This window comes from Planosporangium thailandense (assembly GCF_011947195.1).
Lineage (GTDB): Bacteria > Actinomycetota > Actinomycetes > Mycobacteriales > Micromonosporaceae > Planosporangium > Planosporangium thailandense.
The window spans coordinates 112,488-194,810 of record NZ_JAATVY010000010.1; the positions used below are offsets into that span (position 1 = coordinate 112,488).

79 protein-coding genes (1 of these 79 cut by a window edge) are annotated in these 82,323 nt (G+C 70.8%); 48 read left to right on the forward strand and 31 right to left on the reverse strand.

Going from position 1 to position 82,323, the window contains the following annotated elements; translation table 11 throughout:
• Window positions 1-80 carry the 5' portion of a DUF4352 domain-containing protein gene (locus HC031_RS16150; RefSeq protein WP_167926140.1) on the reverse strand. 448 nt of this gene lie to the left of the window's left edge, so only the first 80 of its 528 coding nucleotides appear in the window; its start codon is at window positions 78-80; the stop codon falls past the left edge of the window.
• 93 nt (window positions 81-173) lie between these two features.
• Between HC031_RS16150 and HC031_RS16155 the strand changes: the two genes are divergently transcribed.
• The 3 genes from HC031_RS16155 (at window position 174) to HC031_RS16165 (ending at window position 5,401) form a co-directional block, all read left to right on the forward strand.
• Window positions 174-2,078, forward strand: coding sequence for an N-6 DNA methylase (locus HC031_RS16155; RefSeq protein ID WP_338090686.1), 1,905 nt, complete (start codon window positions 174-176; stop codon window positions 2,076-2,078).
• Window positions 2,079-2,219: 141 nt separating this feature from the next.
• Window positions 2,220-4,199: a type I restriction-modification system subunit M gene (locus tag HC031_RS16160; RefSeq protein ID WP_338090687.1), complete on the forward strand. Its 1,980-nt coding sequence runs from the start codon at window positions 2,220-2,222 to the stop codon at window positions 4,197-4,199.
• Complete coding sequence (locus tag HC031_RS16165) at window positions 4,196-5,401, forward strand: restriction endonuclease subunit S (RefSeq protein ID WP_167926141.1); 1,206 nt, start codon at window positions 4,196-4,198, stop codon at window positions 5,399-5,401. Before HC031_RS16160 ends, HC031_RS16165 begins: the two co-directional genes overlap by 4 nt.
• Before the next feature lie 232 nt (window positions 5,402-5,633).
• Here HC031_RS16165 and HC031_RS16170 read toward each other — a convergent pair whose 3' ends face one another.
• Window positions 5,634-6,026: a helix-turn-helix domain-containing protein gene (locus tag HC031_RS16170; protein ID WP_167926142.1), complete on the reverse strand. Its 393-nt coding sequence runs from the start codon at window positions 6,024-6,026 to the stop codon at window positions 5,634-5,636.
• Window positions 6,023-6,235 carry a type II toxin-antitoxin system HicA family toxin gene (locus HC031_RS16175; RefSeq protein ID WP_167926143.1) on the reverse strand — a complete coding sequence of 71 codons (213 nt, stop codon included), beginning with the start codon at window positions 6,233-6,235 and terminating at the stop codon, window positions 6,023-6,025. The genes HC031_RS16170 and HC031_RS16175 overlap by 4 nt, the downstream gene beginning before the upstream one ends.
• Window positions 6,236-6,327: 92 nt before the next feature.
• On the opposite strand from HC031_RS16175, the gene HC031_RS16180 reads away from it, so the two are divergent.
• Genes HC031_RS16180 through HC031_RS16195 form a run of 4 tightly spaced genes read left to right on the forward strand, consistent with a single transcriptional unit; the run spans window position 6,328 to window position 12,285 of the window.
• Window positions 6,328-9,393, forward strand: a complete 3,066-nt coding sequence (locus HC031_RS16180; RefSeq protein WP_167926144.1) for a type I restriction endonuclease subunit R — start codon at window positions 6,328-6,330, stop codon at window positions 9,391-9,393.
• 32 nt (window positions 9,394-9,425) lie between these two features.
• Window positions 9,426-10,310: a hypothetical protein gene (locus tag HC031_RS16185; RefSeq protein WP_167926145.1), complete on the forward strand. Its 885-nt coding sequence runs from the start codon at window positions 9,426-9,428 to the stop codon at window positions 10,308-10,310.
• Window positions 10,311-10,314: 4 nt separating this feature from the next.
• Window positions 10,315-11,883: a protein kinase domain-containing protein gene (locus HC031_RS16190; protein ID WP_167926146.1), complete on the forward strand. Its 1,569-nt coding sequence runs from the start codon at window positions 10,315-10,317 to the stop codon at window positions 11,881-11,883.
• Complete coding sequence (locus HC031_RS16195; protein WP_167926147.1) at window positions 11,884-12,285, forward strand: hypothetical protein; 402 nt, start codon at window positions 11,884-11,886, stop codon at window positions 12,283-12,285.
• Window positions 12,286-12,307: 22 nt separating this feature from the next.
• Here the strand turns inward: HC031_RS16195 and HC031_RS16200 are convergent, their stop codons facing one another.
• From HC031_RS16200 to HC031_RS16220, 5 genes are all read right to left on the reverse strand, one after another.
• On the reverse strand, window positions 12,308-13,039 hold the full coding sequence (locus HC031_RS16200) for a hypothetical protein (RefSeq protein ID WP_167926046.1): 732 nt from the start codon (window positions 13,037-13,039) through the stop codon (window positions 12,308-12,310).
• 61 nt (window positions 13,040-13,100) lie between these two features.
• On the reverse strand, window positions 13,101-13,748 hold the full coding sequence (locus HC031_RS16205) for a DUF5701 family protein (RefSeq protein ID WP_167926148.1): 648 nt from the start codon (window positions 13,746-13,748) through the stop codon (window positions 13,101-13,103).
• 59 nt (window positions 13,749-13,807) lie between these two features.
• Entirely contained in the window at window positions 13,808-14,188 is a 381-nt protein-coding gene (locus tag HC031_RS16210) for a VOC family protein (protein WP_167926149.1), read from the reverse strand.
• Window positions 14,189-14,197: 9 nt separating this feature from the next.
• Window positions 14,198-14,458, reverse strand: coding sequence for a hypothetical protein (locus tag HC031_RS16215; protein ID WP_205862810.1), 261 nt, complete (start codon window positions 14,456-14,458; stop codon window positions 14,198-14,200).
• The gene (locus HC031_RS16220; RefSeq protein WP_167926150.1) at window positions 14,455-14,670 is read right to left on the reverse strand and encodes a hypothetical protein; all 216 of its coding nucleotides are present in this window, start codon (window positions 14,668-14,670) and stop codon (window positions 14,455-14,457) included. The genes HC031_RS16215 and HC031_RS16220 overlap by 4 nt, the downstream gene beginning before the upstream one ends.
• A gap of 150 nt (window positions 14,671-14,820) precedes the next feature.
• Between HC031_RS16220 and HC031_RS16225 the strand changes: the two genes are divergently transcribed.
• The 3 genes from HC031_RS16225 to HC031_RS16235 all read left to right on the forward strand — a co-directional run bounded on the left by HC031_RS16225 (window position 14,821) and on the right by HC031_RS16235 (window position 16,490).
• The gene (locus tag HC031_RS16225; RefSeq protein WP_167926151.1) at window positions 14,821-15,744 is read left to right on the forward strand and encodes a helix-turn-helix domain-containing protein; all 924 of its coding nucleotides are present in this window, start codon (window positions 14,821-14,823) and stop codon (window positions 15,742-15,744) included.
• A complete protein-coding gene (locus HC031_RS16230) occupies window positions 15,692-15,895 on the forward strand; it encodes a DUF397 domain-containing protein (protein WP_167926152.1) in 204 nt (67 codons plus the stop codon). Before HC031_RS16225 ends, HC031_RS16230 begins: the two co-directional genes overlap by 53 nt.
• 97 nt (window positions 15,896-15,992) lie before the next feature.
• Window positions 15,993-16,490, forward strand: a complete 498-nt coding sequence (locus HC031_RS16235; protein WP_167926153.1) for a permease-like cell division protein FtsX — start codon at window positions 15,993-15,995, stop codon at window positions 16,488-16,490.
• Window positions 16,491-16,569: 79 nt separating this feature from the next.
• Here HC031_RS16235 and HC031_RS16240 read toward each other — a convergent pair whose 3' ends face one another.
• Window positions 16,570-16,821 (reverse strand): hypothetical protein, encoded by a 252-nt coding sequence (locus HC031_RS16240; RefSeq protein WP_167926154.1) that lies wholly within the window; start codon window positions 16,819-16,821, stop codon window positions 16,570-16,572.
• A gap of 138 nt (window positions 16,822-16,959) precedes the next feature.
• Between HC031_RS16240 and HC031_RS16245 the strand changes: the two genes are divergently transcribed.
• On the forward strand, window positions 16,960-17,415 hold the full coding sequence (locus HC031_RS16245) for a hypothetical protein (RefSeq protein ID WP_240942573.1): 456 nt from the start codon (window positions 16,960-16,962) through the stop codon (window positions 17,413-17,415).
• A 73-nt stretch (window positions 17,416-17,488) separates the two neighbouring features.
• Here the strand turns inward: HC031_RS16245 and HC031_RS16250 are convergent, their stop codons facing one another.
• Window positions 17,489-17,662 (reverse strand): hypothetical protein, encoded by a 174-nt coding sequence (locus HC031_RS16250; protein ID WP_167926156.1) that lies wholly within the window; start codon window positions 17,660-17,662, stop codon window positions 17,489-17,491.
• A 296-nt stretch (window positions 17,663-17,958) separates the two neighbouring features.
• Between HC031_RS16250 and HC031_RS16255 the strand changes: the two genes are divergently transcribed.
• The 7 genes from HC031_RS16255 to HC031_RS16285 all read left to right on the forward strand — a co-directional run bounded on the left by HC031_RS16255 (window position 17,959) and on the right by HC031_RS16285 (window position 25,579).
• Window positions 17,959-18,669: an alpha/beta hydrolase gene (locus tag HC031_RS16255; protein WP_167926157.1), complete on the forward strand. Its 711-nt coding sequence runs from the start codon at window positions 17,959-17,961 to the stop codon at window positions 18,667-18,669.
• A 213-nt stretch (window positions 18,670-18,882) separates the two neighbouring features.
• On the forward strand, window positions 18,883-19,239 hold the full coding sequence (locus tag HC031_RS16260) for a VOC family protein (RefSeq protein WP_167926158.1): 357 nt from the start codon (window positions 18,883-18,885) through the stop codon (window positions 19,237-19,239).
• 36 nt (window positions 19,240-19,275) lie between these two features.
• Entirely contained in the window at window positions 19,276-20,133 is an 858-nt protein-coding gene (locus tag HC031_RS16265; RefSeq protein ID WP_167926159.1) for an SAM-dependent methyltransferase, read from the forward strand.
• 219 nt (window positions 20,134-20,352) lie between these two features.
• Window positions 20,353-20,820 (forward strand): hypothetical protein, encoded by a 468-nt coding sequence (locus tag HC031_RS16270; protein ID WP_167926160.1) that lies wholly within the window; start codon window positions 20,353-20,355, stop codon window positions 20,818-20,820.
• Window positions 20,821-20,822: 2 nt separating this feature from the next.
• On the forward strand, window positions 20,823-23,666 hold the full coding sequence (locus HC031_RS16275) for a M48 family metalloprotease (protein WP_167926161.1): 2,844 nt from the start codon (window positions 20,823-20,825) through the stop codon (window positions 23,664-23,666).
• A gap of 135 nt (window positions 23,667-23,801) precedes the next feature.
• On the forward strand, window positions 23,802-24,326 hold the full coding sequence (locus HC031_RS16280) for a class I SAM-dependent methyltransferase (RefSeq protein WP_240942598.1): 525 nt from the start codon (window positions 23,802-23,804) through the stop codon (window positions 24,324-24,326).
• An 8-nt stretch (window positions 24,327-24,334) separates the two neighbouring features.
• A complete protein-coding gene (locus HC031_RS16285; protein ID WP_167926163.1) occupies window positions 24,335-25,579 on the forward strand; it encodes an MFS transporter in 1,245 nt (414 codons plus the stop codon).
• A gap of 3 nt (window positions 25,580-25,582) precedes the next feature.
• Here HC031_RS16285 and HC031_RS32550 read toward each other — a convergent pair whose 3' ends face one another.
• Complete coding sequence (locus HC031_RS32550) at window positions 25,583-26,620, reverse strand: ferredoxin (protein WP_205862811.1); 1,038 nt, start codon at window positions 26,618-26,620, stop codon at window positions 25,583-25,585.
• A gap of 585 nt (window positions 26,621-27,205) precedes the next feature.
• Here HC031_RS32550 and HC031_RS16295 point away from each other — a divergent pair.
• A complete protein-coding gene (locus HC031_RS16295) occupies window positions 27,206-27,841 on the forward strand; it encodes a nucleoside/nucleotide kinase family protein (protein WP_205862830.1) in 636 nt (211 codons plus the stop codon).
• A gap of 80 nt (window positions 27,842-27,921) precedes the next feature.
• Window positions 27,922-29,046, forward strand: coding sequence for a VIT1/CCC1 transporter family protein (locus HC031_RS16300; protein ID WP_167926164.1), 1,125 nt, complete (start codon window positions 27,922-27,924; stop codon window positions 29,044-29,046).
• Window positions 29,047-29,214: 168 nt separating this feature from the next.
• On the opposite strand, the gene HC031_RS16305 is transcribed toward HC031_RS16300, so the two are convergent.
• Complete coding sequence (locus HC031_RS16305; protein WP_205862812.1) at window positions 29,215-30,483, reverse strand: Nramp family divalent metal transporter; 1,269 nt, start codon at window positions 30,481-30,483, stop codon at window positions 29,215-29,217.
• A 168-nt stretch (window positions 30,484-30,651) separates the two neighbouring features.
• Here HC031_RS16305 and HC031_RS16310 point away from each other — a divergent pair, with 168 nt between their 5' ends.
• The 5 genes from HC031_RS16310 (at window position 30,652) to HC031_RS16330 (ending at window position 34,884) form a co-directional block, all read left to right on the forward strand.
• Window positions 30,652-30,864, forward strand: a complete 213-nt coding sequence (locus HC031_RS16310; RefSeq protein ID WP_167926166.1) for a hypothetical protein — start codon at window positions 30,652-30,654, stop codon at window positions 30,862-30,864.
• 69 nt (window positions 30,865-30,933) lie between these two features.
• Window positions 30,934-31,317: a YciI family protein gene (locus HC031_RS16315; RefSeq protein ID WP_167926167.1), complete on the forward strand. Its 384-nt coding sequence runs from the start codon at window positions 30,934-30,936 to the stop codon at window positions 31,315-31,317.
• 29 nt (window positions 31,318-31,346) lie between these two features.
• Window positions 31,347-32,588, forward strand: coding sequence for a sigma-70 family RNA polymerase sigma factor (locus tag HC031_RS16320; RefSeq protein WP_167926168.1), 1,242 nt, complete (start codon window positions 31,347-31,349; stop codon window positions 32,586-32,588).
• A gap of 143 nt (window positions 32,589-32,731) precedes the next feature.
• Window positions 32,732-33,175, forward strand: coding sequence for a MarR family winged helix-turn-helix transcriptional regulator (locus tag HC031_RS16325; protein WP_338090688.1), 444 nt, complete (start codon window positions 32,732-32,734; stop codon window positions 33,173-33,175).
• A complete protein-coding gene (locus tag HC031_RS16330; protein ID WP_167926169.1) occupies window positions 33,172-34,884 on the forward strand; it encodes an MFS transporter in 1,713 nt (570 codons plus the stop codon). The genes HC031_RS16325 and HC031_RS16330 overlap by 4 nt, the downstream gene beginning before the upstream one ends.
• A 9-nt stretch (window positions 34,885-34,893) precedes the next feature.
• Here the strand turns inward: HC031_RS16330 and HC031_RS16335 are convergent, their stop codons facing one another.
• Entirely contained in the window at window positions 34,894-36,369 is a 1,476-nt protein-coding gene (locus tag HC031_RS16335; protein ID WP_167926170.1) for a lyase family protein, read from the reverse strand.
• Between the two features lie 191 nt (window positions 36,370-36,560).
• Here HC031_RS16335 and HC031_RS16340 point away from each other — a divergent pair, with 191 nt between their 5' ends.
• Window positions 36,561-38,033 (forward strand): sugar porter family MFS transporter, encoded by a 1,473-nt coding sequence (locus HC031_RS16340; RefSeq protein WP_167926171.1) that lies wholly within the window; start codon window positions 36,561-36,563, stop codon window positions 38,031-38,033.
• A gap of 1 nt (window position 38,034) precedes the next feature.
• Here the strand turns inward: HC031_RS16340 and HC031_RS16345 are convergent, their stop codons facing one another.
• Complete coding sequence (locus HC031_RS16345; protein WP_167926172.1) at window positions 38,035-39,147, reverse strand: DegT/DnrJ/EryC1/StrS family aminotransferase; 1,113 nt, start codon at window positions 39,145-39,147, stop codon at window positions 38,035-38,037.
• 552 nt (window positions 39,148-39,699) lie between these two features.
• On the opposite strand from HC031_RS16345, the gene HC031_RS16350 reads away from it, so the two are divergent.
• The 4 genes from HC031_RS16350 to HC031_RS16365 all read left to right on the forward strand — a co-directional run bounded on the left by HC031_RS16350 (window position 39,700) and on the right by HC031_RS16365 (window position 44,217).
• Window positions 39,700-40,626 carry a lipid II:glycine glycyltransferase FemX gene (locus HC031_RS16350; RefSeq protein WP_167926173.1) on the forward strand — a complete coding sequence of 309 codons (927 nt, stop codon included), beginning with the start codon at window positions 39,700-39,702 and terminating at the stop codon, window positions 40,624-40,626.
• Window positions 40,627-40,673: 47 nt separating this feature from the next.
• Window positions 40,674-42,158, forward strand: a complete 1,485-nt coding sequence (locus HC031_RS16355) for a polysaccharide deacetylase family protein (RefSeq protein WP_167926174.1) — start codon at window positions 40,674-40,676, stop codon at window positions 42,156-42,158.
• A gap of 8 nt (window positions 42,159-42,166) precedes the next feature.
• Entirely contained in the window at window positions 42,167-42,967 is an 801-nt protein-coding gene (locus tag HC031_RS16360; RefSeq protein ID WP_167926175.1) for a metallophosphoesterase family protein, read from the forward strand.
• Window positions 42,968-43,035: 68 nt separating this feature from the next.
• The gene (locus HC031_RS16365) at window positions 43,036-44,217 is read left to right on the forward strand and encodes a carboxylate--amine ligase (RefSeq protein WP_167926176.1); all 1,182 of its coding nucleotides are present in this window, start codon (window positions 43,036-43,038) and stop codon (window positions 44,215-44,217) included.
• Here HC031_RS16365 and HC031_RS16370 read toward each other — a convergent pair.
• Complete coding sequence (locus tag HC031_RS16370) at window positions 44,177-45,412, reverse strand: glycosyltransferase (protein ID WP_205862813.1); 1,236 nt, start codon at window positions 45,410-45,412, stop codon at window positions 44,177-44,179. The two genes, HC031_RS16365 and HC031_RS16370, sit on opposite strands and share 41 nt — an antisense overlap.
• 247 nt (window positions 45,413-45,659) lie before the next feature.
• Between HC031_RS16370 and HC031_RS16375 the strand changes: the two genes are divergently transcribed.
• Entirely contained in the window at window positions 45,660-46,787 is a 1,128-nt protein-coding gene (locus HC031_RS16375) for a glycosyltransferase family 4 protein (protein ID WP_167926178.1), read from the forward strand.
• A 34-nt stretch (window positions 46,788-46,821) separates the two neighbouring features.
• On the opposite strand, the gene HC031_RS16380 is transcribed toward HC031_RS16375, so the two are convergent.
• From HC031_RS16380 to HC031_RS16400, 5 genes are read right to left on the reverse strand one after another with little or no spacing between them, the layout of a single operon-like run.
• Window positions 46,822-48,315: a hypothetical protein gene (locus HC031_RS16380; protein WP_167926179.1), complete on the reverse strand. Its 1,494-nt coding sequence runs from the start codon at window positions 48,313-48,315 to the stop codon at window positions 46,822-46,824.
• 22 nt (window positions 48,316-48,337) lie between these two features.
• A complete protein-coding gene (gene murJ / locus HC031_RS16385) occupies window positions 48,338-50,050 on the reverse strand; it encodes a lipid II flippase MurJ (RefSeq protein WP_167926180.1) in 1,713 nt (570 codons plus the stop codon).
• 4 nt (window positions 50,051-50,054) lie between these two features.
• Window positions 50,055-51,149: a YveK family protein gene (locus tag HC031_RS16390; protein WP_167926181.1), complete on the reverse strand. Its 1,095-nt coding sequence runs from the start codon at window positions 51,147-51,149 to the stop codon at window positions 50,055-50,057.
• Window positions 51,146-51,892, reverse strand: coding sequence for a sugar transferase (locus HC031_RS16395; protein WP_205862814.1), 747 nt, complete (start codon window positions 51,890-51,892; stop codon window positions 51,146-51,148). The genes HC031_RS16390 and HC031_RS16395 overlap by 4 nt, the downstream gene beginning before the upstream one ends.
• Window positions 51,893-51,906: 14 nt before the next feature.
• Window positions 51,907-53,061 carry a Gfo/Idh/MocA family protein gene (locus HC031_RS16400; RefSeq protein WP_338090689.1) on the reverse strand — a complete coding sequence of 385 codons (1,155 nt, stop codon included), beginning with the start codon at window positions 53,059-53,061 and terminating at the stop codon, window positions 51,907-51,909.
• Between the two features lie 393 nt (window positions 53,062-53,454).
• Here HC031_RS16400 and HC031_RS33915 point away from each other — a divergent pair, with 393 nt between their 5' ends.
• Both HC031_RS33915 and HC031_RS16410 read left to right on the forward strand, forming a co-directional pair.
• Window positions 53,455-53,994, forward strand: coding sequence for an acyltransferase (locus HC031_RS33915; protein ID WP_167926184.1), 540 nt, complete (start codon window positions 53,455-53,457; stop codon window positions 53,992-53,994).
• Window positions 53,995-54,090: 96 nt separating this feature from the next.
• A complete protein-coding gene (locus tag HC031_RS16410; RefSeq protein ID WP_167926185.1) occupies window positions 54,091-55,215 on the forward strand; it encodes an SMP-30/gluconolactonase/LRE family protein in 1,125 nt (374 codons plus the stop codon).
• Between the two features lie 16 nt (window positions 55,216-55,231).
• On the opposite strand, the gene HC031_RS16415 is transcribed toward HC031_RS16410, so the two are convergent.
• Genes HC031_RS16415 through HC031_RS16425 form a run of 3 tightly spaced genes read right to left on the reverse strand, consistent with a single transcriptional unit; the run spans window position 55,232 to window position 57,612 of the window.
• Window positions 55,232-56,767 carry a carboxyl transferase domain-containing protein gene (locus tag HC031_RS16415; RefSeq protein WP_167926186.1) on the reverse strand — a complete coding sequence of 512 codons (1,536 nt, stop codon included), beginning with the start codon at window positions 56,765-56,767 and terminating at the stop codon, window positions 55,232-55,234.
• A gap of 54 nt (window positions 56,768-56,821) precedes the next feature.
• Window positions 56,822-57,280 carry an SRPBCC family protein gene (locus tag HC031_RS16420; RefSeq protein WP_167926187.1) on the reverse strand — a complete coding sequence of 153 codons (459 nt, stop codon included), beginning with the start codon at window positions 57,278-57,280 and terminating at the stop codon, window positions 56,822-56,824.
• Window positions 57,277-57,612, reverse strand: a complete 336-nt coding sequence (locus tag HC031_RS16425) for an ArsR/SmtB family transcription factor (RefSeq protein ID WP_167926188.1) — start codon at window positions 57,610-57,612, stop codon at window positions 57,277-57,279. The genes HC031_RS16420 and HC031_RS16425 overlap by 4 nt, the downstream gene beginning before the upstream one ends.
• Window positions 57,613-57,700: 88 nt before the next feature.
• On the opposite strand from HC031_RS16425, the gene HC031_RS16430 reads away from it, so the two are divergent.
• Genes HC031_RS16430 through HC031_RS16445 form a run of 4 tightly spaced genes read left to right on the forward strand, consistent with a single transcriptional unit; the run spans window position 57,701 to window position 61,214 of the window.
• A complete protein-coding gene (locus HC031_RS16430) occupies window positions 57,701-57,979 on the forward strand; it encodes a hypothetical protein (RefSeq protein WP_167926189.1) in 279 nt (92 codons plus the stop codon).
• Window positions 57,976-58,323: a hypothetical protein gene (locus tag HC031_RS16435; protein WP_167926190.1), complete on the forward strand. Its 348-nt coding sequence runs from the start codon at window positions 57,976-57,978 to the stop codon at window positions 58,321-58,323. Before HC031_RS16430 ends, HC031_RS16435 begins: the two co-directional genes overlap by 4 nt.
• Window positions 58,324-58,378: 55 nt before the next feature.
• Window positions 58,379-59,902, forward strand: a complete 1,524-nt coding sequence (locus HC031_RS16440; protein WP_205862815.1) for an AMP-binding protein — start codon at window positions 58,379-58,381, stop codon at window positions 59,900-59,902.
• Between the two features lie 55 nt (window positions 59,903-59,957).
• Window positions 59,958-61,214 (forward strand): MFS transporter, encoded by a 1,257-nt coding sequence (locus tag HC031_RS16445; protein ID WP_167926223.1) that lies wholly within the window; start codon window positions 59,958-59,960, stop codon window positions 61,212-61,214.
• A gap of 141 nt (window positions 61,215-61,355) precedes the next feature.
• Here the strand turns inward: HC031_RS16445 and HC031_RS16450 are convergent, their stop codons facing one another.
• From HC031_RS16450 to icmF, 3 genes are all read right to left on the reverse strand, one after another.
• Entirely contained in the window at window positions 61,356-62,450 is a 1,095-nt protein-coding gene (locus HC031_RS16450; protein WP_167926191.1) for a sugar ABC transporter substrate-binding protein, read from the reverse strand.
• A gap of 18 nt (window positions 62,451-62,468) precedes the next feature.
• Window positions 62,469-64,118 carry a methyl-accepting chemotaxis protein gene (locus HC031_RS16455; protein WP_167926192.1) on the reverse strand — a complete coding sequence of 550 codons (1,650 nt, stop codon included), beginning with the start codon at window positions 64,116-64,118 and terminating at the stop codon, window positions 62,469-62,471.
• Window positions 64,119-64,211: 93 nt separating this feature from the next.
• Window positions 64,212-67,454, reverse strand: coding sequence for a fused isobutyryl-CoA mutase/GTPase IcmF (gene icmF, locus HC031_RS16460; protein ID WP_167926193.1), 3,243 nt, complete (start codon window positions 67,452-67,454; stop codon window positions 64,212-64,214).
• Window positions 67,455-67,576: 122 nt separating this feature from the next.
• On the opposite strand from icmF, the gene HC031_RS16465 reads away from it, so the two are divergent.
• Window positions 67,577-68,059 (forward strand): MarR family winged helix-turn-helix transcriptional regulator, encoded by a 483-nt coding sequence (locus tag HC031_RS16465; protein WP_167926194.1) that lies wholly within the window; start codon window positions 67,577-67,579, stop codon window positions 68,057-68,059.
• A 171-nt stretch (window positions 68,060-68,230) separates the two neighbouring features.
• Window positions 68,231-69,781, forward strand: a complete 1,551-nt coding sequence (locus HC031_RS34405; protein ID WP_167926195.1) for a diguanylate cyclase domain-containing protein — start codon at window positions 68,231-68,233, stop codon at window positions 69,779-69,781.
• A gap of 13 nt (window positions 69,782-69,794) precedes the next feature.
• Here the strand turns inward: HC031_RS34405 and HC031_RS16475 are convergent, their stop codons facing one another.
• Together HC031_RS16475 and HC031_RS16480 are read right to left on the reverse strand one after the other, a co-directional pair.
• Window positions 69,795-70,265, reverse strand: a complete 471-nt coding sequence (locus tag HC031_RS16475; protein WP_167926196.1) for an aminoacyl-tRNA deacylase — start codon at window positions 70,263-70,265, stop codon at window positions 69,795-69,797.
• Window positions 70,266-70,282: 17 nt separating this feature from the next.
• Complete coding sequence (locus tag HC031_RS16480) at window positions 70,283-70,807, reverse strand: 2'-5' RNA ligase family protein (RefSeq protein ID WP_167926197.1); 525 nt, start codon at window positions 70,805-70,807, stop codon at window positions 70,283-70,285.
• Between the two features lie 165 nt (window positions 70,808-70,972).
• Between HC031_RS16480 and HC031_RS16485 the strand changes: the two genes are divergently transcribed.
• The 4 genes from HC031_RS16485 to HC031_RS16500 all read left to right on the forward strand — a co-directional run bounded on the left by HC031_RS16485 (window position 70,973) and on the right by HC031_RS16500 (window position 75,621).
• Entirely contained in the window at window positions 70,973-72,094 is a 1,122-nt protein-coding gene (locus HC031_RS16485; RefSeq protein WP_167926198.1) for an LLM class flavin-dependent oxidoreductase, read from the forward strand.
• A complete protein-coding gene (locus HC031_RS16490) occupies window positions 72,091-72,705 on the forward strand; it encodes an FMN reductase (RefSeq protein WP_167926199.1) in 615 nt (204 codons plus the stop codon). The genes HC031_RS16485 and HC031_RS16490 overlap by 4 nt, the downstream gene beginning before the upstream one ends.
• 626 nt (window positions 72,706-73,331) lie before the next feature.
• Complete coding sequence (locus HC031_RS16495) at window positions 73,332-74,081, forward strand: response regulator transcription factor (RefSeq protein ID WP_167926200.1); 750 nt, start codon at window positions 73,332-73,334, stop codon at window positions 74,079-74,081.
• Window positions 74,059-75,621: a sensor histidine kinase gene (locus tag HC031_RS16500; RefSeq protein ID WP_167926201.1), complete on the forward strand. Its 1,563-nt coding sequence runs from the start codon at window positions 74,059-74,061 to the stop codon at window positions 75,619-75,621. Before HC031_RS16495 ends, HC031_RS16500 begins: the two co-directional genes overlap by 23 nt.
• Here HC031_RS16500 and HC031_RS16505 read toward each other — a convergent pair.
• Entirely contained in the window at window positions 75,595-76,038 is a 444-nt protein-coding gene (locus HC031_RS16505) for a YchJ family protein (RefSeq protein ID WP_167926202.1), read from the reverse strand. The genes HC031_RS16500 and HC031_RS16505 overlap by 27 nt on opposite strands.
• 109 nt (window positions 76,039-76,147) lie before the next feature.
• Between HC031_RS16505 and HC031_RS16510 the strand changes: the two genes are divergently transcribed.
• From HC031_RS16510 to HC031_RS16520, 3 genes are all read left to right on the forward strand, one after another.
• Window positions 76,148-76,480: a putative quinol monooxygenase gene (locus HC031_RS16510; RefSeq protein ID WP_167926203.1), complete on the forward strand. Its 333-nt coding sequence runs from the start codon at window positions 76,148-76,150 to the stop codon at window positions 76,478-76,480.
• A gap of 179 nt (window positions 76,481-76,659) precedes the next feature.
• Window positions 76,660-77,304, forward strand: a complete 645-nt coding sequence (locus tag HC031_RS16515; protein ID WP_338090691.1) for an MgtC/SapB family protein — start codon at window positions 76,660-76,662, stop codon at window positions 77,302-77,304.
• 105 nt (window positions 77,305-77,409) lie between these two features.
• Window positions 77,410-77,670 (forward strand): hypothetical protein, encoded by a 261-nt coding sequence (locus HC031_RS16520; protein WP_167926204.1) that lies wholly within the window; start codon window positions 77,410-77,412, stop codon window positions 77,668-77,670.
• A gap of 8 nt (window positions 77,671-77,678) precedes the next feature.
• On the opposite strand, the gene HC031_RS16525 is transcribed toward HC031_RS16520, so the two are convergent.
• Together HC031_RS16525 and HC031_RS16530 are read right to left on the reverse strand one after the other, a co-directional pair.
• Window positions 77,679-79,277 carry an ABC transporter permease gene (locus HC031_RS16525; RefSeq protein WP_167926205.1) on the reverse strand — a complete coding sequence of 533 codons (1,599 nt, stop codon included), beginning with the start codon at window positions 79,275-79,277 and terminating at the stop codon, window positions 77,679-77,681.
• A complete protein-coding gene (locus HC031_RS16530) occupies window positions 79,274-80,191 on the reverse strand; it encodes an ABC transporter ATP-binding protein (protein WP_167926206.1) in 918 nt (305 codons plus the stop codon). The genes HC031_RS16525 and HC031_RS16530 overlap by 4 nt, the downstream gene beginning before the upstream one ends.
• A gap of 282 nt (window positions 80,192-80,473) precedes the next feature.
• On the opposite strand from HC031_RS16530, the gene HC031_RS16535 reads away from it, so the two are divergent.
• Window positions 80,474-80,968, forward strand: coding sequence for a universal stress protein (locus tag HC031_RS16535; protein ID WP_167926207.1), 495 nt, complete (start codon window positions 80,474-80,476; stop codon window positions 80,966-80,968).
• A gap of 114 nt (window positions 80,969-81,082) precedes the next feature.
• On the forward strand, window positions 81,083-81,796 hold the full coding sequence (locus HC031_RS16540; protein ID WP_167926208.1) for a DUF4232 domain-containing protein: 714 nt from the start codon (window positions 81,083-81,085) through the stop codon (window positions 81,794-81,796).
• Window positions 81,797-82,323 lie beyond the last annotated feature (527 nt).

An 82,323-nucleotide genomic window follows, 5' to 3' on the forward strand; every position in this document is an offset into this window, starting at 1 on the left:
GAGGTAGCCGTGGAGCCCGCTCCGCAGCCGAGTGCCACCACCGCACCGACAGCCAGCCCGATAAGAGTCGCCTTACGCATAGTTCCTCCTCGTTGTGAAGACGCGTCAATGGAAGCATTGTCTGTGAATGCTGTCAACAGTCGAGACGCTTGACACGCCTGTAAACTGATCACGTGCAGGAGGAACCGACCATCACGGCAGCCGACATCGCCCGTCTGGCGAACGTGGGCCGTGCCGCCGTCAGCAACTGGCGTAAGCGGCACCCGGACTTCCCCGCGCCCGTCGGCGGTACGGCGGCCAGCCCGGAGTTCGACCTCGCCGAGGTCGAGCGGTGGCTGCGCGCCCAGGGGAAGCTGTCCGAGCTGTCCACCACCGACCGGCTGTGGCAGCAGGTGCTGGCGGGTGGCGACCACGTCGCGGGCACGCTCGCCGCGATCGGCGCGTTCCTGCTGGCCCGGCAGCGCGGCGAGTCGCCGACCCCCCGGGACGTCGACACCGCCCTGCTTCAGGCGGTCGCCGACCTGGCCGACGAACAGGGCCCGCAGGCGGCGTTCGACGCGCTGTGGCAGCGGTTCGCCCAGATGCCGGCGCGCCGCACCGGCATGACCACCGACGACCTGGGCGACCTCATGGTCGGCCTGGCGGACGTCGGCGGCGGTTCGGTGTTCGACCCCGCCTGCGGCACCGGCGGCATCCTGCGCGCCGCCGCCCGCGCCGGCTGCACCACCGCGTACGGGCAGGAGATCGACGAGTCGGCCGCGCGGCTGGCCGGGCTGTGGCTCGCGCTGCGCGGCGTCGCCGGTGAGGTGAAGGTGGGCGACTCGCTGCGCGCCGACGCCTACCCCGGACTGGCCGCCGACGCCGTCGTGTCCAACCTGCCGTTCGGCGACACGAACTGGGGCCACGACGAGCTGGGATACGACCCGCGCTGGGAGTACGGCCTACCGCCCCGTACCGAGCCGGAGCTGGCCTGGGTCCAGCACGCCCTGGCGCACCTGCGGCCCGGCGGATCGGCGGTGCTGCTCATGCCGCCGTCGGCGGCGAGCCGGCGCGCCGGCCGGCGCATCCGCGCCGAGCTGCTGCGGCGGGGCGCGCTGCGGGCGGTCATCGCGCTGCCGGCGAAGGCGGCGGCTCCGCACGGGGTGCCGCTGCACGTCTGGGTACTGCGCCGCCCGGCGCCCGATGCCGCCGCGCCCGCACACGTCCTGCTGGTGGATACCTCGGACGGTGAGCTGGCGGCGGTCTACGGCCGCGCGCTGGAGACGTACCGCAAGTTCGTCGCCGAACCCGACGCCCCGGTCGAGGAGCCCGGATTCGCGCGGGCCGTTCCGGTCATCGAGCTGCTGGACGAAGAGGTCGACCTGACGCCGGCGCGCCGGCAGCCGGTCGCGAGGCCGGACGACACCGGCGAGCACCTGGTCCGCACGCGGGAGAGGCTCGCCGCGGTCGTGAAGGAGCTGCCGAAGCTGATGCCGCGCGTCGTGGCCGGTGCGGAGGCCGGCGTGCCGCCCACCGTGTCGGTGGCCGATCTCGCCAAGGCCGGCGCGTTGCAGATCATCGGCCCGATCCGGCCGGTAGCGAATCGGGATGCGTACGCCGACGACCGGCTGGTGCTCACCGTCCAGGATGTCGTGCAGGGCCGGGAGGCGTCCGACCACCCGGACGCCCCGCTCACGCCCGAGGTCACCCTGGCGCCCGGCGACGTTGTGGTGCCGATGTTCGCCACCCAGCTCACGTCCCGCGTGGTCACCGAGGCCGGACCGCTGCTCGGACGCAACCTCTTCCTGTTGCGCCCCAACCCGGCGGCGCTGGATCCGTGGTTCCTGGCCGGGCAGCTGCGCACGTCAGCCAACGAACGGCAGGCCAGCAGCCTGTCCGGCACGCTGCGCTTCGACGTGCGCCGGGCCCAGGTGCCGCGGATCGGGCTCGACGAGCAACGCCGGTACGGCGAGGCGTTCCGCCGGCTCGACGCGTTCGAGAACGCGCTGCGGCGCGCGGCGACGCTGGGTACGGACCTGGTGCGGATGACCGCCGACGGGCTGGCCCGTGGCGAGCTGCGCCCGGACGACGGGCGATGACGGACGGGTCACCCGGCCCGGCGGTCCAGTCCCGCGCGCACGTCCCTGTCGCGGTGCTGTGACGAGAGGTATATCCGACCGGGTGAAGACTCCGGTCCGCGACCGTGTGAATACTGCATTGACGGCGACGGAAGGAACTTTGTGAGTACCAAGCACACCGAGCTGGCGAACTTCATCTGGTCGGTGGCCGACCTGCTGCGCGGCGACTACAAGCAGTCCGAGTACGGGCGGGTGATCCTGCCGTTCACCGTGCTGAGACGTCTCGACTGCGTGCTGGAGCCGACGAAGGACGCCGTGTTGGCGCGCTACGCCCAGCTCAAGGAGCAGGGCGTGACCAACATGGAGCCGGTGCTGCGGCGGGAGGCGAAGCTGTCCTTCTACAACACCAGCCCGTTGACGTTCCGCGGGCTGCTTGCCGACCAGGACCACGTCGCCACGAACCTGCGCGGCTACATCGGCGGCTTCTCACCGGGTGCGGCCGACGTGCTCGACAAGTACGCCTTCGACACCCAGATCAGCCGGCTCGCCGAGGCTGGGCTGCTGTACCAGGTGGTGGCGAAGTTCGCCGACATCGACCTGCACCCGGACGTCGTGTCCAACCACCAGATGGGGTACGTGTTCGAGGAGCTGATCCGGCGCTTCTCCGAAATCTCCAACGAGACCGCCGGTGAGCACTTCACCCCGCGTGAAGTCATCAAGCTGATGGTCAACCTGCTGCTCGCGCCGGACGACGACGAACTGGTCACGCCGGGGATCGTGAAGAAGGTGTACGACCCGGCGTGCGGTACCGGCGGCATGCTCAGCGAGTCGCAGGCGCACATCCAGGAGCTCAACCCACACGCCACGGTCGAGGTGTACGGCCAGGAGCTCAACGGCGAGACGTACGCGATCTGCCGCTCCGACATGATGCTCAAGGGCGGCGACCCGACAAAGATCGCGTACGGGAACTCGTTCAGCCAGGACGGGCACGCCAGCGAGCGATTCGACTATATGCTCGCCAACCCGCCGTTCGGCGTGGAGTGGAAGAAGGTCGAGAAGTTCGTCAAGGACGAGGCGGCCCTTGGCTTCGCCGGCCGGTTCGGTGCGGGCCTGCCGCGCATCAACGACGGCTCGCTGCTGTTCCTCGAGCACATGATCTCCAAGATGAAGCGGCCCGAGGACGGCGGTACACGGCTGGCCATCGTCTTCAACGGCTCGCCGCTGTTCACCGGCGCGGCCGGGTCGGGCGAGTCGGAGATCCGCCGCTGGATCCTGGAGGAGGAGAACGACTGGCTGGAGGGCATCGTCGCGCTGCCCGACCAGCTCTTCTATAACACCGGCATCTCCACGTACTTCTGGATCCTGACCAACCGCAAGGACGAGGCGCACAAGGGCAAGGTCGTACTTGTCGACGGGCGCGAGCACTGGGCGAAGATGCGCAAGAGCCTGGGGGAGAAGCGCAAGCAGATCACCGAGGAGCAGATCGCCGACCTGACCCGGATCTACGCGTCGGCGCTGTCCATCGCGGAGGATCCGGAGCACCCGGACCACGGCAAGGTGAAGGTCTTCGCGACGACCGACTTCGGGTACCAGCGGATCACGGTCGAGCGGCCGTTGCGCCTGCGCTTCGAGGTCACCGAGGAGAGCGTGGCGGCGCTGGCCGAGGCTAAGGCGTTGGCGAAGTACACCTGGCGCGATGACCTGATCGCGGCGATGAAGTCGCTGATCGGTACGAGCGCGCCGACGCGCCAGGGCTTTGTGTCCAAGCTCGACCAGGCGATCGCCGGGCTGGGCAAGTTGCCCGCGCCGGTGGAGAAGGCGGTGTGGGAGGCGGTGTCGGTGCCCGACCCGGAGGGCGAGGTGCAGACCGACCGCAAGGGCAACCCGCTGCCGGACCCGGACCTGCGCGACAACGAGAACGTCCCGCTGGGTGAGGACATCCACGAGTACCTGAAGTGTGAGGTACTTCCGCACGTCCCAGACGCCTGGATCGACGAGTCGAAGACGAAGATCGGGTACGAGATCCCGTTCACGCGGCACTTCTATGTGTACAAGCCGCCGAGGCCGCTGGCTGAGATCGATGCCGAGATCAAGGCGCTTGAGGCCCAAATTCAGGCCCTGCTCGGCGAGGTGACGCGATGAACTGGCCTGTTGTTCGTCTCGGAAGCGTCGTTGACACGTTGGTGCCGCAGCGTGACAAGCCCGACCCTTTAACGGGCTCGATTCCTTGGGTTCGCATTGAGGACTTCGACGGCCGCTACCTATCCGGTTCAAAATCAGGCCAAGGCGTGACCCAAGAGCAGGTTAGAAGGATGAACCTGCGGGTTTTCCCTCCGGGGACGGTGCTGTGTAGTTGTAGCTGCTCGATGGGGGCAACTGCGATTGCGCGCGTGCCTCTTGTCAGTAATCAGACCTTTATCGGTCTAGTTCCGCGAAATGAGATTGACTCTAGGTTTCTCTACTATTTGATGGGGTCGATGCGTGACGAGCTGCAATCCCAAGCGACTGGCGCAATTCAGCAGTACTTGTCGCGGGATGACTTTCGGTCTTTGTTGATCCCTCTTCCAACTCTTGACGAGCAAAGGCGCGTTGCCGAATTCTTGGACGCTGAGACTGCCCGAATCGACGCGCTGAAGGCTGCTCGGATGCGTATGCGTGGGCTTCTGTTGCTGCGTCGCGAGCGGGTAATCGAGAGGGCGCTCGGGCTCGATGTCGATGACCAAGAATTCGTGCCTATGAAACACCTGGTCCAATCCGTGACGGTGGGCATTGTCATAACGCCGGCTGCCTGGTATGTCGAGGAGGGGGGGATCCCGGCGCTGCGAGGGGTCAACGTGAAGCCTGGTCGGATCGTGACCGAGGACCTTATTAAGATCAGCGCAGAAGGTCACGCGGCTCATCGAAAGTCCCAGCTAAGGGGTGGAGATCTGGTCGTTGTGCGCACCGGCCAGGCAGGAACGGCAGCTGTGGTGCCGCAGGAGTTGGATGGCGCAAACTGCATTGACCTGGTGATTATTAGGCCCGGACCTTCGTTGTTTCCAAGGTTTGCCGAATATCTCCTCAATTCTGACTACTCTAAGCGTCGGGTGGCGGAACATTCCGTCGGTAGTATTCAATCGCATTTCAATGTAGCTGCCATGAAGCTCATGCCAGTTCCCAAGCGTTCGGTTGAAGATCAAATCCGCATTGCCGCTGAGATTGACGAGTCGGTTTCACCGATCGATGAGGTCGTTCTTCGCATGGTGAAGCAGGAGAGATTGCTTGATGAGCGGCGGCAGGCGTTGATCACAGCAGCGGTGACCGGGCAGTTCGACGTCACGACGGCGCGCGGAGTAGCTGCATGATTGCCGTGTATCGGGAGAAGTTGTTCAAAGGCGCCATCAAGACGTTGGTGCTCAACTCCGGTTGGCTGCGAGGCGCCCCGATCAACTACCACCTCGATGACGTGCAGCGCGAGTTCCCGCGGTGCCTCGGCACGCAGATCGACGGGCGCGGTGTCCTCGACCGCCTACGGCAGGGCGGGAAGGGCTGGAGACGTCATTCGCCTAGCGTAGGTACAGGGTTGAATCGGATGTGTCAGGCTGTCATGCGGCGGGACTCGGCGAGGATCTGCTGCGCGCGCTGGTGTGACACACCCAGCGCCACCGCCAACTCCCGCACCGACATGCCCGCATCGTGCGCCTCGCGGACCACAACCCGAAGCTCCTCGGCCGCCTGGTCGCGCAGCCGGTCGGCCTCCTCGCGCAGTTGGCGGGCACGGTCACGGCGCTGCGCCAACTCGTCGGGCAGTGCGACGTCCAGGTCGATGCCGAAGGAATCGGGCGCTGCGTCGAGCCAGGTCGCGATGAGGTCACGCGCCATCTCGTCGGCCTCGGTGAGTCGGCGGGCCTGCGTCATGATGTCCAACTCGGGGACCCGCAGGAGCCAGAACTTGCCTTCCCGTTCGGCGTGGACCCGGTAGGACTTCATGACAACCACCCCCTCGGTAGGCAGGACAGCTTCTTCTCGATGCTGGCGACGACTCCTGCCGAGATCGTCGTGTGTCTGGGCACCGGCGCCTGGTGCTGCCCGCACGGGCAGATCCAGATGTCGTGCTGGCCGCCCGACCGTAGCCAGGCGCAGTCGTGCTTGGTCAGGGCGGCCTCGATGTCGCGGCGCTTCATTGACTTGAACACCACGAGCGTAAGCCTAGGTGGGCTAGACAGCAACCGCCTATGTCTACTAGACGGTATCGGTAATGGGCAATTCGAAAGATCGGCGGGAGCCTGACATGAGCGCGGTCCACCAGGAGAAGTCGTTCGAGGACGCCATCGAGGCGTCTCTGCTCGCCTCCGGTTGGCTGCCCGGTACCCCCGCCAACTACCGCCCCGAACTCGGCCTGGACACCGCCGAACTCTTCACCTTCATCGGCGACACCCAGCCGAAGGAGTGGGAGAAGCTTCTCGCGTACCACGGCAACGACCCCGACGACGCACAGCGCGCCTTCGCCCAGTACCTCGGCAAGCAGATCGACGAGCGCGGCGTCCTCGACGTCCTGCGCCGAGGCGTGAAGGACCGGGGCGTCCTCATCAGGCTCGCGTACTTCAAGCCGGCCCACACGATCACCGACGACGCGCTCGCGTTCTACCGGAAGAACCGGCTCACCGTCACCCGCCAACTGCGCTACTCGCAGGCAAACACGAACGCGCTCGACCTGACGCTGTTCGTCAACGGCATTCCGCTGGCCACCGCCGAACTGAAGAACCCGCTCACCGGGCAGACCGTCGAGCACGCCAAGAAGCAGTACCGGGATGACCGCGACCCGAAGGAACTGCTGTTCGCCAGACGTACCCTCGTGCACTTCGCCGTCGACCCGGACCTGGTCTTTGTTACCACCAAGCTGGATCGCGACAAGACCCGCTTCCTGCCGTTCAACATGGGCTCCGAGGGGCCGGGCGTATCCGGCGGCGCGGGCAACCCGTCCGCGAAGCCCGGCGGCTACCGGACCTCGTACCTGTGGGAGCGGATCTGGCACCCGGACACCTGGCTCGACCTGGTACGCCGCTTCCTACACACGGAGAAGGGCTCAGACCTGATCTTCCCGCGTTTCCACCAGTGGCACGCGGTGCTCAGCCTCACCGACCACGCCGCCCGGCACGGCTCCGGCCATAACTACCTGGTCATGCACTCCGCCGGCTCGGGCAAGTCCAACACCATCGCCTGGCTCGCCCACCGGCTGTCCAGCCTGCACACTCCGGCCGACCCGGCCGCGCTCGACGCGAAAGCAATAGCGAAGGGCCTCGGCCCCAACCAGCCGGTCTTCGACAAGGTCATCATCATCACCGACCGGGTCGTGCTCGACCGGCAGTTGCAGGACACCGTGTTCCAGTTCGACCACGTACCCGGTGTCGTGCAGCGCATCGACAAGGACTCCGCGCAGCTCGCCACGGCACTTCAGAGCGAGACGGCGAAGGTCGTCATCACGACGATGCAGAAGTTCCCGTTCATCCTCGACAAGGTCAATGGATTGAAGGGCAAGCGGTTCGCGATCGTCGTCGACGAGGCGCACTCGTCGCAGTCCGGCGAGTCCGCCGCCGCGCTCAAGAAGGTGCTGGTCAAGCTCGGCACCGACGATATCGACGCCGATGCCGACCTGCTCACCGCCTCCGCGCTGGCCCGGGGCAAGCACAACACCCTGTCGTACTTCGCCTTCACCGCGACGCCGAAGCCGAAGACGCTCGAGCTGTTCGGCACGCCGCACCCGGTCACCGGCAACCCGCACCCGTTCCACACGTACTCGATGCGGCAGGCCATCGAGGAGGGCTTCATCCTCGATGTCCTGCGAAACTACGTGACCTACCAGGCGTACTGGAAGCTCGCCAACGCCAACCCTCACGACCCGGAGGTCGACCCGAAGAAGGCCGGCGCGCAGCTCGCCCGGTTCGTCAGCCTGCATCCCACGATGAACTCCCAGCGGGCCGAGATCATCGTTGAGCACTTCCGCCGCCACACTGCGCCCCGCCTCGGCGGGCGGGCCAAGGCCATGGTCGTCACGGCGTCCCGCGAGAACGCGGTCCGCCTCCACGAGGCGATCAAAACGTACGTGGAACAGCAGCACTACACCGACTGCGAGGCGCTCGTCGCGTTCTCCGGCGACCTGAAGATCGACGGCGTCGAGCTGACCGAGGCGCGCATCAACGGCTTCGGCGAAGGCGAGCTGCCGGCGCGGTTCGCCTACACCACCGCCGACGACAAGCACGCCGGCACACCGGCTGCCAAGCAGGACAAGCAGTACCGCATCCTGGTCGTCGCCGAGAAGTACCAGACCGGCTTCGACCAGCCGCTGCTGACCACCATGTACGTCGACAAGGCGCTCAAGGGCGTCGCCGCGGTGCAGACCCTGTCCCGGCTCAACCGTACCCACCCACTCAAGACGCAGGGTGACATCTTCGTCCTCGACTTCCGCAACGACGCCGAGGAGATCGCCGAGCAGTTCAAGCCGTTCTACGAGACCGCCGCCACGACGCCCACCGACCCGAACCTGCTCTACACTGCGCAGAACGAGGTCATGGGGTACGCGATCCTCGTGGACGCGGAGATGCAGAAGTACGCCGAGGCCCTGCTCGCCGCCGAGCAGAAGGCGAAGACCGACACGGCGATCCAGCGTGCCCACGCCGCGCTCTACCACCACACTGACGCCGCTCGCGACCGGTACGTCGTCCTGGCGGCCGATGACCGCGAACGCGCCGACGCCTTCCGTGCGGCCCTTCGCGACTACGTGCGCATGTACGCCTTCCTCTCCCAGGTCGTGCCCTACCACGACGTGGAGCTGGAGCGGCTGTACCTGTTCGGCCGCGCTCTGCTGAACCGGCTGCCGCGCCAGCGCGACGCCTCCGTCGACATCGGCGAGGTCGAACTGACGCACCTGCGGATCAGCAAGACCGGCGAGCACGACGTGAGCCTCACCCCGGAGGGCGAGCAGGTGCTGCCCGGCTTCACCGGCGGCGGGACCGGCTCGCAGCACGAGCCGGAGAAGGTGCCGCTGTCGCAGTTGATCGAGGAGTTCAACAACCACTTCGGCGTCGGCCTCGGCGACGCCGACAAGATCTGGGTCGAGCAGCAGATTGCCGCCGCCGCCGAGGACGGAACCCTCCAGGCAGCGGCCCTCGTCAACGACGAATCGAACTTCGGCGTCGTCTTCGACAAGCGATTTGAAGATATCGTTATCTCCCGGCACGACGACAACGGCAAGCTGATGCAGCGCTACCTCGACGACAAGACGCTGCAGAGTCAGCTCAAGCAGTTCGCGCGCCGCCAGGCGTACCAGATGATCCGCCGGCAGAAGGGCCTCGCCTAGCCCTCCGGCCGACCGTAAGGAGTTCGCTCGCAGTGGGTGCGGTAGATCCACCGATGCTGTATGTCGCCCACGACGACCAGATGGTCATCGTCTCGACCCTCCCGCTGCGAATCCGAGGAGGCAGGGCGGAGACGTTCCGGTGGGGGAGCGTCGTGGAGATCAGCCCTGCGGACCCAGGCGAGGACACGGTCGGCGTCCGGGAGCTGCGCAGGTTCGCCGTGTTGCTGTTGGTCGTCGCCGTGCTCTTCGCGTGTGTCCGGAGTGGCTGGTGGTTGATACCTGCGCTGGGAGGGACAGTCTGCCTGGCCGCGTCGGTGGTTGGGGGCTGGCTCCGACGCGAAGGCGCGATCCTCGCGCCGGAGATCGACCGGCGGCCGGACGAGCACCGCGTTCTGATCGACGACGAGGACCGTGAGGCGTTCTCGGAGGCGATCGACCTCGGCGAACGGATCTCGAAAACGTGGCCGGCGCTGCACGGTCTGATCGACACGGCAGCGGCGGGACGCCAACTCGCTCACGCGCTCTGGGAGCTTGCCGGGCTTCTCGAGCGCCGGCAGGACCTCCGCGAGGTGCGGGACGACCTGGCGGAAAAGGATCATGACGGGCTGCCGGCGGACAGTCCCGCCGTCCGCGAGCTGCGGGCCCAGCGGGAGAAGGTCGCGGCGGCGTTGGCGGATCTCGACGCCGACGTCCACCGACGCCTGTCCGACCTGACCGCCACCGCGCTCGCCGGCGAGAACTTCCTCCGCGAACAGGAGATCGGTGAACTGATCCGCGACACCGATCAGCGGCTTGCCGAGCTGACGCCCCACGACCTGCCCGGCGGGCCGGAGTCCGGCGCCGCGCTCGCCGAACACACCCAGGCCGTGCTGGCCGCCTATCGCGACCTGACCGACAAGTACGGCGACGGAAGCTGACACCGTGCAGGCGGGAACGCGGGTCGGTGACCGGTACGAGCTGACGTACCCGGTCGGGCGTGGCGGTATGGGCGAGGTCTGGGCCGGCTATGACGAGAAGCTGGACCGGCCGGTTGCGGTCAAGGTGCTCCACCAGGTCGCGGTGGCCGAAGCCGACCGCGACACCACGGTCGAGCGCTTCATGCGCGAAGCCCGCGTCACCGCCCGGCTCGACCACCCGGGCGTACCGAACGTCCACGACGTCGGCTTCCACGGCGACGACATCTACATCGTCATGCAGCTCGTGCCCGGCGTCGTCCTCGCCGATCTCGTCGCCGAACGTGGCCAGTTGCCGGTGCCCTGGTGCGCCGCGATCGGGGCGCAGATTTGCTCAGTGCTCGCCGCGGCACACGCCGACTCGCTCGTCCACCGCGATCTCAAGCCGCAGAACGTCATCGTCACGCCGGCCGGGACGGTCAAGGTCCTCGACTTCGGCATCGCCGCGCTGCTCGGCCCGGCCGACGTGCCTCGGCTGACCGTCACCGGCGAGACGCTCGGCACCCCGACGTACATGGCGCCCGAGCAGGCGCTCGGCGGTGCCGTCGGGCCACGCGCCGACCTGTACGCCCTTGGGTGTGTGCTCTACGAACTGCTGGTGGGGGAGCCGCCGTACCAGGCCGAGACCGCGCTGGGCATGCTGCACTGCCACCTGAACGACCCGGTCCCGCTGGTGAGCGACCATCGTGCGGACGTACCCGAAGGTCTGGTCAAGCTGGTCGTGCGGCTGCTGGCCAAAGACCCGCAGGACCGCCCCGAATCGGCCGCCGAGGTGTACGAACTGCTGACGCCGTGGGCCGCTGCCGAGATCGGCGTGGCGGACCGCGTTGCCACGGCCGGGGCGGACGGTACGGGCGCGGATCCGACGACGCCGTACCGCTACCCGTTCGGGCCGTTGCCACGCCGCAAGGCCGTCGCGCCGACGAAGGTGGATGCGACGCGTACTCCGGTCCCGACGATCGAGGAGCTTCAGGACGTCCGTGACCGGGCCGCCGCCCTGGCCGAGGAGGAGCGCTTCAGCCAGGCCGCCGACGCGCTCGGAGGTGCGGTGCGGTCCGCCCTCGCCGCGTACGGTGCGAAACACCCGAAGATCCTCGACGCCCGCCTCGACCTCGCCAGCATGCTGCTGCTCGCCGGCGACTACCGGCGCGCGCTTCCCGAGTTCCAACGGCTCGCGGGCGACCTCGCCGAGCGGGTCGGGCCCGACGACGAGCTGGTGTGGTACTGCCGGCAGCAGGCCGCCACCTGTCAGGCCGAGCTTGGAGAGGCGACCGAGGCGCTCCGGTCGTTGCGAGCCCTGCTGGCGGACCAGCAACGGGTACTCGGCGCTACGGCGCCCGAGACGTACCCGCTGCGGCACGAGATCGCCCTGCTGACCGCCGGGGTCGGCGACGTTCAGGACGCCCGGCGGCAACTCCAGGAGCTGCTGGCGTACGTGCACCGCGTGCAGGGACCGGATTCGCCCGACGGATCGGATATCGAAGCGCTGCTGGCGCACCTCGACCGGCTCGAAAGAGGCGAACGGGGCCCGAAGTAGGTGACCGCCACTCCCGAACTCTCCACGCCGGCCCGTCCTGCCGGCCGTTGGCTGGCAGGCGCTGTCGTCGCTTTCGCAGCCGGAATCGCCGCGACCGGCGTCGCCATCGCGGCCGCACAACATGTCGACGATCTCCGCCGGCAACAGTGCGAGCATCTTTTCCGACGCATTACCGCGACCATGCCCGGATACGCATTGCCCCTGGCGGTAGCCGGTGCCGTGCTCGTCGCGGCGGCGGTTGCGCTGGCTCTGGTCGGCTACCGGAGGGCAGCAGGCGCAGTTCGGATCGTCGCCGGTCTCGTGGTCGCACTCGCGATTCTCGGCACCGCGTTCGCGCTGTGGCTCGGGGTGTACGCGATCCACGCCGACATCCCGATCGAGCCGACACACTGCGTGGGGTAGCTCGGCCGTCTGCCGCCGGTATTCAGGAGAAGCGCTCGATCGTGACCGGGATCAGCCCTTGCCGACGCATCGTCGTCGTCAGCTCCCGCAGCAGCGGCCCGATCGCGTCGCCCCGACTGACCAGGTTGGCGGTCAGGTCAACGCACCAGGCGGCGCCGATGCCGATCCGGCGAAGGTCCCAGGCGAAGGAGTCGTCGCCGACGTGCAGGTGAGCGGTGCCGACGACCCGACCTTGCGGATCGGCAACGTTCTCGGGCCTCGTCATCCGCCAGCCGGCCTGCAGAATTGCCAGGCCGTCCGCGCCCAGGTCGTTGGCGAACAGGATCCGGTAGACCCGCTTCTCACGGAATCCGGCGGCGGCCCGACCGCTTCCCAGCCGAAGCGGAGCCGATGTGGACAGCGGCTCGCCGTCGTGGACGTAGCCGCGCAACGTTTCCTCGTCGGGCAATTCACCGCCACCGAGCTGGCGAAAGATGATCTCCACGTCGGGTCGGGAGGTCGCGACCACACGGCTGCGGAGGTTCGCGTCGACCCGTATGCCCCGGCTGACGGCAGCGGAACCCCGCCAGCGACGATCCGTCGACGTCCACCCGGCGCTGTCGAGGCGGACCGCCGAATGGTCCTCGCCGAGCACGAACTCCTCGACCAGGATCACCTCTGGTTCACCGGCGGAACCGTGGATCAGGTAGTAGTCCAGCGACGGCTGCGGATCGAAGGCGACACGGATGGCCGTCCCGGCGTGTGGGGTTGTCACGCCGAGCATTCTCGACCATCAGCCTGTCATGGCGGGCGGGGCTCGCCACATAGGTTTGGGGTTAGGCGGCGCGGGCGCCGGCCGAAGCGGTGCCCAACCAGGCGTGCGGATTGCCGTCCCAGCACCAGCCGAGCTTCGGTGCCCGGCCGGAGATCCAGAGGGCGGGCACCCGGCGGTCGCCGCGGCGCGAGCCGGACAGCATGAAGCAGTGGTTCTTCTCCAGTACCTCGGGGAAGTGTGTGATGAGGGCGATCCCTTCAGCGATGGTCAGCGGGGTCCGGTCACGGCCGAGGATCACCGGCAGCGCATCCTCCGGACGAACGTTGCGGAACTCCTCGCCCCGCTCGACATCGACCAGCAGGTACGCCGGTTTCTGAGGGGCGCCCAGTTCGGGCAGCGGCCGATAGGGTGCCAGCCCGCCCGTACCGTGGTTGCGGTCGACGACACCGTGGGTCGTACTGCCGGCGAGCGTCAGGAGCGGTACCAGCTTCTCGGCGGGCACCAGACTCTCCGTGACTACGACGACGAACGGCACCCGGGCCGGGGTCGGCTGCGGATCGGCCCGCACGGTGGCGGTGCGGGCGACCTCGCGCAGCGGTTCGAGCAGGGCTGCGAACTCGGCTTCCGATTCCCCGGCGAGCCTCGGGTATCCCTTGTCGAACAGGTTCGCGAGCTGGCGGTCGAACTCCCGGTCGGTCCAGTGCTCCATGCGGCTCCCTCGGTCCGGTGTGGCTCCCACAACGCCCGGTCGCAGGGGCCTAATCCGGTCTACTGTCCGTGATGCACGGCCTCGACGTTGTGCCCGTCGAGATCGCGGAGAAACACGGCGTAGTAGCCCGGGTGGTACTCGGGCCACTCGCGGGGAGCGTGGAGCACCTCCGCGCCGGCGGCCATGGCTGCGGCGTGAACGGCGTCGACCACCCCGCGATCGGCGGCGCGGAAGGCGAGGTGCAGCTCCCGTGCCTCGGCACCGGTGGCGGGACTGAGCCAGAACCCGGGGCCGCCATCAGAGCCGGCCAGGCCGACGACGAAGGATCCGGCGTGCGGGAAGCGCATCGCCTCGCGCATCCCGAGCGGCGCGAACGTGCGTAGGTAGAAGGCGAGCGACGCCTCAACGTCGGCAACCTGGAGGCCGATGTGGTCAAGCATGGCCGCAGGCTAACGGCGACGTACGACAGTTTCCTCGCGGACGTACGGCCGTACGAGTACCGGCTCCGGTCCGTCCGTCAGCGCCCACTGGCCGAAGTGGTCGGCCATCCGCAGGCTGTGCCGTACGTCGTCGCACGGCCAGGGCCGCCCGCAGAGCCGGCAGCAGCCCGTACCGTCGAGCTGATGCCGCGCGAGGACCTGCCGGTGGTGCGCGACCTGGGCCGTCGCGTACCGGGCGAACGCCACCGTCTGCGACTCGTACACGGTCATTCGCGGCCACCGGTCACCGCCCAGGCGTACAGGGTGTCCAGGCACGGCCAGGCCTTGCCGCACCCGGTGCAGACCCGGCGGACCACGGCGCGCGGCCGGTGAACGACGAGCAGGCGCCGGGCGTACAGGAGGTCGGACTCCGAGGCCATTGCACTGAGCGGCACGGTGAGTCGCCGCCGTTGGCGTTCGGGTCCGTGATCGCCATCGTCCATTGTCGACTCCGTTCAACCGGACGTGAACGAGCGTCAGCGTGTACCTGCCCGCCGTAGGCCGTCAATGTTATGCCGTAACTTTTCTCGCGACCCTTGTCATGGCGATTGGCTTCGATAAGCTGTCCGGCGTCCCACGGAGGGGAGAGGTCGATGCCGAAGCCGATCGGGCCGACGATTCCGCGCTGGCAGCTTGGTGAGCAGCTTGCACGAATGCGCGAAACGGCAGGCATTTCACAAGCGGAGATCGCCGATCGGCTCGGCTGCTCCGTCAGCAAGGTCCAGAAGATCGAGGCCGGCGACGTGGGTATCGTGCGCGCCGAGTTGCTGCTCATGCTCGACGTGTACGGGGTGACCGACGCCGAGGTGCGCGACTCCCTGATGGAGCTGCAGCGACTCGGCAAGCAGCGCGGCTGGTGGTCGACGTTCGGCCAGGTGCCCGCGCCGTTCGCGACCTTCCTCGGCCTCGAAAGCGCGGCGACAGCGATCCGGGTGTTCGAGCCGCTCGTTGTGTACGGGTTACTTCAGACTGAGGACTACGCTCGGGCGATCGCCGAGACCTGGGACGGCGGTGTTCTGGCGGAGGAACAGGTCGACCGTCAGGTGAAGATCAAACTGGAGCGGCGCCAGCGCGTGCTGGATGAGCATGCGCCGGACCTGTGGGTGATCCTGGACGAGGCTGTCCTACATCGCGAAGTTGGCGGCAAGGCGGTGATGGCGGCCCAACTCAAGCACCTGGCGTCGATGGCGAAGCGAATGACGTTGCAAGTTGTCCCATTTGAACGCGGCGGTTATCCCGGCCTGCGTGGGGCCCTTACGATCTTCGAATTCGACGAGCGGATGCACTCGCCGGTCGCTTACGTCGAGGGGCAGGGCGGCAACCTGTACATGGAGAAGGCTGAGGATCTGCGTCGATGTGCCGTCGCCTACAATCACATCACGGCGACGGCCCTTAGTAAGCAGGAGTCGGTCAAGCTGATCATGGCCGTCGCTCACCAGTACGCCGAAGCTGACGGAGCGCACCATGAACCCCGACCTGTCCCGCGCCGAGTGGCGCAAGAGCACGCGGTCCGGTAACAACGGCCAGTGTGTCGAGGTCGCGTTCCTGGATCAGGACGTGGCGGTCCGCGACTCCAAGGACCAGTCGGGCCCGGTCCTGACCTTCGCGAGTACCGAATGGGCCGCGTTCATCGACGGTGTGCGACGGGGCGAGTTCGACCAGTCCTGAATCGTCACGGTGTCCGCGCTCCTAGCCAGCGGGGCCGCGTGATCTGACGTGTACTGATAGAACTACGTCTATGTCAACCGATCAGTACCGTCCGTCAATGGATGTGTCGACGGACCCCGGCCCGCCACTTGCCAGCCCGGATCCGACCACGCCGCGCCGACGGCACCTCAGGCTGTTGCTCGTCGTCGGTATCGCGGCACTCGCGGGGGCGGTCGCGGCCACGGCGCTCGTTCTGGTCTTCGGGCAGCCGAAACACCAGTACAACGTCACGGTGTTCGTGGCTGACGACATTACCCCCGAGCAGAAGACGGCCGTGAAGGCCGCGCTTCCGGCACTGCATCCGGTGAACGGAGTTCAGTTCGAAGATCGCGCGCAGGCGTGGAAGCGGTTCCAGCAGCTGTTCAAGGACGCCCCGGACCTGCTTGCGTCGTCCAGGGCGGAGTACATGCCGGAGTCGTTCCGCCTGGAAACCACTGGCAGGGAGTTTGACTGCGCGGCCCTCGCCCGGGTGCGGCGGCTGCCGGGGGTGAAGGAGGTCCAGGTCGTTCAACGTCCCGTCAAGGGACATACGGGCGCCGTCGTGGCCTGCTCCTAGGAACGGTGTCGGTTCCGTCGACCACCGGTCGCGGCGCGGTGCACGCCTTTACATGCACGTTCCCGAATGGGTTCCTTCGTCAGTGGCGGCGGGCGGCCTTCATCGCTTCGATCTCCTCGATCGTGGTGGTACGGGTACGTTGCGCGCGGCGTGGGCGACGGGAGGGCGAGGGTGCGCCGGGTGCCGCGCTCTCCAGGACCTCCTCAAGCGCCGCGCCGTGTTCTTCGCAGCGGTCGGTGGTGGCGGTACGTCCGCCCGACTGCACCGTGTAGGTCTTGGCTTCGCGGTCCTTGTTCTCGCACACGTCGCACACCGTCAAGCTGAGCCGCACGTTCGCCTCCCTATCGGCTGACCGGTCGCAATGCGCAGCTGAGCGTACGCCAGGATTGACACACTGCGACCATAGAATCACCTTGACGCACTTTCACCGTGTATGCGTCACATTCGGTGCCGGCAAGGGAAGAGGAACGTGCCCTCCAGCAAGATCGTCAACGAGCAAGAGGTCATCTACTGGATCGAGGAGGGCCGCACGTACAAGTGGATCGTCGAGGAGTACCGGCGCAAGTACAACATCGAGACGACGATCTCCATGTGGGGCAACCTGCGCAGGCGAAGGGGTATCGACACGCGCATCGTCCACGACGAAGATCTGATTCCCTGGCAGGTGGAGGAGCGGCACCGCTGGGCGTACCCGGCCGTGATGCTGCGGGCCGCGGGACGCCGTCGCGCCGGGCGTGAGATCGGCGGGGAGTACAGCTCTCGACTGGACACCTGGCTGAGGGCTCGTGCGGAGGACGACACCGTCGTCCACTACGACCCCGACACCGACGAGGGCTGGTTCTACGTTCCTCGCAGGCCGGGTGTCGACACCGATCTGATCCGCGTACCGGACGGGAAGGCCGCCCGGGGCGGCGAGGACAGTTGACTCCTGCCACTGATGGGCCGGGCGTGCTTCCGTGCCGCTCGAGCGGCACGGAAGCACACCATCGCGGCCGTGGTCAGGCGTACGTGTCGACCCGCCCCGTCGCGGCCACGTTCTCGGTGGCCTTTTCAATCAGCTCCAACGCCGGCGACGCGGACTGCTGCGCCAGCTTGAGCGTCTGGGTCGCCACTGCGAGCTGGGTCAACATGACGATCGGGTTCTGACTGCCGGACACGGCATCAACGCTCATAGGCACCTCCATCTCGTGGCGGATCGGCTTACATGGTGAAGATCGGCCGCCGGACGCGAGTGAGCAGGGAATCCGGTTCCGCCGACGCGTATCTGAGCCGTCCGGCTGACAGACGATCGCCGCTTATCGGGCACAAGACGCAAATCAACTTCGTACCTCACAGGTAGGCCTCGTCGGCCGGTGCAGCGCGTACGTCATGACGCTGCCCCCCTCCCAACCGCAGGGGTCGGTTGTTCGCGCTGAGCGTGACGAGTGGGGGTGGTTGCCGGCGGCCGGATCGTGAAGGGTCAGTGGTCATGGACGCTGCTTTCGTTCTCGTGCACAGTCCGTCGGTCGGGCCTCTGACATGGGCGTCGACAGCGCAGCAACTCGAAGGCGCGGGGGCGGTGGCCATCGTGCCGTCACTCGTAGGTGTCGCAGATGCGCATCCTCCGTTCTGGCGATCTGTCGCCGAGAACGTGGCAGCCGCGATCGACCGGCTACCGCAGGACCAACCCGTGGTAATCGTGGCGCACAGCAATGCTGGCCTCTTCGTGCCGGCAATCGTGGAAGCAATCTCCCGGACGATCGTCGGCTGCCTGTTCGTCGATGCGGCGCTGCCGGCACTTGCCGGACCGACACCGGTCGCATCGCCTGAACTGCTGGAGTTCCTGCGCGCGAAGGTGACCGGCGGTCGGCTGCCGCAGTGGACGCAGTGGTGGGACGAATCCGACGTCGCACCGATGTTTCCGGACGTACAGACGCGCAGAGCTGTGTCGGCCGAACAGCCCCGCCTTCCCCTGAGCTACTACGAGGAACTCGTGCCCACCCCGGACGGCTGGGACAGCCGACCGTGCGGCTATCTGCTGTTCGGTCCACCGTACGAGCCGGTCGCCGACGATGCCAGGCAACGCGGTTGGACCGTCGACCACGTACCTGGCCAACACCTACACCAGCTAGTGGACCCACGTGCTGTTGCCGAACGTATCGTTGAAATGACCCGTGAATGGCGGTCGTCGACGTCCTGAGTTGTGGCGACCGGGGCAGGGTACTGGTACCGGCCTTGCGACCAGCTCGTTTCCCCGGCCCGCCCGCCGCACCGAGAAGCCAGTGTCTGTGGGTGGGACAGTCGTTACGCGGCCCGCGTGTCGCCGGGTCTCGATCGGTCGAAATCTCGTATCCGTCGTCCCGGCGAGCGATCATGGGCGTGAATTTCAGGACCTACGCAGAAAGGCGTACCGATGTCCGTACGGCGCGTGGTATCCAACATCCAGTCGGCGGCCATGGCGGAGAGCCGCGACTTCTACGACCTCCTCGGCTTGCGGGAGGTCATGAATCTCGGCTGGGTGATGACCCTGGCGTCTCCGTCCGACCCGACGGCTCAGGTCAGCGTCATCGCCGCCGACGCGACCGCGCCGCTCACGCCCGACCTGAGCGTCGAGGTCGACGACGTGGACGCCGCCTATGCGGCGATGAGCGCCAGCGGCGCGGAGATCGTGTACCCCTTGCGCGACGAGGAGTGGGGAGTGCGGCGCTTCTTCGTCCGCGACCCCAACGGCCGGGTGGTCAACGTGCTCGGCCACCTGCCGTCCTCCTGAACCGGCCGGATAGCGATCCCGCCGTAGCATTGCCGCGTGTATCGGTATGAGCAAATAGGTGCTGCTCCCGCTGCGTGGATCGCCGCGGCACGGGCACGTGAGTCCGAGCGCCCTGACCGGCTCTTCCATGATCCATGGGCTCACCTGCTGGCCGGTGACACGGGCTGGGCCATGCTGGAGGCGAGCGAGCGGGCGAGTGGCGGCGAGAACGCGCTCCTACCCGTGCGTACGCGGTTCTTTGACGACGTCGTGCTCGCAGCCGCGCACTGGACCAGTCAGGTGGTGCTGCTCGGCGCCGGCCTGGACACCAGAGCGTACCGCCTCGAACTACCGCCACGGCTCGACGTGTACGAGATCGACCGCCCCGATTCGTTCACGGCCAAGGAGGCTGTGTTGACGGCGGCGGACGCCTGGCCCGCCTGCGCCCGCCGGACGGTCGAGGCGGACCTGCGCGCAGACTGGCGAAGCCCGCTCCTCGACGCCGGCTTCGATCCGGCGGCGCCGACGGTGTGGGTCGCCGAAGGTCTGCTGTTCTACCTGGGTTCAGCCGCGGTCGACGAACTGCTGTCGCAGGCGGCGGCCCTGTCCGAAGCGCGCGCGCTGATGGTGGCGGACTTCTTCGGTACCGGTCTGTTGCGGCTGCCGTCGATGCGGTTTCTGGTCGAGCAGTGCGAGCTGACCGGTTGGCCGCTGCCGTTCTGCACCGACGACCCGGTGGCTCTCTTGGACCGCCACGGGTGGCGGCCGTGCGCGATCACCGAGCCGGGCCAGTCCGACGCCAACTTCGACCGTCTCCCGGCCCTGCCCGACGACTGGTCCGGCGGTGACGACCCCACCACACGCACCTACCTCGCGGTCGCGTCCAACGGGCCGGCGGTTCGCCCACCCGACTGATGGTTGGCGGGCTGATGGTCGGCCGGAGCCACCCGCGACGAGGTGGCTCTCGTGCCGACGTTCGTCAATCCCTGAGGTCCCTGTAGGTAGCGGCTGCACCGTTTACCGGCAAGGCGTCTGTCGGATCCGAGCGGTGTCGCCTATCCGGTGGTGCCGCGCCGCGCCCGCTGATTGGCTCACGGCCGGACGTCCACACCCGACGGACGGGGGAGCGACCTCGTGGACGAGACGGGCGAGACGAACGAAACGGCCGAGACGGGCGAGACGAACGAAACGGCCGAGACGCTGGCACGGCGGCTCGGCCGCGTGCTGGTCGAACGGGCGGCGCCGGCCGAGGCGGTGATGTTCGGTCCGGTCAGTCGCGCCTTTCTCCGCGATCCGGACAGGGCGTCGGCGACGCGGCAGCGCAGTGCGGCCGGACCGCTGGGCTTCGACGATGCCGGGGAGACGGTCGAACTGTTGACGCCGGCGCTGTTGAAGGCGTCGGTCGAGGTGACCACGTACCTCGCAGAGCAGCATGTCACCGGCGCGACCGACGGGGACGTCCTCGCGGCGCTGACCGTGGCACAGCGGGCCCGCGTACGCGAGATCGTCGAGCGCGCCCTGCGCCGGGAGGGGATCGCCGCCGAGCGCGCCGCGTTGCTCGCCGACGCGGTGGTCGGTGGCGACCGGCAGGCGGAGGAGTGACGATGAGCGTGGCAGACGCCGGCACCGCGCCGGCAGCGAGTCCGGACACCGCCGACGCACGGCAGCGGGTGGCGGACATCCCGTCCGGCACGGGGATGCGGTTCCTGCTCCTCGTCGCGGCCGTGCTGGCCACCAGCACGGTGATCTTCACCTGGGCCTACCTCGCCAGCCCGGGCAGGGCGCAGTTCTTCCACGACACCATCGATACCTGCGACAAGCGCTACCCCGACATGCGCATGAAGGCAGCGACGACCACCGAGTTCCTGGAACGGCAGGCGCCCGCGGAGCGGGAGTGGGCCCGGTGCGTGGTGCCCGCCTTCCAGGACGAGGCCGCCTGGGTCGGCGTTCAGCTCGCGGCCGAGACCGGCCTCGCCGGCGTGCTGTACGCGCTGCACCCGTGGTGGCTGCGGCGGCGACGCGGCCTCGTCACCTTCGACGTCGACAACCCGGCACTTGCGGCGGAGCTACGCCGACTGTGCACCGACGTCGGGCTCGACCGGGAACCGGCGTGGCTGCTGGCGCCGTTCAGCACGGGCACAGGCGGGCTCGCGTTCGGCACCCGGCGCCGACGGTACGTGAGCCTCGACGCGGGCCTGCTCACCCGCTGGACCACCGACCGGCCGGCCTTCCGGGCGGTGGTGCTGCACGAGCTGGCCCACCACCGGCACGGCGACGCGGGCCGGACGTACGCCACCATCGCCGTGTGGTGGGCGTTCGTGGCGGCGGCGGTCGTGCCGTACCTGCTGTTCCTGGTCCATCCCTGGCTGCTGACCCGCCCGTTGTCGTGGTCGCCGGCTTCCCTGGTGATGGACTGGGGCTTGAAACTCCGCGTGCTCGTCGCCCTGGCGATCCTGACCGTGGCGGTATACCTGATCCGCAACGCCGTGCTGCGGGTCCGCGAGACCTACGCCGACGCGGCCGCGGCCGCCGCGGCCGGACCCGACAGCGCCCTCGCCCGGGTACTCGGCGCGCACCGCGAGCCGGCCGTACCGGCATGGCGGGCGCCGCTGCGGACCCACCCGACCGTGGCGCAGCGGCTGGCCGTCGTCGCCGATCCGGCCGGTCTGGCGCGGACCGGCGGGTGGGAGATGTTCGCCGCGGGGCTGACCGGCGCGCTGCTCGCGGTCAACCTGGGCAATCTGGTGCCGAACCTGTTCGCCCCATCGGTCCTGACCGGAGACGCGCTGATCTGTCTGCCGGTCGTCGCGCTGCTCGTGGGACTGCTGACCATCGCGGTGTGGCACGCGACCGCCCGTCCCGGGCCGAGACCGTGGCTGCGCCGCTGGTCGCTGCCGGTGGCGCTCGTCGCGGGCTTCGTCGCCGGCACGCCGCTGTCGCTGGTCATGTCGGCCATCGGGTACCCGTTGGTCAACTGGGCCCAGCCGGTCTCCCTCGGGCTGCTGCTGGCCGGCGCGCTGACCGTCACCGGGTACCTGCTGTCGGCGAGTCGCAGCCTTCCCGATCCGTCGGGGCGGGCCCGGCGAGCCGTGCTCGTGACCGCCGTCGTCGCGGTGTTCCCCTGGTTCCTGATCTGGTTCGGGGCCCGGGGCACCGGAATGGACACCGCGCTGATCATCGGCGACAGGCCCGTCCCGGGTGGTGACATCGGCTGGTACGCGGCGTTGGCGCACTGGACCCGGCTTCTCTATGTGCCCTTGACCGAGCTGGAGAACGATTCGTTCATCCTGCCCGGCCTGGCGTTGCTCTGGGCGGTGCCCGCCGTGCTCAGCGGGGTGTGGCGGCGACGGCCACGGCCGTCCGGCCCAGCCCCGATCCGGTGGGCGTTCGCGGTGGGCGTGGGCGCGGTCGCCGGCCTGGCCGTCATCGGGTTCGGGATCGCCGAGCCTTTCCTGGCCAGGGAGCTGCTGCCGGTGGCGATCCGGCGTACGCCGGCGAACGTGACGGTCGACTCGCCACCGTTCTACGCGTATGTCGCCGAAAACACCTACCTGTCCGCCGCCGTCGTCGCCCAGGGCGTCGCCGCCGCCGTGACCGCCGCCCGGTCGACCCGGCTGCGGCCCAGCCTGGCGCTCCTCGCCAGCGCCACCACCGGCACCGTGGCCATCCTCGGCATGTTCGCGTTCTGGACGACCGCGCGCTGCCTCAACGTCGCCGGCAACCCGGTCCGGCGCTGCCGCCCGCCGTGGGTGCCGCCGAGCGAGCTGAGCGGCGTCTACCTGCACCCCGTACTGATCCGCGGGGTCGTGGTAGCCGTGCCCGCGACGCTGATCGGAGCCGGGCTGGCGGCCTGGCATCGCCGCGTACGGGGCGGGCGCGCCGGCGTCGCCCGGCACACCGCCAGGGCTCGGCGGCCGCGCTCGGCCGTCGCGACCACCGTCGCCCTCGGCGTCGTGTTCGTCCTCGTCGTCTCCGCCGCTGTCGTCCGGATCCCGGCCGTGTACCGCGCCTGGGTGCCGGCCGACCTGACCGGCCCGAAGTGCCTGACCGGCACCTGGGTCGAGCTCGACCATCGGGTCGACCGTGACTTCGGCGCGGCCGGCAAGGCGCGGTTCGCCGGCAGCGGAGCCGTGCAGACCTTCGGCGCCGACGGCACAGCCGTGCTCGACTACGGGTCCGGCGTCACCGAGTCGGCCAGGTTGAACGGCCACCGCGTCCAGATCGCCTTCCTCGGCCACGTCACCACGCGGTACCGCGCCACCGACGAGCGGATCGACTACCGCGACGTGAGCGCGTCCGGCGGGTACGCGGTGGGGGTCGACGGCCGGGTGGTCGGCACGTACCCGCTGGGCACCAGCTTCACCCCAGACCAGTACACGTGCATCAACGGCTATCTGCACGAGAACGGGCCCGGGTACCAGATCCTGCTGAAGCGGCGGCGCGGCTGACCGCCCGACCCTTCACCGGCGGGGTGGAACGGCTGCCGTGCAAGGATGAGCGACGTGGGCGAACAGCATGCGTGGACCAGGATCACCGAGGCCAATCCCGAGCATTCACAGTGGTACATCGAGCGTTTCCGGACGATGGCCAGGGAGGGCGCGGACCTGGGCGGGGAAGCGCGCTTCGTCGACGCGATGCTGGCGCGCGGCTCGCGCGTCCTCGACGCGGGCTGCGGTCCCGGCCGGGTCGGATCGCTGCTGGCGGCGGCCGGACACGACGTCGTCGGCGTCGACCTCGACCCGGTGCTCATCGCCGCCGCCGAGGAGGACCACCCCGGCCCCCGCTGGCTGGTGGCGGACCTCGCGGAGCTGGACCTTCCGGCCCAGGGGATCGCGGAGGGCTTTGACGTGGTCCTCTGCGCGGGTCACGTGATGACGTTCGTCGCGCCGAGCACCCGGCGCGAGATTCTCCGTCGCATGGGCGTACACCTGCGCGACGGCGGCCGCGTCGTCGTCGGGTTCGGCGCCGGCCGGGACTACGACTTCGACGACTTCCTAACCGACGCCGAGGCGAGCGGGCTGGCGGCGGACCTGCTGCTGTCGAGCTGGGACCTGCGCCCCTTCCGCAAGGACTCGGACTTCCTGGTCGCGATCCTGCGGCCGGCCTAGTGCCCGCCGTGTGGGCCGGGCGGTCGCTGGGGCGGCAGTTCGCGTGGCTCTGGGTGGCGTACGCGGTCAGCACGCTCGGCACCTGGCTCGCGTTCGACGCGTTCCCCTTGATCGCGATCCTCGTGCTGCACGCCCGGCCGACCCAGGTGTCGGTGCTCGCCGCCGCGGGGCTGGCGGTAGGGGCGGCGGTGGCGGTGCCGCTCGGTCCATGGGTGGAGTTTCGCCGCAAGCGGCCGGTGATGGTCGCGATGGACCTGACCCGGTTCGCCGCGCTGATGAGCATCCCCGCCGCGTTCGCGCTCGGCTGGCTCAGCTTCGCCCAGCTCCTGGTGGTGTCGGTCGTCGTCGCCGCGGCCGACATCGCCTTCAAAGCGGCGAGCGGCGCCTGCCTGAAGGCGTTGGTACGGCCGGAGCACCTGCTCGTCGCGAACGGGCGCTTCGAGTCGACGACCTGGACCGCCACCGCGCTCGGCCCGCCGCTCGGCGGGGCCGCGATCGGCCTTTTCGGGCCGGTGGCGACCGTGGTGGCCAACGCGGTCAGCTTCCTGTTGTCGGCAGCGGGGATCCGCGCGATCGGCGGCAGCGAGCCGCGCCCCGCGCGTACCGACGGACCACGGCTGCGCGCCCGCGACCTGCTCGACGGGTGGCGGTACATCCTGACCAACCCGGCGCTGCGCCCGCTGTTCTTCAACACGATCCTGGTCAACGGCCTGATCCTGGCCACGTCGCCGCTGCTCGCCGTCCTCATGCTCGGCCGCCTCGGGTTCGCGCCCTGGCAGTACGGCCTCGCGTTCGGCGCGCCCTGCGTCGGCGGCCTCATCGGCTCACGGCTGGCCCGCCGGCTCGTCGCGCGGTACGGGCAGCACCGGGTCATGCGCACCGCCGGGGCCCTGCGCGCGTGCTGGTCGGTCGCCCTGGCCTTCATCCGACCCGGCGCTGCCGGGCTCGTGCTCGTCATCGCCGTCGAGCTTGGCTTGATCACCTGTATGGGCGTGTTCAACCCGGTGTTCGCCACCTACCGGCTCGAACAGACCGAGACGGACCGGGTCGCGCGCACCCTGTCCGCCTGGTCGGTAACCAGCAACGCCATCATCGCCGCCATGACCGCCCTGTGGGGCCTGCTCGCCAGCCTCACCAGCCCCCGTACCGCGATCGCAGTCGCCGGGATCCTCATTCTGGCGACCCCGCTCCTGCTACCCCGACGCGACCACGCGCCGCGGCACGAGCGGGAACTGGCCGCGAGCCGCGGATGACGCTCACCTGTTGCCGCGCTGGCGCAGCCCCGTCACGTTGGCGAGCTCCTCCTTCTTGCCGGAGCGCCCCTCGGCCTCCTCGCGCTGCTGTGGCGGCATGTACACCCGGGAGCCGGCCCGGTTGAGCCGGATCGCCCGCGCGGGGCACACCTTCACCGCCCGCGCCACCGCCTCGATGTCCTCCGGCGGCACCGTCGACTTGTAGCCCAGGCGGCCGTCGGCGCGCAACTCGAAGATGCCCGGCGCCTCCTGCTCGCAGAAGCCGAACCGGGCGCACTTCGCGGCGTCGACGGTGACCTCGGACATCTGACCGCGCATCCGGTTGGTGGTCTTGTCGGTCATCGCGCGCTTGCCCTTGAGCGCCCAGCCGGAGACGCCCAACCACATGACCACGGTGCTCAGCCACATCAGGATGACCGGGATCTTGACGTACAGCGGGCCGACATGCCGCCCGGCCAGCAGGATGTGACCGGCGACCAGCGTGAACGAGGCGTACGCCAGCGAGTGCAGCGCCCGCCACCTGCTGTAGCCCATCTTGCGCTGCAGCGGCATCGAGATCAGCAGCGCTGTCATGATCTCGATGCCGATCGTGCCGACGCCGACGCCGATCGGGTCCCGCATGTTGGTGAACGGGACGAACTCGTCGATGAGGTACGTCGGGCCGCCGGGCGTGAAGAGCTGACCGAACGCGTGCGACCAGGCGAGGGTCATGCCGATCAGCGCGAACGTCATGTGGGTGGCGTAGATGTTGGAGTGCTTGAACCGGGTCATCGCCCAGCCGCGGCCGAGCATCATGCCCCACATCACCGTGATCCACAGCAGGATGTACGACACGAACCCGAGCGTGTGCCCGACCAGGTGGACCGACTGCCCGGCGGTACAGTCCGCCGCGATGAAGATCTGGCAGTGTCCCGGAGCGCCGGGCGGGGCGGTCATCTTCCAGACCTGCCAGCCGCCGAGGATCACCACCGTGGTCACGCCGACGCCGGCGACGATCAGGATGTTTCGCAGCGTGTGGGAGTCTTCCTTGCCACGACCCATGTCGGTGCTTCCTCCTCGCGTTCTGTCGTGACAAACCGTCGCCGTGGGCGACCGGGTGGTTCGGTGGCGGGTCGGTGATCAGTAAGGACCCCGGTACGGCCGGCCCGCCGGCCGTACCGGCCGGGGTGGCGTCGGGCCGGCCGGTCCGTGGGTACCGATGGGTCGCCCTCCGGTTCGGATGCGGTTGCTGGCGCGTCGATGGCCGTCAGGGCGTCCCCACCGTGGTCTCCACCGTGCGCCGGAGCCTCCCTTCGGACGCGACCGCCGACTCGGACACGACCGCCGGCCGCGTCACCGGCGCCGGCCGCGTCACCGGCGCCGGCCGCGTCACCGGCGCTGACGGCGGATTCCTGCCTGTGAAACTAGGGCGCTGTCGCGGGCGAGGAACAGGTACGTAAGCGCAACTTATAAACAATCTTTGCTGCCCTTAGGGATCGACGTGGATCACGGCCGGATGGCGGCGCCGGATGGGCGGCCGGCGCCGGCCACCACCCGTGGCGGTTACCCGTACGCTGCGCCGATACGGTGTGTGCTGTGATCGGTACCGACGCGTCGATCGGATGGAAGCAACCCTTGACCGCACACCTGGATATCGATGAGTCCACCGTCGACGCGCTGGTGACCCGGGCGCGTCTGCTGGCCGGGGACGGCCGGCGGAGGATTCTCGGCATCACCGGCGCGCCGGGCGCCGGCAAGTCCACGCTGGCCGCCCGGATCGTGGCCGAGCTGGGGCCGCTCGCCACGCTGGTACCGATGGACGGCTACCACCTCTCCGAGGCGGAGCTGCACCGGCTCGGCCGGCACGACCGCAAAGGCGCCATCGACACCTTCGACGCCGCCGGCTTCGTCTGCCTGCTGCGCCGGCTGCGTGCCCCCGGCCCCGCCACCGTGTACGCGCCCGAGTTCCGCCGGGACCTGGAGGAGTCGATCGCCGGGGCGATCCCGGTGCCCCCGGACGTGCCGCTCGTGGTGACCGAGGGCAACTACCTGCTGGTCGACCAGGGGGAGTGGGCGGCTGTCCGCGACCTGGTCGACGAGGCCTGGTACGTCGAGGTCGACGAGGAGACCCGGCTGTCCCGGCTGGTCGCCCGGCACGTCGCGTTCGGGAGGCCGCCGCGGGAGGCCGAGCACCGGGCGTACGGCAGCGACCAGCGCAACGCCGAGCTGATCGCGGGTACCCGGGCGCGCGCCGACCTGCGCATCAGGTTCGCGGCCGGGTGAGGCGCAGAGTGAGGCAAGGCGTGCCTTCGTAAGGCGGCCCTTCGTGGCTGGGACGGTGTCGGCCGCGAGATCCTTGGGACATGGCAGGGGACGGAAAAGCCCAGCGTGTCCGGCGGTACCGGGAGCTGCTGGCCAGCGAGCGGGACGCCGCCTCGCTCTATCGGACGATGGCCGAGGCCGACTCGGGGCACCGCCGGGAGGTGTTCGGAAAGCTGGCCGAGATCGAGGAGCGGCACGCCGCGCACTGGGAGTCCCGGCTGCGGGAGGCGGGCGCCGACGTGCCGGCGCCGGGCGGCGCCAGCGCACGGACCCGACTGCTCGGCCTGCTGGCCCGCCGGTTCTCCACCGACACGGTCCTGCCGTTCGTGGAGCGCGCCGAGAAGGCCGACGCGGCCAAGTACGACGCCGAGCCGGACGCGGCCGCCGGGATGGCCGCCGATGAACACGGCCACGCCCGGCAGTTGGCGAAGCTGCGCTCACCCCGTCCGTCGGCGCAGGAGGCCATCGCCCGGCGGGAGCGCTGGCACCGCGGGGACCGCTCCGGGGCGCTGCGGGCGGGTGTGTTCGGCGTCAGCGACGGCCTCGTGAGCAACGCGGCGCTGGTGATGGGCTTCGCCGGATCCGGTTCGGCACGGTCGACGATCGTGCTCGCCGGCGTCGCCGGCCTGCTCGCCGGCTCGTTCTCGATGGCGGCCGGCGAGTACATCTCGATGTCCAGCCAGCGGGAGATGTTCGAGCGTGAGCTCAGTCTGGAGGCGCAGGAGCTCGAGGAGAAGCCGGAGGAGGAGCACGAGGAGCTGGCCCTGCTCTACCAGGCCAAGGGGCTCGCCGCCGAGGAGGCCCACCGGCTCGCCGACCGGCTGATGAGCGACCGGGAGGTGGCGCTGGACACCCTGGCCCGCGAGGAGCTGGGGCTCGACCCGGACGCGCTGGGCTCGCCGTGGAGCGCGGCGATCTCCAGCATGCTCACGTTCGCGGTGGGCGCCGCGGTCGCCCTGGTGCCGTACCTGTTCGCCGCCGGCTCCGCCGCGCTGATCGCCGCGATCGTCGCCGTCGCGGTCGCGCTCTTCGCCGTCGGCGCGGGCATGGGCCTGCTCAACGGTCGGTCGGTGGTGCGCTCCGGGCTGCGCCAGCTACTCGTCGGCGGGCTCGCCGCCGCCGTCACCTTCGCGGTCGGGCATCTGCTCGGCGCGGGTGTGTCGTAGCTTCATCCAAGATCCGCGTAGCCGCATCCGAGATCCGCGCAGTTTGTGCGACATTGCTGCTAATCAACGGCCGGAGACAGCAGTTTCGCACAAACTGCTGTCTCCGGGCGCGGCGGGCGCGGCGGGCGCGGCGGGCGCGGCGGGCGCTCCGGGCGTAGCACGTGAACCTCAGGCGATGAGGGTGGCCAGCAGGTATGCGTTGAGCGTGCCGACCAGGGCCGCCGAGGCGGCGCCGACAACCGTGGTCAGGCGGCGGTTGACCAGGTGGCCCATGACCGCCCGGCGCGACGTGAGCAGGATCAGCGGCACCACCGCGAACGGGATCCCGAACGACAGGACGACCTGCGACACCACCAGTGCCAGGGTCGGCTCCACACCCAGCGCCGTGACGACCAGCGCCGGCGCCAGGGTCGCGACGCGACGCAGCGCGAGGGGAACCCGTCGACGCAGGAAACCGTCCATGATGACCTGTCCGGCGTACGTGCCGACTCCGGACGAGGCGAAGCCGGAGGCGAGCAGCGCCAACGCGAAGGCGACCGCGGCTCCGGCGCCGACCGCCGTGTCCAGTCCACCGTGTACGTCTTCGAGCGAGGCGGCGGTGCGGGCGCCGCCGCCGGCGAACACGACCGCGCCGAGGGCGAGCATGCAGACGTTGAGCAGGCAGGCGACGCCCATCGCGACGGCGAGGTCGATCCGCAGCCACCGCAGCAACCGCCGCCGGTGCGCCGGGTCGGTGTCGCGCGCGCCGCCGGCGAGATATCGGCCGCCACCGGTCAACGCGGAGTGCGCGAAGATCGCGTGCGGCATCACGGTCGCCCCGAGGATGCCTACCGCGAACACGACCGACCGCGGTTCCGGCAGGTCCGGGACCATCCCCGCGGCGAGCCCGGCCGGATCCGGCGGAGCGGCGATGACGATGTAGGCGAAGCCGGTGAGTACGACCAGGAGCAGCGCCGCGACCACGGCTTCGAAGCGCCGCGCCCGCCGCGTGTGCGCCATGGTCACCGCGACCGCGACCATGGCGGTGACGCCGGCCCCGACGGGCAGCGGCAGACCGAAGAGCAGCCGCAGGGCAACGGCGCCCCCGAGGACCTCGGCCAGGTCGGTGGCCATGGCCACCGCCTCCGCCTGCAGCCACAGCCCGAGCGTGACCGGGCGTGGGAAGCGCTCCCGGCACAGTTCGGGCAGGCTGCGCCCGGTGGCGAGGCCGAGCTTGGCCGACAGCCACTGGATCAGGACGCCGATCATGCTGGCGGCCGCGACGACCCAGGCGAGCCGGTACCCGTACGCGGCGCCGCCGGAGAAGTTGGTGGCGAAGTTGCCCGGATCGACGTACGCGACGGCGGCGACGAAGGCCGGCCCGAGCGCGGCCAGGCCGGTGCGGTACGAGGGGCGGCGGGGCGACCCGACGACGGTGGCAAGCTCCGCTGTGGTCAATGCCAGCTCCATTCCTGGTCGACGGCGTGGCCGCGTGGCTCGCGGGCGGGCAGCGGCTACCCAGGAGCCGCCGGAATTACTCCGGGCGGTCCTGCCGGCCCGGCGGGCGGGGCAGCGCGCCTAGGATGGGCGGTGCGCCGGCGATGACCAGCCAGAGGAGCGCGCTCGATGGACAACGGCGAACAGCAGCGCGGGATCGACGACACCGTCGAGCAGCCCGACGAGATCGTGCAGCAGACCCCGCCGGAGGGCGATCCCCGGCCGTGGATCAGTCGCAACGACGAGGTGCCGGGTACGGGCCGGCTCGCCGACGACATCGACCAGGGCTCTGGCGCGGCCGGGCGTTCCGCGGCCAAAAATCCCCCACCCGGTGTCGAATAGGGCGTGGTCCGTCCGTCCTTGGATCGTCATCCGGCGACGGGCGCCGGGCGGACGGAAGGAACAGTCCCGATGCAGTACATGCTTCTGATCTACGAGACCGAGCGGGCCGAGCCGGGCAGCGATGAGCTGGCGGCCTCGATCGCGGCGGTCAACGCCTTCACCGCCGAGGTGATCGAGCGTGGGGTGTTCGTCGCGGCCGGCCCGCTCGCGCCGCCGTCGGCGGCGACCACCGTACGGGTCCGCGACGGCGAACGGGTGCTGACCGACGGCCCGTTCGCGGAGACTGCGGAGTGGCTCGGCGGCTACTACATCCTCGACTGCACCGACCTGGACGAGGCCCTCGACTTCGCGGCGCGGTTCCCGTCGGCGGCCACCGGCGCGGTCGAGGTCCGTCCGATCCCGGCCGTGGCGGGACCGCACCGGGCCGAGGCCGCCGCGGGTACGGCCGGCTGACCGTGCGGCCCGAGCCGACCGATGGCGGGGTGCGACCGCACGAAGGGCCGCCGCACCCCGCCGCCGCGGTCATCACGGAGCACCGCCCGCGCCTGCTCGCCGCGCTGGTCCGCTGGCTGGGCGACTTCGAACTCGCCGAAGACGCGCTGCAGGACGCCTGCGTACGCGCGATGCGGCACTGGCCGACGACCGGCCCGCCGGACGATCCGGTGGCGTGGCTGCTCGCCGTCGCGCGCCGCTGCGCGCTCGACACGCTGCGCCGGGACCGGACGCGCCGGGAGAAGATTGATGCGCTGCCCGCGCAGGCCACCGGGTCCGAGCCGTGGGGCGACGACGCGGAGGAGGGCGGCGTCCTGGCCGAGATCGGTGACGAACGGCTGAGCCTGCTGTTCACCTGCTGCCACCCGGCGCTGTCGCTCGACGCCCGCGTCGCGCTGACCCTCCAGGCGGTCGCCGGGCTCACCGCGGCGCAGATCGCCCGGGCATTCCTGGTACCCGCGACGACCATGAGCCAGCGGCTGGTACGGGCCAAGCGCAAGATTCGCGAGGCCGGTATCAGGTTCCGGGTGCCGCCGGACGCGGCGCTGCCCGACCGGCTCCCGGCCGTCCTCGCCGTCATCTACCTGATCTTCACTGAGGGTTACGCCCCGTCCGCCGGCCCCGACCTCCTGCGGCCTGACCTGAGCGCCGAGGCGGTACGGCTGGCGCTGCTGCTGAGCACGCTGACGCCCGACGAGCCGGAAGCCCTCGCGCTCGCCGCGCTGCTGCTCCTGCACGACGCGCGGCGGCCGGCCCGCACCGATCCGGCCGGCGATCTCGTGCCGCTCCCGCAGCAGGAGCGGGCCCGCTGGGACAGTCGAGCCGTCCGCCACGGGTTGGCGCTGCTCGCCCGGGCGGTGCGGCTCGGCCGGGCGGGCCCGTACCAGCTACAGGCGGCCATCGCCGCCCAGCACGCCATCGCCCCCACCGCAGACCGGACCGACTGGGCGGCGATCGCGGCCCTGTACGCCGAGCTGTACCGGCAACTGCCCTCGCCGGTCGTGGCGCTCAACCACGCCGTGGCCGTCGGCATGGTCGCCGGGCCGCGACGTCAGCTGGCCATGCTGGACGGCCTGACCGGGATGGACGGCTCGCACCTGTTCCACGTGGCCAGGGCCGACGCCCTCGACCGGCTCGGTCGCCACGCCGAGGCCCGCGCGGCACGGACGCGCGCCGCGACGCTCGCCCCGACCGAACCGGAGCGCCGGTACCTGCTCGCGGCCGACGACTGACCACTTCCGACGACCGACCCACCGCCGACGGCTTCCGCCCGCCGCAGACGTTTGCCGGCATGACCGGCCAGCTCCGGCCGAAAACATAACGTACGAATATAGGTGCGTGATATAACTGCGGAGTGGCGAAGATCGTTCCTCCCGTGCAGCTCGACGCAGAGTCGCTGGCTGCCAGCCTCGAACGCGTCACGCAGCTCGTCGGGCGGCTCGCGTCGACCCGGGGCATCTCGCTGGCCACCGCCGCGACCCTGCGGACGCTGCAGCGCCGCGGGCCGTGCCGGCTGTCGGAACTGGCCGTCCATGAGGGAATCACCCAGCCGGCGATGACCCAACTGGTGTCGCGAATGGAGCGCGACGGGTACGTCGAGCGCCGCAGCTGCGCCGACGACGCCCGGGTGGTCCTGGTGCACCTCACACCGGCCGGCGAGGACCTGATCCGCCGGCGCCGTGACGAGCGCGCCCGTCGGCTGACAGAGCTGGCCGGCCGCCTGGCCGCCGACGACCGCGCCGCCATCGCGGCGGCGCTGCCCGCGCTGGAGCGACTCATCGCCGCGCATACACCGAGGACAGGAGCACCTGAAGCATGAGCCATCAGCACCATCCCGCGACGGCGAGCCCGTTCCGCCAGCCGAAAGCCGTGTGGGCCGTCGCGTTCGCCTGCGTCATCTCGTTCATGGGGATCGGCCTGGTGGACCCGATCCTGCCCGCGCTGTCGACGAAGCTGCACGCCACGCCGAGCCAGGTGTCGCTGCTGTTCACCAGCTACCTGCTGGTGACCGCGGTGGCGATGCTCGGCACCAACTGGGTGTCCAGCCGAATCGGCGCCAAGCGCACGCTCATCGCCGGTCTGGTGCTCATCGTGGCGTTCGCCGGTCTGGCCGGCACCTCGCACACCATCAACGGCATCGTCGGTTTCCGGGCCGGCTGGGGGCTGGGCAACGCGCTGTTCATCGCCACCTCGCTCGCGGTCATCGTCGCGTCCGCGAGCGGCGGCTTCGGCGGGGCCATCATCCTGTACGAGACCGCCCTGGGCATCGGTATCGCGGTCGGACCGCTGCTCGGCGGCACGCTGGGCGGGATCAGCTGGCGCGGACCGTTCTACGGCGTGAGCGTGCTGATGTTCATCGCGCTGGTCGCCACCGCCACGCTGGTGCCCAAGACCCCCAAGCCCGCCGAGCGGACCTCGCTGGTCGCCCCGCTCGCCGCGCTGCGCCACCGTGGTCTGCTCATCATGAGTCTGACGGCGGTCTTCTACAACTGGGGCTTCTTCACCATGCTCGGGTACGCGCCGTACCCGATGCGCCTGTCCGAGCACCAGCTCGGGCTCGTCTTCACCGGCTGGGGTCTGCTGGTCGCGATCTTCAGCGTCGCGGTCGCCCCGCGCCTGCAGCAGCGGTTCGGCACCGCCAAGAGCCTGTACGTCAACCTGGCCATGCTCGCGATCGTGCTCGCCGTCATCGGCGCGTTCACCGACTCGCCGAAGACCGTCATCGTCGCGGTCATCGTCTGCGGCGCCTTCATCGGCATCAACAACACGCTGACCACGCAGGCGGTCATGACGGTCGCCCCGGTGCCGCGCCCGGTCGCCTCCGCCTCGTACGGCTTCGTGCGCTTCATCGGCGGCGGCCTCGCCCCGTACGTGGCCGGCAAGCTGGCCGACCACTTCAACATGCACGTCCCGTTCTACGTCGGCGCGCTCGCCTTCGGAATCGCGATCGTCGTCCTGGCCACCGGCCACCGGATCCTGACCGACGCCGAAGCGGCCGCGAACGCGGACGAGGCGGGCCCGGCGAAGTCGGGGGAGGCCGTCGGTGAGGTCGTCACCATCGGGCGTACCGGCGCGCCGAACGGCAACCGGCCGATCGTCGTCGCCATCGACGACGGGCCCGCCGAGGCCGCCGTCATGGCAGCCGCCGTCGAGCTGGCCACCAGCCTGGACGCGCCGCTGGAACTGCTGCACGTCCACGAGATCGCGGTCGTCGGCGACGAGGCGGTCGACCGGGAAACGTACGAGCAGGCCCGCGCCCGGGTACAGGAGCGCCTGGACGAGCTGGCCGACCGGGGCGTGCCCGTGTCCGGCCACATCCTGCGCAGCGTCGCCGACCACGGCAACGCGGGTGCGCTGATCGCGAGTCACGCCAACGCGATCGGCGCACAGCTCGTCGCCGTCGGCGGTCCCACCCGCGGCGGCGTCGCGCGGCTGCTCGACGGCAGCGCCAGCCAGCGGCTCATCGCCGAAGCGAACTGTCGCGTCCTCGTCGTCCCACCGACCGTCCGGCACGCGGCCGGCCGCTGACCCGTCCGGCTAGCCCCGGTCGGCAGCGCCGGGGTGGGCGAGGTTCGCGGGTACGACGATCCGGTCGTACAGGTCCTCGCCGACCCCGCGCGCCAGCGCCGCCGCCCGCGGTGGCAGGTCGTTGTCGAGGGCGAGGCGAGCGATCTCGGCTGCGCGGTCGTGGCCGATCACCGGCGACAGCGCGGTGACCAGCGCGACCGAGCGGTCGACGTCGTGCCGCAGCTTGTCGTCGTTGAGCTGGACGCCCTCGACGAGGAACTCCCGGAAGTAGTCGGCCACGCCGGCGAGGAGGCGCGCCGAGCGGAGCACGTTGTGGATGACGAGCGGCCGGAACGGGTTGAGCTCGAAGTTGCCGGCGCTGCCCGCCATGGCCACGCCGGTGTCGTACCCGATGACCTGTATGCACACCATGAGCATGGTCTCGGCCTCGGCCGGATTGATCTTGCCCGGCATGCTCGCGCAGACCGGCTCCTCGCGCGGCAGCCTCAGCTCGCCCAGCCCGGCGCGTGGTCCGGACGCGAGCCAGCGCACGTCGTTGGCGAACTTGTACAGCGCCACCGCGAGGCCCCGCAGGGCGGCGGAGGTGCGTACGAGCGCGTCGAGGGAGGCCTGGGCGGCGAACTTGTTGGCCGCGGGGACGAACGGCCGGCCGGTCAGCTCCGCGATCAGGTTGGCGGTGTCCGGGCCGAAGCCCGGTGGGGCGTTCAATCCGGTACCGACGGCGGTGCCGCCGAGGGCCAGCCGCAGCAGCCGGGCCTTGGCGGCGTCCACGTCCGTGACGGCGTCCTCGAGCTGGGTGGCGTAACCCGACCACTCCTGGCCGACCGTCAACGGGGCGGCGTCCGCCAGGTGGGTACGCCCGACCTTGAGCACGCCGTCCCACTGCCGACTGCGCTCCGCCGTCGCGTCGTGCAGCCGGATGGCCGCCGGTAGCAGGTCGTCCGCGAGGGCGGTGACGGCGGCGATGTGCATGGCCGTGGGGAAGGTGTCGTTGGCCGACTGGCCCAGGTTGACGTGGTCTTCGGGGTGCACCGGCGTCTTGGCGCCCAGCTGGCCGCCGGCAAGCTGGATCGCCCGGTTGGCCATCACCTCGTTGACGTTCGTGTTCGGCTGGGTGCCGCCGCCCATCTGCCACAGGCTGAGCGGGAACTCGCTGTCGAGCTCGCCGGCGATGACCTCGTCGGCCACCCTCGCGATCACGTCCACCATCCACCGGGGCAGGCGGCCGGCCCGGCCGTTGATCACGGCCGCCGCCTTCTTGACGTAGCCGTACGCGTGGTAGACCTGCGCGGGAATCCGGTCGTCGTCGATGCCGACACGCGCCAACGCGCGCTGGGTCTGCGCGCCCCAGTAGCGGTCGGCCGGGACCGGTACCGCCCCCAGGAGGTCGGTCTCCGTGCGGGTGCCGGTGGCATCGATGCCGACGGGCAAGTCGTGGATGGTCGGCGCGCTCACGTCGTGGGCCTCCCGGTGCGGACTCGTCACGTCACACCCACCCTTAGCGGGACAGGTTCCCTACCCCGGCCGGTGGCTTTGCAACCTGCCGGCCGACGGCCGGGGAGCCGCCATCGCCGGGGGTAGCCTGGGTGCGAGCGCCCAATCACACGGCGGCGTCGCCGGGCGGTCCGGCCCGCTCGCCCGTCCGGCAGCGGCCCGTCGCCTGCGGAAGGCAGTCCATGGCAACGGGCATTCCCGCCACCCCGGCCTCCGAGAGCCCGCTGGTCGAAGTCCCCGGCGCGGGCGCGCGGAGGGTCCGCCGCTGGGGGCTCACGATCGCGTTGGGTAGCTTCCTGTTCGGCTACGACACCGGCGTCGTCTCGGGGGCGCTGCTGTTCATCCGGCGGGTCTTCCACCTCAACGCCTTCGAACAGGGCGCGGTGGTGAGCGTACTGCTGCTCGGGGCGATCGTCGGGGCGCTGCTGTCCGGGCGGGTCGCCGACCGCATCGGGCGGCGGTGGGCGCTGTTCGGTCTCGGGGTGGTGTTCGCCGTCGGGATCCTCGTCGCGGCGCTCGCGGTCAACTACTGGATGCTGCTGGTGGGCCGGGTCGTGATGGGCCTGGCGGTCGGAGGGGTGTCCGCCAACGTCCCCACGTACCTGTCGGAGCTCGCGCCGCCGCAGATCCGCGGCCGGGTGCTCACGCTCAACCAGTTGCTGATCACGGTCGGGCTCCTCGTCTCCTACCTGGTGGACATGGCGTTCAGCGGCTCGGAGAATTGGCGCGCGATGTTCGGGGTGGGCGCGGTACCGGCGATCGCCCTCGCGATCGGCTGCCTGTGGCTGCCCGAATCGCCGACGTGGCTGGTCATGAACCACCGGTTCGCCCAGGCGCGGACCGTGGTGGAGTCGGTGGTCGACGCCACCGACGCCGATCGGATGATCGAGCGGTACCGGCGGCAGGAGGCGACCCGGCTGGGCGAACGGGGCCACGGCGCGGCGGTGCGCGGGATGCGCGCCCTGCGGGCCCCCCACGTCCGGGCGGCGCTGGTCGTGGCGGTCACCCTCGCGGCGATGCAGCAGTTCGTGGGGATCAACACGATCATCTACTACGCGCCGACCATCATGGTGGAGACGGGGTTGAGCGCCTCGAACGCGATCGTCTACTCGGTGTTCATCGGGGCCATCAACCTGGCGATGACCATCGTGTCGCTGCGGCTGGTCGACCGGATCGGGCGCCGGCCGCTGTTGCTCGGGTCGCTGATCGGCATGCTCGTCACGCTGGCGCTGCTGGGGCTGTCGTTCGTCGCGCACCTCGGTTCCGTGACCACGCTCGTGTTCATGCTGCTGTACATCGTGTTCTTCGCGGTCGGGATGGGGCCGATCTTCTGGGTGCTGCTCGGTGAGATCTTCCCGCACCGGGAACGCGCCGAGGGCGCGGCCGTCGGATCGACCGTGAACTGGCTGTCGAACTTCATCGTGTCGCTGGTGTTCCTGCCCGTGGTGAACGCGATCGGGCAGGGCGAGACGTTCTGGATCTTCGCGGTCGTCTGCGCGTTCGGGCTGTGGTTCGTGTACCACTACGTACCGGAGACGCGCGAGCGCGAATTCGAGGAGCTCGACGCCGACCTGCAGGCCCGCTGGAGACACCGCGCGGTGCGGTCACCGCCCAGCGGTAAGGAGCCCGCGGGCCCCCCGCTGCCGGCGGGGTAGGTCAGCAGCGGCGCAGCGCGTCAGCCAACGTGTCCACGACAAATTCCTGCTGGCCCGGTGTGATGTGTGGGTGCAGCGGAAGCGAGAGGATCTCGGCGGCCGCGGCCTCGACGTGCGGCAGTACACCCACCGGGTAGCCGAGGTGGGCGAAGGCCGGCAGGCGGTGTATCGGCGCCGGGTAGTGGATGGCCGCGGCGATGCCGGCGGCCTCGAGCCGGGCCAGTACCCGATCGCGGCGATCCGGTCTGCCGTCACCGGGGATCCTGATGACGTAGAGGTGCCAGACATGATCGTTGCCCTCGAGGACGGTCGGGCGCCGCACGTCGAGCGCTTGCAGCAGCGCGTCGTAGCGGGCGGCTGCGGCCCGCCGCGCCTGGTTCCAGCGCGGTAGTCGGGCCAGCTTGATGCGCAGCACCACGGCCTGCAGCGCGTCCAGCCGGCTGTTGCAACCGATCAGGTCGTGCTGGTACTTCGCGCGGCCACCGTGGTTGGCGACCGCGCGCACGTAGTGTGCGATCGAGTCGTCCGTCGTGACGACCGCGCCGGCGTCGCCGTAGGCGCCGAGGTTCTTGCCGGGGTAGTAGCTCGTCGCGGCCACACCCCAGGCACCGGGCGCCCGGCCGTGACGAGTGGCGCCATGGCACTGGGCCGCGTCCTCGACGACGGGCACTCCGGTGTCGGCGAACTGCTCCGTCGGGGCCATCTGTCCGTACAGGTGCACCGGGACGATCGCGGCGGTGGCCGGCCCGACCGCGGCCAGCGCGGCAGCCACATCGAGGAGGTGGGTTACCGGATCGCAGTCGACGAGCACGGGCCGGGCGCCGGCGCGGACAACCGCCTCCGCGGTGGCGACGAAGGTGTTGGCCGGGATGATCACCTCATGCCCGGGGCGCACGCCGACGGCGCGGAGGGCGAGTTCGAGCGCGTCGGTCCCGTTGGCGACGCCGACGCAGTGTGGCAGCTGGCAGAATGCCGCGTACTCACGCTCGAACGCGGCTACCTCATCACCACCGATGAAGGCGGCGGAGTCGAGCACACGCTTGAATCCCAGCTCCACCTCTTCGCCCAGTTCGGCGTGGGCGGCACGGAGATCGACCAGTGGAATGCTGCTCATTTCCGAAAGCCCCCGTGGGTATTGGATAGCGGCGGTTTCACTCTGGCACGCCTGGTCGTCCGGCGCGGCGTGCATTTCGCATGTTACCCAGCGCCCAAGTCGGGCGCCGTCGCAGAAATGCGGGTTGACGGATATTCGTGGCGGGTCGGGTCGGCATCGCCGACGCTACCGACGGAGTACCGCGGCACCAGTTTCTTCCGCCTGTCCAAAGTGCGCGTTGCGCTGACGGGAGGCTACGATCGGACCAGCACCGCGGCTTAGCCGGCACGACGGCCCGCGACCCGAAGTCCGGTGGAAATGATTCTATGGAATTCGGGGCATGACCGTTGCCGAGCCGGTTTCGGACTTCGCCGAATGGAAATGGCCCAGTCGGGCCGTAGCCGGGCTGCCGGAGAATTCGTCATTGAACCCGCAGTGGTACCCCCGTGGGCTGAGAAAGGGATTTAAATGGACGTCGGCCCGGTTCTACGTCCGCTCCATGACCCACGCTGGTCGGCATTCGTCGCCAACCACGGATCCGCTCTTCCGTTCCACCATCCGTCCTGGGCAGCCATGCTCGCCGAGTGTTACCGATTCCGCGCCTTCTGCCTGACCGTCGATGACCACGCCGGCCGGATTCTTGCCGGACTGCCCGTCGCCGAGGTGCATCGCCGCGGCAGGCCCCGATGGGTGTCACTGCCGTTCACCGACGAGTGCCCACCGCTGATTACTCCGGGAGCGGACGGAGAACCCACGGAGTGGCTGGATTCGCTGCGCCGCGCGTTCGGCGTGTGCCGCTTCGAGGTACGCGCCGCGCTGCGCGGTGAGCGCGTGCAACGGGGCGACACGTACCTGAACCATCGGCTGCCGCTGGACCGCGCGGAAGACGACGTCTTTGCCGCGCTGCACCCGAACCAGGTCCGCCGCAACATCCGGCGGGCGCAACGGGCCGGAGTGGTGGTGCGCGTGGGCAGCGTCGAGGCCGATCTCACCGAGGTCTTCTACCGCCTGCACATGAGAACACGCCACCGGCTCGGCGTCCCGGTACAACCGCTCCGGTACTTCCGGCTGCTCTGGCGGCGGTTCCTGGAGCCGGGGCTCGGTGCCGTCATCATCGCCGAGCTGGGCGGTGTGCCTGCCGCGGCGGGGGTGTTTCTCGCCTTCGGCGAGACCTGCGTGTACAAGTACGGCGCGTCGGACGAACGACACCTGGGCGCACGGCCCAACCATCTGTTGTTCTGGGAATCCATCCGCTGGGCAATGGCCCGGGGCTGTCGGACGTTCGATTTCGGGCGCACCGACCTCGCCGACACCGGACTGCGGGAATTCAAATCCCGGTGGGGCACCGTCGAACGGGAGTTCAACTACTCCGTACTGGCCGACGTGCCCGCACGGGCCGGCATGGGCGCGGTACCCGCACCGCTGCGCTCGGCCATCCGACGCGGGCCGATCTTCGTCCCGCGCCTCCTCGGTGAACTGCTCTACCGCCATACCGCCTGACCGTCGCTGCCTACCGGGCGGCATACCGACGTTCTTGGGGAGTACGGATGTTCGTCTGCTCGCACCCCTTCGCCGTCTTCGACTATTTCCGGGTCCCCTACGAGGTCCTGCGCGCGGTCGGGCCCTCCCGCTCTCCGCTCGATCAGTGCGCCACGCTGGCGCCACGGTCCGCCCCGGCGCGCTCGATCCGCTGGCCGGTGTTCGGGACCGGAGCGTCGTTACCGCGGCTCGCCCACCCGGCACGTCGGTTCCGCCTCGGGTCTGTGATGCTGCACGGCCGGTTGCTGCCGGACGACCGGATCGGTGAATGGTTGCTGTCGGCCGGTGCCGGCTGGCGCCCCGGCGAGCCGGTGACCGATGGTGGTGAGCAGCTGGCGTCGGTGTGGCGCAACGACTCCGGCGACATCTTCCTGCCCTTCGACCCCGACGAGGTCGTACTGAACTTCTGGAGCGAGGGATACCGGGTCAAGCCGGACGGTACCGCCACGTCCCCGCTACGGTCGATGGCCGTCTCCGGCTACTACCTCGTCCGTCCACTGATCCCCAGACCGGTACAGATCTCGGCGCGCCGCCTTTACAGCAAGGTCCAGGTGCGCACGCCGTTCCCACGGTGGCCGGTCGAGACCTCGCTGCACGATTTCTACGATCTCGTGCTGGGCTGGGCGGCCGAACTGGCCGGCGAGGACGTCCCGTACCTCGCGCCGTGGCCGGCCGGGCGGAGCTGGGCATTCGTCCTCACCCACGACGTGGAGACCGACGAGGGACTGCGGCGGCTTCCCGTGCTGCGCGACATCGAGGTGGCCGCCGGGTTCCGGTCGTCGTGGAACCTGGTGCCGGGCCGGTACGACGTACCGGACGACGTGGTGGCGGCGTTGAAGGCCGACGGTTTCGAGGTTGGCCTGCACGGCCTGTACCACGACGGGCGGGACCTCGCGGACGGCGTGTTCGCCCAACGGCTGCCCGAGATGCGCCGCTGGGCGCAGCGGTGGCAGGCCTGCGGATTCCGGTCGCCGGCGACCCACCGGGCCTGGGACACCATGGCGTCGCTGCCGTTCGAGTACGACTCCTCGTACCCGGACACCGACCCGTACGAGCCGCAGCCCGGCGGCTGCTGCAGCTGGCTGCCGTACTTCAACAAGCGTCTCGTGGAGCTGCCGATCACCCTGCCCCAGGACCACACCGTCTTCGTGATCCTGCGTTGTGCCGACGCCGGGCTCTGGATCGAGAAGAGCGAGCGGATCCGCGCGGCCGGCGGGATGGCTCTCTTGATCACGCACCCCGATTACCTGGACCGGGCGCCGATCGCCCGCGCCTACGAGGAGCTGCTGGCGCGGTTCGCCGGCGACGACTCGGCCTGGCGGGCGTTGCCGGTCGAGGTGGCTCGGTGGTGGCGGCGGCGGGCGGAGTCGCGGTTGCAGCGTGCCGGCGACGGCTGGCAGGTGGTCGGGCCGGCCCGCGACGCCGCGCAGGTGCGCGTCGTGTCGCCGCCACACCGGCAGTCCCGGTCGCCGCGGCGCGCGGTCCAGGGGTGAGGAGCACCATGCGGTACGGGGTGGTTTCCGACGTGCACGCCAACGCGGTCGCGCTGCGCACGGCGATCGCGCGGCTCAAGGCGGTGGGCGTCGACGAGTGGCTGTGCGCCGGCGACATCGTCGGGTACGGGCCGCAGCCCAACGAATGCGTGGAACTGTTGGCCGAGCTCGGCGCCCGGTGCGTCGCCGGCAACCACGAGCTGCTCGTGCTCGGCCGCCTGCCGCTGGAGCGCAGCGGGCGCCTGGCGCGCGAGACCACCCCGTGGACCCGGTCCGTGCTGCGCGATGACTGCCGGCGCTACCTGGCCGCGCTGCCGACGACCGTCCGGGTCCCCGGGGTGCTGATGGCGCACGGATCGATCACCGACCCGACCCGGTACGTCCGGCAGCCCGAGCAGGCGGTGGGGGAGCTGGCAACTCTGGCCCGGGTGGATGCGCAGGCGACGGTGCTGGTCCTCGGGCACACGCACCGGCCGTGGATGGTCTGCGAGGACGGTGGCACCGTGCCCGCGGCGCCCGGCCCCGCGACGGCGTTTCCGCCCACGGGTCGCGTGCTGGTCAACCCGGGTAGCGTCGGGCACTCCAGGCAGGACGAACCGGTGCCGCGCACCCGGTTCCTGCTGCTGGATATCGAACAGCGCCAGGTGCGCTTCTTCGCCGAGACGTACGACGTCGCGGGCGCGCTCGCCGCCCTCCGCGAGCACGGCCTTCCGCGGTCGTGCATCCATGTCCGGCCCGGCCGGCTCTGGGCGGTACCCCGTAGAGCCCAGACCCTCATCCGCTACGCGCGTCGGCACATCGGAGCCTGAGCTCGAAAGTCACGCCGTGGCGGCGCGTCAGCACAGCGTCGGCCCGCACGAGCAGAGGTGAGGACCAGATGAGAAGGAACCGGTCGCCGCGGCGGCCACCAGCCGTGCTCCTCGGTGCCGGGGTCAACCTGATCGAGGTCACCCGGGCACTGGCCGTCGCCGGGATACCCAGCGCGATCGCGGCGCCCGACCAGGACGCCGCCCGCCTGTCCCGACACACGACCGTGGTAGCGACGCACAACTGGAGCGATCCCGAGGCCGCGAGCGGCGAGGACCGTCTGATACAGCGGCTGGTCAGCTACGCGCGGACCCAACCGGGGCCGCCGCCGCTGTTCTTCACCTCCGATGAGGCGCTGCTGTTCGTCAGCCGGTACCGCGACGCGCTGGGCGCGGCGTACCGCTTCGCGATCGCCGACCCGGACACCGTTGAGACCCTGGCGGACAAGGCACGCTTCGCGGTCCTTGCCGAGCGGCTGGGCGTCAGGGCGCCGCGTACCCGGATCCTCGCGCCCCGGCCGGGCGCCGTGCCGGACGACGTGTCGCGGCTGCGCTTTCCGCTGATCGTAAAGCCGTACCGGCGCGACCGGGGGTGGCACGAGGTGGTCGCGACCGCCAAGAAGGCGCTTCAGGTCGGTGATGAGCAGGACCTGCGTACGCTCTGGCGGCCGCTCGCCGCGCTCGGCGCCCCGGTCGTGGTGCAGGAGGCGGTACCCGGGCCGGAAAGCCGGGTGGAGAGCTACCACGTCTACGTCGACCGCGACGGACGGACTGCCGCGGAGTTCGTCGGACAGAAGATACGCACCATGCCGCCCGAGTTCGGACACACCACCGCGCTCACCATCACCGACACGCCGGACGTGCTGAAGCAGGGCCGCGAACTGGTACGGGTGCTCGGCCTGCGCGGGGTGGCGAAGGTCGACTTCAAGCGCGCCCCGGATGGCGAGCTGTTCGTCCTCGAAGTCAACCCGCGCTTCCACCTGTGGCATCACCCCGGGGCGCGCGCCGGCGTCAACATCCCCGCGCTGGTGTACGCGGATCTGACGGGCGCGCCCCGGCCGGCGAGCGGGCCGGCCCGGGCCGGGGTGCGCTGGGTCCATCCGCGCGACGTGTCGTCGGCGGGTGCCGACGATGTCTCGATCTGGCGGTGGATCCGGTGGGCGGGCGGCTGCGACGCGAAGGCGTTCTGGGCGTGGGACGACCCGCTGCCGCTCATCGCGGCGGTGGCGGCTCGAACTCCGTTCCGGCGTTGAGCCGCCCGCGCCGCGTGCCGATTCGCCGGCGCGCGCTCCGGCCGAGCGCGGCCCCGTCGAGCAGGTGGCTGACCACACCGCCGTAGATCTGCCGCTGCCGGGACCACTGGTACCCGTCGGCGAGCTCCGCCGCCCGCTCCGCCATCCGGGCCCGCCGCGCGGGTTCGGCGTGGAGGGTACGCAGCGCCCGGGCCAGGTCTCCGGCGTCCCCGGACTCGAACAGCTCCACGGCGGACGCGTCGAACGTCTGCTCCACGGAGCGGGTACGCGAGGACACGACCGGCTTGCCCATCGCGATGAAGTCGAACATCTTGCCGGCCAACGTGACGTCCCGGAACGGGTCCCGCTTCATCGCCACGACGCCCACGTCGGCGCGCGCGATCGCGGCGACGAGCTGGTCGATCGGCACGAATCCGCCGCTGAACCAGACCCGGTCGGTCACCCGCAGCTCGGCGGCGAGCCGCCGTAGCCGTGCCAGGTCGGAGCCGTCGCCGTACACCTCGAAGCGCAGCTGCGGGATCTCGTCGCGGAGCAGTGCCACCGCCTCGATCACCGTGTCGAGCCCGTAGTGCGCCTCGACCGTGCCGTGGGAGACCAGGGTGAAGGACCGGTCGTCGGTCTCCGTACGCGGCACGTCGATCGGGTGGAACACCTCCTGATCCGCGCCGTCCATGACGACTGTGATCTTCGCCTGCGGGGCGCCCCGCGCGATGAAGGCTTCCCGCATCTGCGCGGTCGGAGTGATGACCCGGTTCGCGAACCGGATGCTCGCCTGCTCGACCCGGGCAATGGCACGGACCGCCCGGTGCGCCATGTCCACCCCGAACTTGGTGGCGAAGAACTCCGGCATGCACTCCTGGAGATCCAGCAGCACCGGTGCGCCGAGCAATCGCGGTACCGCGGCCGCGAAGACCAGCGCATCCGGCAACGAGTTCACCTGGATGAGTCGGTATCGGTGCCGCAGGTGCAGCAGGGTCACGAGGCCCCCGGCCATGACGAAGAACGCGCCGTACTCCGTGAGGTAGCGCAACGCCCGGCGTCCGCGGCTGTGGCGGAGGGGAAGCCGCCACACGGTCACGCCGGGGCGTCGTTCGATCCCGGGCTGATCGTCGTCGCGCAGGCAGATCACGTCGACGTGACAGCCCAGAGCGGCAAGGGCATCCACCTCCCGGGCTACCCGGCTGTCCTGGGGCACATAGTGTTCACGGACCACACACGCTCGCGCCATTTCCCGGAGATAGCCACCGGGCGGCCCGGTAAACCCGCCGTCGACCGAGTCGTATCTACTGTGGACTAGGGGACGGGGCCCGCCGAGAAACACAACTGGTGGCCGCATGACTTCTCGGCGCCGGGGAAGCTCGCGACGGCCGGTGACGCCGGACGCATACAACCATTGACGGGCAGCGGCGGTGGTGCACCGGCGCGGTGAGGGAGGTTGGCGGATGTTCGCAAAGCGTGGCCGAGGTCTGCTACTGGTTCCTGCCTGGAGAGGCCAGCAGACCCGCGCGGAGCTTGCCGGTGCGGCCGAGGCCGGCGAGCGTCCGCGCAGTGACTACGTCGAGCTGGCGCGCGCCCTCAACGCCGACATCATGGACATGCAGTACATGACCGAGCGGGCGACTCCCGTCGCGCGGGCGGTGGCCCGGCGGTTCGGTATCGTACCGGCCCAGGTCGTCGAGGCCTTCCTGCGCCAACGCGGCTACGACCACATCGTCGCGCGGGCCGACCGTCTCGGCCTGCCGCTGGCGCTGCTGTTCAAGGTGAGCCGGGGGCGCCGGAACACGGTGCTGGTCTCCGCCTGGCTGTCACGCCCCAAGAAGGCCGTGTTTCTCAGCCGCCTCAAGGTGCACTCACATCTGCGCGCGATCATCAACTACAGCAGCGTCCAGATGGAGCTCGCCCGTACCCGGCTCGGCGTTCCGGCGGAAAAGCTGCACAACTGCCTGCAGCCGGTGGATGAGCACTTCTGGCGCCCGCTGGATGAGCCGACGCACGACTACATCCTCTCCGTGGGCTGGGAGGCGCGCGACTACCGCACCCTCGCCCGAGCCATCGACGGACTTGACGTCGACGCCGTCATCGCCGTCGGCAGCGCGGTGCTGCGCCCGTCCGGCGATGTCGACGCTCTGTTCGGCCCGATGGTGCGGGACACGGCACAAGCCAGCCGGTCCGCCCGGATCACGCTGCGCCAGCAGGTCGGGCCCGAAGAGCTTCGCCGCCTCTACGCGCAGGCGCGGTTCGTCGTCGTCACGCTGCACGACGTCGACGTCGACGCCGGTGTCACCACCATCACCGAGGCGATGGCGATGGGCAAGGCCGTCATCGTCAGCCGTACCCGCGGTCAGGTAGACATCGTCCGGGACGGCGAAAACGGGCTGTACGTCCCGCCGGCCGACCCGGCCGCGCTGCGAGCGGCGATCGCGCGGTTGCTGAACGACCCGGACGAGGCCGAGCGGATGGGGAAAGCCGGTCGCGCGCTGGTCGAAGCCCACCACACCCTCGACGGCTGGGTGCGGGACGTCGCCGATATCGCCACCGGCCGCCGCCGCGGACGGCAGCCCACCACCTGAGGTGGCGGGCTGCGACCGGACGACGTGCTACTGGTCAAGTGATCGCGGTGGGCTCGGTCGCCGCGGGTGGGTGACCGACCTCCGCCGTGCCGCCGAGGTCCGGGTTCGCCACCGCACCGCGGCCCTGCCCGCCGATCGACAGGGCGATGAGCGAGAACAGCAGGTCCGCCGCGCCACGCAGGGTGATGTGCGGGTCGAACGACATGAGGACGAACACCGCGAACAGGCTGGCGAAGGCGGCGCTGGCCGCGACGCGTCTCGGGCCAGGGTGGCGGCGTGCGACCGCCGCGGTGGTTCGCGCGGTGACCCAGGTGAAGAGAAGAAACGCGAGAAGGAACGGGATTCCGCCGGTCCACAGCAGCCAGGTGTGCCCGCTTTCGATGTAGATGTAGGGACCCCAGTCCGCGTCCACCGCGATGTGCTCCGAGGGGCGGACCCCGAACAGCCAGTTGAACCCGGAGAACACCTGCGGCCAGACGAACAGGCGGAGGTTGTCGTAGCGCACCATCCAGCTCTGCGGTAGCCCGGTCGAGATGTCGAAGTCAGCGATTCTCGCCTGCGCCACCGGCCACAGCACGGCGGCGCCGATGAGCACGACCGGCACCGACGCGAGGAGCAGCCGCCGCACGTGGCCGGTGAGGATGGCGATGGCGAGCATCACGGCACCGAGAGCGATCACCCCGGAGAACTGGCCGGAGGCGAGCCCGCCGAACGTGAAGAGCACGGCCAGGGCGGCCAGGAGCGGGCGACGGCCGCGTCCATGCAGCAGCCAGGCGGCACAGATCGCGAGGTGGAACGCCATGACGTCGCCGACCGCGATCGAGGAGCCGAGCGTCGACGTGCCCCGGCCCTCGCGGGGGAACACGTTGCCCTCGGCGCCGTAGATCGTGTTCACCAACTGCGGAACCCCGGCGATGTTCATCGCCTGCAGCATGGCTACGACCGCCACCACCGCGTACGCCGCCAGCGACACCTGCAGACAGCGCACAACCTGGCGATCGGTGCGCACGCAGGCGCGGACGAGAAGGAACAGACCGTAGAACTTCCAGATCTTGGACGCGTACAGCAGATCCTCGAGGGTGGGCGACAGGCCCCGCGCCGCCAGCCACAGGAGTGGAAGCAACGAACTCGTCACCGCCATCGCCAGGATGACCGCGTCGATTCGGGTCAGTCGCAGTGGTAGCCGGTACCCGGCCCGCCGCTGGGCGAGCGCGCGGGCCGCGACCCCGGCTCCGAGCAGGATCTCGACCGCCTCGTAGGGCCGCAGCAGCGGAATGGATGAGCCGCGGGTGAGCCCCGCGGTCAACGGCGTCACGGCGAACAACAGATAGGCGGCCCAATGTGGACGGAGGTACCCGATGGCGATCACACCGACGGCGACCGGCATCAGCATGAGGACGTACGGCGGGAGCGCGACCCCGACCGGCACCAGCGCGCCCGCCACCACGCCGAGCAGGACCACGCCGCCCCGTCGACGCCACGTCGTCGTGTCGCCGCTGAGCGGCACTACCGTGACCTCGGTGCTCATGTCGTCGCCTCACTGTGTTCGGTCATGTCGCCACCTCGCTGCGGTCATTGAGGTCGCCGACGCCGCCATGGGCCGACCGGTGCGGCCGCCGGGACGTAGCCAACTGGCGCAACCCGGCGGTGAGCAGCGCCAGTTCCGGAGAACGCCACAGGGCGTGTACGACGAGGAAGACCCCGGCGCCCGCCACGAGGGCGACCACGGTCGGGATCCGCCCGCTCGCGGCCGGAAGCAGCGCGGGGAGCTCGACGGCGACCAGGTACGCCGGCCCGGCCATCAGCATCGAGGCGGTCACCGTCCGCAGGAGCGGGCGCAGCAAGGGGGTGCCGCCGGACGGGAGCCGGCGGCGCAGCTTCACCGCCAGCCAGCCGCCGCCGACCACCTCCGCAACCGCGATCGTCAGCCCCAGGACGAACAGGGTGCCGCCGCCGACAGGTACCGCGAAGGCCAGGCCCATCCCGGCGGCCGCGACGCCGGCGCGCAGCAGCACCGCCCGGAACGGGGTGATCGCGTCATCGCGTGCGTAGCACGCGTAGGTGCCGAGTACCAGCGCCGCACCGCCCACGATGCCGGGGCCCAGCGCGGCGATCGAGACGGCGAGGAGCACGTGGCCCTGTGCGGTCGCCATGTGCCCGAAGGTGACGGCTGCGGCGATGGGCATGGCGAGGACAACGAACGCGACGGCGGCAGGTACGGCCAGGAACGCCGCCAGCGAGGATCCCCGGACCAGTTCGTCGCGGAACGGTCGGTCCTCGCGGGCGTGGTACCGGCGGGACAGGCTGGGCAGCAGCGCGGCGGCGACCGGGCGCGTGCCCAGCGCGTACGGGAGCGCGTAGAGGTTGTACGCGAACTGGAACGCGACGACCCCGCCGGGGACCCGGTTGGCGACGATGATCGCGCCGAACGGCTGAACGATGTCGAGGGCCGAGTACCCGAACGAGGGCAGTGCGCGGCGCATGACCGAGCGGAGTTCCGGCTCGCGCCATCCCCGTCCGGGATAGAGCGTCACACCCACCCGCCGCGCCCCCCACCACTGTGCCGCCGCGTGGAGCGCGACGGCCGAGGTCGTGCCGAGACCGAGAAGGAGCAGCTGGCCGGTCTCCGGGGCGGCGAGCGCGTGGTGCGTGCCGTAGATCAGCGCGGCCGCCGCCATCGTGGCGATGATTCCGACGTTCTCGATGGTCGGCGCGCCGGCGGCCAGGGCGAACCGGCCGTGCGCGTTCATCACCGCCCCCGCCGTGCCGATGACCATGTACATCAGCAGCTGGGGCATGAACATGACCAGAAACACGTACCCGATGCGCCGTTGGGACATCGCGGCCGCGGCATCCGGAACCCCCACCGACAGCATCCGCATGACCAGCGGGCCGGCCAGCACGATCACCGCCGCGACGACGGTGAACACCACCAGCGCGACGGACAGGAAGGCGCGCGACAGTCGCACCGCCGCCCGCCGGTCACCGGTGTCGAGGTGCCGGACGAGCGGCGGGACCAGAAGATTCGAGAACAGCGAACCGGTCAACGCGGCGTACGCCAGGTTGGGCAGGCTGTTGGTCGCCTGGAAGATGTTGCCGATGTAGGTGGGGCCGAGCACCGCCGCGATCACCGCGACGCGTACGAACCCGCTCGTGCGGCTCACCATCGTCCAGCACACGACCGCAAGCGAGTTCTTGGTGAGAGCATCACCGTCGCTGTCCGGATCCCGGTCCGCGCGGGAGGCCCTCGGAGACGCTGACACGGTCTCACGTCCAGTGTTGCGACGGCGAGGCGAGCAGCCGTGGCCGCATCACCACGGTGGCCGCGACAGCTGCCGCGAGCAGTCCGATCAGGAGACCGGCCGCGAGCGCGCGCACCGGCTGCGGCTGCAAGGGGCGGTCGAGCGGGGACGCGGGGGTCAGGATGGACAGCGTGATCGGAGGTGTGTCGTCCCTGAGCGGCGTGTCGGTGGCCGGGCGCGTGGCGGCGTTGGACGCCTTGAGGAACTCGGCGCTGATGAGCTGGACGAGTTGGACGGCCCGCGTCTGGCTACGGTCGCCCACCGTGAGGCGGAGGACATCGCTGCGTCCGACGATGTCCGCGGAGACGCGATCCCGCAGGCGCCCGACCGGGATGCCGGTCTGTGCGGCGACGGGACCCAGCACCGAGACGCTCTTGAGGATCATGGTCTGGGTGACCATCGCGCGGTCGACCATCGCGTCGGAAAGGGTATTCCGCGGGGTGAGGACGAACTCCGTCTGAGCGCCGTGGACGGTGGGTTGCAGCAGGCTGTACCCGACCGAGGCCCCGGTGAACCCGACGACCATCAGGATCGCGAGCACGACGGCCTTCCACGCCCTACCTCCCGATCGACGCTCGGACCGGCGGTCACCCTTGCCCGCACGCGGCTCCTCGGTCCGTGACCCCTCGTCGGCGTGCGACGGCGTCGTCGACGGCGGCAGTGGATTCGCGGGCGCGGGGGCGGCGGCAGCGGGCGGCGCCGGTTCGACCCGGCTCTCCGCGGCAGGGGCGGATGAGGGGAGTGTGCCGTACCAGTCCCGCGGCGCCGGGCGCCCGTGCACCCTGCCACCGCCGCCGCCCACCGTGCTCGGGTTCTTCGGCGGGGCGTACTCCTTGGGCACCGAGTCCGTCGCGCGGAACTCGGGGAAAGCCGGCGGTGGCGGCGGCGGATTCTCGCGGGCGGGAGCGGCCGGCGCTGGGTCGGCCCTGTTGTCGGTGGGCGGGGCGGGTGGCGGCAGCGGCCCGTACCAACCGGGAATGGCCACGTGGCCGTCCGTCGTACGGGAGTTCGTCGTGTTCCGGTTCTTGAAGGGAGTGGGCTCCCCTGGCACCCAGGTCATCGTGTGGCTCTCCGGGAAAGGACGGCGGGGATGGTCTTCATGAGAATCCAGAGATCGAAGGTAAGGCTTCGGCGTCGTACGTACGTCACGTCGAGATCCAGGGCCGCGCTCATCGTCAGCCGGCACCGGCCGGAGACCTGCCACAGCCCGGTCATCCCCGGCTTGACCATGAAACGTTCATGGTGGTGCGGCTGGAAGAGCTCCACCTCCCACGCCAGCGCCGGACGTGGACCGACCAGCGCCATGTCACCGCGTACCACGTTGATGAGCTGAGGAAGTTCATCGAGGCTCGTCGCGCGCAGGAAGCGGCCGAGCGGCGTGACCCGCTGGTCGTCCTCCAGCTTGTACAGGCCGGCACCGCTGTCGTGCCGTGGATCCTCACCGCGCAGCATGCGGCACACGAAGTCCCGGTGCACGTCGTCACCGCAGTTGGCGGCCATGGTCCGGAACTTGAGCATGACGAAGGGCTGTCGGCGGCAGCCGACACGGGTCTGTTTGAACAGTGCCGGGCCCGGGCTCGTGGCCCGGACCAGCACCGCGATGAGCAGCATCACCGGGGCGAGGACGATGAGCAGGAGGCTCGCGACCACCAGATCGATCAATCTGGTCGCCCGGTCCACCGGCCGCCGGTCGCGCTGCCGGGAGGACGGGGGCCGCTCGGGTGGCAGTTCGGTGAACACCGCGCCGGCGGATCGGGGTGCGGGTACGGAGCGCGACGTGTCGGCGAAGAGATCTTGTGACAAGCTTCCGTCTCCGATCATCGCGTCGACTCAGTCGTACGTGACACCTCTTTGTGAGACGCGCCCTTTCGAGCGAGGTGGGTAGAGGACAGCAGGGCAGGCTTTCCCGTCGGGGCTTCCTTCCCCGTCGGTGCTTCCTTCCCCGTCGGGGCTTCCTTCGCTGCCGGGGCTTCCTGGCCGTCGAGCAGGATCGCCGTGCCGCGACGCAGCGACAGGGCGGCGGCTTCCAGAGTCTGTACGACGGCCAGGCCGCTCTCGCCGTCGGTCCGGGGCCGACGACCCGACAGGATGCACTCGATGAAGTGTTCGTCCTGCACCCTCAGTGGTTCCTGCATCTGGATGTAGGGCGAGGAGATTCCGCCGTAGCGGTAGGACATCGGTCGGTTACGGACGTCGTCCTGCACCGGGGCGACGCTCTTGTCGTAGATCCGCAACCGTTCCTGGTCGACCAGGTCGTCGTAGACGGCCATCTTCTGACTGCCGACCACGGTCACGCGACGGACCTTGCACGGGTCCAGCCAACTCACATGGACCTGTGCCACGACGGACCGGTCGCCGTAGTTGAGGCGGATGCCCCCCACGTCCTCCTGCGAGAAGTCGGCGAGCCTGGCCCCCCAGGCGTGCACCGATCGCGCTCCGGACCCCAACAGATAGTTGATAATTGATATGTCATGCGGCGCCAGGTCCCACAGGACGTTGACGTCCGTCTGATACATGCCCAGGTTGAGCCGCGCGGTGTCGATGTAGTAGATCTCGCCCAGCTCGCCCGACTCGATCACCTCGCGGAGTTTCCAGACCGCGGCGTTGTACTCGAAGGTGTGGCCCACCATCAGCGTGAGGTCGCGCGCGGCGGCCTCCTCGATCAGCCGGTGCGCGCTGGCCGTACTCGTCGTCATCGGCTTCTCCACGAGTACGTGCTTGCCCGCAGCGATCGCCTGGAGAGCGATCCGCGAATGTTCCGTCGGCGGTACCGCGATCACTGCGGCATCCATTCTGGGCAGGGCCGACGTCAGGTCGCTGAAGGCCGTGATGCCGCTCGCTGACGGTATGAACTCTGCTCGGCGCTCTGGTCGCGGGTCAACTACCACTACTTCGGAAACCACGGGGATCTGTTGGAGAACACGTACGTGCTTGGAGCCCCAATATCCACAGCCGACCACACCTACCCGCACTTGATCCTCCCTCGGGGCCGACCCGGGGGCCGCCCAGGCATAAGCGGCGCGCCGTCCGGCGTGTTGATGAACAGGTGGATGGACCGCGGTCCGTATGTCTTCAAGCAGCCCAGGCGCCTTGCCCCCGGAAGCCCACACCAAACCCGCCAGAATTTGCGGCGCGGTAGGCATTGCGGGGCACATAGAAATGTGTGGCTCGGCGGGCGGCGACGGGCTGGGGAGCGACCCCCGGCTCGGGATCTTCGCGCTCGTCGTTTGCCGAATCCACTATGTACTCACATCGGTTTTCGTGCCATGACAGCGGCCGACAGGTGCCGCTAGGCTGTACGCGATCGGCTCGTTGTTCCACCGCTACGACACCCGTTGAGACCACCTGCCGACAAGGACCTGGCAATGCCATTGGACGCCACCGTCAGCCTCGCGGACCGCGTGACGATCTTTCGGCCCGAACTCGTGAACCTTTACGGGTGCACGATCGGAAGTGAAACGACCGTCGGACCGTTCGTTGAAATTCAAAGGGACGTCGTGATCGGAGCGCGCTGCAAGATCTCCTCGCACTCCTTCATCTGTGCCGGCGTCACGATCGAGGACGAGGTGTTCCTCGGCCACGGGGTCATGTTCGTCAACGACCTCTTTCCGCGGGCCACGACCGACGACGGTCAGCTCAAGACGGATCAGGACTGGCAGCTGGTCCGAACCCTGGTCTGTCGCGGCGCTTCCATCGGCAGCCACGCCACCATCCTCGGCGGGGTGACGATATCCACGCGCGCGCTCGTCGGCGCCGGCGCCGTCGTCACCCGCGACGTTCCGGCCTTCGCCGTCGTCGCGGGAAACCCGGCGCGCGTGATCGGCGACGTGCGCTCCCGGGACGGCCGCGGCGGGCGGGGACGGCACGACAAAGGCTCTGCCACAGGATCGCCTGTCCCGGTGTGACGCCTCGGGGAGCGCCGGACCGGACGACGAGTAACGTCGGACCGGACAGCATCGCCAGCCGATCGCCAGCGCCATCGATGGGCGGGAGGCCTGCGCATGTGGCGCGTTCCGTTACGTACGTGGTTTCTCGTACGCCTGTCCGCGCTCGTCGCGGCGGTGATCCTCGCCGTGCCCGGTACGGGCGCGGCCGCCGCGGTGCGGCAGAGCTTCCCGCCGCCGACCGGAGATCCCCGCATCATCCGCTCCGGCGCCCGGCTGACCATGCTCTTCGACCGGGCGTGTGGCCTCACCACCGGTCCGGCGGCCGACCGGCAGGGCGATGTGTTCTTCGCCGACCTCGAGCCGTCCACCCGGTGCCGTAACGCTCAGGGCAGGCCGCAGGCCGGCGTCATCTACCGGTACCGCTCGGCCGACGGGCGGACGACCGTCTTCCGCTCGCCGAGCGGTCAGGCCAACGGCATGCAGTTCGACGCCGACGGCAACCTGGTGGTGGCCGAGTCGGCGGACTACGGCGGCCGGCGCGTCACCAGGATCGACCCGCGGACCGGGCAGAGCGTCGTCCTCGCTGACCGCTACCAGGGCCGGCCGCTGAACTCCCCGAACGGCGTCAGCATCGACGAGCGGGGTCGCATCTACATCACCGATCCCAGGTACGACGGTCCCGAGCCGGTCGACCAGCCGGTCGAGGGCATCTACCGCATCGACCGCGACCGCTCGATCCATCGCATCATCGTCAACGCCGCCAAACCGAACGGCGTGTGGGTGTCACCGGACCAACGGACCCTGTACGTGGCCGACTTCGACACCGGATTCCTCGACGAGCTCCGGCTGACCCCCGCGGAGCTGGCCAGCATTCCGCCACGGCTGATGACGCTGTGGGCCTACCCGCTGCACCCCGACGGCACGGTGGGGGAGCGCCGGGCACTGGTCAACTACCTGCCACGGTTCGGCCCCGACGGCATCACCACCGACGTCGACGGCAATCTGTACGTCGCGGTGCGTGACACCACGGCGCCCGGCATCCGCGTCTACGCCCCGAACGGTCATGAGCTGGCCCGCATCCCGACCGGTGACGCGCTGCCGACGAGCGCGGAGTTCGGCACCGGCACCCAGGCGCACGTCCTCTACATCACCGCGGGCAAGGGGCTGTACCGCATCGACCTCAACAGCCGCGGGTACAAGCTCCCGCAGCACGGGGCGACGGCGTCGCCGACCGGGTAGTCCGCGGGTGACGGATTCAGCCAGGTGCCCGGAGCATGTCCCGGCCGAGGTCGCGGTACCTGGCGCGGCGGGCCGCCCCACGATCGGCCGGGTCGGCGGTCACCGCCCGCGTCAGCTCGTCCGCGATCGCCTGACCGAGCCGGCGCGCGAAGGCGTCCGGCTCGTCGGCGGCGTCGGGCAGCTCGGCGACGATCCGGTCGACGACGCCGTAGCGCAGCAGGTCGATCGAGCGGACACCCTGCGCGGCGGCCACCTGCGGAGCATGTTGGACCGTGCCGTGGACGATCGCGCTGGCGCCTTCCGGTGGCAGGGGGGACAGCCACGCGTGCTGCGCGCAGAGCACGCGGTCGGCGGGCAGCAGCGCGAGCGCGCCGCCGCCGGCGCCCTGCCCGAGGAGGACGGCCACCGTCGGCGCGTCCAGGGTCACCAGGTCGCGCATGGTGTGCGCGATCGCGCTGGCGATGCCCTCCTCCTCGGCCGCCCGCGACAGGTCCGCCCCCGGCGTGTCGATGACGGTCAGCAACGGCAGGCGCAGTTCGCGGGCCAGCCGCATGCCGCGCCGCGCCACCCGCAGGGCGCCGCGGCCGAGCCCCCGGTCGCCCGACTGCGTGGTGCGGTCCTGCCCGACCACCACACAGGAGGCGGCGCCGAACCTGGCCAGCGCGAGCACCAGGCCGGCGTCCGCCTCGCCCTCCTGGCTGCCGTGCAGGCGCACGACCTCAGTCCCGGCTTCAGTCCCGGCTTCGCGGAGCAGGTCACGTACTCCCGGCCGGTCGGGCCGCCGGGACCGCCGGATCGACTCCCACGCGGGGACCTCGGATACGTCGGCGTGCGGTGGTGCGGGCGCCGGCGGGTCGGTCGGGCGCGGCGCGGCGACGATGTCGAGCACCCGGGCGACCAGCGGCGCGAGCTTCTCGACGGGTACCACCGCGTCGACCAGTCCGTGCTCGTGGAGATGCTCGGCGCGCTGGACGCCCGCGGGGAACGGCGCGCCGCGCAACGCCTCGTACACCCGTGGGCCGAGGAAGCCGATCAGCGCGCCCGGCTGCGCGAGCGTGACCTGCCCGAGCGAGCCCCAGGACGCGAGTACGCCGCCGGTCGTCGGATGGCGCAGATAGACCAGGTACGGCAGGCCGGCCGCGCGATGGGCGGTCAGCGCATCGGTGATCTTCACCATCTGCAGGAACGCCAGGGTGCCCTCCTGCATCCGGGTGCCGCCGGAGGCCGGTGCTGCCAGGAACGGCAGGCGCTCCCGGGTCGCCCGCTCCACGGCGGCCAGGAGGCGCTCGGCCGTGGCCACCCCGATCGAGCCGCCGAGGAAGCCGAACTCGCCGGCGGCCACCGCGACGCGGTGGCCCGTGACCCGGCCCTCGCCGGTCAGCACCGCCTCGTCGAGGCCGGTCGCCTGCCGGGCGCGGGCGAGCGCCGCGGCGTACTCGCCGGCCACCTCCGCCAGGTCGGCCGGCGCGCCGTCCCAGGGCTGCCAGGAGCCGGGGTCGAGCAGTGCGTCGACGAAGCGGCGCGCGTCCGGGCCGGGACTGGCTGGGCTCACCCCGCAAGCGTGCCGTACCGGTCCGGCCCGTGGCGGACCGGGGCCCGGCCCGTGCTAACGCGAGTTCCGAAGCGCCAGGTAGCGCTCGATACGGTCGAAGGCGCCGGCCCACACGGCCGTGGTGAAGAAGTCGCGGACCTCCTCGGTCGGCAGGCCGCGCTGCGCCACCACCATCCGGGTCTTGCCGCCGACGTCTTCGAACGTCACCTCGACCGTCGTGTCCATGGACAGTCCGTCGGGTGTCCAGCCCGTCAGCGCCATCACCAGCCGGCGCGGCCGGTCGACCACCTGGTAGACGCCGCGCTCCCGGAACAGCCGGTCCGGGCTGTCGCCCCAGGCGGCGTTCCACTCGCCGCCGACCCGCAGGTCGTTGGTGATCTCCACGATGGAGTCGTCGGGTCCGTCCGGGCCGAGCCGGAACCACACCTTCGCCGCCTCGGCGTCGGTGTACGCCTCGAAGACCTCCTCGACGGTGGCGCTGAACACGCGCTCCACCCGCAGTTCGTAACTCATGCCTCGGTGTCCTTCCTCCGCTGCTCCAGGTACGCCTCGAGCCCGTCGAGGCGCCGCTCCCACTGCTGCCGGTACATCTGGATCCACCGCATCGCGTCCTCGAGCCGTTCCGGTCCGAGGCGGCAGCGCCGGGTCCGTCCCACCTTCTCGGTGGTGACCAGCCGCGCGTCCTCAAGAACCTGCACGTGCTTTTTCACGCCGGTCAGCGTGATGCCGAACGGCTCGGCCAGCTCGGTGATGGACGCCGGTCCCCGGGTGAGGCGGACGAGGATCTCCCGTCGCGTCGGGTCCGCCAGCGCCGCGAAGGTGCGGTCGAGCAAAAGCTGAACCATGTGGTTCACCTTATGGTGGGGGAGCCGCGGTGGCAAGGGGCTCCGGCTCCGGGCCGAACTTGTCATACCCGCGTCATACGTTGCTAGCATGAGAATCGTCTGGTCGCACGGTGCGATGCGTCTGGTTGAGCGGACGGGAGTGTCGCCCGCCGAGGTCAACCAGGCGGTGGGGGCGGAGGGCCGGCGCCTTCTTCTCCCGCTGGAGGGCGACGACGGGTGGCGGGTCATCACCGACGTGACCGGCCGGCTCGTCGAAGTCTGGCTGGTACGGGCCGATGAGGGCTGGTACGAGGTCCTCGGCGCGTTCGAGGCCGGCATGGACGGCCGGGCACGGTGGCGCAACGCCCAGGAAGGGGAGCTGCGATGAGGGCACGCGAACTGATGGAGCGGGCGCGGTCCGGGTTGCCGCTGGACGACTCCCACTTCGGTGAGCCGCGACTGACGACCGAGCGGTTCGACGTCAGTGACGACGTCATGGTGGGAAAGTCCGTGCGGGTGCCCATGTCCCTGGTCAAGCGCATCGAGGCGGTGGCCGAGGCCAACGGCAGCGACTGGAGCAAGACCATCCGCCGGTGGATCGAAGAGGGGCTGGCCCGCGACGAGGGCGTCGAGCCGGACCCCGCCGCTGAGCTGGCCAGCGCCGTCGCGCGGCTGCAGACCGCGGCGGAGCGCGCGCAGCAGCTTCTCGAACAGCAGCGGAAGGCAGCCTAGGAGCGCAGCCCCTGGTGTCCGGCAGGAGGTAGCCGGCCCGGTACCGTCGACAGCCGTGCCAGACCCCATTGAGCCGCGCGAGGCGCCGCACTGGTCGGTCCATCTGCCGCCCGGCATGTCGGAGATCGAGGTCGACCTGGCCGCCGGGCGTACGCTGCCGGGCGCCTGGACCGCGGCGTGGGCCGCCGATCCGGACCGGACCGTGCTGTCCACCCTCGACGGTGCGGCGATGTCCGCCGCCGAGCTGGCCGAGCGGACCGCCATCGCGGCGGCCCGGTACGCCGCGGCCGGCCTGGCGCCGGGCGACCGGGTGCTGATCTCGGCCGGCCCGAGCCTCGACCTCGTCGTCGCCTACGTGGCGGCGCTGCGGTACGGGCTCGCCGTGGTGCCGGCCAACACCGCGTACACCGCCCGCGAACTGGCCGGCATCGCCGCCGACGCCGCCCCCGCGCTCGCGGTGCTCGACGATCCCGCCCGCGCCGGGGAGCTTCCCCGGGTGACCGGGCCCGACCTGGCCGGCCTGCCCACACCGGCCGCTGACGTCGCCCTCGACGAGGCCGCCCCGCGCGACGTGGCGCTCATCGTGTACACCTCGGGGACCACCGGGCTGCCCAAGGGCGTCCCGCTGACCCACGGCAACCTGCTCGCCAGCGCACACGCCGTACGGATCGCCTGGCGCTGGGAGCCCGACGACCGGCTGGCCCTGTGCCTGCCGCTGTTCCACGTCCACGGCCTCGGCGTCGGCCTGCACGGCACCCTCACGGCCGGGGCGTCGGCCCTCGTGCTGCCCGGCTTCGACCCCGCCGGGGTCGCCGCGGCGATCCGGGACCACCGGGCGACGCTGTTCTTCGGCGTGCCGACCATGTACCACCGGCTCGCGGAGTCGGAACACCTCGCGGCGCTCGCCGGCCTGCGCCTGGCGGTCAGCGGCTCGGCCCCGCTGCCGGCCGACCTGCACGAGGCGGTGGCCGCCGGCAGTGGCCAGCACGTCCTCGAACGGTACGGCATGACCGAGACGATCATGCTGGTCTCCAACCCGTACGACGGCGAGCGCCGGCCCGGAACCGTCGGGTTCCCGTTGCCCGGCGTCGCGGTGCGCCTCGCGCCGCGCCCCGGCGGGACGGCCGAGATCGAGGTGGCCGGCCCCAACGTCATCGCCGGGTACCGCAACCGGCCGGACGCCGACGCCGCGGCGTTCGCGCCCGACGGCTGGTTTCGCACCGGCGACCTCGGCGTGCTCGACCCCGACGGGTACCTGCGGATCAGCGGCCGGGCCAAAGAGCTCATCATCACGGGCGGCTACAACGTGTACCCCCGGGAGGTCGAGGAGGTGCTCCGCGCACATCCGGGTGTGGCCGACGCCGCGGTCGTGGGCGCGGCGTCCGCGGAGTGGGGGGAGACCGTCGCCGCCTTCGTGGTGGCCGGTGACGCCGTCGACGCCGCCACCCTCGAACGGGACCTGGTCGCGTGGTGCGCCGACCGGCTCGCCCCGTACAAGCGGCCCCGGCTGTGGCGCTGGATCGACGCGGTGCCGCGCAACGCCCTCGGCAAGATCCTCCGGCACGAGCTGGTGGCGTGACAGCCGCGCGAAACGAGCGGAGATTGACGGAGGTTTTTGGTAGCTTCCGCCGGTGATCGACTCTTCCGGCACCCGGCTCGGTCCCCGGTTCGCTCTGGTGTGGACGGCCAGCGCCATCTCGACGCTGGGCGACGGGGTCACCCTGGTCGCGGCGCCGCTGCTGGTCTCGTCGCTGACCGACAGCCCGCTCGTGGTGTCCGGCGCGATGTTCGCCGTGACCCTGCCGTGGCTGCTGTTCTCGCTGCTGAGCGGCGGGCTGGTGGACCGGCTGGACCGGCGGCGGGTGATGGTCGTCGTCGACTGGATCCGGGCGGCCGTCATCGGCGTCCTCGGCGTCGCGGTCGCGCTGCACCGAAGCAGCGTGCCGTTGCTGTACGCGGTGATGTTCCTGCTCGGCAGCGGCGAGACCCTGGCCCGCGCCGCGAGCATGTCGATCCTGCCCGCGGTCGTGCCACCGGCGCTGCTCGAACGCGCCAACAGCCGGATCGGCGCGGCCCGTACCGTGCTGCACGACATGCTCGCCGGCCCACTGGGCGCCGGCCTGTTCGCGGTCGCCGCGGCCGCGCCGTTCCTGCTCGACGCCGGCTCGTTCGCCGCCGCCGCGGCGCTGATGGGCATGCTGGCCGGTACGTTCCGCGCCGGCCCCGCGCCGGGCACGCCCGCGCGCGATGGGACGTCCCTGCGTCACGAGATCGCCGAGGGAGTGCGCTGGCTGCTCGCGCACCGGCTGCTGCGTACCCTCGCGGTGCTGATCGGGCTGCTCAACGTCACCCTCACCGCGGCGATGTCGATCCTCGTCCTGGTCGCGACGAAGCGGCTGGGGCTCGGCTCGGTCGGGTACGGGCTGCTGTTCACCGCGCTCGCCGTCGGCGGGCTGCTCGGCTCGCTCGTCGGGGAGCGGCTCATCCGGCGGTTCTCCGCGAGTGTGACGCTGCGCGTCGGGCTGGTCGTCGAAACCCTGTTCCACCTGACCATGGCGGTGTCCACGAATGCGATCCCGGTCGGCGTCATGCTGGCCGTGTTCGGCATCCACGATGCGCTGTGGGGGATCGTCACCACCACGTTGCGCCAGCGGTTGACCCCGCCGGAGATGCTCGGCCGGGTCAACAGCGCCTACCTGTTCCTCGCCGCCGGCGGCAGCGCGTTCGGCGCGCTGCTGGGCGGCGCGGTCGCCACCCGGTTCGGGCTGGCCGCGCCGTACTGGGTCGGGTTCGCCGTCGCCGTCGTCGTCGCCGCGGTGACCTGGCGGGTCTTCGACCGCGCCACCATGACCGCCGCCATGCGCGTCGACCGCGCCGAGGTGGCCGCCTGAATCAGCCTGGAAAGTACCGGTCGATCAACTCGTTGCGGCACCTGCAGCCCGGTGCGAGCCGCTCCTCGAGCGCGGTCATCGGCGCCCAGCTCAACCGGGCGCCGATGAGCGCGGCGTGGTCAGTCGGTGACGGCAGCGTCGTCAGTCGATGCCGGCGGCCCGGCAGGCGTCCGCGTACGCGCCCGCGCACAGCGAGCCCGCCGTGACGAACCCGTCCTTGATGACCGTCGACTTGATGGTGTCTCTGGTGACCGCGACCGGGTCCAGGAGCACCGACGGGACCTGCCCCGCCTTGTTGTCGATCGTGGTCGGCGCCTTGGGGTGCACGCCCCGCAGCAGGTTGTAGGCGAGCTCGGCGGCCTTCTCCGCCTCCGGTCGGATGGCCTTGTACACCGTCATGTACTGCTGGCCGGTCAGGATCCGCTGCAGCGCCGCGGTCTCGGAGTCCTGTCCGGTCACCGGCACGTCGGGCAGTCCGGCGGCGTGCATCGCCGCGATGGCCGCACCGGCCGTACCGTCGTTGGCGGCGTACACGCCGACGATCTGGCTGCCCCGCAGCGTCGGCAGCGTCTTCTGGACCCAGGCCTTCGCGTTGTCGGGGTTCCAGTCCGCGGTGTCGGACTCGGCGGCGACGTGGACCTTGCCGTCGAGCACGGCGTGGGCGCCCTGCTTGAACAGGGTCGCGTTGTTGTCGGTGGGTGAACCGTTGATCCATAGGATCTCGCCGGAGGAGGCCTTCGGGCCCAGCGCCTGCAGGAGCGCGTTCGCCTGCAGCGAGCCGACCTTGGCGTTGTCGAACGAGATGTAGTAGTCCACGGCGGACTGAAGCACGAGCCGGTCGTAGGAGATGACCGGCACCTTACGGTCGTGCGCGGCGGCCACGATCTCACCGGCGGCCACGCTGTCGACCGGGTTCAGCACGAGGACCTTCGCGCCCTTGTCCAGGGCGTCCTTGGCCTGTTCGAGCTGCTTGGCCGCGTCCTGCTCGGCGTTGCGGTAGTCCACCGTGCAGCCCGGACACAGTTGCTTGAGCCGCTGGGCGAAGTACGGCTCGTCGGCCGCCTCGTACCGGCTGGCCTTGAGTTCGGGCAGCAGCAGCGCCACCCGGCCGGCGGGGCCGGCCGCCCGGCCGGTCGGCGCGTCGCCGGTGAGCGCGGCGGTGACGCCGCAGCCGGCGAGCATGGACAGCGCCAGGCCCAGACCGGCGAGGCGCGCGGCAAGCGTTCGGATCCTCATATCGACTCGCTCTCCGGGTCAGTAGCGGAAGCGCGCGACCGCGCTGCGCATGTCGGTGGCCATCCGGGCCAGCTCCTGTACGGCATGGGCGGTACTGGCCACACCGGCCTGGGTGGCCTCGGTCGCGGTGGCGACGCCGGCGACCGTGGAAGCGATCTGAACCGAACCGTCGGCCGCTTCGGCGACGCTGCGGCTCATCGCCGTGGTCGTCACGGCCTGTTCCTCGATCGCGGTGGCGATGGTCGCCTGGAACTCGCTGACCTGTCCGATGACCTCGCCGATGCGTTCGATGCTCTGCACCGCCTCGGCGGTGTCGGCCTGGATCGCCTGGACCCGCCGGCCGATGTCCTCGGTGGCGCGGGCGGTCTCCTGCGCCAGATCCTTGACCTCCTGGGCCACGACGGCGAAGCCACGGCCGAACTCGCCGGCGCGGGCCGCCTCGATGGTGGCGTTCAGCGCGAGCAGGTTGGTCTGCGCGGCGATCGCGGTGATCACCTTGACCACCTCGCCGATCTCCTGCGACGACTCGCCGAGCTTGCCGACCGTGCTGGTGGCCGCGGCGGCCACCGCCGCGGCTTCGGCCGCGACGTCGGCGGCCTGGCTGGTGCTGCGGGAGATCTCCTCGATCGAGGCGCCCATCTCCTCGGCGCCGGTGGCCACGGTGGCCACGTGGGTGCTGACCGACCCGGCCGCGCCCGCGACCTGTTCGGCCCGCTGGTTGGCGTCGACGGCGCTGTCGCCGATCTGGCGGCTGATGGCGGTGAGCTCCTCGGTCGCGGTGGCGAGCGCGGAGGCGTTGTCGCCGAGCATGCGCACCGCCTCGCGGGTGCTCGCGGTCGCGACCCCCAGCGCCCGCGCCATCTCGCCCACCTCGTCGCGCGACTCGACGGTGACCTCGGCGGTCAGGTCGCCGGCGGCGACGGCGGCGAGGACACCGCGTACCCGCTGGATCGGGCGGCTGATGGACCGGGCCAGGTACTGGCTGAGCACGAACGCCACGACGAGGCCGGCGAGCAGCGCGACGACCATCAGGTTGCGTGCGGTGCGGTAGGTGTGCGCCGCGGAGGCGGCCGCCTGCTGCCCGCTGGTCTGCTCGTAGCGCTGCAGGTCGGCGAGGGCCGCCATCGCGTTGTCGCTGATGATCTGGCCGTCGCCCAGGTAGGCCTGCTGGAAGTCGGCGGTCTGGCCGCTGGCGATCAGCGGCAGCAGGCGGTGGTCGCGGACGTTGCGGTAGGCCGACCACCAGACCTCGAACCGGTCCACCAACTGCCGTTGCTGCGTGGTGGTGGCGGTCGCCCGGTAGGCGGCCACTTCCCGGTCGAGGCGGGCGTCGGTGGCCCTGATGTCGTCCTGGAAGGACTTGCTGGCGACCGGTCCGTTGGACAGGGCGAGGTTGGCCAGGTCGTTCTGGACCTTCAACGCCGACGAGTTGACCGCCGCGAGGTGGGCTGAGGGCTGCAGGTTGCGGCCGTACAGCTCATTCGCCCGCTGGCTGACCTGGCCCAGGCCACTCACACCCACGGCCAGCACCACGGCGGCGACCGAGCAGCCGACGGCGACCAGGAGGAGCAGCTTGCGACCGACGGGTTGGTCGGCGAGCCAGCTAAGCAGGGAATGGCGGCGCCGGACCTTTTCCGGCGTCGCACCTCGGACCGAAGTGCCGCGCACGCTGACCTCCCGGGATCACCGTTGCATCGCGCGCACGGTTGCACGCGTTGCACCGGTCATCGGCGGGCCGCCGGGGCGCTTGAGGACAAATCGTCAGACGTTTCTGCGGTACTGGCCGCCGACTTCGAAGAACGCGTCGCTGATCTGGCCCAGCGAGCAGCAGCGGACGGCGTCCATCAGCGCGTCGAAGACGTTGCCGCCGCCGGTGGCCGCCGCCTTGAGCCGCTCCAGGGCAGCCGGCGCCTCGTGCGCGTGCCGGGCGTGGAAGTCGGCCAGCCGGTCCAGTTGGGACTGCTTCTCCGCATCGGTGCCGCGGGCCAGTTCGATGGTCTGTACGGGCTTGTCGGAGTCCCCGCCGAGGAAGGTGTTGACCCCGATGATGGGCAGCGAGCCGTCGTGCTTGCGGTGCTCGTACAGCATTGACTCGTCCTGGATCCGGCCGCGCTGGTAGCCGGTCTCCATCGCGCCCAGCACACCGCCGCGCTCGGCGATTCGGTCGAACTCGGCGAGCACGGCCTCCTCGACCAGGTCGGTGAGCTGCTCGACGATGAAGGAGCCCTGGAGCGGGTTCTCGGTGTCGGCCAGGCCCCACTCGGCGTCGATGATCATCTGGATCGCCAGGGCGCGGCGCACCGACTGTTCGGTCGGGGTGGTGACCGCCTCGTCGTAGGCGTTGGTGTGCAGGCTGTTGGCGTTGTCGTAGATGGCGCACAGCGCCTGCAGGGTCGTGCGGATGTCGTTGAAGTCCATCTCCTGCGCGTGCAGGGACCGGCCCGAGGTCTGCACGTGGTACTTCAGCTTCTGGGCGCGTTCGCCGGCGCCGTACTTGTCGCGCATGGCGATGGCCCAGATCCGGCGCGCGACCCGGCCGATCACGGTGTACTCGGCGTCCATACCGTTGGAGAAGAAGAACGACAGGTTGGGCGCGAAGTCGTCGATGTCCATGCCGCGCGCGAGGTACGCCTCGACGTAGGTGAAGCCGTTGGCGAGGGTGAACGCGAGCTGGCTGATCGGGTTGGCCCCGGCCTCGGCGATGTGGTAGCCGCTGATGGACACCGAGTAGAAGTTGCGCACCTGGTGGGCGATGAACCACTCCTGGATGTCGGCCATGCAGCGCAGCGCGAACTCGGTGGAGAAGATGCAGGTGTTCTGGCCCTGGTCCTCTTTGAGGATGTCGGCCTGCACGGTGCCGCGTACCGTCGACAGCGTCCGCGCCGCGATCTCGGCCCGCTCGGCGTCGTCCGGTTCCCGGCCGTGCTCGTCGGCGAACGTCCGCACCTGCTGGTCGATCGCGGCGTTGAAGAACATGGCCAGGATCGCCGGGGCGGGCCCGTTGATGGTCATCGAGACCGAGGTGGTGGGGGAGCACAGGTCGAACCCGGCGTACAGCTCGCGCATGTCGTCGACGGTCGCGATCGACACCCCGGAGGTGCCGACCTTGCCGTAGATGTCGGGGCGGCGGTCGGGGTTGCGCCCGTAGAGGGTCACCGAGTCGAACGCGGTCGACAGCCGGGTGGCCGGCTGACCCTCGCTGAGCAGGTGGAAGCGGCGGTTGGTGCGGAAGGCGTCGCCCTCGCCGGCGAACATCCGCGCCGGCGCCTCCTCGGTGCGCTTGAACGGGAACACCCCGGCGGTGAACGGGAACGAGCCGGGCAGGTTCTCACTGCGCAGGAAGCGCAGCAGTTCGCCGTCGTCGCCCGGGCGGGGCAGGGCGACCCGGGGCAGGGTCGTGCCGGACAGGGTGGTGCGGGTCAGCGGGGTGCGGATCTCCTTGCCGCGCACCGTGTACACCTGCTCGTCGCCGTCGTAGCGGGCCCGGGTCGCCGGCCACTGCGCCAGCAGCTCACGGACGTCGCCGTGCAGGTCGGCCTCGGTACGCTCCAGCAGCGCCTGCACCGACGTCGCCGCCGCGGGGTCCTCGCCTGACAGCAGGTCGCGGGTGGTGGACAGGTGCTGGCGTCGCCGCACCACGTCGACCTGCGACGCGGTGGTGGCGTGGTAGCGGCGCACCGTCTCGGCGATCTCGGCCAGGTACCGTTCCCGGCCGGCCGGCAGCACCGACGACAGCCCGGTCGAGGTGCGGGTGGCGACGGTTGGCAGCACTCCGGCGAAGCCGGACAGGCCGAGGAGTTGCTTGAGGTGCTGGTACAGCGCGGTCACGCCGTCGTCGTCGAAGCGCGCCGCGCTCGTGCCGAACACCGGCATGTCCTGCCAGGGCGTGCCGAACGCCTCGCGGTTGCGGACGAGTTGGCGGGCCACGTCGCGCAGCGCGTCCTGCGCGCCGCGGCGCTCGAACTTGTTGATGGCCACCACGTCGGCGAGGTCGAGCATGTCGATCTTCTCGAGCTGGCTGGGCGCGCCGAACTCCGGCGTCATCACGTACAGCGACACGTCGACGAAGGGCACGATCGCCGCGTCGCCCTGTCCGATGCCCGGGGTCTCGACGATGACCAGGTCGTACCCGGCTGCCTTGCAGGCGGCGATGATGTCGTCGAGGTGCTCGGGCACCTGGGCGCCCGGGGTGCGGGTGGCAAGGGACCGGAAGAAGACCACGCCGGGGGCGATGCTGTTCATCCGGATGCGGTCACCCAGGAGCGCGCCGCCGCGGCGGCGGGTGGGGTCGACCGCGATGACGGCCACCCGTACCTTGTCCTCGCTGTCGCGGCGCAGCCGGCGGACCAGTTCGTCGGTCAGCGACGACTTGCCCGACCCACCGGTACCCGTGATGCCCAGCACCGGCACGGCGCGCGCGGACGCCGCGTGGCGCACGGCGGCCGCCAGGTCGGGGTCGGCGCCGGCCTCCAGGACGGTGATGGCGCGAGCTAGGGCCGCCTCGTCGCCGGCCAGCAGCGCGTCGCCGGCCGGACTCTGAGCCGCCAGGTCGACGTCGCAGTCGCGGATCAGCTCATTGATCATCCCGGGCAGGCCGAGGCGCTGGCCGTCCTGCGGGCTGAAGATGCGCACCCCGCGCGAGGCCAGCAGGTCGATCTCGGCGGGCACGATCGTCCCGCCGCCGCCGCCGAACACCCGTACGTGCCCGGCGCCGCGCTCGGCGAGCCGCTCGACGAGGTAGCTGAAGTACTCGACGTGCCCGCCCTGGTAGGAGGAGACCGCCACGCCGTTGGCATCCTCCTGCAGGGCCGCGGTGACCACCTCGTCGACGCTGCGGTCGTGCCCGAGGTGGACGACCTCGGCGCCCTGGCTCTGCAGCAGCCGCCGCATGATCGTGATCGCCGCGTCGTGCCCGTCGAACAGGCTGGCCGCGGTCACGAAGCGCACCGGGTGCACCGGTACGTGCAGCGCGGGGACGGGGGAGGGCGGCTTCGGCTGACTCATGGCACTCCTCAACCAGGGGGAGGACGGGATGGCATGATGGTAGGACGTCCAAATATTTGATGTCCATGAACTGTGACCAGTTCCCGTAGGATGTCCCCGTGCCCGCTTCCGACCGTCTGCCCATGGATCCCATCGCCGAGGCCCGCCGCCAGTGGGCCGCGCACGGCTGGGCGGATGCCGCGGACGGGATGGCTGCCGTGACCTCGCTGATGCGCGCGCAACAGATCGCGCTCGCCCGCGTCGAGGCGATCCTGCGGCGCCACGGCGTCACCTTCGCCCGCTACGAGGTGCTCATGCTGCTGTACTTCAGCCGCGCCGGCACCCTGCCGATGGCCACCATCGGCGCGCGGCTGCAGGTGCACCCCACCAGCGTCACCAACGCCGTCGACCGCCTGGAGGCCGCCGGCCTGGTCCGCCGGGCCTCCCACCCGACCGACCGCCGCGCCACCCTCGTCGAGCTCCTCGACGCCGGCCGCGAGCTCGCGGTCAAGGCCACCCAGGAGCTCAACGCCGAGGTCTTCAGCGCGCCCGGCATCCCGCCGGAGGCGGTCACCGCGCTGGTCGCGATCCTCACCGACCTGCGCCGGGACGCGGGGGACTTCTGATCCGCGCTTGACCCGCGCTTGAGATCCGCGCTTGAGATCCGCGCAGTTCTGGCGAAGTTGCTGCCTCCCACGCGAGGGAAGCAGCAGTATCCCGCACACTGCGCGGATCTTGGACGGAGTGCTCAGCTGGGCGCGGCCCCGGCCGATGAGTGCACGGGGAAAGGGGTGACCGTGGGCTCGCCGGAGGGGTACGGGCGCGCAGCGAACACGCTCGCCGACGGCGTGCGGCGCGCACTGCTGCTGTACACGCCGATCCTGGCCTTGTCCGTCGGCTGGTGCCTGGCCCGGGCCAGCGGGTACGACGGGCTGACGGTGCTCGGCTGGATTCCCGGCGGGGTGGCCATGGTCCTGACCTCCTGGGACCTGTACCGCGCTTCCCGGGCCACCCGGCTCAGCCCGGCCGGCCGCCGGTTCTGGCGGCGGCTGGCGGTCGCGGCCGCGCTCATCGTCCCGTCGACGGGCCCCACCACCGAGGCCCGGGTCAGCGGCTCGCGGCCCGGGCCGCTGCTGACCATCGCGGTCTGCCTGCTGGTCGTCGCGCTGCTGATCGTGCTGTGGGCGCTGCTGCGCCTGCCGGTACGCCGCCGTAGCCGCGGGGACTGGCTGCGGCTCGGGCTCGACGCGGCGACGGTGCTCGCCTGTGCCGCCACGTTCCTGTGGCACTACGTGCTGGAGCCGCTGCTGGGCACCACCGCCGATCTCAGCACCGTGTTCGGGCTGCTCGTCCTGTGCGTCGTGTGCCTGTTGGCGGTGCTGGCCGTCGTCAAGCTGATGCTGGCCGGCACCGACGCCGTCGACGCGGCGGCGCTGCGCACGCTGGCCCTGGTCGTCCTCGTCGGCGCGCTCGGCTCAGCGATCAGCCCCATGCTCCCCGGTCCCCGCCTGGCCGGCGTCTCCAACGTGATGACCACCCTCAACGCCACCATCGCCGGCCTCGCGGGCGTGCTGCAGTACCACCGGGCGGGCAGCGGGGGCACCGCCCGTGCCAGCCGCAAGGGCTACAGCGTCCTGCCGTACCTGGCGGTGGCCGCCATCGACGGGCTGCTGATCGACGTCACGGTACACCCCGGGGACCCCGGCTCGGTCGCCGTCGTGACGGGCGCCGTCGTCGCGACCGGCATCGTCGCCCTCCGGCAGTTCCTCGCGTTCCGCGACAACGCCGCGCTGGTCGTGTCGCTACGGGAGCACCAGCGCCTGCTGCGCCAGCAGGCGACCCACGACGCGCTCACCGGGCTGCCGAACCGGGCGCTGTTCAACGAGACCCTCGAGGCGGCGTTCGCGCCGGGACAGCCGGTGCTGCTCACCGCGTTCCTCATCGACCTCGACGACTTCAAGGGCGTCAACGACACGCTGGGCCACGAGGTCGGCGACGGGCTGCTGGTCGAGGTGGCCCGGCGGCTGCGCGCCGCCACACGCCCCGGCGACCTGGTCGCCCGACTCGGTGGCGACGAGTTCGCGGTCCTGCTGCCGGGCACCGCCGGCCACGAGGTCTTCGAGGTGGCGAGCCGCATCCTCGCCGGGCTGGACGCGCCGGTCGTCGCCCACGGCCACCACCTGGCGGTGGGCGCGAGCCTGGGGATCGCCGAACGGGGCGCCGACGACGACCCGCAGTCGCTGCTGCGCCACGCCGACATCGCGATGTACGTGGCGAAACGCAACGGCAAGGGCAACTACGCCCGCTACACCCCGGACCTCGCTGCCGACCCGTCCAGGTCCTGCTGAGGACGTTCGCCGGTCAGCGGTCCGGACCGGGCTCGGTGACATCGGCGAGCGTCGCGTCGACGGCGCGCAGGGCGTCGTCCGCCGTCACCGCGACGGCGACGCCGTGCTCGCCGGCCCCGAGCGTGATCTGCCGGCCACGGATGCGCTCGTCGGCGATCACCGGCCACCGGGTCGTCGAGCCGAACGGGGTGATCGTGCCACGCTCGTACCCGGTCACCGCCTTCGCCGTGTCCGCGTCCGGCATCGACAGTCGGCTCACCCCTAGCACCGTCCGCAGCTTCGGCCAGGAGATCACCCGATCACCCGGTACGAGCACGAAGAGGAAGTCGTCGTCGCCACGGCGTACCACGAGCGTCTTCACGACGTCGGCGACGGCCACGCCCCGCACGGCGGCGGCCTCGGCCACGCTCCGGACCGCCCCGTACCGCAGGACGCGGTAGGGAACGCCGGCTGCGGCCAGGGCGTCGAAGGCGGGTCCGGACATGCGCCGGATCTTACCGATCACGGTACGTTCGGCAGCGGCCATGTCTGCCCGGTGGTGCTGTCGACGAGAGCGGCGCGGCTGACGCGCGCGGGGAGCGGCAGAACGTCGTAGACGGTCGTGGCCACCACGGGTAGCTGGCCGAGCCGGGCCCGCGGCGCGACCGAGCAGTGGGGTAGCCACGCGCCCGCCTCGTAGTTGCGGTGCACCACCGCGCCGGTGGCCCGGGTCGCCGCCAGCACGACCTCCTGCCGGCGCACGAGATCGGCCGGCACCGCCGGAACGAGACAGATCCGGCCCCGGCGGAACGCCCCCAGCGCGTCGAACGTCAGCGGGAACGGGCCGCGGTCGGGCAGCGCCGCCATCGCTACGCGTACGGCGTCGAGGCGCCAGCGCAGCAGCACCACGTACGACAGGTGCGGACGGTGCAGCCCGTGGGTGTGCGAGCGCAGCGTCGCCACGCCCCGCTCCTCGAGCTTGTCCCACAGGTTGCGCAGGGCGCGCTCCGTGCGACCGTCGAAGAGCAGGCACACGGCGAGGGCCACGCCCGACAGTACGCACAGGGGCGGTCCCGCCGGCAAGCCGGCTCACCGGACCGGCCGTTGTCCGCCTCGGTGATCGTCACGCCACCCCGCCGGGGGGAATTGTTGACGCGTCAAATATGTTGTCCCGAGCAGCAAGCCTTCCTCGTCTCCGAGTAGGAGCTGGACATGCAGTTCGGGATCTTCACGGTCAGTGACATCACCACCGACCCCACCAACGGCAGCACGCCGACCGAGGGGGAGCGGATCAAGGCGGTCGTCACGATCGCGAAGAAGGCCGAGGAGGTCGGGCTCGACGTCTTCGCTCTCGGCGAGCACCACAACCCGCCGTTCTTCTCCTCCTCGCCGACGACCACGCTGGCCTACATCGCGGCGCAGACCACGACCCTGCGGCTGTCGACCGCCACCACGCTCATCACCACCAACGACCCGGTCAAGATCGCCGAGGACTACGCGATGCTCCAGCACCTCGCGGACGGCCGGGTCGACCTGATGCTGGGCCGCGGCAACACCGGTCCGGTGTACCCCTGGTTCGGGCAGGACATCCGCAACGGCATCGCGCTCGCCATCGAGAACTACGCCCTGCTGCACCGGCTGTGGCGCGAAGACGTCGTCGACTGGCAGGGCCGGTTCCGCACTCCGCTGCAGGGCTTCACCTCGACCCCCCGGCCCCTCGACGGCATCCCGCCGTTCGTGTGGCACGGCTCCATCCGCAGCCCCGAGATCGCCGAGCAGGCCGCGTACTACGGCGACGGGTTCTTCGCCAACCACATCTTCTGGCCCGCCGAGCACACCCGGCGCATGGTCGGCCTGTACCGCCAGCGGTTCGAGCACTACGGCCACGGCAGCGCCGACCAGGCCATCGTGGGCCTGGGCGGACAGGTGTTCATGCGCCGGAACTCGCAGGACGCCGTCCGCGAGTTCCGGCCGTACTTCGACAACGCCCCGGTGTACGGACACGGGCCGTCGCTGGAGGAGTTCACCAGCCAGACCCCGCTGACCGTCGGCAGCCCCCAGCAGGTGATCGACCGTACGCTGGGCTTCCGCGAGTACGTCGGCGACTACCAGCGGCAGCTGTTCCTGATCGACCACGCCGGCCTGCCGCTGAAGGCCGTCCTGGAACAGCTCGACCTCCTCGGCGAGGAGGTCGTGCCGGTGCTGCGCAAGGAGTTCGACGCGCTGCGCCCGGCGCACGTGCCCGAGGCGCCCACGCACGCCTCGCTGAAGGCCGCTGCCGAGAAGAAGGTTGCGGCCGAGAAGAAGGCCGCGGCCGGCGAGGACGCCCGATGAAGGAACGTACGCTCGCCGTCGTGTCGGCCGGTCTGAGCCAGCCGTCCTCCACCCGCCTGCTCGCCGACCAGTTGGCCGCGGCCACCCGCGAGGAGGCCGACCGGCTGGGGGTGCGGCTCGACACCCGGGTCGTCGAGCTGCGCGACCACGCCCACGACCTGACCAACCATCTCCTGACCGGCTTTCCGTCGGAACCGCTCGGACAGGTCATCGAATCCGTCGCCGCCGCCGACGCGCTCATCGCCGTCACGCCGATCTTCAACGCGTCGTACAGCGGGCTGTTCAAGACGTTCTTCGATGTGCTCGGGGACGCCGCGCTGGTCGACAAGCCGGTGCTGATCGGTGCGACGGGCGGGACGGCGCGGCACTCGCTGGCCCTGGAGCACGCGCTGCGGCCCATGTTCGCCTATCTCCGGGCCGTCGTGGTGCCCACGTCCGTGTTCGCCGCGACCGACGACTGGGGCGCTGCGGCGGCCGAAGGCCCGCTGCGCAACCGGATCCGGCGCGCCGCGGGCGAACTGGCCGTCCAGGTGAGCCTGCGCGAGCCGGCGGTGGCGCCGGACCCGTTCGCGCTGTCGACGTCGTTCGAGGACCTGCTCTCCGGCGACTGAACGACACGCCTCGCTCGATGGCCGGGCGGGCGGTGATCGACCTTCACGGGCACGCCGTCGCCGGGACTCTCCGCGACCCTCGGAGATTCCATATCCGCCGCCAAGTCGGGGCACAGCGAGCACACAGGGCCGGCGGTGAGCCTGGTCGGTGCCGGCGGGAGATACCCGCGACGGGCGCCGAAGGGGCACACTGATGACCAGCAACGATACGGAGACGACAGCACCGGCGGACGCGACGGTCCCTCCACACGCGACGGTACCGGCGGACGCCACCGGGTACGTCTCCACGCCGCAGCCGCCGCCGGGCCTGCACCTGCCACCGTTGGCGGAGACGCCGGGATCATCACGGCGACCGACCACACGGCCGCACGCGGCGGCAGCGCCGCCGGTGCGGGCTCCGGCGGCCAGGGCTCCGGCGGCCAGTACGACCTGACGAAGCCCGCCAGCTGACCTCATCGTCGACCCTCCACAGCGGACGCTCATCGCTGGTGCTCGCCGACGGTGGGCGTCCGCTGCGGGCGGACTGAGCTGCGGGCGGACTGAGCTGCGGGCGGACTGACCGGACGCACAGGCCGTTCACAGGAACCGCCCAAGGTCCGCACAGGAGATGCGGCGAAGATGGGGCCATGGCAACCGTGAACACCACCTCCGACGCGCAGGCGCGGACGGAGCTGCGCCGCGCCGATGGACAGCCGGTACGCGTGCTCGTCGTCGACGACGAGTCGACCCTCACCGAGCTGTTGTCGATGGCGCTCCGGCTGGAGGGCTGGGAGATCCGCACCGCCGGTGACGGGTTCACCGCGGTGCAGACCGCCAGCGGCTTCGAGCCGGACGTGGTGGTGCTCGACATGATGTTGCCCGACATGAACGGCCTGGAGGTGCTCCGCCGGCTGCGCGCGCAGTTCGCCGAGATCCCGGTGCTCTTCCTGACCGCCAAGGACGCGGTGGAGGACCGGATCGCGGGCCTCACAGCGGGCGGCGACGACTACGTCACCAAGCCGTTCAGCCTGGAGGAGGTCGTGGCGCGGCTGCGGGGGCTGCTGCGGCGTACCGGCCTGACCGCCCGGGCCGAGAGCACCCTGCTCACCGTCGGCGACCTGACCCTCGACGAGGACAGCCACGAGGTACGCCGGGCGGGAGAGCTGATCTCGCTGACCGCGACCGAGTACGAACTGCTGCGCTACCTCATGCGCAACCCCAAGCGGGTGCTCAGCAAGGCTCAGATCCTCGACCGGGTCTGGAACTACGACTTCGGCGGTCAGGCCAACGTGGTGGAGCTGTACATCTCGTACCTGCGCAAGAAGATCGACGCCGGGCGCGACCCGATGATCCACACGATGCGGGGAGCCGGCTATGTCCTCAAGCCCGCCGGCTGACCCGACCGCTTCGGGCCGGTGGCGGCGGCCGTCTTCCTGGTCGCTGCGCGCCCAGCTGACGGCGGCGCTGGTGGTGCTCACCACGGTGGTCTGTGTCCTGTTCGGCGTCGTCACCACGACCGTGGTGAACCAGCTTCAGATGGACCGCCTCAACAGCCAGCTGACGGAGGCGGCCAATCGGGCCCGCGGTGGACAGCACCCACCCGACCCGCTGGGGATCGGGGGGCGGCCGCCGCGCGGTCCGGTCCCGGACACCGGTCAGGCGGCCGGTACCCTGCTCGGCCGCATCGTCGACGGCGAGGTCACCGACGCCAGGATGCGTGACCCCGTCACCAACGAGCAGGAGGACCTGCCCTCGGCGCAGTTCGACGTGCTCAAGCAGCTGCCGGCGGACGGCCGGAAGTACACCCGCGATCTCGGCAGCTTCGGCGCCTACCGGCTCGTCGCAATCCGGGCCGGCGACGGCGACGTTGTTCTCATCACCGGGCTGCCGATGGCGCCGGTGTACGCGACCCGTGACCGGCTGATCGCCGTGGAGATCCTGGTCGGGCTCATCGCGGCGCTCCTCGCCGCCCTGCTCGGCACGGCGATCGTGCGGCGTACGCTGCGCCCGCTGCACCGGGTCGCCGCCACCGCCCGGCGCGTGGCCGAGCTGCCGCTGGACCGGGGCGAGGTGGCGCTGTCGGTACGGGTGCCGGACGTCGACCCGCGCACCGAGGTCGGGCAGGTCGGTGCCGCGCTGAACCGGATGCTCGGCCACGTCGCCGCCGCGCTGGCCGCCCGGCAGGCCAGCGAGATGCGGGTACGCCACTTCGTCGCCGACGCCAGCCACGAACTGCGTACCCCGCTGGCCGCCATCCGCGGGTACGCCGAGCTGACCGGCCGGTACGGCGACGCCGTGCCGCCCGACGTCGCCCACGCGATGCGCCGGGTGCACTCGGAGACGGCGCGGATGACGACGCTGGTGGAGGACCTTCTCCTGCTGGCCCGGCTCGACTCGGGCCGGCCGCTGGAGCGCGAGCAGGTCGACCTGTCCCGCCTCGTCATCGACGCGGTCGGCGACGCGCATGTGGCCGCCCGTGACCATGAGTGGCGGCTGGACCTGCCCGAGGAGCCGGTGACCGTCACCGGCGATCCGGCCCGGCTGCACCAGGTCCTGGCCAACCTGCTGGCCAACGCCCGCGTCCACACGCCGCCCGGGACGGTCGTCGTCACCAGGCTGGCCGTCGCCGGTGCCGAGGCACGGCTGAGCGTGGTCGACAACGGCCCCGGCATCCCGGCTGAGCTGCAGCCCGAGGTGTTCGACCGCTTCGCGCGCGGCGACAGTTCGCGGTCGCGCGCCGCCGGCAGCACCGGACTGGGGCTGGCGATCGTCGCCGCCGTGGTGGAGGCGCACGGCGGCAGCGTCGAGGTGACCAGCCGGCCGGGGTACACCGGGTTCACGGTACGGCTGCCGTCCCACGCTCCCGTCGACGAGCCGCCGGCCACCGACGGGCGATCCGAGCCGATGGCGTCAGGCCAGTCGCATCGGTCCGGTTGACGGGACCGGTCCCAGGTACAGCCAGCGCCCGTCGCGGCGTACGAACCGGCTGCGCTCGTGCAGCACGCCGCCCTGCCGCCCGTGTTGGCTGTAGTGGGCGCGGAACTCGACGGTGCCCTCGGCGTCCAGCAGTCCGCCGCCGGTCGTGCCGAGGATGTCCAGCCGCGACCACCGCTGGTGCGGTTCGAACCGGATCCGCGCCGGCCGTGTCGCCGGATGCCAGGTCGACAGCAGGTACGCGGCGTCCTCGACGGCGAACGCGCTGAACCGTGACCGCATCAGCAGTTCTGCGGTCGGGGCGCCGGTCGGACCGTGGTGGAAGCGTCCGCAGCAGTCACCGTAGGGCTGGCCCAGGCCGCAGGGGCAGGGCGAAGCCGGGTCGGTCGCCGGCGTTCGGCGTGTGCTCCTTCTGGCCATCCGTACATTGTGTCGATCCCTGGTCCGGCGCCGGGTCCGGCCCCGGTACTAGGATCATCTGCGCGCGATCCGGATCGTTTCCGCCCGTTCCGCTGCTGAGAGAGATTCGATGATCTTCATAACCGCGAAGTTCCGGGTACGGCCGGAGCACGCCGACCGGTGGCCCGAGATCGCCCGCGAGTTCACCGAGGCGACCCGGCGTGAGCCGGGCTGCATGTGGTTCGACTGGTCCCGCAGCATCGAAGACCCGACCGAGTACGTCCTGGTCGAGGCGTTCCGCGACGACGAAGCCGGCGCGGCGCACGTGCAGTCCGACCATTTCCGCACCGCTCAGCGGACGCTGCCGCCGTACCTGGCCCAGACGCCCCGGATCGTCAACGTGACGGTGCCGCAGGACGACTGGTCCCTGCTCGGCGAGATGGCGGTCCCCGACGAGCGGTGACGCTCAGCGACGCAAGGGCCGGTCCGAGTCGGGCCGGCCCTTTCTGTTTCGGTGTAATGCGGGTGTAGTCCTCCCATACCGCGCCGATCACGGGAATCCTTCACATAACACGGCGCGTCGCCGATTGATCGGGAAACAGCGGGTACAAGATCCGCAAGAGCGACGAGGGGAGCACCGCGGTGTCGGTCAGTGGCGAACTGTTGATTGTCGGGCAGATCGCGATGGCCGCCGGGCTCGGCGCCGCCGTGGGGATGGAGCGGGAGTTCGGCTCGCAGCCCGCCGGCCTGCGTACCCACATGCTCGTCGCCCTCGGCGCCGCGCTCTTCACGCTCGCCGGCGTCGGTCCGGCCCACACCGACCCCACCCGGGTGGCCGCCCAGGTGGTCACCGGGATCGGCTTCCTCGGCGGTGGCGCGATCTTCAAGGAGGGCGTCAACGTCCGCGGTCTGACCACGGCGGCGTCCCTGTGGGTGACCGCCGCGATCGGCCTCGCCGTCGGCCTGCGCGCCTGGGAGGCGGCGGTCCTCACCACCGTGCTCGCGCTGTCCGTCCTGTGGCTGGTCAAGCAGGCCGAACACCTGTACCTGCCGCTGCGCCGCAACCTCATGGTGACCGTCACCATCAAGCACGGCAGCCGGCTCGATGTGGTCGAGCGGCAGGTGCTGGACGCGTTGCCCAGGGCCAGGGTCCTGCGGATCGCGTACGCCGAGCACGAGCAGCTCATCGAGCTGGCCGCCCAGCCCGCGAAGTCGGTGTCGCTGCCACAGCTCGCCGAGGAGCTTCGACTGCTGCCCGACGTCGAGGGCGTCGACCTGACCCGCTGACCGACCCGCTGACCGAGTGCGGTCCGTTCCCGCGTTTCACGCTGACCCGTACGGATATGAGCACCCGGCGGAGGGCCAGGCGGTTGTCGACGGAAGGGGCCGGCCGTGGCTGAGAACGTCGAACTTGTGATCAGATTCCACCCGGTGGGCGGCGACGACGTCTCCCTTCTGAGCTCCGACTTCCCCGGGCCGGACGAGGCGCTGGACGCGATCGTGCGTGCCCTGGACGACCGGCACAGCCTGATCCTGCGCCAGGCCAGGGACTCCCGGGTCGATCGGGCGGGCGCAATCGTGATCAACTTGGCCAACGTCGTCTCGGTACGGGTCTCCAAGACCGACAGCGACACGACCGGCCCGTACCTGTGACGGCCCGGTCAACGGATGTCGCGGTACCGCAGTCCCGCCAGACCGGCCGCGACCAGTACCGCCGAGATGGCGACCAGCCACGCCAGCGGCGTGACGGTCAGGTGTGCGCCGGGCAGCTTCGGCACATGGGTGAACGGTGAGACGTCGACCAGCTTCTGATCCAGCTTGAAGATCTCGCCGAACTGACCGACCAGCAGGAAGCCGGCCAGCGCGGCCCAGGCGACCCACGCCGCCCGCGGCAGCAGACCGAACAGCGCCGTCGCCAGGCCGGTGAGCACCCACACCGCGGGCAGTTGGACGAGCGCCCCGGCGAGTACCCGAGGAGCCTGACCGCTCACGTCGCCGACGCTCAGCCCGTACGCCAGCCCGGCCAGCAGGCCCAGCAGCGCGAGAACCACCGCCGGGCCCGCAACGGCGAAGGCGAGGTGGCTCGCGGCCCACCGCAACCGGCTGACGGCGGTGGCCAGCACCGGCTCGGCGCGCAGCGCCGCCTCCTCGGTGCGCAGCCGCAGCGTGGCCTGAACGGCGTAGGCGGCCGCGCCGAGCGAGGTGACGCTGATGACGCCGGCGAGGTACGCGTCGCTGATCGCGGCGGCCCCACCCAGGCGGCGAAGCAGGTCGGCGAGCTGTGAGCTGCCCGCCACCATGTCCTGTACGCCCTTCGCGCTCGCCCCGAGCACCGCGCCGTACACCGCGAACCCGGCCGCCCAGCCGGCCAGCAGCCCGCGGTGCAGCCGCCAGGCCAGCGCGAGCGGGCTGCGCAGGGCCGGTGCGGCCGCCGCGGGGCCGGGTCGGCCCGCGAGCACACCGGCGCCGAGGTCGCGCCGCGCCGACAGCGCGAACGCGCCCGCCCCGATCGCCACGGTGAGGGCCGCGGCGGCTGCCAGCGGCCACCACCGCTCGCCGGCGTACGGGCGCACCTGCTGCAGCCAGCCGATCGGCGACACCCACGACAGCCAGGACACACCGCTGGCCGGGCCGCTCGCGTCACCGGCCGCCCGCAGCAGGTAGGTCCCGCTCAGCGCCGCGATGGCGATGCCCCGCGCCGCGCCGGCCCGCTCGGTCAGCTGCGCGGCCAGGCCACCGGAGGCGGCGAACAGCCATCCCGCCACGGTCCAGGACGCGCCGAGCGCGAGGGCGCCCGTCACCGGTGTACCGATCGCGACCATCCACAGCGCCACCAGCGCCCCGAGGGCGAGGTCGGCGGCGAACGTCACGCCCAGCGCCGCGCCCAGCGGGGCGTGCCGGCCGACGACGGTGGCGCCGAGCAGTTCCCGGCGCCCGGCCTCTTCGTCGGTACGCGTATGCCGGATCACCGTGAGCAGGCTCGCCAGCCCGACGATCACCAGTACGAACAGTGACCGCCACGCGCCGAGCGCACCGACGTCGGACCCGAACACCGGGCCCAGCAACGCCCGGAACGTCGGGTTGGTACCGATGGAGCGCGCGTACTGCTCGCGCTCCGCGGCCGTCGGGAGCAGTGACCGGGTCCCGGCCGCGTACGACGCGGGGAGCGCGGACAGCAGCGTGACCCAGATGGGCAGCACCACGCGGTCGCGGCGGAGGACCAGTCGGGCGAGCGCTCCGGCGCCGGCGAGCCCGTTCACGGCAGCCGTCCCGCCGGTCGCCCGCCGACCAGTTCGTCGCGGTAGTGCCGCAGGAACAGCTCCTCGAGGGTGGGCGGCTGACTGACCAGGCCGCGTACGCCGGCCGCCGCCAGGTGCCGCAGCACCTCGGCGAGCCGGTCGGTGTCCACCTCGCACCGCACCCGGGTACCGTCGACCCGCAGATCGTGGACGCCCGGCAGCCCGCTCAATCCGTCCGGCGGCGCCGCCAGGTCAGCCGAGATCGACGTACGCGTCAGGTGCCGCAGCTCGACGAGAGAGCCGGTCTCCACGGTCCGGCCGAGCCGGATGATGCTCACCCGGTCGCACAGCGCCTCCACCTCGGCCAGGATGTGGCTGGACAGCAGGACCGTCCGTCCCCGCTGCCGCTCCTGTTCGACGCACTCCCGGAAGACCTCCTCCATCAGTGGGTCCAACCCGGAGGTCGGCTCGTCGAGCAGAAGCAGCTCCACATCGGAGGCCAACGCCGCGACCAGCGCGACCTTCTGCCGGTTGCCCTTGGAGTAGGCCCGGCCTTTCACCCTCGGGTCGAGGTCGAAGCGGTCGAGCAGGTCGTCGCGGCGGCGCTTGTCGAGCCCGCCACGCAACCGGCCGAGCAGGTCGATCACCTCGCCGCCGGTGAGATTGGGCCAGAGCGTGACGTCACCCGGCACGTACGCCAACCGCCGGTGCAGCGACGTGGCGTCCCGCCACGGGTCACCGCCGAGTAGACGCGCGGTGCCGCCGTCGGCGCGCAGCAGTCCCAACAGGATGCGAATGGCGGTCGTCTTCCCCGCCCCGTTCGGGCCGAGGAAGCCGTGCACCTCGCCCCGCCGCACCGACAGGTCCAGGCCGTCCAGTGCCCGGGTGCGGCCGAAGTCCTTGCGCAGTCCCTGAACGTCTATCACCGCGTCCATCCAGACAGGATCGACCCGCCCGGCAGCGCTGGGGAAGGGGCCAAGGGCACGTTCTCCGGGCAGGGACCCACGTCATGCCGGAACGGGCCGTTCGGCCCTGGGAGGCCGACTCGCCGATCGCCGAGCATCGGACCAGGACGCCCACCGGTGGTGAGGGAAAGCCCTCGCGTGGCGGACGGCGCCGATGGCGACCTACGGAGCGCAAGCCCGTGGCGCCAAATGGACACCCGCCGCCAGCGTGCCACCCCGGTGGGCGTCTGCACGGGCACCAAGGAGGTCACGATGGACACACAGCGCCGCGCCCGGGTCGTCGTCGGCGTGTCCCAGTCGCTTGCCGGGCTGCAGGCCCTTCGGTACGGGACAGCCGAGGCGCGGCGGCGTCGGGTACCCGTGTACGCGGTGCGCGCGTGGCAGGTCGAGCCGACGTGGGCCGGCCCCGACCCGTGGCGCTACATCGATGGGGCCTTCGACCTGGCCATGGGCGGCGTCCCCGCAGACATCGACGTCGCCGTCGTCGCGGCAGAGGGCCGGGCCGACGTCGTGCTGACCGGGTACGCCGGGTACGCCGAGGATCTGCTCGTACGCGGCACCGCCGGCCGGTGGTGGCCGAGCTGGCTGGTCCGCGCCTGCACCCGGCAGGCAACCTGCCCGGTCACGGTGGTGCCCCCACCGGAGCTGGCCCGCGGCGCCAGCCGGGCGATTCTGACCCGCCGCCTGCTGCGCGAGGCGGCGCGGGTCACCCACGTCACGGGCCGGAACGCGGCCGGCGCGCGGTAGGTCCGCCACCGCCGGATCACGATCTGGCTGATCTTCTGCGGTTGCGGCATTCGGGCCGCGCGGAGCCGGCAACATGGCGGTGCACCGTCGTAGATGTGAGGTGGAGACACCGTCATGCCGGCCCGCCGTTTCCCGTCCCGTCCCAGTCCCACCGGTACCCGGCTCGGTCTCCGCCTGATGGCCCTGACCGCGCCGGCGGTGCTGATCGCCGCCGGTGTCTCCGCATGCTCGGGTTCAGCCGCGGGCTCCGGGTCGTCGTCCGCTCCGGGCGCGACGGCCTCGGCGACCACGGGTGCCGACGTCGCCGCAGGTGGGTCCGGCACAGCGGCGAAGGTTGGTGCTCCGGCGCAGAGCAGCGGCACGAACGGTTCCGCGCAGACCGCGGTATGCGCGCTCGCCGACGTCAAGCCCACGGTGATCGCGCAGCCACAACGCACCGCGGGTGCGACCCGGATGGCCATCGTCGAGTTGACCAACGTCTCCAGCCGGTCGTGCCGGCTGGAGGGCTGGGCCTCCGTCGCCCTGCTGAACGCGGCCGGCGGTGTCGTCGTGGTGCCCAGTTCCAACGTGGCGCAGCCGGGCGCGCCGGTACCGGTGGACCTGCCGTCCGGCTCGTCCGCGTCGGCCGGAATCAAGTGGACGGTCTGCGACAAGGCCAGCGCCGAGTGTCCGACCGGCAACACGCTCATGATCGGCGTACCGAAGAGCTCGGGCGCCAAGGACGCCGAGCTGACGGACTTTCCAGCGGCGGAACGGTCGGACATCACGATCAAGCAGTTGGAGATCGGCTCACTCCAGCCGAGCGCTCAGGGCGTCGTCGCCTGGTGACCTGGCCTGGCCCTGCTCACCGAGGGCCGGCTGGCGGGAACGTGTGGTGGTGCCCGGGGGTTGTCCTGGTTCGCTGGTCGAGCCGTGTGATTCGTTCGGTTGGCGGCAGCGGTCGGGGAATGGTTTGTCCCTGGTCGGTGTTACACATGAGCACGGCGCGCCGCGTCGCGCCTGGGTCAGTGACCGGCGATTGCAGGGACCCGGCGCGGGTGTGACGCAGGACAAGGTCGGCAAATTTGACGATCATGAACTGCTGAGCGTAACTTTCTCTCTGCCCACGGGGCCGCCGGAGAACTTCTCCGGGGTACGGTGGGTGATCCCGGGCGGGTGGCGCGTCAGCGCCGGCCTTGACCGGCACCCGACAGGGTGACCGCTTCGAGTGACCGAGTGAGGTCGATTTGGAGCGGGCGCGAGGGTCGGGTAGAGTTAACGGCCGGCAGGGAACCGGGCGAGTGCGGTGCGAGAGCGCCGCAGCGGACGGCCTGCTAAATCCGAAGCTTGGACTGATCACCATCAGTCTGTGTTTC

What these genes read in the sequence shown, in the direction of transcription:
- HC031_RS16490 (WP_167926199.1), top strand. Translation starts at nt 72,091, where the DNA reads ATGAAGGAACGTACGCTCGCCGTCGTGTCGGCCGGTCTGAGCCAGCCG.
- HC031_RS16540 (WP_167926208.1), top strand. Translation starts at nt 81,083, where the DNA reads ATGCCGGCCCGCCGTTTCCCGTCCCGTCCCAGTCCCACCGGTACCCGG.
- HC031_RS16425 (WP_167926188.1), bottom strand. Translation starts at nt 57,612, where the DNA reads ATGGTTCAGCTTTTGCTCGACCGCACCTTCGCGGCGCTGGCGGACCCG.
- HC031_RS16310 (WP_167926166.1), top strand. Translation starts at nt 30,652, where the DNA reads ATGGACAACGGCGAACAGCAGCGCGGGATCGACGACACCGTCGAGCAG.
- HC031_RS16315 (WP_167926167.1), top strand. Translation starts at nt 30,934, where the DNA reads ATGCAGTACATGCTTCTGATCTACGAGACCGAGCGGGCCGAGCCGGGC.
- HC031_RS16535 (WP_167926207.1), top strand. Translation starts at nt 80,474, where the DNA reads ATGGACACACAGCGCCGCGCCCGGGTCGTCGTCGGCGTGTCCCAGTCG.
- HC031_RS16260 (WP_167926158.1), top strand. Translation starts at nt 18,883, where the DNA reads ATGTCCGTACGGCGCGTGGTATCCAACATCCAGTCGGCGGCCATGGCG.
- HC031_RS16420 (WP_167926187.1), bottom strand. Translation starts at nt 57,280, where the DNA reads ATGAGTTACGAACTGCGGGTGGAGCGCGTGTTCAGCGCCACCGTCGAG.
- HC031_RS16365 (WP_167926176.1), top strand. Translation starts at nt 43,036, where the DNA reads ATGAGAAGGAACCGGTCGCCGCGGCGGCCACCAGCCGTGCTCCTCGGT.
- HC031_RS16340 (WP_167926171.1), top strand. Translation starts at nt 36,561, where the DNA reads ATGGCAACGGGCATTCCCGCCACCCCGGCCTCCGAGAGCCCGCTGGTC.
- HC031_RS32550 (WP_205862811.1), bottom strand. Translation starts at nt 26,620, where the DNA reads ATGGGTCGTGGCAAGGAAGACTCCCACACGCTGCGAAACATCCTGATC.
- HC031_RS16410 (WP_167926185.1), top strand. Translation starts at nt 54,091, where the DNA reads ATGTGGCGCGTTCCGTTACGTACGTGGTTTCTCGTACGCCTGTCCGCG.
- HC031_RS16235 (WP_167926153.1), top strand. Translation starts at nt 15,993, where the DNA reads ATGGATGTGTCGACGGACCCCGGCCCGCCACTTGCCAGCCCGGATCCG.
- icmF (WP_167926193.1), bottom strand. Translation starts at nt 67,454, where the DNA reads ATGAGTCAGCCGAAGCCGCCCTCCCCCGTCCCCGCGCTGCACGTACCG.
- HC031_RS16275 (WP_167926161.1), top strand. Translation starts at nt 20,823, where the DNA reads ATGAGCGTGGCAGACGCCGGCACCGCGCCGGCAGCGAGTCCGGACACC.
- HC031_RS33915 (WP_167926184.1), top strand. Translation starts at nt 53,455, where the DNA reads ATGCCATTGGACGCCACCGTCAGCCTCGCGGACCGCGTGACGATCTTT.
- HC031_RS16450 (WP_167926191.1), bottom strand. Translation starts at nt 62,450, where the DNA reads ATGAGGATCCGAACGCTTGCCGCGCGCCTCGCCGGTCTGGGCCTGGCG.
- HC031_RS16210 (WP_167926149.1), bottom strand. Translation starts at nt 14,188, where the DNA reads ATGCTTGACCACATCGGCCTCCAGGTTGCCGACGTTGAGGCGTCGCTC.
- HC031_RS16430 (WP_167926189.1), top strand. Translation starts at nt 57,701, where the DNA reads ATGAGAATCGTCTGGTCGCACGGTGCGATGCGTCTGGTTGAGCGGACG.
- HC031_RS16465 (WP_167926194.1), top strand. Translation starts at nt 67,577, where the DNA reads ATGGATCCCATCGCCGAGGCCCGCCGCCAGTGGGCCGCGCACGGCTGG.
- HC031_RS16170 (WP_167926142.1), bottom strand. Translation starts at nt 6,026, where the DNA reads ATGAAGTCCTACCGGGTCCACGCCGAACGGGAAGGCAAGTTCTGGCTC.
- HC031_RS16220 (WP_167926150.1), bottom strand. Translation starts at nt 14,670, where the DNA reads ATGGACGATGGCGATCACGGACCCGAACGCCAACGGCGGCGACTCACC.
- HC031_RS16280 (WP_240942598.1), top strand. Translation starts at nt 23,802, where the DNA reads ATGGCCAGGGAGGGCGCGGACCTGGGCGGGGAAGCGCGCTTCGTCGAC.
- HC031_RS16390 (WP_167926181.1), bottom strand. Translation starts at nt 51,149, where the DNA reads ATGACCTGGGTGCCAGGGGAGCCCACTCCCTTCAAGAACCGGAACACG.
- HC031_RS16180 (WP_167926144.1), top strand. Translation starts at nt 6,328, where the DNA reads ATGAGCGCGGTCCACCAGGAGAAGTCGTTCGAGGACGCCATCGAGGCG.
- HC031_RS16380 (WP_167926179.1), bottom strand. Translation starts at nt 48,315, where the DNA reads ATGAGCACCGAGGTCACGGTAGTGCCGCTCAGCGGCGACACGACGACG.
- HC031_RS16300 (WP_167926164.1), top strand. Translation starts at nt 27,922, where the DNA reads ATGGCAGGGGACGGAAAAGCCCAGCGTGTCCGGCGGTACCGGGAGCTG.
- HC031_RS16375 (WP_167926178.1), top strand. Translation starts at nt 45,660, where the DNA reads ATGTTCGCAAAGCGTGGCCGAGGTCTGCTACTGGTTCCTGCCTGGAGA.
- HC031_RS16510 (WP_167926203.1), top strand. Translation starts at nt 76,148, where the DNA reads ATGATCTTCATAACCGCGAAGTTCCGGGTACGGCCGGAGCACGCCGAC.
- HC031_RS16485 (WP_167926198.1), top strand. Translation starts at nt 70,973, where the DNA reads ATGCAGTTCGGGATCTTCACGGTCAGTGACATCACCACCGACCCCACC.
- HC031_RS16435 (WP_167926190.1), top strand. Translation starts at nt 57,976, where the DNA reads ATGAGGGCACGCGAACTGATGGAGCGGGCGCGGTCCGGGTTGCCGCTG.
- HC031_RS16350 (WP_167926173.1), top strand. Translation starts at nt 39,700, where the DNA reads ATGCTCGCCGAGTGTTACCGATTCCGCGCCTTCTGCCTGACCGTCGAT.
- HC031_RS16330 (WP_167926169.1), top strand. Translation starts at nt 33,172, where the DNA reads ATGAGCCATCAGCACCATCCCGCGACGGCGAGCCCGTTCCGCCAGCCG.
- HC031_RS16360 (WP_167926175.1), top strand. Translation starts at nt 42,167, where the DNA reads ATGCGGTACGGGGTGGTTTCCGACGTGCACGCCAACGCGGTCGCGCTG.
- HC031_RS16495 (WP_167926200.1), top strand. Translation starts at nt 73,332, where the DNA reads ATGGCAACCGTGAACACCACCTCCGACGCGCAGGCGCGGACGGAGCTG.
- HC031_RS16230 (WP_167926152.1), top strand. Translation starts at nt 15,692, where the DNA reads ATGAACCCCGACCTGTCCCGCGCCGAGTGGCGCAAGAGCACGCGGTCC.
- HC031_RS16165 (WP_167926141.1), top strand. Translation starts at nt 4,196, where the DNA reads ATGAACTGGCCTGTTGTTCGTCTCGGAAGCGTCGTTGACACGTTGGTG.
- HC031_RS16500 (WP_167926201.1), top strand. Translation starts at nt 74,059, where the DNA reads ATGTCCTCAAGCCCGCCGGCTGACCCGACCGCTTCGGGCCGGTGGCGG.
- HC031_RS16255 (WP_167926157.1), top strand. Translation starts at nt 17,959, where the DNA reads ATGGACGCTGCTTTCGTTCTCGTGCACAGTCCGTCGGTCGGGCCTCTG.
- HC031_RS16355 (WP_167926174.1), top strand. Translation starts at nt 40,674, where the DNA reads ATGTTCGTCTGCTCGCACCCCTTCGCCGTCTTCGACTATTTCCGGGTC.
- HC031_RS16345 (WP_167926172.1), bottom strand. Translation starts at nt 39,147, where the DNA reads ATGAGCAGCATTCCACTGGTCGATCTCCGTGCCGCCCACGCCGAACTG.
- HC031_RS16225 (WP_167926151.1), top strand. Translation starts at nt 14,821, where the DNA reads ATGCCGAAGCCGATCGGGCCGACGATTCCGCGCTGGCAGCTTGGTGAG.
- HC031_RS16530 (WP_167926206.1), bottom strand. Translation starts at nt 80,191, where the DNA reads ATGGACGCGGTGATAGACGTTCAGGGACTGCGCAAGGACTTCGGCCGC.
- HC031_RS16215 (WP_205862810.1), bottom strand. Translation starts at nt 14,458, where the DNA reads ATGACCGTGTACGAGTCGCAGACGGTGGCGTTCGCCCGGTACGCGACG.
- HC031_RS16250 (WP_167926156.1), bottom strand. Translation starts at nt 17,662, where the DNA reads ATGAGCGTTGATGCCGTGTCCGGCAGTCAGAACCCGATCGTCATGTTG.
- HC031_RS16475 (WP_167926196.1), bottom strand. Translation starts at nt 70,265, where the DNA reads ATGTCCGGACCCGCCTTCGACGCCCTGGCCGCAGCCGGCGTTCCCTAC.
- HC031_RS16505 (WP_167926202.1), bottom strand. Translation starts at nt 76,038, where the DNA reads ATGGCCAGAAGGAGCACACGCCGAACGCCGGCGACCGACCCGGCTTCG.
- HC031_RS16205 (WP_167926148.1), bottom strand. Translation starts at nt 13,748, where the DNA reads ATGGAGCACTGGACCGACCGGGAGTTCGACCGCCAGCTCGCGAACCTG.